This is a genomic window from Nitrososphaerales archaeon (assembly GCA_032906765.1).
In the GTDB taxonomy this organism is placed as follows: domain Archaea; phylum Thermoproteota; class Nitrososphaeria; order Nitrososphaerales; family Gagatemarchaeaceae; genus DASPPF01.
Genome location: JAJTZB010000003.1, coordinates 111,073 through 222,480, shown reverse-complemented (window position 1 = coordinate 222,480; position 111,408 = coordinate 111,073). Strand labels below are relative to the sequence as shown.

Genomic DNA, 111,408 nt, shown 5'->3' with positions numbered 1-111,408 from the left:
CAGGGCGATAGATTCTTGGATCCAGAGACGGCTCGGCGGGCAAGGGAAATCCTCGAGGACCTTGGGGACACGATCCTAAGGCGAATTCCGCGAGTCAGGGACCGCAGCCCCGAGACTCTGATGGAGGAGATCGAGGCGCTGGACATCGTCTTGGACCTGAAGTCGAAGCTTGAAACAGAGTGAGACTTCCCCCCCCTCTTCCTTCCCCGGAGGGTGCTTTCAGTTCGTCATCTCGACATCGGGGCGCTTCGGGGCGGACGCCACCTACACGTGTCCAGCCTTTTCGCGCAGTTGGATGTACCACTCAGGTAGGTTGTAATCCTCCGCCCTGTACTGAGGCTGGTACGGCTTGATGTCCAGCACGGGCGTGCCGTCGAATAGGTCCAACCCGGCGACGTGCAGCGTTCTGCCTTCCATTCCCACCAGGCGGACCAAAGACAGCGACACCGGGTTCGGTCGGGTCGGAGAGTCGAGCGCGAAGACTCCCCGCGTCGGCAGCTCCTCAAGGCTGAGGCCCTGCTTCAGGAGGCCCCTGGGCTTCACCCTCAGCGGCCCGACCTGTTCCCGCCTCAGCTGATGGAAGTAACCAATCACGAATATGTGCGAGAAGCCCTCGAGGCCTTCCAGCGCGTCCTCGAACTTTTCGTACACCTCCACCTCTGCCTCCCCGCTGCCTGTGCGGGATCTTATCTCGTCCTGCGTGGCGCGCGTATGCACCACCCCAATCGGCATTAGGTTGATCTCGTCCACACTCTCAAAGGGCCCGGCCCGTCGCTGGTTCTTTTAAGCAAGAGTAGGTCATGTTCTGTCAAGTCTTCGGGCGGTCGTTCTCCCTGTTAGGCTGCAGGCGATGCTTAATGTGGCGAATTTCGGGGATTGACAGCAGCAATGAGGCAGTAACAAGTGGCAGGGCAACGAAGAGTGAGACTCCAAAGGCCGTGAGATTTCCGATGGATGGTGCGTTATACCCAACTTCAAATGAGTAGAAGGCACCCCAGTGAGATAGCCAATAACCGAGAGACTCTAGTCCGGCATTGTTGCCAAGACATAGAAACGCAAGTTGGTCGGAGCACCGAAAAATGGTTGCCGGAATCAGTGGAACAAAGAAGACGAACAGAACCACCAGTAGGATTGTTGCGGCCCCTAGTCTGATGCTTCTTCCCACAGAGAGCGGGGTCTTCATTTCATCACCCGAGTCATGAGTAATTGATCTCCGAACCCTGCTTGTGGTGAAAGCCAAGTATGAATCCGATGCCATACAAGGCTCCAATCGCTATCAGCCCATCCAACCCGAAGAGGTAGACGATAATGATGGCGACCATGACCAAGATGGACGGCCAGTTGAGACGTTTCATGAAGGCATTTTTCCTCTGGTCGGTCATTTCTTCTCCCACTCCAACACCCGATACTTAACAGCGTAGGCCAGCCCCCGTAGACTCTACAGACCCTAGCCGCCAAAGGATTTTGTGGGCAACAGAGTAGTCAGCAGTGGACTGTCATGGACTTCATGAGAAAGTGTCCGTCCTGTGGGCGGAGGCTCATTGTCCGCCACACGAGCAAGAAGCTGATTGGTTCCGAGAGGGACGCGGAAAGGATCTTGCATGACATAGTCGTTGTCAATCGTGGAGGTATGACCTCATCAGGTTCTGTGTGGGCGTCCGCCAACGCTATGACTGTGGAAGAGGTGCCTATCGAAAGAGAGGAGTTCGAAGTCTCTTACGAGTGCAGGCATTGTCACCACAAGTGGTCCGAGACTTTCACCAAGGTCAGCAGGGGTATGTAGCCCCCAAGTCAACATGGAGAACGAACACTTGAAGACCTAACGGATCCTGATTATCCACTTGTCCCATCCCCGACCTCTTGGGCCACTTAGCTGAAGAAAGGATAATTGGTGGGACCTGAATGTCCGAATCAGGGAGGTTAGCAGGTTGGAGTTGAACTCGCTCGCCGCCTGTATGGTCGTGGGAGGCCTTGTGGCCGCGATACTCGTTGACGCCTCCTTCCTTTTCGTCGGCAACTGGTGGAGCGGCCCCGTAATTGGGCTGTTGGTCTCGGTTGCGATACTCCTCGCAATCTTCGGCGGGGTTGCACTCTTTGTCCTGAATTCCGTGATTGGAATAGCAAGAGAATGGTAGCCAACTCCGACATCCGCACGTCCCTGGCTCAAGCTGTGCGACAGAACGTCGGCGTGAGCTTACCCGCAGTGGCGAACAGGAAAAGGGCAAAGGGTTTACTGCGCCTCCGCCGAGGAAGGCCACCTCGGGCATCCGTATAGACCATGAAAATGGTGCAAAGAACACAGAAGGTGTAGGGTCGAATCAATGCCTCAAATCACGCGCCTACTGCGTGGGTTGCCAGACTCTTCGATGCATGGAGGGGTGACCTCGAATCCCTCTCCCTTGCGGCCCTGGCCAGGATCAGGGCAGCGACCGCGGAGGCCATCACTTGGATTTTTCGATCGCCACGTCGATGTACGCTTCAGCGTCGTAGAGCTTGCCCTGCAACCCCCTGTGACTCCCGCTCTTCCGGACGAGGTGCGGGCCCTCGACCTTCCTCGCGATGTACACGACTCTCCTCCCGGCTATTCCGTCGCCTTCGTCCGTAAGCAGTGTCACTTGGACCTCGCCTTTACCATGCCCTGGGCTTCCAGCATCCTGGCCGCCTTGAAGGCGACGTCCAGCTCCAGACCCAGCTCCTCCGCCAGCTCGCTCACGTAGTGCGCACCGGGGCTCTTCGAGAGATATCGGTCCATCATCCTGGCGGCTCCCTTGACCGAGACGTCTCTGACCTCTATCATCTTGCTCCCCAGCCTGTCATTCACGTGCTGCTCGATCGCTTCGCGTATGAACTCGTTCCTCGAAGCGTATCGGAGCCCGGAGACCGCCCTGTCCAGCTTCGCCGCCAGGTCGGCCGGAATCCTGACTGGCACTATCAGTTGCTTGCGGTTGAGAGTCCGCCTCGCGTTGTCAGCGACGGCTGCGGCGTAGGCCATCCTACTGCGTCTCCTTGCTTACGGCTTGGGGTTGCATCGGGCGTATACAGTGTATACGCGTATATAAAAACCACTGGCAGAGGCCGCCATGAGCATCGAAACCGTAAAGCTCTCCCTGGGTCAGTTTCTCAAGCTCGTGGGCGACGCAGACGGGTTTCCAAGCTCGACGCACGTCTACTGGAACGGCGGTCGGCTCTTCGCAATCACAGTCATTGCTGTTCTTTGCGTGGGTATTGTCTATACAGCTTATGAGTACGGAGAACCGGAAAACTCCGTGACGATGCAGTCAAATCAGCTCACAGCCCTTCTCAAGGGGCATTTGAACAACTCAACGTTGATAACGGTTATGGGATTGACTCTCAGCCAGAGTAGGAATTCCAACGCCGATGCCTCGTTTACACTAGTTATGTCTAACCAATCAAACAACACGCTTTCTCGTTTGGTTGTGCTGTTCTTTCCAAGAGAATCTGCGAATGGAGCCATTAGTGTGTCGATGGACCGAACAATTTTGAATCCTCGCGATGTTTCGTTTGGAGCTACAAACGTCCCAAGATGCTCGCCGGGGGAGACATACCTGTTCGCTGTGAGCGTCAGCTGACTTGTGCGGTGGCGAGATCCCAATTCAGCCAATCGCAGGAACTTGGATTACGCCGGAGACTCCCCGAACGTCCCTTTGCCCAACCGCCCGCACCGACACCCTCTCCATCGCCCTGGCCGGGTGTGCGCTTATTAGTGCGGGCCAGAGTGATGTTTGTCGAGGATAGGATGCCGAGGCCTGTCACTGATGATGACGTGAAGCGCGGAATGGCGAAGTTGGATAGGCTACTTGCCAATCCTTCCGAGTTCGAGAGATGGGCCAACGAAACTCTCGACAAGGCTCGGAAGCTCAAACGATGAGCTGGGAAATCGATTCCAGAATCGAAGAGTTGGTCGAGGCCCTTATTCCCGTAGTCAAGAGACGTGTCATGAGCTCGCTCGAACGGTCCCCCGAGGATTTTGTACAAGAAATTCAGACTCTTGCGAGTCTCCTCACCATCAGAAGGAATATCGGCCACGGGTGAACGGTCCCTCAATTTCCGAAGGCTTCAGAATAACAATGGATGGTAGATGCGCTGGTCGCGATCACGCTCGTCAAGCTCCTACGACGCGATACCTCGTAAGCGTGTCACCGGAATCGTGACCTGTGCCCGACCTGCCCGCGAAGACAAGCTCTGCTTGACGCTCGCGTTACCCCTTATTTTCAATCATAGGAATCGCGTTCCCAGCTCAAGTAGCCCAGGCCGAGTCGAAACGATTGCGTGATGCATCGATGAAGGTATGTGTGATCTTCGACACCAGGTACGGCAACACGGAAAAGATAGCGAAGTCGCTCGACGCTGGGCTCAGGAAGGCAGGGATAGAGACTGCGTGTCTCCATGCCAAAGACGTTGCCGTCGACTCACTGAAGCAATACGACTTGATCTGCATCGGTGCCCCGACAGAGGCGTTCTCCGTGTACAAGCCGATGAAGGAGTTCCTTGGCAAGCTCGAGGGCACTGACCTGTCCGGAAGGTACGGGTTCGCGTTCGACACGAAGCTCGATTCCAGGTTCTCCGGCAGCGCCGCGGGGTTCATCGAGAGAAAACTGGGTGGTCTGGGCCTTCAGGTCATAGCGCCACGCGAGTCGGCAACCGTCTCCACCGTAAAGAATAAAGACGCAATCGATGGCGCGAGGCTCAAGGAAGGAGAGGAGAAGAGGTTCGAGCAGATTGGAACACAGGTTGGAGCAGCCCTTGCTGCCGCGGGAAGGGTAATCATGGCATGAGCCTTGCAAGTGAGAGCCTGCGGCAGAGCCAGCCTCCAGGGAAGTACGAAGGTCCCATCGTACCCGTCGTTCTTTCGATCCTCGGCATAGTAGTGTGGCTCGTCTTCATCCTGTTCTACGCGCTCTACTGGTCGAGCGGCTTCAGCCTGTTTCAGAACGTCATCGTGGCCATCGTCTCGCTTGCTATAGCCGGTCTGCTAATCGGTCTGATGTGGATGCCTTGGTATCGCGTGACTGGCGAGCGGCGCTGACACCTTCCTTCCAGCATTGGTGAATAACGGAGCTTGACTTCAATCGAGCAGTTCTCCGGCCGGAGATACATCAACCTAGAATCATACAAGAAGAATGGGGAGCCGAAACTGACTCCTGTCCAGTCATTGGAGCATGACGGCCTGATCTACATGCGCACCGACCCCACGACGTGGAAGGTCAAGCGGATTCGGAGGAACTCCCACGTCCGAGTTGTACCATCCAGCATGAATGGGAAGCCGATTGGGACATGGGTCGAAGGGGAGGCGCGTATGCTGGAGGGAGAAGAAAGGGATCAGATGCTGAATGTCTTCAGAAAGGAATACGGAGGAATCGGATTCTCAATGATGGGTTTTGTCGGCCGGCTGAGAGGAGAACGAATGACAGCCATCATTTCAATCAAGCTCTGACGCATTGGGTAGGGGCTTGGAAAGGTTATTCTTGGAGTAGCTACGTCTAGCCACCAATGAAGCCGGAGGACGTCGAGACTTGGAGACGGGCGCTGCTCAGGTTCAGGGAGCGGAAGGACGAGTTCTTCAGGAGCGACCACGACTCACCGCTGGGCCACGACGGCCAGGGGATGTTCGCAGGCCTGAAGTACTTCGAACCTGACCCAGATTTCAGGCTCGAGGCGAAGCTGCAAAGGTACCCCAGCCCCGACAGCGTGATCATGGCCACCAGCAAGGGCACCCGCCAGCTCTTCAACAAAGTCGGCTACTTCGAACTGTCCATTGACGGCCAGCAAGTGAAACTCCAAGCCTACCAGTCGGCCGAAAGGGAAGACGCGAACATCTTCATTCCCTTCAGGGACGCCACCTCCGGGAGGGATAGCTACGGAGCTGCGCGGTACCTCGACCTCCAAGTTGAGCACGATGACCAGTACGCGGTCGACTTCAACTACGCCTACAACCCCTACTGCGCCTACAGCGAGGACTACATCTGCCCCCTTCCGCCGCAGGAGAACTGGCTCAAGGTGTCGATCCGAGCGGGCGAGAAGAAGTACCACGACTAGATTTGGCTGGGCGATAATCTCCTGGCATCATCGTGTTCTATCTGGCCTCCCACGTCCTCCAATCGCCGTCCCTCGCTCCATGGACCTTGAGGATGTGCGCCTTCAGCTCGTCCGCACCCTCACACGTGAAACCGCAATAACACTTCTTCATTGCTGCGCTCGAACCATCCGCTGCCGGAGACTCTGATATCCTGATGACCTCTGTCACTCTCCGAGCCTCTCGAGCACCTGCATGGCCCGCAGCGTAATAATCTTGCTCGGCTCTCCGACCGCTTCGAGCGCGATGTACCTGATCGAGGGCTGGTCTTTCTCGAGGAGCCAGTCCAAGGTCTTCTTGGACTTCACACCGTCTTGCGCCTCCGCCTGGTATTAAAGACAGGCAGGGCTAGCTCTTTCTCCTCCAACCGTAGAGAAGACCTATGACGCAACAGCAGCGCTTGCAGCGAGCAACGTTCCTATGAATGGCAGGAGCGCGATTGAGACCGCCAGCGAGACCCAGGGCAAGACCCTCTTGGCTCCCCTTTCCTTCAGCAGCTTGATCCCCGCTGCCGATCCCACCACGTACACCAGCACAGCAGCCCCGCTCGTCGCCAGGAAAGCAGATTGGATGTCGAAGCGCATGAAGTAGAACACGGCCAGGCTGAGGACGATCATCGCAAGGAGGGCTGCGAGGGCCCGACGAGGTACACCCGTCCTCGGGTCCACCGTTGCGAGAGCCCCTGGGAGGCTGCCGTCCCTCGCAGCCGCGTAGACGACCCTTGCCATCCCAACCGTGTACGCGTTCACCGTACTGAAGATGACGACAACCGCGAGGAGCGACACAGCCAGCCCCCCGTAGGAGCCGAAGACGTTCGACATCAATTCAGCGAACGGCGTCACCCCTCCGCCCGCAGTGTAAGCTCCAGTACCCACTATGGCAAACGCGACAGCCAAGTAGAGCGCGCCTATCAACAACACACTGAAGGTCACGCTCCTTCCGAAGTCCCGCTTCGGGTTCTCGAACTCTTCAGCCACATTTGACACGTTTTCGTAGCCCAAGTAGGACCAGACTATCAGGGCGGAAGCAACACCAACGGAGGCCAAGCCGTTCGGCAGTACCGGGACGAAGTTCTTCGCTTCGATTCTCGGGATCGACGCTGCGACCGCGAACGCCAGCATCAAGACGATCGTCGTAACCATCGCCACCTGGACCCTTCCGCTCAGCCTGATACCGAAGAGGTTGACCGCGTAGGCCATCAACAGGATGATGGCCGCTGCCGCGAAGACCCACTCCCTGGGCATCGGAAAAGCGAACGCGAGGTATGAGCCCGCCGCCAGAGTGATTGCCGGCGCCCCCATGACCACCCAGGCCACGAAGAGCCACGCCGTCATCGTGCTCACCCCGGGCCCGAAGCTCTCTCTTGCGAAGGAGTAGACTCCTCCCGAGTCGGGCCTGCGAGCCGACAGAGTGGCGAAGGTGTATGCGAACGGGTAGCTCGCGAGCGAGAGGAGGGCCCAGGCGAGCAGCGAGGCCGGGCCCGCTGTCCGGGCGGCCAGCCCGGGAATGACGAGTATGCCTGCCCCGAGGACGGAGCTTACGTAGATTGCGACGGCGTGTCGCAGCGTGATTACTTTGCGCAGACCTGTGGGGCCGTCCTTTTGGCGGTCGTCAGGCATCTTGTTAGGGGCCGGGAGTTTTCTGGATATAAGATAGCAGGGGCGAATCGACACGAAGGGGAGGGAAAATCGAAAGTGTTCTGTCTGGCCGACCTGATTCGGTTTCGCTTTAAGTATCCAAGTCGCGGGCGATTGCCGTTTGAGGCATCGGGTAAGGACGGCGCGTGCCGCACCCGTCGTCGTCGCTATCTTGATAGCCGCGGCCTTTCTCCTGGCAGCCAGGCCGGCGCCCGCAGCCGCGGCCCAGGTTCCGCTCACGGACAAGTACATCATGGCGTTCCTCGCCTGCAACACAGCCACGTCTGACTGCTCCAACCCTCAGAACCACGAGACCTACCTGGCCGAATCAAACGACAGCGTCTCGTGGTCCTCCGTCTCTGGCTTCAGGCCGTACCCGGGTAGCGTCCCAGACGTCACCCGGAGAGGTAACACAGTGTACCTCTACAATCCCGGCACCCTCGTCCGCTTCCACCTCGATACGGGCATCGAGGACGCTCCGATCTCTGTAGGCCTGCGCTTCAGCAACGGGACTTCGGCCACCTTCGTCGACCCGAGCCTCTTCCTCGACGCGAGCGGTACCCTGCACCTGTTCTACCTGCCGGGGATTAGCGGGCAGGACCCGGCGCAGTGCGCGGTCGGCCAGTCCACCTGCACAAAGCACATCATGAGCGCGACTGAGGTCGCAGGGAGCGACGGGAACTCCTTCCTGACAGACTCTGGAACGAGGGTCGACTTCTCCATAAGCGGCTGCTGCTTCTCCGACCCGGCCGTATTTCAGGGGCCCAACGCCTACTACCTGTATGTATCCGAGGGCCAATCCGTCCTCGCCTTCGAATCAACCAGCCTCACTGGGCGTTACTCGCCGGTTCAGGGCCTGAGCGGAGGGACGCTGGTCCCGCAGGGGGTGGGCGGCGTTCCCGCTGGCTACTACGACAGCTCCTCCGGTATGTACTGGACGTTCGTCAGCCAGGGTTCGACTACGGCCGTGATCGCGCGCGCTTCAACTTCGAGCATCAGTTCCCCCATACGCGCCGCATCCTTCTCGACAGTCCTCTCAGGGTGCAACCTCCCGCAGCTCGGCTGCTCATACCTTGTGGCGAGTCCGGGCTTCCACGCGAACTCAGTCGGTTCGGCGACCACCTCCTCACGCTCGTCGTCAACTTCGACCGGGTCATCGCAGGCGACCTCGACGTCACTATCTGCACCCATATCTCTCTCTGTCAACAGCGCGACAACGAGCTCCCCGTCCCAACAGGCTTCGGCCGGACAGACTCCAGGCCTGCCAGTTGCGGAGCTGGCGCTTGTCGCCGTTGCCGTTGCGGTCGCGATTGTGCTAGGAGCGATCAGGATTCGCGGCAGGCGTCCTTCAGGCTAGGGTAGGAACACAGCAGAGGCGACGACAGAGGTCCAGATGCCCGCCTTGTCGCCCGTCGCTGACTGCGTGATGTCCGTCGTCTTGATCATGAGCCCGCTCGCCTGAAAGAGCTGCTTCCTCTCGTCCCACGCAGTCGACGGGTCGAAGGTGATACCCATGGTGGTCGCCAGCATAGTGGCAGCCATGTCCTCCGCGTAGTCCCCCGCCGCTTCGTCCGTCTGCCCGAACGAGTGGTGCTCTAATATCCGATTGTGGGTCGTAAGCGAGAGACACGAGTACGGATAGAGTCTGCAAAGACTGTGGGACATTGTTGACGGAAGAGAATTGGCATTTGTCAGCTCGTGCGGACCACTACTACCGTTGCAAGGTCTGCGTTAGGAGGCGGGTAAGAGAATGGCGAGTGAAGAATCTTGAGCATGTCAAGCAGTCCCGCCGGGGTTCAGAGTGCTCTGCATGAACTGCGCGTTTATTAAGAGGTGCGGGAAGGTTGGTGAAAGTGTCGAGCCAAGAATACTTCCACAACTACTACTTGAAGAACAAGGAAAGATTCAGGGAGCGGAACAAAACCAGCCATGCAGAATTTTATGCCCAACTACGCTCGGAAGTTCTCAGCCATTACTCCCATGGCATGAGATGCCAGAGGTGCGGCTTCGGCGATGAACGAGCACTATCAATTGACCATATCAAGGGCGACGCCAAACACAGACAGAACCCGAAGAACAGTGGTTACGCCCTCTATCAAATGCTCAGAAAGAAAGGCTTCCCCGACGGGTTCCAAGTGCTATGCGCTAACTGTCAGGCAATCAAAAGAAGGGAGAATCAAGAATCCCGCAAAGCGTAGTCAGTTCGTCAAGATGGCAGATGGGTGAAGCGAAGCGTAGGCAAGGAGGTAAGGCACGCGAGATGACTACGGAATGAAGATCGCTCCCGCGACCACTGTTGTCCATTGACCCTTCTGCGCTACCGCGCTTTGGGTTATGTTGGCTGTCTTGATGATCTTCCCGGAGGATTTGAAGACTTGCTCGCGGTCATCCCACGAGGTATTCAAATCGAAGTCTAATCCCAATGTCGAAGCGAGCATCTGGGCCGCCAAGTCCTCGCTGTATTCTCCGGCCTCTTCCTCGGTTACACCAAACCCGTGCCACTCCGAAAGGTAACCGTAATCAGAGGGGTTCGAAGGGATTGCCACTCCGATGGATGACGCCAGCAGCCTGCGGGGCTCGTTGGTTGAGTTCCTTGCGAGGACGAGGAAGACAATCTCGCCCGGCTTGAGCAACTCTATCCCCTGCTCTCTCGGGACTTGTTTGCACCCCGGAGGGATGATGCTAGAGACAGTTACGAGGTTGAACCCGCTGATGCGCGCGTCGCGCAAGGCAATCTCAAACGAAGAGAGATTCTCCTTGTGCTTTCCCACGCCTTTGGTGAGGAAGAAGGAACGCGGAATCAACTAGCACCAAGCCATTCTATTCACGATTTAAGGTTGCGGGCATTTCTCAAGGATGGAAATCCGTTCGAGGTTCAGCCTGAAATAGGAGCTCCGACTTGATTGTACAGGAAAGCATGAAGACGCTCGGCGGCCTGGTCTACGTGACCTCTGAGGAGATGAGGAGGATCGACGAGGCAGCGATAGAGGAGTATTCGGTCGACGTGCTCTCACTGATGGAGAACGCAGGAGCTGCGACTGCGGAGATGGCAAGGCGGATGCTCGGCGGTGGCCTCGCGGGGAAGCGCGTGGCCTGCATCGTCGGCAAGGGGAACAACGGGGGCGACGGGCTGGTCGCTGCAAGGCACCTCCACAACTGGGGGGCTAAGGTGAGCGTTGTCCTGAGCGGCGTGCGGGCGGATCTGGGCGAGCTACCCGCAAGACAGCTTCAGGCTGTGGAGAAGATGGGTTTGTCCGTCGTCGAAGGCGGCGGGGACCTCGGGAGCTTCGACCTCCTCGTCGACGCTCTTCTCGGCTACAACGCCAAGGGGGACCCCAGGGAACCCATGGCTGGCCTGATCCGACGGGCGAACGGGTCGGGCATTCAGATCCTCGGCCTTGACATCCCTTCGGGGCTCGACCCGACAAGCGGCTTGCCGAACAACCCGTGCATAGAGGCGAAGGCGACGCTCACCCTCGGGTTCCCGAAGACCGGCTTCCTGAACCCTGCATCGCGGCGTTACGTGGGTGAGCTCTATCTCGGCGACGTCTCGATACCCAGGGAGTTATACAGAAAGTACTCGCAGTCTACTCCGCCGTTCGAGAGCGGCGCAATCGTGAGGGTCCAGCTTCCGCCTTGATTGCCTGGAGAAGAGGTGGCACAGGGTCGTGCGATTCGCTTAAGACGAGGCGCGCCGACCCTCCTCAATGGCCGCTCCCTCCGCCTCGGTAATCCGCAGCCTCCCTAAGTGCGACCTGCACAGCCACATCGACGGTTCGATTCCCCTTGGCGAGCTATTCCGCATAGCCAGGCGGCACAGGCGGACGATTACCACACAGAGCGGGACTGAGATTGACAGCGTCTCGGCGTTCGCGAGGCATGTGAAAGGCCCCGGATACGACTCGATGCTCGAGAACATAGTGGAGCGGTTCTATCCGATCACAAACCTGATGCAAACACCGGAGATACTGAGGGACGTCGGGAGGTCCTACGTCGCGGGGCTGAAGCGCGACAACATTGCCTATGCCGAAGGCAGGTTCGCCCCCCAGTACCACACGAAGGAAAGCCTCCCGCTGGAAGAGGTGATCGAGAGCATGGCCGAGGGGCTGGCGGAGGGATGCGAGAGATACGGGGTGAAGGTGAAGCTGATAGTCGCGATTGGAAGGGAGTCCAAGCCTGAGTTCGGCCAGAAGGTCGCAAAGGTGGCTGCGGGGAGCCGCTCAGTAGTGGCCCTAGACCTCGGTGGCCCCGAGGCAGGGAACCCGCCTGAGAAGTTCCGCGGAGCCTTCAAGCTGGCGGCAGACGGTGGGCTGAAGGTCACGGTGCACGCCGGAGAGGGCGCAGGCTCAGTGGAGCAGAACCTGAAGAACATCAGGACGGCCATCTCCGACATCGGGGCCCAGCGCGTGGGCCACGCGATAGACCTGGCCAAGGACGAATCCTTAGTCAGTCTGGCGATGGAAAGGTCGGTTACGATAGAGATGAACCCCGTCTCGAACATGGTCCTCGGGAAGATTCGTGGCCCCTCGGACTTGGCCATCGACAGGCTGCTGAAGGAGGGCGTCTGTGTCACAGTCAACTCGGACGACCCAGCCCTGTGGCCCAGGGGGTGCGTATCTGACGTCTTGATCAGTGTGTGCAGGGCCTACCGCTTCGGCCTCGACGCTTTGGACATCCTCGTAACCAACTCCATCATGGGGGCATTCGCCGGAGAGAACGAGAAGGCGGCCCTTCTGGAGGAGTATCACGCCGTAAGGAAGAAACTTTCCTAGCGGCTCACATGCTCGAGCCCTGAGGCTGCTCGCACGCGAAAGCTGACGGATAGATATTGCCGGGCTGGGCTGTCACCTGGTCCACATGGTAGACTATTGTGAACTCCGTCATGTTCACGTTCGACCGCACCGCAATCGCAAGGTCGACGCTGCTGACCGACGTTCTGGGCGCGCTGATCTTGAACGGCAGGTCAATTATCTGTCCCTTGACTACCGAAGTTATGCCCAGACTGCAGACGGGCGTGTTCGCCGCGTCCGTCGTTGGCGACGTCAGCTGTGCGTAGAAGGGCGTGAAGTTTCCCGTCGAAGTCCACTGGACCTTGAGGTAGAACTCGGTTCCGTTGAAGTTCGTGGCGACGACGGAAGCGTATTCGGCGAATGGTTTCTCCTGCGTCGGGAAGCTGTCGTTGGTGTAGGCGAGGTAGCCGAGGAAGAGCCCGAATGCGGCCGCGCCGATCACCGCCACCACCACTATGAGCTTCGCCCAGCTCACTCCGCTGCCACCTTGACGGTTCATCACTCTATCTCAAGTCGTCTAGCTTTGACACTGGGCGCATGAGGGAGAGCATCCTGTCAAAGTAGGCGCCGAGGGACTCCCTGAACTCCTTCTCCGTCCAGTCGGCCCTCGCGTTCTCCAAGAACCCCTCCAGCCAATCGAACTCCTGTTCTGCGAACTCTCCCAGAGAGGAGAGGAATCCTTTGTTCCTGTAGAACATCTCGCCGTCTGCCTCGAACAACTTCCTGCGCTTCAGCGACGCGATGGCGAATGTATTCCTGCAGAGGAGGGCAGCGTCGAGAACCGGGTCGCCGGAAGGCCTGTCGGAGACCCACTCAGTGAAGAAGCGCCTGGCGTTCTCCAGCTCCCTCTCCTCCATGGAGGCGAACACGATGTCGTCGACCAGTATGTTCTGGAGGTGGTTGAAGGCGTCAATCAGGTACTCGATCTCCTTCGCCCGAAGGCCCTCGCTGGTCTTCATCTTCTCGAGGAGCTCCTCCAGTATCTCTGTGTTGTGGGAGTGCGCACCCTTCTCAGTGAAGTAGATGTGCGCCAGCTCGTGAAGGACTAGCCCACCGAGCATCTCAGAGTCGAGCGCCCATTCCGAGATTACTATCTTGTGCGCTTCCCCCTCCTTCTGAGCGTAGCCCATTATCGCAAGCTTCGAGTCGACCGACAGCGAGACCTTCGACCTGACTTCGAACCCCTTGGACCTCATCCTGTCGATCGCCCAGCTCAACGTGTCCTGGAGCGACCTGTCGGTTCTCGCCGTTGGCATGGAGCGGCGCGAACCTGGCGGCTACGGATAAACCTCTCGGTCGCGTGTCCCTGTTGGCTCTCCGCACGAAAACTATTCTATCTGTCCTCATGGTTTCCCGTGGCGCGGGGATGAGTACTTGATCAGGCGCTGGGCCGCCAGCACACTGGCCATCTGCGGCGGGGCTCTGATGGTGGCGAGCGGTTTCGGGACGCGCGGCTTTCTCCTCACTGCACTGGGGATTGTCGAGGGAGAGATACCGAGATACATCGGAGGCGTCGTCGGGCTCACCGCCACCCTGGTAGTGACAGCCCTCGCGATACTCATCGCACTCGGGGGTGTCACTGTCGCTCTCGGCGGAGTCGCGCTCCTCGTGGGGCACGTGTCCACGGGCAGGTTCCTAGTCTACATAGGCGGCGGGACGGGGTTCCTCGGTCTCCTCGTGTCATTCGCCTTCGCGGCTCTGCAGGCCGGCCCAGCGGTCGGGTTGAGCTACGCGCCGTACTGGGCTGGGCTGGTGCTCGCGATTGTGGCTCGCCGGATTGCGAAGTAGCTATGACTGGCCAACCAAGGAGTGGACTTTACGCGAGGCCGGGTTCTCGGCCGTCTTCGCTCAGTGGTATATTGTCTCGGCGCTCGGCGGGTTGGCCTGGGGAGGCTCCACGATCTGTGACCTGAGCTCGTCGAGTCTTGCCTCGAAGCCAATCATGGAGGACAGGACCTCGAGCATCTTGACTACGGAGCGTGGGTGGGGGGCTGGTTCTCCATGGTCCACGGAGACCTTGTAGCCCCTGATACCGTACTCCTTCGCCATTCCGACGACCATCGAAGCGAAGAACGGGGCAGGCTCACCTGCGATCATCTTCACGCCCCCTTCCTTCAGCGCCTTGACCCCAGCCGAGTCCGTGGCGAACCCGTTGACTACGGGGTCCTGGAATTGAGGGACAGGGTTCTCTGTCCACCTGGCACCAACAGAGTAGAGCTCCCTCACCCCGGCGGCCTTGGCGAACGAAAGGATCAAGCGGGTGACCTCGTACTGGTCTTCCATCGGGCTCGAGTCGCCTGCGAACAGCAGAACGTCTCTCCTGCCCCTGCTCAGGTAGATTCTGCACGCGAGCAGCGTCGAGATTCCGTCGTCCCTCACGAGGACCTCCGGCGGGAAGGAGGACGAGTGCATCACGGCGACCTCTTCGAACTTCATCGTCTTCAGCATGTGCTTCGCCAGCTCCCTCCCTTGCGAGTACAGCTGCCTGTACTGGGGAATCGAGGTCGAGACTGCCACGAGCAGCACCGGTCTCTTGTACCTCCGGTTCCTCTGCGCCTCGAAATTCAGCCACAACTGGGTTCAGCCGTCCTCGGAGTTTCGTCGCTTATTTAACCATCCGAGCAGGTGCTGTCAAAAACTCGGGTCTCCGCAGGCAATCAGGGCGGTGTCAAGGGTCGGGACTCGGGAGCGGGTTCGGTTTGTCCCTACCGACCCATCGCCTTCAGGATTTCCTTCGCGCGATCAAGCCTTCCCCGCTCGTAATCGTTCGACGGTTTGTATTTCAGCCAGCCCTTCAGAGGCGCGATTCCGCTCGTCTGGTAGACCGAATCCGCGTGGTTCTTTCCTCGCTCGTATGCGTCCCTTCCGTCCTGCGGTTTCCCTTGACCGCAGAGCGGGCATATCTTGGAAGGCGACTCCGACACATGGCCGCACGAATAGAGCAAGTCTCGCGCTGGCCTCGGAGGGACGGTTTCCTAAACTTTCGGTTGATGGGTTCGCCCATTCACAGGAGGAGAACGCATGACACTCAAGACCGTAAAGGCGCGGAAGCGGAGAAAGCAACGAGAGGAAGACGAATCGTTGCGCTTCTGGAGGATTCCCTTTGACTGGTAGCCTCAGAAGGGGGCGCTGGTAGATGGAATGGCACTCGGTTTATCGTTCATTCCGAGACTTCGAGTGGAGACTCTACAAGGGAGAACTCGTCTTTATAGCATGTCTAGGCTATGTGATTGCGTTGGCTAGCGTCTTCTTCGAGCCTAGCCTTGGGTTGGCCGCTTTCTCTCTACTGATGTGGATAACGATGCCTTGGGCCTTCGCCGAGCACATGAAGGCCGAGAGGGAGAAGCTCTACCTCGTCTTGAGCCAGAGGCTATTCTTCACGTCGGGCTTAATCTTCGTCGCCACGGTAATAATAGACCTTTTCCAAGAGCCAGCCCCTTCGGCGACAAGCGTCCCCCTCACTCTCTATTTTGGCGCGGGCGCGGTCGCCCTCTTCCTCGGCATGTTCTTCGCTTACCTAGTAGTGGAGTCTTACACGAACTACTGGGGAGTCAAGAAGTTCATGGTATTCGGCGCGGCCATCCAAATCGGATACGCCGTTTCGCTTATGGTGTTCGGTTCGTTTTACGCCTTCGAGTTCTTCTACCTGAGCCCCCACTTCTCGGTTCTGCCGTTGCTCTATCAAGCGTATGTCGTGTCTCTCCCAATTGCAGTTGCATTCTCCGTCTATTGCTTGGCTAGAGCAATCAGGATACAGCCGCGGGGCTTCATTTGGATGACTCTACTATTCACTGCTCCCTTCCTATTCCGCATCCTCCTCTTGATTCTCCGAGTGAGTCAGATATCTTCATGACTTCGATAGATACTCGCTCAAAATTGTGCGAACCGTCTCGGGTATCGTGTCCAAGAGCCTCTTCTTTCGTTCCTGTTCCAGTTTCCTCTCCATCTCTTCCGTTATCGAGAGCATGTATCTCTTCAAGGCCATGCTTATCAGCCATAGGTATCAATAGATACTTTTATAAGGGTTCGCGTGATACCTATTGATAGCGATAAGCACATGGACACGAGAGCCAAACTCTTGGAGGTTCGCGCCGTGAAGGGCAACCAGATTGCCCAGACGGTCGGCCGAGTCCGACGCATCAGCGAGGGGGAATATGCAGTCCACTCGCAGAGGTCGGACGATTGGTATCAGGTCGTCGCGACCGAGGCGGGGTTCAACTGCTCGTGCCCAGACTTCACGAACCGAGCCATCAAGTGTAAGCACATCTTCGCGGTCGAGTTCAGCCACGTTCTAAGACAAACTGTCGAGCAACAGGTCAAGATAGAGCCGTTGGACATCCAGTCGTGCCTCTACTGCTACTCCAAGAGCATCATCAAGAGAGGCGTGAGGCACAACAAGAACGGAGACATACAGAGGTTCCTATGCCACGACTGCGGTAAGCGGTTTACTAAGAACCTCGGCTTCGAGGGCATGAAGGCCAGCCCTCAGATGATAACGAGCGCCCTCCAACTCTACTTTACTGGCGAGTCTCTAAGGAACACCCAGAAGTTCCTCGCGCTCCAAGGAGTCCAAGTCTCGCATCAGACCATCCACAACTGGATTAGGAAATATGTCGGGCTGATGGAGAAATACCTCGACCAGATTCAGCCGAACCTCTCCCCGACTTGGAGGGCAGACGAACTCTGGATTAAGGTCAAGGGAGACATGAAGTATCTGTTTGCGATGATGGACGACCAAACCCGCTTCTGGATTGCTCAGGAGGTCGCGGACTCGAAAGAGAAGCACGACGCGAGGACTCTGTTCCACAGGAGCGCCGAAGTCGCGGGGACGAGGCCGAGGCTGTTGATTACCGACGGCCTTCGCTCATACAACGACGCGTTCAAGAGAGAATACACCACCCATTTCACTTCGACCAACCCCATCCACGTCAGGGAGATTGCCATCACGGGGAGGATGCACAACAACAAGATGGAACGCATGAACGGCGAAGTCAGGGACAGAGAGAAGGTGATGCGGGGTCTAAAGACGACCGACAGTCCGATACTCAAGGGGTATCAGTTGTTCCACAACTACATCCGACCGCATGAGGCGCTGGACGGAGACACGCCAGCCGACCGATGCGGTATCAAGGTTGAGGGGTCAAACAAGTGGCTGACAATCATCCAGAACGCCTCGAAAGTCCCGAGGCTTGACAGCGAGACGAAAACAAGGGAGAACCCGCAGACTTGACAGAACCTCCGAGCATTTTTCTTAAATAAGCGGGAGCAAAGTCTTTTCCAACCCGTTCATGAAGGCATACTGGACAACGCTATCCCATAACGGAGTCTGCTTCCCAGACCTCTACGCGCCGGCCGGGCTCGCTGTCAGAGTGAAGGGGAGGGAGGTCAAGCTCTCCCCGCTCGCAGAGGAGATGGCATACAGCCTGGCGAAGAAGAAGGACACGCCGTACATACAGGACCCGGTCTTCAGGTCCAACTTCATGTCTGACTTCGTCCTCCAGCTCCCTGACTGGTGCAAGGGCGCGAAGTACGAGGACGTCGACTTCACTGAGCTCTTCCGAAAGGTCGACAGCGAGAAGGCAGCGAAGGAGAAGATGAGCAAGGAGGAGAAGAAGGCTCAGGCCGCAGACCGCAAGAAAAGGAGGGAGGCCCTAAAGGAGAGGTACGGGTACGCCACTCTCGATGACCAGCGAGTCGAGATAGCCAACTACATGGTGGAGCCTCCCGGCCTGTTCATGGGGAGAGGCCTGCATCCCATGAGAGGGAAGTGGAAGCCGAGGGTGACCCAGCGGGACGTCATCCTGAACCTGGACGAGAAGACACACGTGCCTAGAGACTGGAAGAAGGTCGTCCATGACCACGAGTCGATGTGGATGGCGAAGTGGGTCGACAAGCTCACTGACAAGGAGAAGTACGTATGGCTCCACGAGAGCTCGCACATTCAGCAGTCTAGGAGCAAGGCGAAGTACGACAACGCCGCGAGGGTCGAATCCAACCTCAAGAAGATCGAGGCCAAGATCAAGGACGGGCTCTCGTCGGAGGATGCCAGGGAAAGGCAGGTCGCCACAGTCTGCTACCTCATCCACGTGTTGGGAATGAGGGTGGGGGACGAGAAGGACGAGGACGAGGCGGACACTGTCGGGGCGAGTACGCTGAGAGTGGAGCACGTGGACATTCAAGGGGACACAGTCGAATTCAACTTTCTAGGGAAGGACAGCGTCCTTTGGAACAAGAAGGACAGTCCGCCGCCCCAGGTCCTGAAGAACCTCCAGGAGTTCATGGCCGGGAAGAAGGCGGAGACCGAGATATTCCACGACGTCAGCTCTGGAATGGTCAACCAGTTCCTCTCCTCGATTGTCCCGGGTCTGACCGCCAAGGTCTTCAGGACGTACCACGCCACAGCAAAGACAAAGGAGGTCCTGCGCGCCAAGGACGTCAGAGAGTGGGACGATGTCGACAAGCTCTACTACGCGAAGGAGGCGAACCTGCAGGCAGCGATCTTCTGCAACCATCAGAGGACTCCTCCCAAGACATGGGAGCAGTCGTTCGAGAACAAGAAGCAGAAACTCGAAGATGCGAAGGGGAGGGAGAAGAGGGACGAGAAACGAATCAAGAAGCTGGAGAAGGAGTTGGACTTCTACGTCCGCACCAAGAACTACAACCTCAACACTTCCCTGAAGAACTACATAGACCCCCGCGTCTACAAGGCGTGGTGCGACCACGTCGGGCTAGACTGGGCCAAGATGTACTCGAAGTCGATGCAGAGGAAGTTCTCGTGGGTTGCCAACTCGGGGAAGAAGTGGGAACCCGAGGCGAAGTCCGTCGAGGTTGTGGCGAAGTCAGCGAGACCGGCCGAGGGCGCGCCATAGCTCGTCGGCAGGGGCCTCCCCGACCGTCTCCCTCTTTCCGTCCGCTCTGACCAAGAATCTCCCCCTTTTCCTGAAGCGCCCGACCCGCGTCACCTCCGCGACCTTCCCTATCGCGCGGGCCGCTGCACCCTGTTCGCTCTCGGGGACAGCGATGAGGAGAGACCCCGAGCCGATGAGTCGGAGTGGGTCCAGCGAGAACCTGCGGCAGACCTCGCGCGTCACCCGTGCGACTGGGACGTCCTCCTCGTACAGCTCGAACCCGAGGCCAGACGCGAGCGACATCTCGTAGGCAGCCCCCACGACTCCTCCCTCTGTGCAGTCGTGCATCGCGTGCACGTGACCGCTGCTGAACCCAGCAGTCGCTTCCTTCACTATGCTGAGCTCCTTCTCAAGCACGACCGCGTCTGAAGCGAGTCGGCTGGGGAGGGGCCGGCGAAGCCTTCTGGCCTCGCGTGCCAGCACGGCCGTGCCTTCTAGGCCTGCCGTCTTTGTCATCAGGATTGCGTCGCCAGCGGTAGCCATCTCAGATGACACGAAGCTCCTCACGAAGCTGAATGCCGTGACGACAACGATCGGCCTCTTGAGCCCCGGCGTGACCTCGGTGTGACCGCCGACGACCGAGATCCCGAGCCTCTTTGCGGCAGCATCCATGTCTGCAGCCAACCTGCCGAGCGTCTTGGAGGTGGAGTCTTCTGGCATCATTATGATCGACTCCATGAACTGCGGCGCGTTCCCGCTTGTTGCGACGTCATTTGCGCTCACGACGACGGCGTACTCTCCGATGCCCGATGAGACACCGGTTATTGGGTCGGAGGATACGATCATGTAACCTCCGTCGACCTTCACTGCTGCGAAGTCAACGCCCGGGTTGGGCCCTGTGAGCAACCTCGCTGAGGTGACGCCTGTCATCCGGAGGACTGTCTTGCCCAGAACCTTAATCGGGATCTTGCCGAATCCGAGTCTTTCCATGTCCCGGTCAAGCCTGGGCTGGCGCGGCTGCGCCTCTTCCTCCAGCTATTCTCTTGATGGTTCTTGAGAGCGGCACTGCAACAAGCAGCCCTACGAGCGCCTGCGTGATATTGAAGGGCACTTCGCCCGAAGCACTCACGAACCCGAGCTGAAGCGCGACGCTCTCGTATAGGAAGTAACCGACCACCATCTCTGCGCCCCCGATCAGTACTGCCAGTGCGGTCCAACCGACCTTCTCGTCCGCGGAGAGTCCCACCGCCAGGATCACGATGAAGATTGCCGCACCAAGCGCGAGCCAGAAGACCGTGGGCACACTGAAGCTCAGAGTCGCCTGCGGACCTATCGGGAAGCCGAGTGCGAGCTGGTATCCACCTGAGAGGTAGGTCGACCCCAGCCACGCCGCCAAAACTCCGACCGCTGCTCCCAATATGACAGTCGTCGCCCTCCATGCGGACCTCGGTAGGTTCGCAAGAGTCCTGCTGCTGAGGTAACCTACGAGGAACCCCTCAATTCCCTTGATTACGAGGGTCCCTGGGGCATAGCTTGGGAAGCCGAGCGAGAGGTCAGATAACATCGAGCCCACCCCGCCTGCGAACGCGCCCACATAGGGTCCCATCAGAAGCGCAGCTGTGTAGACCATGATTTCGCCCACGTTGAAGTACCCGCTCGTCACGGGAATCGAGAGGCTGAAGGCCATCGTCGCAGCTGCAACAAAGGCCGTGAAGACCGCTGTGCTGGCAACCGTCCTAGTGGCGGTCACCTTCTCCAGCTCACCTCGTCTGCCCCCGAACACGTGCGACAGTCCAGCGCCACGACGCGGACGCGCGGCTCCTTGACATATAAGTTGGAACCTATATATCGGTTGAACCAGCGAAGATGACACTTTTGCCCCTGCTCAGATGCGTCGCCTGCTCCGAGCTTCTTGAAAGCGAAGCACTCGAGCCGAGGTGCCCAAGATGTCGTTCAGCCCTCCTGCTGGAGGGCCCTCGGGTTGAGATCTCCAGGGCGGAAATCGAAAGACTGCCTCCAGGCGTCTGGCGGTATGGGGCGTTCCTTCCAGAACTGGCCGCCGGCTGGACGGTGAGTCTGGGGGAGGGAGGAACACCGCTTCTGAAAGCAGAGAGGTTGGGGAGGGAGCTGGGGCTCGACCACGTCCTGCTAAAGGACGAGACAAGGAACCCGACTGGCTCGTTCATTGATCGTGGTTCGACTGTCCTCGTGAGCCTGGCGGGACAGAAAGGTGTCAAGGCGATATCGTGCACGACAACAGGGAACCTGGGTGCATCGCTAGCCGCTTACTGCGCCAAGGCGGGCATCGAAGCTGAGGTTAGAATCCAGCTCCACGCTGACCGCGGAAAGCTATACCAGATGATTGCGTACGGCGCCCGGGTCGAAGCCAAGTCAATGACGGAGGTTGAATACGACCGACGCACGTTACAAGTCACGGCCGGTAACCCATACATCCTCGAAGGAGAGAAGACCACCGGTTTCGAGATCATCCAAGATCTGGGATGGCAGACACCAGACGTGTTGGTGGTGCCTGTCGGAACCGGAGGTCACATTAGCATGATCTGGCGCGCAATCAAACAACTGAAAGAGTGCGGGCTGGTTGCCAACTCCGCTTGCAGACTGGCCGGTGTCCAGGTCCGAGGCTCTGCCCCGACACCTTGGCGACGCGGCGGATCAGAGGAAGCGGCCAAGGTGCCCTTCACAGAACTCGAAGAGTCCGAGCCCATCTTCAGGAGCGCGGCTGACGAGGCGATCAGAGAGTCGGGCGGGTCTGGCATCGAGACGACCGCGAGGGAGATCATTCGCGCTACCGGTCTTCTTGCCAAGACGGAGGGAATCTTCGCGGAACCCGCATCCGCGTCTGTGATAGCAGCACTCGAATCCGCAAGGTCGCACGGACTCATTGACAGGGACGAAACCGTGGTTTGCGTGGTGACTGGCGCGGGCCTGAAAGACACAAGGGCGGTAGCGAGGATCGCCAGGGCTTCGAAGCATGTGGCCGTCAAGGAAGACATCTTCACCCCCGTGCAGGTCGGCCGAACGAAGCTTCACCTCATGGATCTCATCTTGGCCAAGCCGCGCTTCGGTTATGAGTTGTGGCAGAGCCTCAAGCAGGAGAGGGCGATGACGACTGCGAGCGTGTACCAGCATCTGGCCGAGCTCGAAGGCCTCGCCCTCGTGAGAAGGTCAGGCATCAGGACAGTCAACGGAAGGGAGAGGGTGTTCTACGAACTAACAAAGAAGGGGTCGGACTTCTTGAGACTCGCCGGAAGAATTGGCGCGTGACTCCCTCTTGCCCTGTGCCGCCGGGAAGGTGAGCTCTCGCTGGCACCGCAGAGGTGGCCGAGCGCATCAATCCAGAAGGCCCACCAGCTGCGAGAGGCTCTCGCAGACGAAGAGCGGTTCCACGTTAGACGGGAGCTGCTCTCCGTACCTGTTCACCCAGGCCGAGGCGATGCCGAGCTGTCCGGTGGGGGCTATATCGTGGAAGAGGCTCTGGGCGACATGAAGCAACTCCTTCTTGTTCGCGCCGGTCTTCTCGAAGAACCTCATCCAGTGGCCGTATGATGGCTTGTACGACTTCACCTCCTCCGCAGTCACGAAGCCTTCCACTTCCAGCCCGTGTCTCCGAATCGTCTCTCTCAGGAGGTCTTCGTCGACGTTTGAGAGTATGTACCTCTTATATCCCATTTCCCCCAGTGCTCTCAGCGAATCTGTGGTGTCCTTGAACGCCGGCCATTCAGGGACCGAGGCTGCGAACTTCGCTGAAGCCTCTTCGGAGGCCGGCGCCCCAAGGTCCCGCGCGAGCTTGAGCGCTGTCCCCTTCAGCACCTCCCTGTACCTCTTGTAGGCCCCTTCTTGCGCCTTTTCAGCCTCCACATATCTCTCCATCAAATCGCCCTCGTCTGTGTGGGGAAGCCTGAACGATTCCTCGAGCGACCGCACAATCCCTGCCTTCCAGTCGATCAGCGTGCCGTAGCAGTCGAATGTCAGGTAGGTGAAGTCCTTAATCTCCATGCACCCCTTACGGCCATCACTAGCGCGAATATGCCCAACGCCGTCGGAAGCCAAAGTGCGAAGCCCACCAGTGAATCTACAATTACTACTGTCTCCAAAGCAGCAGCCAAGACGAGGGTGAAGGCAACGACTCCAGCCTCGAGCGCGAAAACCCTGAGCTCCCGAACTAGCTGCCTCCTCCGCCAGGCCACGATTAGCATCGTGCCGGAAGCGACTGCGACTGCGTAGGCGAACTGCTCCACCAGAGTATCAGGGACTAGGAAGAGGAACACTCCGAGGAGCGGCCCGGGGAGGTTGCTCGAGATGGCGCCCGCCTGAATCACCTGTCCTGTTAAGAAAGTCGAGATGAAGAAAACCGCAGCCCCCGCAGCTGGAATCATCTCCAATAGGGCCACTTCGAGGTTGTGAGAGAAGAGTGCTGCAAAGATTGAGACCGAGCCCTGGCTTGGAGCTGACCCGAGGATGCTGTTCGGCAGATTGGCCAGTTCCTGCTGCTGTGCGGGGTCGATTGGGATCACCGTAGCTCCGAAGTATATTGCAAGTTCTATGGCGAAGGCTAGGCCAAAGATGACGATTCGGTTTCGCTTCACCAGCTCATCCAGAATGCCTCTTCCCTGTTCTGGCTCAGTTGTCTGCGGGAAGGTCGTCTCTGTCTCGGCCATTAGTAGTTCGGAAACTTGACCGCTAATTAACGACTCGGCTGACCTCGTCACAGCCGGCCGACCAACAGCCCCACTCCGTACAACAGGCAGGCGGCCACTGCGCCCACGACAGCGGATTCGACCCCTCGCCTGAGGCTGAAGTGGCGCAAGGTATAGGCCTTCGACCCGACTGCGAATAGCGCCACGAGGGAGAGACTCACCGACGCCAGCAATGCGGTGGTCCGGCCGACGCTGAACAGATAAGGGACGAGTGACGGCAGAGCGAGCAGGAAGTAGGCAACTCCAATAGGCACGGAGCGAGCCAAGGGGTCGCTGGATAGCTCCTCTGTGTGGAGGTGAAGCTCGTGGCGGAGTTGCGCCTTGAGCCACATGTCCTTGTTCTTCGTAAGCCTGTTCATGATCACGCCTATCTCGTCCTGGGTGTATCCCTCCTTCGCCAACAGGTCCTCGAGTTCCCTCCTCTCCTCATCTGGTTCTGTCTCTATCTCCATCCGCTCCCTCTGTATGTCAAATTTGAGGGAATTCAGCTCCGACTTGCGCGAGAGGTAGTTGCTGAAGAACATCGAGAGCCCTCCCGCCACTGCGAACGCGAACCCAGCCACCAGGATCGTCCTGAAGTCGACCCCGGCCCCGTTCAGAGCTGAGGTGGCAGCGACTCCTTCTATTACGCCGTCACTCCCGCCAAGCACAATCCTGTCTATGATCTCCCTTGCGGGCAGGTGGGGATGTTTCTCGACCTGGCTCTTGGCCACGCGACAGTCGTGGCTTTCGGAGGGAGTTCGTATTTAGGAGTTGGTGGTCTTTGCCCCTCTGACCTGCCAAAAAGCCCTGAAATCTTGCTGGTTACCTATTCGGCGTTGGAATTTGTTTAATTCAGAGCCCCATGCGTTATGCGTATGCCTAATCTTAAATCGGAGACTCGTCCTACCTCAGTGACATGACCTTAGACGAGAAGATACGGATAGGAATGCTGGCCCTAACGGGAGCGAGCCTGGTCTTTGTTGCGCTAGGCCTACATCTGCCTGGACCTCTGGATATAGCGGGTGGCTCTGGCTCAAGGTAGCTAGTGCCCACCCGTCTCCCTGATTTTCGCGAAGAGAGAATCAAATCTGCTGAGAAGTTCAGCCTCGTTGAACGTCCATTTGTGCTCTACGTGGTCGAAGAGCTTGTAGGAGATCGTGAAAGCAAGGGCTTGGGTTTGGTCCATGAACATGATGCTGGTCGTCTCCTTGACATTGGCAGTTGCTTTGGTTAGATACTGCAGGGCCTCGGTAACCATCTCAACCGGGAAGAAGAGCTCGCAGGCATAACAAGTGGCTCCCACGGATTCGGACCATAGAAAGGGTAACCCGTTCATTGCCGACATCAACTTCATCCTATCAACTTCCCTCAAGTTTTTCGCTACGAGAACGAGCTTCTGATACCTGTGCCTCCTGTTGAGTGCCTTCTCAATCCTGGTGTCATACTTGGTTCCCATCCATACCTCTGCGTATCCTCTGACCATCCCCCTGTCTCTCACATGGTTGCGGTAGTGCCACACAAGCATCTTGTAATTCACGTTCAGCTTCTTCGCCATCTCCGTCAACGTCTTCGTGGCGTCTATCTGGAGTTCCTTGAGTATGAGAAGGTCGGTGTAATCGAATTTCACTCTTTCCGATGGTCTGTGCGAAGCGGCTTCGGAAGTTGTCAGAGGCGACCAGTCGAAGTCCCATCTTCCGGTGTCAAAGTTGTAAAGCTCTGCGCGCATGGGGATGTTTCTGAACCAGTCGAAGGTGGTTGTCCCGAGCTTGGTAAAGAGGCCGTTTTCCTTCAGCTTGACCATGAAGGATATGAACGCCTCCACGTACTCTGAGGGCACGCTTGCCATTATCAAATAATCGTCATCAATCATCCTCTTCTCGAAGTAGACCACGTAGCAGAGTTCGTTCATCGCCGTCAAGACCGCCTGCGCATATTCCCTGTACTCCGGAGCGAAGTCCGCGAATAGGACGACGCGTTTCAGCCCGAGTTTCTCATGATCTATCGATCCGAATATTCCGAATCCCTTCCCAAGTATCTTCTCCTTATACCTGTACCTGACGGACTCCTTGAACTGGCCGAGCCGCCTCGAAATCTCTGGTATGTCCGGCCCAAGCTCGGTAATGAGGTGCACTAATTGCGCCGTTAGGACGTTTATGTCCTTCCGAGACTCCGGCTCCTCTAACACTATAACCCCCTCGCCCCTGATACGCGATATCGCACACAGAGTCATGATTTAAACCATGCCCATTCCAAGTATGCAGTAGTCTCTTGGCTACCGCCTCCATCCCCATCGAAGAACTCCCCTCCCCGCGTCCAGCGGATGCGTATTCCTCAGAAAAGCAGGCCTAGCTCGACGGCTGCAATCACCCTTTTATTCGCCACACTGGCACTTCCACGACATGCCCCTGAAGAACAGGAGGCAGCAGTACTCGTGGGCTCCGAGCAATCTGACCGACGTCGAGCTGATGACCGACAAGAAGACCTACTCCAGGAACGAACCCGTCCTGGTCAACCTAGGTTTCAGGGTCGTCGGAGGGCTCCGCGAGTCTTTCCATCCAGACGTGTGGACTGTCGCATGGGAGGACTACGACAAGATAGTGAGGCTGACGATTGGGGCCACTGTGGGCGTCCAGCGCGGCATCAGGTTCAAGCAGCTGGCGCAGATCAAGAAGGAGGTCAGGAAGGCGAGCTTCTACTGGAGCCGCGACCCGGACCTTCCCTACAGGATCTGGGTGATGATAATGCCTGAGGACGGCGGGCCGCCGCAGATCCCGCTGAACGTTGAGGACGCGAAGTCGAGGATGCTGGACGTGGCGAAGTCATTCGAGATCCCGGCCGACGAGCTCGGGAAGGGGAGGCACTGGCTTGCGGGTTCGGCGAGCGTCAGGTGGGGAAGGCGCAGCTTCATAGAGAAGGGCGAGTTGTCGGCGAAGTCGAAACCGGTGGCGGTCGAGGTCGAGTAAGGAAAACTGGCTCGCAGAGGTGTCCTGGGCCGGCGACTACCTGTTCGTAGGGACAGACCTGAAGGGCCACTCGGTGGTCTATGATTCTGACGACCCAACTCCAAAGGGCATCAGCCCGATGCGGGCGGTGCTCACGTCGCTGGGGGCTTGTTCTGGGATGGACGTGGTGGCCATTCTGAAGAAGAGGAAGCAGAAACTGAAGTCTCTCAAAGTGCTGCTAACTGGCAGCCGGCCGGAGCACGGGTACCCGAAGCCATGGCAGACAATCGATGTGAAGTATGTCCTAGCGGGGGACCTCGAAAAGAAGTTCGTGGACGAGGCGGTTGACGACAGCATGTCGAAATTCTGCAGCGTGGCTGCCACCCTGAGACCGGGCGTGAAGATATCGTACTCCTATGAAATAGTCCGTTAGACGGTCAGGACTATCTTCCCGAAGTGCTGGCTCTTCTCCATCCTCACCTGCGCCTCGGCCGCCTTCACGAGCGGGAATGTCGAGTCCACGACGGTCTTCAGCCTCCCGGCCTCGAAGAGCTCGACCACCTTGAGGAGCTCTCCCTTGCCAGCCATGAAGCTGCCGTATATCGTGACCTCCCTGTTGAAGACGTACCTCAGGTCCGTCGTCACCTCGGCCCCCGTGGTCGCCCCGCACGTGACCAGCCTCCCGCCCTTCGCGAGCGCCCTCACGCTCTTGTCCCAGGTGGCCTTCCCCACGTGTTCCACCACGACGTCCACGCCCGCCCCGTCCGTGATCGTCTTGACCTGTTCCAGCACATCCTGTTTGTAGTGGTTGATGACATGGTCAGCGCCCAGCTGCTTGGCCTTCGCCAGCTTGCCATCGTCGCCCACAGTGGCTATGACCTCCGCGCCGAAGAGCTTGGCCACCTGGATTGACGCAGAGCCAACGCCGGACCCGGCTCCCAGGACGAGCACCTTCTCGCCCGCCTGCAGGCGTGCCTTGGTGACGAGCATGTGATATGCCGTGAGGAAGACGAGGGGGAACGAAGCCGCCTCGACGAATCCCATCCCCTTCGGCTTCGGGAGCACGTTGATCCTGGGGACTTTAACGAGCTCGGCGTAGCCGCCGTCGATGCCGTAGCCGATTATCGTGTAGTACCTGCACTGGTCGTCCCTCCCCAGCAGGCACTTGTCGCACCTTCCGCACCCAAGCCCCGGGTTGACTATCGCCTCAGTGCCCTTCACCATCTCTTTCTCCTCTGGCGGCGCCCACTCAACCACCCCCGAGACGTCCGAGCCTGAGATGTGCGGCAGCGGGATCTGGACGTTCGGCAACCCGTTCCTCGCCCACAGGTCCAAGTGGTTGAGCGCGCAGGCCTTCACCTTGACGAGGACCTCGTCGCTGTTCGGCTTCGGGTCCGGCGCCTCCTCGTACTGCAGCACCTCGGGCCCTCCGTGCCTGTGGAACCTTACTGCCTTCACGTTCCTCTGGTCTCCCCCTCTTCATTTCTGCGTTTCTGCGGATTCACTTTCACTGAACCCTCCACCCTCAGTTCTACGCAGTGTATAATCACGGTTATATATCAAAAACAGGGAGAAAAGTAGAAACCTGCTTGGCGACGCAGCGTTCTGTCTTCAGGGACGAGAGTATTCTGTTTCCCGAGTATCTCCCTCACCAGACGCCCCACCGCGACGCACAGCTGAGGGCGCTCGAGCTCTACTTCCAGAGCGTGGTGCAGAACGCCTCCAAGGCGAGCCAGAACGTGATGCTCTCCGGGCCGGTCGGGTGTCATAGGAAAGGACAACTCGTTTTGATGCTTGACGGATCACTCAAACGTGTCGAAGACGTGGCTCAAGGAGATTTGTTGATGGGTCCAGATAGTACCCCAAGAAAAGTGTTTGAGACGGTACATGGTTTCGGACGAATGATCGAAGTCCAGCCGATAAAGGGGAAATCGTTTGTAGTTTCTGAGGACCATGTTCTGACAGTCATACAAACTCGATTGAAGAAGCACCCACGAAAACCATCTGAAGATACTGAAGGGATAATCAAAGACATTAGAGTAAGCGAGCTGTTAAGGCTTCCAAGATGGTATGTTGGTCCCAAGGGACTTTACAAGTTAATGAGAACTGGTGTCGATTTCCCTCAGATGCCAGCTGGGTCGATGGATCCTTACTTTCTTGGTGTGTATTTAGGGGACGGAAGTAGTGCCAATGGCCATATCACTGTCACTTCGGCGGACGCAGAAATATCAACTATCGTAAATAGCCAATCTGGAAAGTACTTGCTAAAGGTACGCCGGTATCCAGCAGGCCAAGCCCAAGAATATGTACTGACTCCGGGGAGGACAGGTGGACAAGCATTACTAAATGGGCTAGCCAAGGATTTAATGGCGTTAGGACTTTACAAGAAAACATCTGAATCGAAGTTCATCCCATCCCAGTATAAGTTTGGGTCGAGAAGAATACGTCTAGAAGTTCTGGCTGGATTACTGGACACAGACGGTAGCCTAGATGCAGGATACTACGATTTCATCACGAGGTCGAAACAGCTCGCTGAAGATGTAGCATTTGTGTCTAGAAGCCTTGGATTCTACGCTTTTGTCAGGGAGAAATCTTCCCATGACCAATTTGGTCATGAGGGACTGTATTACAGAGTTGGAATTTCAGGCGACATTTCCAAAATTCCTACTAGGGTTAGTAGAAAACAGGCACCGACAAGAAAGCAGAAAAAGAGCGTCTTAAGGACGGGCTTCACACTAAAACCTCTGGGGGAAGAGGTGTACTTCGGTTTTAGAGTCGATTCTGACCAACGATATCTCCTAGATGATTTCACGGTAACGCACAATTCTGGCAAGACGATGCTCGCAAAGAAGCTGGGCGAGTCGCTCCAGAAGAAGGCAGCCCTCTACGGCAACCTCGTCAAGATGCTCCACGTCAACTGCAGGATCGACAAGACGCTGCAGGCCGTCCTGGTAAGGGCGCTGAACTCGCTGGGCCAGAACTATCCGTCGAGGGGGTACAGCTTCGAGGAGCTCCTTCACGCCTTGGTCGAAGGACTGAAGAGCAACCACACCCACCTGATAATAGCCTTCGACGAAGTCGACTCGCTGATCTCTGCCGACCCGACCGCCCTCTACACGATAACCAGGCTCAGGGAGACCGCGGAGGGCAACCAGGTCTTCTCCTCTCTTCTGGTCTCGAAGACGCTGGACTACCTGAAGATGGTGGACCTGAGCACCCTGAGCTCGGTCCAGTGGAACCAGGTCTCCCTCGAGCCATACTCGTCGAAGCAGCTCTTCGACATCATCGCTTCGAGGAGCGACGGGGCGTTCAACGAGGGCGCTCTCGAAGACAACTGCATGCAACTCGCGGCCAGCATAGCCAGCGTGTATGGCGACGCCCGCTACGCCCTCGACCTCGTCTACAGGGCGGGCAAGCTTGCTGACATGTCCGAGTCCCCGCGCGTCCTGCCCGAGCACATCAGGTCTGCGAAGGCCTCGCTTCCCCCGCAATTCAGGAAGGAGGAGTTGAGCTATCTGACGAAGCACCAGAGGATCATACTGATGGCCGTCTCGGGCCTGCTCAAGAAGGGCGACTCGACCTACGTGACGATAGGTGAGGTGGAGAAGAGCTACGGTGCCCTCTGCGAGGGAATGGGCACCACTCCCAACCACCACACCCAGGTCTGGAACGACGTCAACGAGCTCTCCAGGAAGGGCATCATAGAGACGCAGCTCTCCGGGAGGGGTATGAGGGGCAGGACAACGCTGATCGGCCTCTCGCTCGTCTCGGCGAAGGAGCTGATCGGCGAGCTTGAGAAGGGGATGGTTGCAGACGTTAGAGGTTGAGAGGCTCTTCTCCTCCTACGGGAGGGCGAAGGTGCTGACTGTGATGATGGAGAGCGGCGAGCTGAACATCTCGGAGATAACGCGCAGGTCCGGTCTCTCCCACTCGTCGACGGCCCGCCACCTCGAGTTCCTTGCGAAGTCAGGGCTCATAACGGAGAAGAGGTTCAACAGGATACGGATATTCAGGGTCGACCACTCGAACCCGTTCGTGGCGGCGCTGTACCGGTTCCTCTCCGAGTGGAAGAGGATCGCAGAGACTCCGCTGCAGCGGTCGTTCAGCTAGCGCCTGCTGCTCCGCTCTGTGCCGACCTTCCTGACCGACTCCTTGGCCAAGAAGCTCTCGAAGGGCTCGTCCAGGTTCAGGCTCCTGACGAGTTCCTCCCTGAAGCCCTTGTCGGCGCACAGGCGCGCGATGTACGGGAAGTCCTCGACAGCCCAGCCCTTACGGCTGATTCCAAGCCTGCGCCCCGCGAGGTCGCCCATCTCCTTGATCTTCTTGGAGTCGTTCCAGATCCTCAGTTGCAGCATCCACGGGACCCCGTCCGTCGTGAAGCGGACGACCTCCCCGCTTAGCGCCACCTTGAGGTCGGAGGCGAGCAGGGCGTCGAGATACCTCAGGAGCCTCCAGTTCCCACCGCGTATGATCCTGCCCATCAGCACGTCGGCCCTCGAAAGGACCTCCAGTGCACGGGCCCTCTTTTCTTCAGGCAACTTTGCCCTTGACACGCTTGCCAGGATGTCCCTGAGCTTGTCCCTCGGCTGGGCAGGATAAGCCCTCAGGGCCTCCAGCGCCTTCCTACGGCCGGCAGCCTCGAAGAATGCGTCCAGCGCCTTGGCGGCAGTCAGCTCCTCATCCTTTCCCCCTGCAAGCCCGCTCTGCAGCGCGTTCAGCGCGTACCTGATGTCTCCCTTGGCCGACTCGGCGATGGCGAAGAGCCTACCGTCCTCCACCGCCAAGCCCTCTTCCTCTGCCACCCTCCTGAGGTAGACCAACACCTCGTTCACGGACGGGGGTTCGAACTCAATGCGAGTTGCGACGCTGGCGAGCTTCTTCACCTCGTCCGCGTCCGGGTTGTTGGCCGCCATTACGATCGGGTTCTCGCTTGCGCGGACCGAGCCCCTGATGAACTCGACTGCCCCGTAGTCGGCTCTGCCGGCCAGACCGTCCACCTCGTCCAAGAAGATGAGCGTCCTCTCACCGAAGAGGTTGGTGCTGGTGAGGATTTCGCCTAGCTTCCGCGAGAGCTTCTGCTTCGTCCTCGAGTCGCTGGCATTCAACTCGACGAGGTTGAGCCCGTGCTTCTCCGAGAGCAGGTGGACGAGCGTCGTCTTCCCTGTGCCTGGGGGACCCACCAGGAGCGCTGCCTTGGAACCTGCTTTCCATTTCGTCAGCCACGCTGCTAGCTTCGTCCTGGCATCCTCGTTCCCGACCATGTCCTCCAACCGCTTCGGCCTGCGCCTCTCTGTCAGCAAGTCAGACCGCGCCACCTATGAAAACGAAGAGCCCCGCCAGCATCCCGAGCAGCGCCGTGTTCTTCACTCTGTGAGCGTTCTTCGGCTGCCAGTCCCTCAGTATGGACGCAGCGAGGTAGACGAACACGAGGTCGGGCACGATCACCCCGAAGGTATAGATCCCGTTCGCGAGGCCGAGAACCAGAGGCAGCCAGCTCGTGAGGACGGCGAGCAAGAAGAAGGCGGCCCCAACGGCGGCCGCGGTCTTGGAGCCCCGCCTCCAGGCAACTGAGCTGATTCCGCGCTTCGCGTCGCCTTCAATGTCCGCCATGGCTTTCACAACTTCGCGCCCGACGCCTGAGAAGAACGACGTGAACGCCATCATCAGCAGGAGGGAGTTGAAGACGCTGCCACCCGAGATGACCCCGCCGTAGATGAATGGTATCGCGAGGGAGGAGGCGACCATCACGTTCCCCGAGAACCCCGCCTTCTTCGCCCTTGAGTTGTACAGCCAGGAGACGAGAGCGTAGAGCAGTGCAATCCCCACGGCCACCGGGTTCAGGCCGAGCACCGAGGAAGCGATTCCGAGGAGGAGGGCGACGATGGAGAGCCGCGAGGCGCCCTGTTCTGTGATCCTCCCGCTTGGGATCGGTCGCTCAGGCCTGTTCACTTTGTCGACCTCCACGTCATAGACGTCGTTCACGACCATGGAGTACGCGCAGAGGAAGAACCCGGTCATGAAGCCCAGCGCAGTTTGCAGGAGGGGTATCCCGGGAGGCCTCGAGACGAACTCTCCCACGATTACAGCGAAGCCTATCATCGCGCAGTTGACGGGACGCAGTATCTCTATGCCGGTTCTCAGGCTCAAGTTTCCACTTGGAATCTTGCCCTGCTAACTTTGTAGTAGATGACCTCGCCCCTCCTCTCTATGACGGCTATGATCGCCTCCTTGCCCATCTTAGCCATCTCCTTCACTGACGTCTGGAGGTCGTCGACCCTCCTCTCTATCCCTTCGTCAAGGGCGAAGACTACGTACTTTGCCGCCTTCTTCGGGTAGTCCCCTCTCTCGTAGACCCTGAGGTCTGTCCCGAACCCGAAGCCCTCTCTCACAATGTACCCCCTGCTCCTCAGGTCCCGGTAGATGATGAACTTGGTCCAGGAGTCGCGAGCCCTCCTCTGCGTCTCCTCCGCGAGCTCCTCGAAGCTGACTGATTTGCCCCCGTGTCGCTTGAGGTCAAGCTTCTTGGTGTGCAACAGGTAGAGAGCCTCGTAGTCCCTGAGCCCGAGGCTCTTTCCCTCTCTCGAGCCGTACCCCGACTCCTCCAACTCCCCAATCCTGCCGGGGTCGGGGACGATGATGCGTCCTTCCTTCACCTCGGCCGAAATCGGTGGGGTTTGTTCCTCCTGCTCTGACTTTTCCATCTTCCTCTTTGCCCGCCAGCCCAGTTACGGTATTAACCTTTAGCGGGTGGCTGGCTAGCACACAGGGGGCCAGGGCGCTGGAAACGCTTTTGAGTAATGAGCAGGTCCAGCCCTTCCGTTGGAAGACTTCTTCACGCTCAGGACCGTGACGTGGGCTGGCACGTCTGTGAAGATGATTGACCAGACCATGCTGCCGCGCAGGCTGGTCTACCGGTCGTACAGAAGGTACCAAGACGTCGCTGACGCGATCCGGAGAATGGTTGTGCGGGGTGCACCGGCCATAGGCGTCGCGGCTGCTATGGGAGTCGCCCTGGCTGCGGTCCACTCCAGCGCCTCAACCAAGGACCAGCTGATGAAGGAGCTCGATGGCGCAGCCGCCATACTCCGCTCCACAAGGCCGACCGCGGTCAACCTGTTTTGGGGGATAGAGAGAGCCGTCGCCTCGACGAGTTTGGCCACCACCGCAAGAGAGGCTAGGGAAGCCGTCGTGGCCGAGGTGATGAAGATGGAAGAGGAGGACGTTCAGGTGAACAGAAGACTCGGCAAGGTGGGCGCGGACCTAATCGAGGACGGCGACACGGTTCTCACCCATTGCAACGCTGGTGCGCTTGCCACCGTTGGGTACGGCACCGCGCTCGGCGTTGTGAGGGCTGCCAAGGAACAGGGAAAGCTGGTCAAGGTCATCGTTCCCGAGACAAGGCCGGCGCTCCAGGGGGCCCGCTTAACGGCATTCGAGCTCGCAAGGGACGGAATCGACTGCACCCTGATCTCTGACACGGCCGTCGGGCACATGATGAACATCGGTCGAGTCGACAAGGTGATCGTTGGAGCCGACAGGATCACGAGGGACGGCTACGTCTTCAACAAAATAGGGACTTACCAAATCGCGGTCCTCTCTGCCAGGCACGGCGTTCCGTTCCACCCTGCCGCCCCGTACTCCACCTTCGACCTGAAACACGACCACGGCGACGTAATCATTGAAGAGAGGAGCCCCGACGAAGTGACAAAGGTACGGGGGAGGAGGGTGGCGCCCAAGGGAGTGCCAGTCTCGAACCCTGCGTTCGACTCCACCCCACCTGAACTCATCACATCGATAGTCTCGGACAAGGGGCTGGTGGAGAAGCCGATTGCCGAGAACATAGCCAGGGGTCATCTCTTAATTAGTGACGGACGGGTGGAATAACTCGGGCCCGTAGCCTAGCACGGATTAAGGCGTCAGCCTTCGAAGCTGAAGATCAGGTCAGAGACCATGGGTTCGAATCCCACCGGGCCCGCTTAGAATCATAAGCGAATCCCTCATTAGAACGCCCCTCTGCCAGCTACCTCATGCCAAATACGGGAAGTACGGCGACCTACTGAACGATAAGGACGTGAGCAGATGGCACGATAACCTGGCCGCTAACTCAGCCATCACGGCTGAGGTTTACCTCAGGACGCTCGGCCTCTATTGTGACTTGGTGCATGCCGACCCGAAGGAGATTCTCAAGGATGGCCCATCAAAGAGATTCAGGGACGACTTTACGGACTTTGTAAGAGAGATGGAGAAGAAGGGAAAGGCAGGCTCCTACATCCAGAGGTTCAAGAAGGTGATCCTCTCCTGGCTGTCTTACAACAACGTTGACGTAAAGCTGAAGGTGAATATCAAGGGAAGGTCGGAGACCCCCACGATTGCGAATGAGAGAGTGCCCAGCAAGGAGGAGCTTGCAAAGATTCTGAGGATGGCATCGCGCAGATGCAGAGTGTCCATCGCTCTGATGGCCCTGGGCGGATTGAGACCTGAGAGTTTGGGTAACTTCACGGGCACGGATGGAATAAGGCTCGGAGACTTCAAAGAATCGAAGATTACAGGCGAAGGAATCTCTTTCGGTAAGGTTCCCTCGATACTCAGCATCAAGAATCCGCTAAACAAGGCCAGACATCAATACTTCACATTCGTGGGAGATGAGGCAATTACGTACATTCAGGAATACGTGGAGGAGAGGGTCAAGCATGGAGAGAAGCTAACGCCTCAGAGCCCTCTTCTAGCATTCGACCCAAGAGGAGTGAAGAAGAACGCGTTCCTGAGGACATCACTGGTGACGAGGGACATCAAGGAGGCGATTGTAAAGGCGGGCTTTTCACGGAGGCCCTATGTCCTAAGAGCCTACTGCGATACTGGAATGATCATCGCCGAGTCAAAAGGACTGATCTCCCATCCCTACCTTCAATTCCTGATGGGGCACAAGGGAGACATAGATGCCAGGTACTCAACCAACAAGGGCAGGCTCCCGCCCACCATGATCGAGGAGATGAGGGAGGCTTACAAGAAGTGCGAGCCCCTTCTATCGACAAAAACCGAGTCAGCAACCGAAGAGCAGATCAAGAGAACCTTCAACGAGCAGTTCCTATTAGTGGCAGGGTTCCAGAAAGAGGACATCGAGAAGATGAACCTAGACGAGATGAGCAGTGAGGAGCTTCAAAGCCTGGTCAGGCAGAAGTTAGCGGGAATGATGGCTGACAACGGCTCAAGGCAGAAGATAATTCCAATAGGAGAGGTCAGGTCGTACATAGGCCAAGGGTTCGAGTACGTCGCCTCCCTTCCAGACGGAGAGGCGATAGTAAAGGTTCCATTCTGAGCGAGGAAGGCTCGCCCATACCAGCCGGCGCCCTTCAGGCTCGGACTTCGCTCATCGCAAATTCACCCCCTCACTTCGCTCGCCGTGTCCGTCGCTTGGTCGCTTCGCTCCTTCGCTCCTCACGGCCTTCCGCCCCTCCCCACGGTCGGGGCTCCCTCCCCCCTCTTTGCTCCTCCGCTCGTTCTTCGCCTTCACCCCTGCGGGGCCCTCACTCGCTCTGCTCACTCGGGGGGCGTCAGCTGGTATGTGCTCGCCAAGAAGGGGGAGTGGAATGAACTCTGATTGGAAGATAGAGGAGATTCTGGTATGGGTACCATTGAAGGGAGGAACAGACCCTCCTATTTTCCAAGTAGCGAAGATGCCTGTTCCACCCCGGCAGGCCTGGGAGGAATGTATTAGTCGGGGCGGAAGAGGGGACGGAGGGCGAACTCCATCGAGCGAATGAGAGTGAGGACGATTATCGAGACGGCTGTCAGAGGGCGTAATTGTTTATGTGCCGCGCACTTGACCGCCAATACTGGCCTCTTAACAAGATTACGCTAGGATTCACATGATATTCACGTCGAAGTCCTATGTGAAAGGCATAAATAACTGCTTTGCCACGATAAGAACGCGTGAAGGTTCGGTTGGAGAATCGCGGGCAAGGGCGGCTCTATGGATACGGGCTTGCAGGCCCACACATCCCTAACGGAATCCGTCGTGCTGGTGCCGGCGTTCAGCGCAGCAATTATGCCGCCTTTGTCTTCGTGTCAGTACTCATTCTTACGTTGATGGTCGTAGGGGCCGTCGCCTTCGTCGGCCACGGAACTGGCATCCAATCTCACCAATTTACGACGACGATAGCCGAACATGGATATGCCGCGCAAGTCCAATTAGTTAATTCGTCAACCATCGTAGTCGCTGGACACTCTACGATGTTATTCTTCAGTGTCAATTCGCAAGCTTCAGGGGCGCTCACGATTGTTGTGACTAGTCCCAATCAGGACGTCCTTGCGCCTCCACTCACTGAAAAGTCTACTTCGCTTCCATCAGGTGTCACCGTAGCTTATCCCCAAGGCACCACGTTCCCAGAGACAACCGAAGGTCCTAATCACGTAACCTTCCCCGTAGTAGTGTTTGTTTCGGCAACCGAAGCAGGAAACGAGTCCCTCTGGCTACAAGTGTTGCAGCCAGACACTGTCGGCCCTGGATATGCGGTTACCACTTTTCCCTTTGTTATCCAGGTGGTGGCTTGAACATGGAGACCCGCTACGGTCTGATCATATGGGCATACGTTGCCTCACTGTTCTTGATAGCGCCGCAAATTGGTACAGTCTTCGCGTCCAGTAATACAATTCAGCCTCCGTACCAGAATTACGCTTCAAACCCATCGAGTCTGACGTGTGTTTCTTGGTCATTTGGCGCCGCAAGTACCTACCGATGCGCATATCCAAACCTGAACTATGGGTGGGCTTTGATCTATTCCTCTTCTGCGGTCAGTTACTGCAATGATGGAAGTTGCCCAGCTGCTCCTAGCGCTACGGCCGAAATTGATTTCAATCCAAATGGACCGTATGCCACTTACTATTTCGGGAACTTGTATGTTACCTTCTCGCAGGCTGATGCCGCTTACGGTCTGCTGACATCCACAGCTGGCTCTGGTGCCCAACTTGAAAGCGTTTGGTATGTATCATATTCACCTTGCTTTGGTTGTACGCAGACGTCATTCACTAGGTACTACCACATTGATGTCTATAGCGAGACAGGCGGGTCGGTGTCTGTGAATGCGGTTTACGAACCCTCGGTGACAATAAGCTTTCCTTCGGGTTCGTGGTACACTGTTGCGTATGGAGGTCCCGATGCCTATTCCTCGGTGCCCTCTCCAGGTGCGGGGGGCTCGTCAGGAGACAACGGAACGGCCAATTTCTATTATGGCTCCTATGCTGTAGTGGTAGACAGTATAACCGCCTAGCCAGGTAGTTTCGCTCCCTTCGTTCACATACGCCATTAGATGCTTTTCGCTGCGAGAAGTCAGCCGACCGAGCGGCGGTCAACTGAACAAACGAAACCAAATCGTGCCATGAGATTCGCTTAAATAACTAATCGCATCCCTCCGGGCCCGCCAGCATTATCATTCTTGGATTTCACCTATCATGCAAAGGATGGTGGCGCGGGGTTCGAGGCGTTGGCATTAGTCACCTCCGGCGAGTTTCGTCTTGTTGCTGGTCTCTCTTTTACAAGACTCCCTACTCTGTTAGGAAAGCCGCTCCATCATCTTAGCCTTAGGAATGGGTGATTCTCACCGTTGGAAATCATGTCTCCAGCTTATAATCGCGCCGTTTTGCCGAACCAGTTAGGATGCTTCGCCAAGTACTGCTGGAGGTTCCAGAAGAGAACAAGTTCCAGGATATAGCCCTAAAGACTGGAGTCAAGCTGGAACTCGAGTTCTGCAGGACCTTCAACGGAAATGGCATGACGCTGCTCTTCGAGATGACAGGAGAGAAGAAGCAACAAGATGAATTCCTGGTCGAGCTGAAGAAGCTCGCCGGGGTCAGGCACGTCTACGAGAGCGAGGTCGCCCCGTCAAAGATGCTCGCGCTTGTCGTTGTTGACAGACCACTCCCCTGCAGTGCCTCGGTCGGCACCTCGATTATCTGCCTGCAGTGCCCCTTCAGCTCGCGCTCCAGCCCGTCCACTTGGAAGATACTCGTGAGGAGGTCGGAGGACCTTAGGGAGGTAATCCGCAGACTCGAGAAGTCGGGCGGAAAGGCCATCGTGAAGGAGATTTCCGAGGTGAGCCAGCAGGAGGAGCTCACAGACAGGCAGAAGGCGATATTATCCATCGCTGTATCCATGGGCTACTTCGACTTCCCCAGGAAGGTGAGTCTCACCGCCCTCTCCAAGGCGGTCGGGGTCAAGCCGTCGACCCTCAGCGAGATTCTCAGGAACGCAGAGAGGAAGGTCCTGGAGAGTCAGGTGCAGAACGGGAACGGCTGGGGCCCTCACCACGCTCCCTTTGCGAGCCCGTTCGGCTAGCTCTGACTTTTTCCGCGCCGCGAGACCTCGTAAACGCTGAGCGTCTCGTAGAAGAGACGCGCGTCCGCGACCCTCCGCATCGTGCAACCCCTCGCATCGCATTCCTGTTCCAGCACGCGAAGGGGGTTGTCGCTGGATACCAGCATCAGTATCTTGCCGTCTTCCTTCACAGCCCCCATCGCCTCGCGTAGGAAGTGGAGCGCGACCTCAACCCCTTCCCTTCCCCCGTCCACTGCTCTGTCTGCAATCCCCTCAGATGGGACGTACGGAGGGTTGAACGCAACGAGGTCGAACGATCCGCTCCTGAAGCATGCCGCTGCGTCGGCCATGATGTAGCTCGATCCTGCCTCTCTCCAATCCGAAGCATCTGGTCGCACAACGTCGGTGCCCACGACCACCCTGAAACTCCTCGATAACTCCAGCAGGCTGCCTCCGTTTCCCGCGCCGACTTCTAGGCAGGCGCCCCCGGAATAGAGCCGAAGGACGCGACGCAAAAGCGCTGAGTCCTCAGAGGCCAGGTATGCCCCCCGGCTCATGTTCCTATGTCGTCGCTCTTCATCGACTTGTACTCGTCTGGGCTCAGGACTTGCGTGATGTTCTGCGTCTGGTAGAAATACGCAGGCGCTCCATCAGGGGTGGAGACGAGGCTGCCATCCGGGTTCTGCAGCCTGTACACCTTGACCACAGCAGGCTTCACTCCAAGCACTGTCCCGTCGTCCAAGGCGTAGTAGCTGAACCTCTCCTGGAGTGGCTTGAAACCCACGAGTTTTCCCTTCGGCTGGGGTGATGGAATCATGACTGGCCGTGTCTGATTGGCACTAGAAAAGCATAGTCAGGGCAGTAGTTTCATGACTCCCGTGCTGTACTGCGCCGCCTTCTTCGGCCTGTCGATGATTTCCTCAGGCACGCCCAGCATGGTGGCCGCCTCTCGGAGCACTGCCTTGCGCACACCTCCCCTGATCTTGAACCCCACAGGGAGCGACATACCGAACTCTGCCACGCGTCTGTCTGCGAACGGAAAGCGAGGCTCGAGACTTCTGGAGCAGGCAGCCTCGTCTCGGGTGAAACCCCTCATGCCGCACTCCGAGACGTCGGAATTCATCATGGCCGCAGCCAGTCCGGCCCCGTCGTCACGCAGCGCCCTCTCGTACTTCGCGTACCCGCCGAAGAGTTCGTCCGCCAGTTGCCCGAGCATTATGAACTCCGCGCCGGCTTCCGCTGCAGACCGCGCTACGAGCGAGTAGATGCACCAGAGGCCTCTGTCCATCGGCGAGGGTTCGAATGGCAGGTCTATCGCGTTCAACTCCCTCGCCACAGTCGGTCTGTCCAACGCCGAATCGACGAGTTCAAGCCCTATCGCATTCGCAGCGTCACTCGCGGCCTTGCTATCTGCAGAACCTGGGGCAAAGGCCGAGCATGCCATTATCCTCGCGTGCTTCAAGGCGCAGACTGCGAGTATCGAACTGTCTAGGCCGCCTGAGAATGCGACAGCCACGAGCTTGTGACCGCTGACCCTCTCCTTCACCGACGTCTCGATTAGTCCAGCGAGCCTACCTGCGGCAGCCTCGAAGGTGCCGTCGAACGCCGCTGTCCCGCGCGTCTCCAAAGATTTCTTCTTCGCTCCGACCTCAACCCTCGCTCCTGGACGCAGCGCCTCTAACGGCTCGTCTCTGATGAACCTGTGGTCGCTCGCGAACCACCCTCCCGACCTGGCAGCGTAGAGAGGCCTGGTCCCGAACGCGTCGCGGCGCGCCACAACGGCCCCGCCCTCTTCTTCGACGATGCTGTACTCACCCCCAGACTCCTCTCCAAGCCAGCCATGCACAGCCGGCAAGTCGTCCCCGTCTTTCAGGCGAAGGGTGACCAACCGGAGGCCAGCGCACTCGGTCATCCGCACGTCCATTGCTGACCTGTCTATCCTCCCCGCTGCGTGAAACGCCTTCTCAGCCATCCGGACGTCCTGCGCCAGGAAGAACGCGCTGCACCTGATCAAAGCCTGGACACTTGCTCCTTGATCCTGCGCGCGACTGCCGTGCCCACCTTCTCAACCAGGGCCAGCCTGTCAGCCGGCGCCTCCTTGAGGTCCTCCAACGTCCTGAACCCTGCAGAGTACAAAGACCTCGCCCTGACCCTGCCAACGCCCTGCAGGGCGGTCAGCTCGATAAGCTCCGCTGCCACTCCGCTCTCCACCCTCCTCCGCAGCCGCTCCACCTCCCTGCCAGACTCGTCTCTCTTGAACAGCTTCGCCAGCTCTGCCATGCTGTGGAGGAGCCAGTCCGCGTTGTCCACGGCCCTATGCATGTCGCCAGGCTCCACTCCCAACCTCGTCAGCAGCTGCTCCTCTCTCCACTCCTCGATCCACCCATAGAGCGCCATTACGGTCCTGCTTCCCTGAAGAACCTCGTCGAACTCGGCGAACGAGGTGCGGCTCGGCCTCGCAGCCAGCTCGGCCGCGTGCTCCTCCATGAACGCCAGGGCAGCGTCGTAGTCCTTGCTCCTCAGGGGGAACTTCGGCTCGAAGTCTGGGCAGTTTGCGAGCGTGTAGAGGAACCCAGCTGTGTGGTCGCTGCCAGGCTGTGTCTTCCTCAGCGTCTCGCGGAACTGAACACCTGTGACAGGGTCGATGTATAGTATGGAGACCTTCCTGCCGAAGTCCGTGGCTAGGAAGATGTTCCCTCTCGATTCGACCAGCCTCTCGCTCAGGAGATAACCGAGAGCAGACTCGATCAGCCTGCCGACCCGCTCTTCACCTATTTGGAATGCCAGAAGGGTCCTCCCGAAAAGTCCCTGAATCTCCTTCTTGGAGAGACCGGCTGAAGTCGCGACAGTCGCCAAGGTGTGTATCCTCATCGCCGACTCGTCCGACAGCCTCGACTCGATTGGCTCGGGCAGCGCCGACGCGTAGTGCTCCAGCACCTGCCTCGCAGGCTGAGACGGGGGCGGCACTAGGACCGTCTCGCCGTGGTCGTCATACTGAGGTCTCCCCGCCCTGCCAGCCATCTGCCTGTATTCCAGCACTGATATGTCCGAGTTGCCGCCGCGCTCGACATCGTACCTACTGACGTCGGCTATGACGACACGCCTCGCTGGCAGATTCACACCGAGCGCGAGTGTCGGAGTCGCGGCTATCACCTTGAGCGATCTCGCCCTGTAATAGTCCTCGACTATGCGCCTGTGCTCCGCCTCGAGTCCAGCGTGATGGAAGGCGGCCCCCTTGGCTACGATCTCAGCAAGAAGCCTGCTGAGGCTCGTCTCCTCGCCCGATGTCAGTATCCTTCTGGACGCCTCCGACAGTGCACGCTTCTCGTCATCGTCCAAGAACCTCTGTGTGACCTCCGCCGCCTTCGTTGCCAGGCTGACGGCCCTCCTCCTCGTCCCCGCGAAGACTAGGGACTGCCCACCTCCCTTCACCGTGTCCATGGCCACGTCGATGGCCGTCCCGTAGGTGGACCGTGTCACCGGCCTCTCCTCCCCGTCGGTGAACACGACCTTGCCGTAGTCGAAGACGCCCTGTCTGAGCGGCACTGGTCTCCAGTCGAGCTCGATGGGCCTCGAGTTCAGCCACTCCCCGATCAACTTCGCGTTGCTTATGGTCGCGGAGAGCGAAAGAAGCTGAGCGTCGAGCCCGAGGTGCATGACCTTCGTGAGAATCATCTCGAGCGTCGGGCCGCGCGAGTCATTCCCGGCTAGGTGGACCTCATCCGCGATGAAGAGCCCCACGGAGTGCAGCCAGCTCACCCTGTGCCTCATTATCGAGTCGAAGCGCTCGTTGGTCAGCACTATGATGTCGGCCCGACCCAGTGACTCACCGCTCAAGTCGTAGTCACCCGTAGAGATCGCAGTCCTTATCCCGAACTCGGAAAGCTCGGAGAACTCCGCGTACTTCTCTGACGCCAGCGCCCTCAGTGGCGCGAGGTAGACGACCTTCCTGCCCTCGACCTTCACCTTCACGAAGGCGGCCAAGATTGCTGTGAGGGTCTTGCCTGAATTACCACACCATAATGCCTTTCCATTCCTTCTCACATACAGGAGATGATATTTCGGGAGGGTCAGGCAGTAGACCGTCTCGTTCTTGGTGTTCTCAAAGGATGGTTTGCTCGGTTTCCTGTAGTCGATTCCGTGCTCCGAATATCGCCTACCTGCGATCTCAAAGTCTGGATGCTTTGACTTGATGGTGTGCCCGTCTGGCATTCTGTGAGATGGCGATAGGCCTCCGAACCTCACCGAACTGCTTATCCCCACCTTCAGCAACAATTCTTGGACATCGTCAGCCAAGCGCCTAGAGGTGGTGTTGAATACCGGACTCGACCCGTCCCTCCCTACATGCCCGTCTCCGCGATGGTATGAATCAAGAAACACTCTTATCTCATCTGAAGTGAGTTCCTTCACAAAGTCGGGAACAAACTTCTCGAAAGTCCTGCCAAATTGAGAAAGGTATCGCGCTAGTTGAGGACTGCTGATGCTGAAATGCCGATGACGCTCCGACCCAGTTGTGTAAACCCTAGCGATGCCAAGTTTCGCAAGTGCTTCCCTTGCGCGGCGGGGGTCCTTTCTCTGGCACAGTGTCACTTCGTAATCACCATGACCATGCTTTGTGCTGCCTTCCGCCAAGTACCAACCGAGGAAATTCAGAAATTGCTTCATTGGAATCCTGAGTGTTGGGAGGGGCCTTTGTGACCGAGGATATCTCCCACGAACCTCCATTGGAGGAAGTTCGAAGTATCTACTCGCTCTCCCCTCCCAAATGCCATCGGTCTTGAATTTCCAGTTTCTGTGGATTTCCCAAGCTGGGCGGAACTCGAACCTTGCCGGTTGTCGCCCATTGGGTCGAGACGATAACGGGTTTCTGGCTTTCCTCTCATCTTCGCGGCATACGAACATGTTGTGATTCGCAGTAACTCTGAAGTCGATCTCTTTCCCCTCAACATGCACCATTACTCCTGTGTACGGGTATCCGACTTTGCCAATCGCCTTGACATACTCCATTCCGAATGTCTTCGGATTCATGGACAGGACTTCTTCATTCGAGTCCACGTCCTTGAATGACTTCCATCCCGTTCTAGTGAGCACTTCTGTCTTCCCGTCATAGCAGGCTGTCGGACTCGATACGACCAGGTTCTTCCCCGCGAGCAGGCCGGCTTTCACGGCCTCCTCCTGCGGAGGGTAGAGTTCGGCGAAGCCCTTACGCGCTATGAAAGAGAGGAGCTCAGGTGGTAGTTGGAGTTCGTCAAACCTCAACAGGCCGCCTCCCCGGGATCACGCATTGACCCTTCTGAAGTGTCCAGGTTTCGATTCGTATATCAATCCCTCCCTGAACATCGTCCTGATCATCTTCTCTGCGTCTTCGTCGCTGAACTTCGCCTTCAGGAGCTCGTCCTTGAAGACCTTCCTCTCGACTTGCTTCTTGTCCGGCCCTTCCAGCGACTTGAAAATCTCTATCGCAGACCTTAGGTTCCTCGTTTCCCCTACTGGCTTGCCGAGCTGTATCCCGAAGTCTGTCTTCTTGGTAGTTGCGTCCGTCAGCACGTCCTGCACCATCCTGTTCATCAGGGCCACAGCCGCGAGCGCATCCTCTTCCTCCACCTCGCCCTTGAGGAGCAGCTTGGACCGGGCAGTGGCCAGCCTGATCAGGGACTCGAGTGTCCTCGGTGTGGGCGGGATCTGTCCCTCCTCTCCCCCACTCCTCCTCAGCTCCAGGTAGAACTCCCTGAGCCTGTCGACTGCCTCCTTGGTGAGCGAGGGGGTCCCCTTCTTGGCGAAAGCGATGTACTTTCTGAGGAGGCCGAACTCGACTGGGGGCGGCTTGGGGTACGCCTTCCTTTGGTGGACGGAGAGTATGTGTGTGGCGAGCTTCTCGTCCTCCCCGATGGACGGCTGGTCCTTTATCACGAAGATCAGGTCGAACCTTGTCAGCAGCGGGATTGGCACGTCTCCTATGTTGTCCGTGAGGTTCTGGAAGGGGTTGTATCTGCCCAGCACAGGGTTCATGGCTGCGAGTATCGCAGTCCTGGCATTCAGGCTAGCGTAGATACCGCCCTTGGCGACTGTGATAGTCTGCTGCTCCATCTGCTCGTGCAGGGCGCTTCTGTCTTCGGGCCTCATCTTGTCAAACTCGTCTATGCATGCGATTCCCTGGTCGGCCAGGACAACAACCCCCGCCTCCAACATGAAGACGTTCTTCTCCCTGATTACCGCTGCCGACAGTCCAGCAGCGCTCGTCCCCCTTCCCGACGCAAAGAGACCTCGCGGCGCAACTTGAGCCGTGAACTTCAATAGTTCCGACTTCGCCGTTCCAGGGTCACCGACGAGCAGGATGTTGACGTCGCCCCTCAGCTTGGTGCCGTCCGGCAGAACCGTCGATGTTCCACCGACGAGAAGCAGCAGGATTGCCTCCTTCTCTGCGTCGTGGCCCAGAATCGTGGGCGCCATCGAGGCAACCAGCTTCTCGTATGCGTCGGCGGAGTCGGCGATGCTCCGGATCACCGCCTCGTCATCCTTCGTTACCTGGACCTGGTCTTGCTCCTTTCCCCTCACCTCAACGTAGTTGCAGTCTATCTGCGACCTGAAGAGCCTGGTCCTCAGCTGGCCGAGCGCGTAGTCGGGGACTGCCCTCACGATGCCTGTCATCACGACCCTGTCGCCAGGCCTCGCGGTACTCACGATGTCGCCCTCGACGTTGACGTCGAAGAACTGGGGCAGCTGGCCCGGGGGCAGCTCCTCCGGGAGCTCCTGTATCCTGACGATCTGGAAGTCTATGAACCGGCTTTGCTTCTTCTCCAGCTCGAAGTTCCTTGCCTCGCCGCACAGCTCGCACTTGGGCGGCCGCTTGAGAGCAAGGTCGTCCTGGTCCTGGTATGTGACGTGGCCGCTGGGGCAGAGCCAGGCAGCCTGGACCATGAGCGGCCTCAGCTCTGACGTGCGTACGACCATTCCTGTAACGGCGAGCATCTTGTCCAGGTGGGACGTGTCCACCTTTCTTAGGGGCACTTGGTCTGGTATGCCCTTGATCCTGACCACCAAATCCCTCTTTATCCTGTCAGCATAGAGCGCGTTCTCGCTGCGCATAGTCTCGAAGGCAGCTGTCTTGAATGAGGCCAACGACGAGTCGGGCTCGAGAAGAACCCTGTTCGCCAGGTCGTTGTTGAACTTCAACAGGTCGCCGAAGTCGACAGCCAGCGACTTCCCCTCTGTGGAGATGAGCTGGGATATCTTCGTCCTGTAGACGTAGTTTCCGCCCCTGTCCGTCACGCTCTTCAGGAAATCCTCGAAGAGCTCCGAGAGCTTGCCGCTGGCGAGTGTTGCCACCCTATGCCCCCTCCCCGAGCAGCGCCCCTTTCCACTCCCTCGACAAGGACTGTGACACCGTGAAGAACTCTTTCTCTTCTGGCGTCAGCTTGTCTCCCAGGGAGGTAAGCGGTGTAGACGAGCTCGATAGCGAGAGGAGCTTGCTCAGCCTCATCCCGATCAAGTCGTAGCTGACCCCCCTCAGCCTCTCGTAGTCCTCCCTCCTCACCCTCCCGTCCTTCATCCCGTTCCCAAGGTAGCCTAGGCGCCTCCTCATCCTCAGGTAGAAGTCCTGTGGGAGGCTGGAGAGCTGCAGAGGCCCCATCATCTTCTCTCTGCTGAGCGACTTGAATATCTCTGTCTCGAACGGCTCTTCCCGCGTCTCGGCCACGTTCAGCTGCACGAGCTCCTCCGCGACCCAGCGCGGAAGGTCCACTGTCTCTCCCTCCTTCAGGCTCTCAATCTTGAAGTCGCCCGCGTCTATGTTCTCAACTGACGATCGCATCGTGACTCGCGTCCTGGTGAGGAGGAACTCCCTCTCCCTCCGCTCGAACAAATCCCTGACGACCTGAGAGCCGTCTGCCAAATCGAAAGGTCGGAAACCTTCGCTGCATAATTAAGTGTTGGGAGTCTGCCTGTTGCCCTTTCATTAGACTTACTGCACCGTAGGTCGCCGAGTCAGGGAAGCTTCTTGAGGCGCGAGACGATTCTCCTCAGCTGTTGGACAGCCCCGCGCCGATGCTCGGCTGAGGGTCGTTGCGTGACGGCCGGTCCCCCGACTGAGCCAGCAACAGACGCTACCGCGCCCTTCGGCAGAGTCGGTGTAGGTTTCTCGGGGACGATTCCCTCCGGCCTGACTGGGAGTATCACGACGAGCGCTTGACGACCTTTGTCCTGCCCAGGAGGCTCTCTCTGCGTTCAAGAAACCGAGTCAACTATCTCCGTACATTAGGAAAGGCGGGACGCGAACTCGTGCCTCGACAATAAACGTTCGAGTCGACCTCAGTCAACTGCTGTCTCCTAGCTAGGGTGGGCCCTCGGCCTCTGACTTCTGCCTGCGCCTGGCGAGTTTCCACAGCCTTCTCCCCCGCCGCCCTAGCCTTGAGGAGCTCTCAGGCTCCGCTTCTTCTCCGCTGTCCTGGCCTCTCAGGGCGCCGACCAACGCGGACACCTTCGACCTCGAAAGCGTTGGCGTGGACCTTTCTCTAAGGATGCCTTCGGGACGAAGTAGCAAGATTACTATGAGAAGGGTCGCGAACAAGATGTCCTGAAGCCAGTTGACGTCAAAGAAGATGTACGGCTGGAGATAGGGCTGGACTTGCTGCAGACCCTTGAATGCCAGCGTGAAAAAAAGGGTCCCCACGGCGACGCCGATATTGTTGCCTGCCCCTCCTATGATGACAATCAGGAAAGGCCAGAATGTCCACGCGAACCTTGTCCAGGTATCGTACTCAACTGAGGCAACGTAGAACGTGAAGATCGCTCCTGCCATGCCTGCTATTGCGGATGAGATAATCAGGATGTTGCGCCTCACCACAGCATCATCCTTTCCGAGCGCCCTCGACGCATCCTCATTGTCCCTCACTGCCCTCAACATCCTTCCAAGAGGGGCCCTCGCCACGCGCTCGGCGTAAAGGAAGATAATTATCACGAACGCGCTGGCGACCAACCCAGCGACCAGGTCCCTGTACCCTGAACCAAGGGATGACCAATACACGTACGGATCGGGTACCGCTATGTTCTGGGCACCCCCGGTGAGTGGCTCGTAAGTCCTAAGGATGACCTGGAAGAACTGGGCCGCGCCCAACAGCAGCATCCCGAGATAATCCTCCCTCAGGCGTATTGCCGGATACGAGGACAGGTACCCGAGGAGCGCGCCGACACCGGCGGCGACCAGCAGCGATAATACCGTGAGCCCGACCGCGAAAGCCGGGTCGGTCGTCAGCTTGGCGTTCACATCGCTGATAATCTGGGTATTGAAGATGATGAAGTCACGGTGGACACCGACGCCGTAGACGTACGCTGCCAGCCTTCCGGAGATCGAACCTGCAAACGCTGCTCCGCCCGCTATGAACATCACCTTGCCGAAGTTGGGTATGCCGGTATACCCGAACTCTAGGTTGAGGGATAGGCTTATCGCGAAATAGAGCGCATAGAAGTTCAGGAAGCTCAGACCAAAGCTCACGAGGTCTGTGCCGAAGAACAGAACCTGTGGAAGCCCCAAACTATTTCTTCGATCTCCTAAGTTTGATCGAGACGAGGCCCTGTGGGAGGACCATCAAAGCGATTACCATTATCAGCAGCGGAATCCCCTTCTGAAAGGGCGTCACATTAGGACCGAAGCCGTTGACCAAGCCTTGAACGAATACGTCAGTCGAAAACCCGGTGGCCATTTCGACGATGATGTAGGCTGCCAGCAGCCCCAGTATCGCCGCCACGACCCTCGGGCCAGTCCTCTTCTTCCTGAGGAGGTAGACTCCGATAAGAATGGCCAGAGCAGCAATGAGCCCCGCCCCAGCATAGCCGAATCCAAGGCCCAAACCGGTCGTAACCAAGTCCTCGCTTGCCCCGATTACAAGGCCCCCCATGACGGCCCCGAAGATGCTGGTCAGACCTCCCAGGACGCTTGATGCGAAGATTTCCACAATCAGGTTAGAACCAGTACTCGTTCCGCCCGGGAGCCACAACGTGTAGAGAGCCCCCGCGAGCCCCGCGAATCCACCTGCGAGCAGCCAAGACACCACGTAGACCCGCTCGACATTAATGCCCAAGACCCTAGCCAACGGCGGGTTCTCTACCGAAGCCCTCATCGCCACCCCAAATTTCGTCTTTGTGAACAACAGGAAGAGCATGAGCGTAATCAGGGCAAGGACGACCGGTGCCACCACGACAACCCCTTGCACACCGAGGAGGTTGAAGTCGCCGGGAAGCGAATAGAACTGTTTAGCATCAACGAGCTTGTAGCGCGACTGAAGATAGTCAGTGTAGATACCAAAGACGCCGATAAACCCTATGTCGACTCCGAATGTGGCTATCATGAGAGCGACGAGCGGGGTGCCCCTGTTGGCCAGTGGGCGCAGAATGCCCACGTACATGAGGACGGCCGCTCCCCCTGCAACAACGAATGCAACCAGACTGGCCGCATATGGTGTTAGGTGGTTGAGGGTGTCGAGCTGGTACGCGGTGTAGAGCCCGATGGTGACAAAGGAGCCGTAGGCGAAATTGGGCACTTTCGTCGTCAGGTAAGTCAGTGTCAGACCCATGGCCATGAGAGCGAAGAAGGTTCCGTATACGACGGATGCGACCACGTACGATGGAACCAAAGGCTGGAAACTCCGCCTGAGACCCTACAAAGGCTTAAAATACTTTCTCAACGACCACCTACACTCCGTTGAAAAAGAGAGGGGCATCTACTGCAACAGTCTTCGGATCTCTTATCGTGGGACTTCTCATTGGTGCAGGTCTAATCTACGCTGCTGCTCCATCGATCGGTCTCGGTGGCGTAAGCACGACAACAGTCAGCGGCGGTGTAACCACCGTCACTGGCGGCGTAACCACAGTCACTGGCACAGGAGGCCTATGCAATGGCCAAACAATTACAATAGGGGCACTGAACGACCTTAGCGCCGACCTTTCGGCCCAAGGCAAGGGTGACCTCGCCGCAGAGCAACTCGCGATTCAGGAGGTCAATACCTACCTGAAGAGCGCCAACTGCAAACTTACATTCGCTCTGAACAACCAAGACTACAAGCTGGACGGACCGACTGCGCTGTCTGAACTGCAAGCTATGTATGCTTCAGGAATCCGCGTCGTGGTTGGTCCGCTTAACAGCGGGGCGGCACGAGCGATTCTCGCATACGCGAACTCCAACCACATTGTGCTCATCAGCCCATCCTCGACGTCTCCTGCTTTGCACGTAACTGACGTCACGAACAACTACCTGTTCAGGACCGCGCCCAACGACGCGGCCCAGGGGCAGGGAATTGCTCGTGAAGTATTGACGCAGGGTGCAAAGGCAGCCATCGTCGTCAACAGGGACGACACGTACGGCGGCGGGCTGGCGAACGCAACCGTGAGCTTCCTTAAGCAAGACGGCATGGCTGCGGCCAACATTGCGGGTCCGTTCAAGTACGACCCGGCCACAACAGACTTCTCAGCTCTCATCACTCAAATGACCACTGCCTACAACACACTCAATACAGGAGCGAACGCAGGACACGTGTCCATAGTCGCTGTGTCATTCCAAGAGATTGGAACGATGCTAAAGCAGGCGTCGACCCAAAGCCCAACAATCTACAACGCTGTGCCGTGGTTTGGCAGCGATGGCACAGCTCAGAACTCGCTTTTGAGCAACTCCACCGTGGGTCAATACACTTCACACGTGAAACTACCTTCGACGCTATTCAACGTAGTCAACAACAGCAAGACAATCGCCTTCTTCAAACAGTACGCGGGCACATCTCAGGTTGCAGCCATCGTAGGCGGCGGAGTCTTCTACACACTGGAAGGCTACGACGACGTCTGGCTAGCAGCTCTGTCAATACTTTCAGCAGGGGCAAACGATGGGACCGCTATCCATGCTGTGTTCCCCACAGTGGCTAACAGCTTCTACGGCCTAACTGGCTGGGAAGGGCTCTCTGGAAACGACAGGATCCCTGGTTCATACCAGATCTGGAAGGTCGTTCCCAGCGGCAGCACGTTCACCTGGGTTCTAGCGGGAACCTGGGACTACAACACAGATACCGTCACCTGGACTAGCCCACCGTAAACTAAGAGATCCCCCATCTTCTTTTTGTGATAGTTAATGGCGTCGTTCCTGGAAGTAAGGGAACTCTCCAAGTCCTTCGGGAAACTTCACGCGCTCGACGGAGTTACACTCGACGTAGATGCAAAGAGGGTAAACATCCTTATCGGCCCTAACGGGTCCGGCAAGACCACCCTGATAAACGCCGTAAGCGGGTTCTACAAGCCGGACTCCGGAAGAGTGACCTTTGATGGCACAGACATCACTGGGTTTCCTCCTTACAAGGTCTACGGGCTGGGGCTTGCCCGCACCTTTCAGATTCCGAACCTATTCGGAAAACTCACGGTGCTTGAGAACGTCCTTGTGGCGGAGAAGGGCAACCCGGGGGAATCTTTTCTGAAGTCGCTTTTCAAGCGAAGATGGGTCAAGATTGAAACTGATGCGACCGAGAGGGCTTTGAAGCTCTTGGAGCTCTTGGGCCTGAGCAAAGTCTGGGACATCCCCGCCCTGAACCTGAGCGGCGGACAGATGAAGCTCCTCGAGATGGGGAGGGTGCTGATGAGTGGCGCGAAGCTCATTCTACTCGACGAGCCGATATCGGGGGTAAACCCCACCCTGGCCCACGAAATCTTCGGGAGGATACTCAAGCTGCGAGACGACCTCGGGGTCACTTTCCTCATCGTCGAGCACAGGCTGGACATTGCGCTGAGCTACGTCGACACTGTCACCGCGATGGCCTTTGGCAAGGTAGTCGCGGCTGGTAAGCCAGAGCTCGTGATGGCCGACCCGAAGGTCGTCGAGGCGTATCTGGGGGCCTAGATGTCACTCAGGGTCGAAGGCGTCTCCGCAGGCTACGGAAAACTTCAGATCATATCAGACATCTCGCTTGATGCAAGCCCGGGCCAGCTAACAGTTGTGGTCGGCCCCAACGGGTCAGGCAAAAGCACCCTGCTAAAGACGATATCTGGCCTGACCACAATGTACAACGGCACTGTAACTCTCGACGGCAAGACCCTATCGGGCCTACCATCACATGTCATAGCCAGGTCGGGCGTAGCCTATTTGCCCCAGACGGACAGCACATTCTCACAGCTGACCGTGTCCGAGAACTTCAAGATGGCGGCTTACACTGTATCAAAGAGCGACTTTGACTCCAGGATCAAGGACGCGTTCAGCATATTCCCTCAGTTGGAGAACTACATGAAGTCCAAAGTTATCAATTTGAGCGGCGGGGAACGACAGATGGTCGCAATGACTATGGCTCTCGTCCGCAAGCCCCAGGTCATCCTCTTCGACGAGCCCACCGCGAACCTTTCGCCCAAGCTGGCCACCCAGGTCCTGAAGACCATCGCGACGCTTGCCAAGGAGAGAGGTCTCACGATTGTGCTTGTCGAGCAGAACGCACGAAGGGCGCTCGAAGTAGGCGACGCAGCTTACCTGCTGGTGGGGGGGAAGAACGCGTTCGTGGGGACGGCCAAGGAGCTGCTGACTCACGGGGAGCTTGCCAAGCTCTACCTCGGGATAAAGGTGGCCCAGGCCTGAAGCGAAACAAGCCACCCCGCCTTTGGCCTCCCATCTTGCAATGAATAAATAAGAAGTCTCGTCGACTCGGATTGGAGAACAGGGGAGAAGATATCCTCGTCCAAGGTGTTGACTTGATTGCCCATTGAACAGCTGATGTGGATTGAGAAGTACAGGCCCGCGAGCCTGGACGCGCTCGTCGACCAGGAAGGGGTCAAACAGAGGCTCAAGCTCCTGATCGGGAAGAAGGCGGAGCTTCCGCATCTGCTCTTCGCGGGTCCTCCTGGCTCAGGAAAGACAACGACAGCGCTGATAATCGCGAAGCAGATACTCGGCGACTTGTGGAGGGACTACACCCTCTCGCTCAACGCGAGCGACGAGAGGGGCATCGACATGGTGAGGGAGAGGGTGAAGACATTCGCCCGATTCTCTGACAGGAGGGAGGGCGTCCCATTCAGGCTGGTCGTGCTGGACGAAGCGGACGAGATGACAGGCGATGCACAGACCGCCCTCAGGAGGATAATGGAAGAGACCTCGACATTCACCCGTTTCATCCTAATCTGCAACTACTCCTCCGGGATAATAGAGCCCCTGCAGAGCAGGTGCGCGATATTCAGGTTCCAGAGGCTGGACGAGGGGGCTGTTGTCACCCACCTCAAGGAGATAGCGAAGAAGGAGAAGGTGAAGGCATCGAGCGACAGTGTCTTCGGTGAGGTCTTCGAGGCGACGCAGGGCGACCTTAGACAGGCAATCAACCTCTTGCAGGCCGCGTCCGTTTCCGGCGAATTGACAATGGAGAGCGTGAAGTCTGTGACTGGGGCGGCGGTCAAGACCAGGGTCGCGGACATAATCAAGCTCGCCCTGAACGGAGACTTCGATGGCGCCAGGGCTGGAATGGTCGAAATGACGAGGGTTTACGGAGTCCCAGAGCGCGACTTCCTCAAGTACGCGAACGAGGCGCTGAACTCCGCGAAGTTGGATGACATCGGAAAGGCGATTTCAATCATGGCAGAGTACGACTTCCGCCTCGTCCAGGGCGCTCAGCCCGAGCTCCAGCTGACGGCGATGCTCGCCGAACTCTCTGCCCTGAAGCGGAAGTGAGGTTGGCACGGACCTCTCTCTCCCAAGGGGCATCCGGGACATCGAACCAGATGAATACGAGTTGCACTCGAAGGTTCAGCGGACATTCCAGGAGACCGCCACCCTCTTCAACTTCAAGCTGATGGATCCGGCCTCGATTGAACACCTGTCCGTACTGAGGGCCAAGAGCGGCGCAGAGGTGGACAAGGAGATCTACTCATTCAAGGACAAGGGGGGAAGGGACGTCGGGCTCAGGTTCGACCTCACAGTCGGGATGACGAGGTACGTCTGCTCGAGGAGGGACCTGAAACCGCCGGTCAAGCTCGCCTGCGCAGGCGGGGTCTGGAGGTACGACGAGCCGCAACACGCGAGGTACAGGTTCCACACGCAGTGGGACGCAGAGATCTACGGAACGCCGTCGATAGACTCGGACGCGGAAGTGATAGACCTCGGCAGGAGCATCTTCGACAGACTCGGGCTGGGTGGCGACGTCGTCGAGATAGGAGACAGAAGGGTCGTCCAAGAGTTCATCGAGAGGGAGCTGAAGATGGAAGCGGGTGAGCGGATGTTCGACTTGATGAGGGCCCTCGACAAGGTCCAGAAGAAGACCCGAGGTGAGCTCCTCAAGGAGTACACGCAGAAGGGGTACTCCAGCGCTGACATCGAGAGATTGCTCGAGTTCGGCGGGCTCAGGGGCCAGCCCGAGAAGATTCTCTCAAAGCTCGGCGAGCTCAAGCTGCCCACGGCAGACGGTCTGGGCGAGTTGAAGGACAGGCTGACGGAGCGGGGCGTCAAGAACTTCGAGTTCAACCTCAGCATCGTGAGGGGAATCGACTACTACACAGGCGTCGTCTTCGAAATCGTGGACGGGGCGCACCCGGACCTGGGGTCGCTGTGCGGGGGAGGGAGGTACGACCTTCTGCCCAGGGTCTTCGGAAGGCCAGAGCTCTCGGCCACCGGCTGCGCGGGCGGCATAGAGAGGGCAGTCCTATCGCTCTCCAAAGAGGGGAGACAGGCCGACTCGCTTACCTACGTTGCGTTCGCGAGCAGGGACGTCTACGGGAGCGCGCTGAGGTTCTTGTCAGGGCTCAGGTCGGAAGGAATCAGGGCCGAGGCAGCGCTGCAAGAGAAGCCCCTTGGGAAGCAGTTGGAGGAGGCCAGCGGCATGGGCGCGAGGTGGGCGCTGATTGTCGGCAAGAAGGAGGTCGCCTCAGGCGTGGTAACACTCCGCGACATGCGCGACAGAAGCGAGCGGCAGATTCCTTTCGATGAGGCTCTGGCCCACATCAAGGCGCTGCATTGAGCGCTACGACTCGGCCCTCTTCTTCTCCTCGTTGATCAGCTCTGTCAGGGCCTCGAAGGCCCGACCGACCTCGCGCATCTTGACCACCATGATCGTGTCCGTGTGGCAGCTGACTGTGTCCTCAATGTTGACGTGCCTCCTCGAGAGCTGGTTGTAGAATGCAATAAGACAGCCGGGCGTGGATATTATCTCGTCGGGGCTCTGGACGATTATCGCTGCGTAGTCGTCCCCCTCCTCGAGCACCTCTCCACCCGACAGCTCCCTCTTCACCTTCCTGTGGAGCCGCTGGTCGAATATCAGGGTGATCGAGGAAAGGCTCTCCGAGACTTGGATGAAGTCCTCTTGGTGGCTCGACAACATCGACCCGACCACCCGCAGCGTCCTCTTCGTCTTCTCGACGGACATCTTGGAGACGTGCGTCCTCACATTGACGACGCTGCCGGCGACAACGTTCCCTATCTCGTGGGACGCAGGCGAGTAGGAGCCCCTCAGGCGTTTGAGGGCAGTGATCACGCTCTCCTCGTTGACACGCGTCCCTGTCCTCGCCGCCACCTTGGGGACGAGCATCCTCGCTAGTGCGCTCAGATTGACGTAGTCCCTCACCAATGCGTCCTGCACTGAAAGGTCGAAGTTGACCTCGTCCCTGACAGCCCCTGATATCGAGCTGGCTTTGACCAGTTTCGGGTCACGTCGAGCCAATCTTAGGTCAGACGTGGCCAAAATCTATAAAAGCCTTTGCTCCACGCTCGGGTCAAGATTGGGCAGGGCCGTAGTTCTTGCGTATTCTGGAGGTCTAGACACCTCAGTCTGCATAAAGTGGTTGCAGGAGAAGTATGACGTCGATGTCGTCACGCTGACGCTGGACCTGGGGCAGCAGGACAACCTCGATGAGATTGCAAAGCGCGCCTACGCGATCGGGGCGAAGAAGCACTACACCGTCGACGCGAGGCAGGAGTTCGTATCTGACTACGTCTTCCCGGCAATCGAGGCGAACGCCATGTACGAGGGGAAGTACCCCCTCAGCACAGCCCTCGGTAGGCCCCTGATAGCAAAGAAGCTCGTGGAGGTGGCGGAGAAGGAAGACGCGTTCGCAGTGGCGCACGGCTGCACCGGCAAGGGAAACGACCAAGTCCGCATCGACGTGACCGTCCGGGCGATGAATCCCTCGATCAAGGTCATAGCGCCCGTGAGGGAGTGGAACATGACAAGAGACGAGGAAATCGTCTACGCGCAGAAGCGCGGAATCCCGATCAACCCTTCGAAGTCAATCTACAGCGTTGACCAGAACATCTGGGGCCGCTCGGTGGAGAGCGGTCCGCTCGAGCGGCCGGACCTGGAGCCGCCCGCAGACGCTTTCGAATGGACTACCCCTCCCGAAGACGCACCGGATACCCCCGGCTACCTGGAGCTGGAGTTCCACGAGGGCCTTCCAGTGAAGGTCAACGGAAGGTCTATGGAACCTCTCAACCTCATAGACTACGTCAACAGGTTCGCAGGCCAGCACGGTGTCGGAATCATCGACCACGTGGAGGACAGGCTGGTGGGAATAAAGTCCAGAGAGGTCTACGAGTGCCCAGCTGCGGTCACGCTAATCGAGGCCCACAGGGACCTCGAGAAGCTCGTCCTGACCAGACACGAGCTTGCCTTCAAGGCCCAGGTGGAGCGGGAGTGGGCCTGGCTGGTCTATTCCGGGCTCTGGCTCGAGCCTCTTCGGGTTGCCCTGGACAGGTTCATCCGGGCCACCCAGCACAGGGTCACCGGAAAGGTCAGGCTGAAACTGTACAAGGGAGGCATGAGGGTCGTGGGCAGGTCCTCAGAGTACTCCATCTACAAGCTGGACCTCTCGACGTACAACAAGAACTCGACCTTCGACCAGAGGAACGCAGTCGGGTTCATCGAGCTTTGGGGGCTGCAGTCCAGAGTAGCTGCGAGCCTGGCCTCATTCAAGGAGGAAAAGGGGAAGAGTGGACGTCCGAGGGCGAAGGCTAAGGAAACAAAGTGACGAGACGACCGCCTTCGTCTCCTCGATGGCGTTCGACGGGCAAATCGCCGGTCGCGTGATCAGGACGAACATGGCGCACATGGTCTCGCTCGTCCGCGCAGGGCAGGTGCCGAGGGCCGTAGGTGCAAGGTGCCTCAGGTTCCTGTCAAGCGCCCCTGCAGTGGTCAAACCCGGCGCAGTCGCCGAGGACTTCCACCAGCAGCTCGAACAGGAGGCGGTGGACTCGCTCGGAGTGGACGTGGCCGGATACATCAACCTGGGGAAGAGCAGGAACGACCAGGTGGCCACGGCGATAAGGATGGAAGCCCGCGGCCAGCTGGTCTCTCTCCTCGAGGCGGTCTCAGGCCTGCAGGACGTCATCCTGAGCGTCGCGCGCAAGTACGGTGGGACGATAATCCCGGGCTACACTCACCTCCAGAGGGCCCAGCCTGTCACCGTCGCGCACCACTTCTTCGCATACTTCGACTCGTTCCAGCGCGACGTCCAGAGGCTCCTCCAGCTCTACGACAGGATCAACGTGTCGCCCATGGGGTCCGCAGCCCTGGGGGGAACAAGCGTGAAGGTAGACAGGAAGCTGGTCGCAGACCTGCTCGGATTCCAAAGCGTGACGTCAAACGCGATGGACGCGGTCTCTTCACGCGACCTTGTTCTGGAGTGCATCTGGTGCGCGACCATGGTGATGGTCGACCTCAGCAGGCTCGCAGAGGAGCAGATTCTCTGGAGCTCGAAGGAGTTTGGGTTCGTTGAACTCACTGACGAGTACACGGCCTCGAGCAGCATCATGCCACAGAAGAAGAACCCCGTCGTGGCGGAGATTGCGAGGGCGAAGTCCGGTTCCGTCATGGGGAGCTTGATGGCTGCCACAGCGATTGTGAAGGCCCTCCCCTACTCCTACAACCTCGACCTGCAGGAGACGACCCCTCATCTCTGGCGTGCTCTGGCCGACTCGACCTCGTCCGTGACCATGCTCGGCCGGTCTCTGTCGACCATGAAGTTCAACCTCGACGCAATACGCAGGTCCATCAGCAACGACTACTCCACTGCCACGGCGCTGGCTAACCATCTCGTGGAGAAAGACGGCATCTCGTTCAGACAGGCGCACGCAATCGTAGGCGAGCTCGTCAAGGCCTCACTGGAAGAAGGAGTTCCATTCGCCGAGGCCGTATCGAAGCGAATGCCATCAGTCTCATCGAAGATTGCAAGGAAGATCTCGATGGACAAGCGCGAGGTCGAGGAAGTCCTCGACCCATCCGCCTACCTAGAGAGCGTCACGACAGAAGGGGGGAGCAACCCGAGGTTCATCCCTGAAGAGCTGAAGAGGCGCTCGGCCTCGCTCGACGCAACGAGGGCTTCCCTCTCGCGTCTCAAGGCTTCCCTGGCCGCATCTGAGAAGAAGCTCTTGAGGGAGGTCGACCTGATAACCAAGGAGGTGAAAAAGTAGAGATGGACATGAAGTGCGCAGAATGCGACGCTGGAATCTCCGTACCCAACGACGCCATCACCGGCGAGATTGTCTCGTGCAAGGACTGCGGCTCAGAGTACGAAGTCGCAGAAATCAAGGGTGGAACGGCGATGCTGAAGCCAGCGGAACAGGTAGAGGAGGACTGGGGAGAGTAATTGCGGGCTAGCATAGCCTTCGACCGTCTCAGGTGGGAGGAGAAGGCGCTCAAGGAGGCAGCGGACGCTGTGGGAATCGAGGCTTCCTTGGTCGACGCCAAGGGACTACTCTTCGACATCTCCAGGAGCGGCGCGCAAGACCTCGGCGACGTCGTCGTCCAGAGGTGCATCAGCCACTACAGGGCCCTGTTCCTCTCCAGAATGCTCGAATGGGCCGGAGTCAGCGTGATCAACAAGTACGCAGTAGCAGAGCTGTGCGGCAACAAGCTGGCGACGACAATGGCCCTCGCGAAGGCTGGAGTTCCGACTCCGAGGACGATCGTTGCGCTCTCTTCAGAGATGGTGCAGAAGGCGGCGGAGGAGCTCGGTTTCCCGCTGGTATTGAAGCCGTTCACCGGCAGCTGGGGGAGGATGGTCAGCGTCGTGAGGGACAACTCCACCCTCCAGTCGATAGTCGAGCTGAGGGAGGAGCTGCCGAACCCAATCGAGCACATGTACTACGTCCAAGAGTACATCCGAAGGCCGCCCAGGGACATCAGGGCAGTCGTGGCCGGCGCGGAGATTGTGGCCTGCGTGTACAGGTACGCCGCCGAGGGCGACTGGAGGACAAACGTCGCGAGGGGAGGCACCTCCAGGGCCTTCTCGCCAGATCATGAGCTCGAGGAGCTAATCCACAAGGCAGCTTCTGTCGTCGGAGGCGGAGTCCTGGGCGTGGACGCTATGGAATCCCAGTCTGGCTACGTCGTCCACGAGGTCAACAACACGGTGGAGTTCAAGGGGGCGCAGTCTGCCGTGGAGTGGAGCATACCGAAGAAGATAGTCGAGTACGTGGCGAGTACGGTGAAGAGCTAGATGGTCAGGGCGGCCGTAGTCGCGGCGTCGGGCTACATAGGTGGCGAACTCGTGAGGCTGCTCCTCCAGCATCCTGACGTGGAGCTGACCGTCGCGACGTCGAGGAGCCACGACGACGAGTACCTCTTCAAGGTCCATCCGAACCTGAGGGGGATCACCGACCTCAAGTTCACGAAGTACGACCAGGCCAAAATAACAGAAAAGGCGGAAGTGGCATTCACTGCGCTGCCGCACGGCGAGTCGATAAAGTTCGTACCGCAGCTCGCTGCCACAGGGATGAAGGTAGTCGACCTGAGCGCCGACTTCCGCCTGAAGGACCCGGCGCAGTACAGGCGCTGGTACGGCTACGAACACCCCTCGCCAGAGCTCCTCGAGGAGTTCGTCTACGGCATACCTGAGCTGAACAGGGAGCAAGTCAAGGGAGCAAGGCTCGTCGCCTCGCCTGGCTGCATGGCCATCACGTCGATACTAGCCATGGCTCCGCTCCTGAAGGAGAAGTCTCTCGCAATCGACAAGAGTAGGATAGTGGTCGACGCCAAGGTCGGCTCGTCCGGTGCGGGAGGCAAGCCCTCGGTCTCCACACACTTCTCCGAGCGGTACAACGTCGTCAGGCCCTACGCCCCTGCGGGCCATCGGCACTCGGCCGAGATAGAGCAGGTCCTCTCCTCAGTGGCTGGCGAGGAGGTGAAGGTCTCGATGTCTGCGCACGCAGTGAACATGGTAAGGGGGATACTCAGCAGCTGCCACATGTTCACCGGCGTCAAGGTGCAGCCTCTTGAAGTGTGGAAGGCGTTCAGGGCGGCGTACTCTGACTGCCGCTTCGTCAGACTGGTCAGGGAGAAGAAGGGGCCCTTCAGACTCCCGGACCCAAAGCTGGTGATAGGCTCGAACTTCTGCGACGTCGGCTTCGAGATAGAGGAGAGGACAGACAGAATCGTGGCCCTAGGGGCCACAGACAACCTCGTGAAGGGAGCGGCAGGGAACGCCATCCAGTGCATGAACCTCATGCTTGGGTTCGACGAAGAGAGAGGGTTGACACAGGCGCCCCTCCACCCGGTGTAGGGAGCATGAAGCTCGTCGTCAAGATAGGCGGGAGCCTCATGAGGGGAGGCGTCCCGGACAACCTGTTGGATGATGTGGCCAGGCTCGCAAAGACCTGCCAGATCGCCCTGGTCCATGGAGGTGCGGATACAGTAACGGAGATTGCCACTAGGCTGGGCAAAGAGCAGAGGTTTGTCGTTTCTCCAGAGGGGGTCAGGAGCAGGTACACTGACAGGGAGACTGCAGAGATCTACACCATGGTGATGAGTGGTATGCTGTCAAAGCGAATAGTTCTCTCCCTCAAGTCGCGAGGACTGGAGGCGGTCTCCCTCTCCGGCCTGGACGGCTCGCTGTTCCAGGGCAGAAGAAAAAAGAAGCTTGTCGTTGTCGACGAGAGGGGCAGAAAGGTGCTAATCGAGGGTGGATACACCGGGAAGGTCGAGTCTGTCAACTCCTCACTGATCAACATGCTGATCTCAGGCGGGTACATACCAGTCGTGTCTCCGGTCGCGATGGGGGAGGAATCGGAACCCCTCAACATCGACGGAGACAGGGCGGCCTCCTCCCTCGCGTCTGGAATTTCGGCTGATGCCGTAGTCTTCCTCACGAACGTTGACGGAGTCCTTCTCGACGGAAGGCTGGTGGAAAGGATGACAGTCGCTGAGGCGGTGGAGAGACTGCCGCAGATAGGCTACGGCATACAGAAGAAGGTGATGGCGGCCATCGACTCAGTGCAATCCGGCGTCAAAGAAGCGTTGATTTGCTCTGGAACCAGGGAAGAACCGCTCTCGAACGCGCTGGCCCACAGAACTTGCACGGTGATAGCATAGAAATGGACAGATACCAGGAACTTGAGGAGACCTTCGGCTCGTCCGCATTCCAGAAGTTCCCTCTCACGATTGTTCGGGGGAAGGGAGCGTCGGTCTGGGACGCAGAAGGAAAGGAGTACGTGGATTTCATGGCTGGTTACGGGGTCGCGATAGTCGGGCACTCCAACCCAGCGGTTGTGGAGGCGGTGAAGAAGCAGGCCGAGAGGCTGATAACCTGCCACGGCTCGGTCTACAACGACGCCAGGTCGGAGTTTCTCGAGAGGCTCGCGGGAGCCGCGCCACGCGGCTTGGACAGGGCGCTGCTCACAAACAGCGGGACTGAGACCGTGGAAGCAGCGATCAAACTGGCGAGGCGGCACACGAGTAGGAAACGCTTCGTCTCAATGAAAGGGGGCTTCCACGGAAAGACATTCGGCGCCCTCTCTGCCACTTGGAACAAGAAGTACAGGGAACCATTCGCGCCCCTCCTCGACAACTTCGATTTCGCTGAATACGGCGACGCCTCTTCACTCGCTTCGCTCGTGAACAAGGAGACCGCGGCGGTGATAGCGGAACCGATTCAGGGCGAGACAGGCATCATCGTGCCTCCGGCTGACTACCTCAGACAAGTGAGGGAGATCTGCGATAGGGAGGGCGCGCTCCTAATCCTAGATGAGATACAAACCGGGCTGGGGAGGACAGGGAAGATGTGGGCATCACAGCACTGGAATGTTGTACCCGACATAATGGCGGTGTCGAAAGGTCTTGGCGGAGGTGTCCCCATCGGGGCGGCGCTCTCGACCAGCGAGATCATGGGCAGCCTGAAGAGAGGCGAGCACACGAGCACATTCGCAGGCAACCCCCTCGCCTGCGCGGCCGCCTCTGCCACCCTCGAGTTCATTCGAAGCGACGACCTGCCAGCCAAGGCCGAGTCCAAGGGGAGGAAGATGAAGGAGGGGCTCACCAGGGTCGCCTCGGGGTCCAAGCTCTCAAGAGAAGTCAGGGGGATGGGTCTGATGCTCGCGCTCGAGACGAGGGTGGACCTTCACCAGCCGCTGCTGGACGCCATCAAGCGCGGCGCAATCTTCGCGTATTCGGGCAGGGAGACGTTCAGGTTCCTCCCACCGCTCGTCATCGAGGATAGCCAAGTAGAGATGGGGCTGGAGGTGCTGGCAGGAGTTTTGGGTGCAGAGGAGGTAAGGCGACTCGGGCCCCGTTGACGACCTGTCGCCGGAGGCCGCAGAAGCTCCATGCGCGAAATTCGTTGACGTGGGCCTGTTGGACGTGGAGAGAGGGCCGGTGGTTCGCGACGTGAACAACACGATGGAGATCAAGAACACAGCTGCGGCGACGGTGGAAGGATTCCCAAAAGGAGTGGTTGACTCCTCGGTCCTTATCCAGAGAAGATGAGCGTTTGGCCATCGACCCAGTCGCGCTTCTCATGGGGGCGCTCAGAATCTACTCTCCCACCGGGGAGGAGGGGAGGCTCGCTTCTTACATCAGAGCCCGCATGAAGGAGTTTGGCTACTCCAAGGTCAGGGTCGACAGGGCGGGTAACGTAATTGGAGAAGTTGGCAGGGGACCAATCAGTCTTCTTCTCTGCGGGCACATGGACACAATCCCCGGAAGGCTTGATGTGAAATCTGAAGTTGGCTTCGTCCACGGGAGGGGAGCTGTCGACGCGAAGTCTCCCCTTTGCGCCTTGCTAATCGCAGGCGCCAGGGCAAGGGACGCCGGCGTCAAGATGACCTTCGCGGCTGCTACAGACGAGGAGGGGGATGGCTTCGGGATTCAGACGCTGACAAGGAGCGGGACGAAGTACAAGTTCGCCATCTTCGGTGAACCTTCTGGAGCGGATCGAGTCACCATAGGATACAGGGGGAGGGTAAGCATGAGGGTCGTGCTCAAGACGGGAGGCGGGCACGCGGGCTCTTCATGGGCACACGTTAGCGCCCTAGATGAATTCTACTCCATCGTTAACGCCCTCAAGGAACTCGAAAGAGGCAGCGCTGTCGGGGCGAGCCACTTCAGGTCGCTCTCTGTCTCGCCCACACTTATGAAGGCAGGAACGTATCACAACGTCGTCCCACCCACCTGCGAAGCGACTTTCGACATCAGAATACCCCCTGGCATGAAGAGTTCTCGAGGCATGGAGATGGTCGAGGGGGTCGTCCGAAAATCAGTCCACGGCTCCACCTCGGTCGAAGTGCAGTTCGACGAGGCGACAGAGCCCTATGAGGCGGACCCCAACTCAATCCTCACGAGGGCCTTCCAGCGCTCGATCATTCTCAAGCTGAAGGCGAAGCCAGTGATGGTCAGGAAGACGGGGACTGGCGACATGAACACCCTTGCCTCCGCCACGGATGCGCAGTGCGTAACATACGGCCCCGGGGACTCGGAGTATTCCCACACAGACAAGGAGAAGGTCTCTGTCCGGGACTACTTGGACAGCATAGGCGTCTTGGAAGAGGCGATAAGGCAGGTTGCCACCCTGAGCGCAAAGACGTGATGCGCCCGCTTCTCACACCCGGCCCGGTGTCGGGCGAGACAGCGCAGGATACTCTTTAATCTCGGGATGTCCGAGCTTCCTCGAGAGAAATGGAACGGGCAGTCGTACTTGTCAACCTCTCTCCAGGCGCCGAGGAGCGGAGCATCGCCGCGCTGAAGGGAGCGCCGGGAGTCCAAGCCGTCTACCAAGTCTATGGGCTATACGACCTCCTAGTGATCGTCGAAGGGAAGGACGACCAGGCGGTGAAGGCAACGATCTCTGACAGACTCAGAGCAAATGAGGGCGTCGTATCCACAATCACAATGAAGGTCCTCAAGTAGAGGCAGCCAACGCTTAAACAGCGTAGCGTCGGGACCCGCCGAGATGAAACCCAAGATTCTCTTGACCGGTGCCACGGGTCAGATTGGTTCCGAACTGACGCCACTACTGAGGGAGCGGTACGGTTCTTCTCAGGTTGTAGCCGGCGTCCACCATCTGGAGCACGCGAAGGGACTTGGTGAGGGCCCGCAGGAGGTTTTCGACGTGAAAGAACGCGCGACGATAGAACGCTTGATCAAGAAGCACGGAGTGGACACCGTCTACCACCTGGGCGCAGTCCTGTCTGCGGTCGGCGAAAAGGATCCGCAGCTGGCGTGGGAGGTCAACATGCAGGGCTTGAAGAACGTCCTTGACGCCTCCCTCTCAACAGGAGTCAGCAAGGTCTTCTGGCCGAGTTCAATCGCGGTCTTCGGACCGGACGCGCCGCGCTCGATGGCTCCTCAGGGGGCAGCGCTCAACCCAACCACGATGTACGGCGTGACAAAAGTGGCTGGCGAGCTCCTCTGCAACTACTACTACCTCAAGTTCGGCCTGGATACGAGGATTCTGCGTTACCCTGGCTTGATCAGCAGCATGACGCCACCGGGCGGGGGGACGACAGACTACGCAGTCGCGATCTTTTACGCCGCTCTCCGTGGGGAGAACTACCAGTGCTTCGTCAGGGAGGACACCGTGCTTCCGATGATGTACATGCCTGACGCGCTGGACGCGACCGTGAGGATAATGGAGGCGGACCCGACAAAGACGCCGAGGCACATGGGCTACAACCTAGCCGCGATCAGCTTCTCCGCGGGAGAGCTCGCTTCCGAGATCCGGAAGCGAATACCGGCCTTCCACTGCACCTACTCTCCAGACTCCAGGCAGAAGATCGCAGACTCTTGGCCGATGTCCATAGACGACAAGGAGGCGCGGAGGGACTGGGGGTGGTCGCACAGGTACGACCTGGAGAGGATGGCGAAGGACATGGTTGAGAAGTTGGGCGAACGGGTCGGGCCTGCGAAGAAAAGCGGATAAGGCAGCCTCCTGACGGCCGAGCCGACGTGATATGAGAGATCCGACATCATTCCTTAAGCAAGAGTACGACGACCTGGTCAGACAGGAGATAGAATGGAGGCTCCGGGTCCTCGCTGGCCCCAGTGCCCCGTGGTGCGTCGTTGACGGGAAGAAGGTCCTGATGTTCTGCTCGAACAACTACCTGGGCCTGAGCAACCATCCTAAACTGAAGGAGGCGGCCATCAACGCCGTAAGGACTCACGGAGCTGGTTCCGGTTCTGTCAGGCCAATTGCAGGAAACATGGACATACACGTCGAGCTTGAGAGGAGGCTGGCGAGGTTCAAGGGAGCAGAGGCCTCACTCGTCTACCAGACGGGCTTCGCGACCAACGCTGGGCTCATTCCCCAGCTGGCGGGCGAGGGCGACATCATAATCAGCGACGAACTGAACCACGGCAGCATCATTGACGGCGTCAGGCTTTCGCGAGCTGAGCGCGGCGTCTACAAGCACGCGGACACCGAAGACTTGGCGAGGGTCCTCGATGAGGCAGAGAAGCGGCCAACACCCTACAGGCGCATCCTGATAATCACAGATGGCGTCTTCTCGATGGACGGGGACATCGCGCCTCTGGACAGGATTGCGAAGGTGGGCAAGGAGCACGGCGCCATGGTCTACGTGGACGACGCGCACGGCGAAGGAGTGCTGGGCGACGGCGGGAGAGGAATAGTGTCTCACTTCAAGCTGACGAGAGACATGGTGCACGTCGAGATGGGGACATTCTCAAAGGCATTCGGCGTGGTCGGCGGCCACATCTCAGGTTCCAGGGACCTGATCAACTTCGCTTACAACAAGTCGAGGACTTGGCTGCTGAGCGGCTCGGCCCCCCCGGCTGTAGCTGCCGCGTGTCTCGCAGCAGTGGACGTCCTCGAGCACGAGCCACAGCACGTCCAGAGGCTGTGGGAGAATACACGTCACTTCAAGAAGGCAATGCGGGACCTCGGCTTCGACATAGGGAAGAGTGAGACGCCGATCACGCCAGTCATGGTCGGGGAGAGCGGCAAGGCGAAGAAGCTGAGCTCCAGGCTGTTCGAGGAGGGAGTGTTCGCGCTCCCGATAGTGTACCCCATGGTGGCCCAGGGGAAGGCGAGAATCAGGACGATAATGAACGCGGCCCTGAGCAGGAGCGACCTAGACTTCGCAATCGCTGCCTTCGAGAAGGTCGGAAGGGAACTACAGATAATCTAGAGAGAAGGGGTCTCCTAGGTTCCAGCGCTCCGTGCCGTACTTCTCCGCGAGGAGCCTCGCCACAGAATCCTCTTCCTCCCTGCTCAGCGTATCGTCTTCATGGTCGAAGTCTGCTGCATCAAGCAGGGCTTTGACGAAGCCGTCCCTCCCGACCCCAGAGTTCGCAACTCTGGCGAAGTTGCTCCTCGGATACTTCCTCTCGACCTTGGCCTCTCGCGGCCTAGTCAGCCTCTCCACCTCGTCGACATCAGCGTTCATGAGGAGCGTTCCGTGACAGACCGCCCCAGAGCTTGTAATGTAGGCAGCCATGCCCGAGACCTTCCCCTTCTCTGTGACAATCCTGTTGGGGGGTTGGAAAGATGCTGAGACCCAGCATGCAGAGAGTGCGTCCGCCACTATGCCCGCAAACGTCCTGAAAACACCTTTTGCATCCGCAGAGTACGCAACCCTCGAACCCCGCGCCCCCTTGGGGGCGAAGAACGACCAGTTGACGTTGCCCGGTCCGTTGTAGACCGCCCCACCGGCTGTGAAGCGCCGCACCACTGGAAAACCTCGCTCTGCGCAGTACGCCATGTCCGTCTCCATGCTTGCCAGCTGCGCCCTCCCTATCACAACCGACTTCTGGTTGGTCCAGACCCTCACCGTGGGCACCCTCATCAGCCTGAAGATCGCCTCCTCCGCCGCCAGGTTCGAGTAAGGGTCCCCGAGAGTGACGTCCAGGAGCCTGCCCTTCAACGGGCAGGGCGAGCCTGTGCGGGCGTTAAGGGTTTTCAACCTGCCATTGCGAGCCGCAGCCCATGCCATTCCGGTTCCTGCCAGACGTCGCGCTCGCAGACGTAGCCTTCGAGGTGACCTCCACCTCGGTCTCAGGCCTGTTCAAGGATGCAGCGGCAGCGCTCACGGAGGTGATGGTGGACAGGCAGACTCTGGCCCGGCGCAAGACAAGCACGTTGCGACTCGAGGCCGAGGACCTCGACAGGCTCCTCTACGACTTCCTGACCGACCTGATCATCCGCAAGGACGTTGACCTCTTCTTGGTCAAGGACGCCGAGGTCCGAGTAGAGCGGAGCGGCCGCAGGCTCGAAGCGAAGTTGGCAGGAGAGAAGATCAACCGCCTGAAGCACGGGTTGAGGAACGACGTGAAGGCTGTCACGATGCACATGTTCGGCGTCAGACGAGAGGGCAGGGGCTGGAAGGCAACGGTCGTCCTAGACATCTGATTCCCCGACCGAACCGTGCCCGGCTCTGTCAAGTTGATGGGCCACAGCAAAGGTTGTAAGGCGTCGGGCCATGAAGGCCGAGTAGTGGAACTCTCAGAAAAGGCTGGAATCGGCGCAATCATTATTCTTCTTGTCCTGACTGGATGGCTCTTCTCCTCTCAACTCTATGCGGCCCAGCATTCTATAGTGATGGTCTGCGGAACCGCGCCTCAGGGTCAAACGATTTACCTCTACGAGGATTCCAACGAACCCCCCGTCGCCAATACCAACCCAGATTCGACGGGAAGTTGGGTGTTTTACGTTTCATATGACCTCCCTCAAGTCTGGGTTTCACTTCAATCCTTCAAGACAGGGCCTCCATCTTCCGCCGTATCCGTCCTGACCAACCCTACGGCGCCAACAGCTTGCGGAATAATCGGCCCAACCCCTGAAGTCAACGTCGGCAACCTGAACAGATGACTTCGATTAGGCGCATGGCCCGAATGTTGACAACTCCAATCGTGGCCCGTCAACTTGACAGAGCCCCGTGCCCAAACACTTAAAGAATCAAAGCAGGGCTAGCGGCACCGAATCGGTGATTTTCGTTGCCAGTGGCAGGCACATTCAAGCAGGTAACTGAAGTTTCATGGGAGATTCCGACGAGCTACAAGGAGGGCATGAGGGTCCCGGCGAGAATCTACGCCACAAAGCAGCTGCTCGACCACATGGACAATGGCGTCATCGAGCAGGTGACCAACGTGGCATCCCTGCCGGGCATCGTCAAGTACGCCTACGCGATGGCTGACGCACACTGGGGTTACGGCTTCCCCATCGGAGGGGTTGCGGCCTTCGACCTCGAGAAAGGGGTGATATCTCCTGGCGGAATCGGATTCGACATAAACTGCGGCATGAGGTTGATTCGCACAAACCTGAGGTTTGAGGAGGTGAAGCTGAAGGTCAAGGAGCTGGTGGACCTGATGTTCCGCCTCGTCCCGGCTGGGGTCGGCGTCAAGGGGACCCTCAGGGTGAGTGAATCTCAGTTCGACGAGATAATGAAGTTCGGAGTCAAGTGGTGCGCGGAGAACGAACTCGCCTGGGAGGACGACCCTTCCCACGTCGAGGAGGGCGGCTTCATCAAGGGCGCTGAACCCTCCAAGGTGAGCAGGCAGGCCACGAACAGGGGTATAGACCAGCTAGGGACGCTGGGCTCGGGCAACCACTACCTCGAGATTCAGGTCGTGGATCCTGCGAGATTCTTGGACCCCGACCTCGCGAAGCAGTTCGGAATCGTCCACGACGACCAGGTTGTCGTAATGGTCCATTGCGGGAGCAGGGGCTTCGGCCACCAGATAGGAAGCGACTACCTCAGGGTCTTCGACACCGCGATGAGGAGGTACGGCATCTCGGTGCGGGACAGGGAGCTCGCGTGCGCCCCCTTCTCGTCCAAGGAGGGGAAGGACTACTACGGAGCGATGGTCTGCGCCGCGAACATGGCCTTCACCAATAGGCAGGTGATTGTCCAGAAGGTGAGGGAGGCGTTCAGCAAGGTGTTCCACAGGGACGCTGAGGCGATGGACATGCACCTCATCTACGACGTCTGTCATAACGTGGCGAAGGTCGAGAGGCACGCTATCGACGGGTCGAGCGCAGACGTGCTCGTGCACAGGAAGGGGGCGACGAGAAGCTTCGGGCCCGGCCACCCGGACATCCCTGCGCCCTACAGGCAGGTCGGGCAGCCCGTCATCATTGGCGGTTCAATGGAGACCGGTTCGTACTTGCTCATCGGCACTGCGAAGGCGATGGAGGAGACCTTCGGCTCGACGGCGCACGGCTCGGGGAGGACGATGTCTAGGACCGCGGCAAAGAACATGGTTAGGGGGAACGAACTCCAGAGGAGGATGCTCGACAGGGGTATCTACGTGAGGGCGACGACGATGGACGGCCTTGCCGAGGAGGCGGGCTTTGCTTACAAGGACATATCCGAAGTCGTGGAGACGATGAGTAGGGCGGGGATCTCGAAGAAGGTCGTCGCGCTTAGACCGATTGGCAACATCAAGGGCTAGCTGATGTAGCCGGGCCTGGGCTCCCTTCTCGGCGGCGCTGCGCTCTCGCGGGTCTGCTCCGCCATCCCTTGTAGCTGGCTGATCACCTTCTGCGTCTCCTCCGCCTTCTCCTTGAGCTTCGTCGTATCGACGGGGACTCCGATGATCTTCGAGAGCGTCTCCAGTACCGACTTTGACGCAGCAGCGTCGACGAGGTATCCCGATGTCTCGCCGAGCAGGCACGCGCCTTCCATGCCCCGAAGGGCAGCCACGCCTATGAGGAGTCCGTTCATGCCGCTGATGCCTCCGTCCTTCATCAGCGTGACTCCCTTGTCAGCTATTCTGTCGAGCATCGCCTTCGACGTACCAGCGCCGTAGACCTTGGGCGTGTTTGAGAAGGCTCCGGTGATGTAGGCGGCGAGCGTGTAGACCGTTTTCACACCGCACCTCTTCGCGAAAGATACGACAGCGTCCGAGAGCTCGTATTCGCCCTCTGACGTCATCGGCTGCGCGTCAGCGGTGAAGATGAAGAGGTCGCGCCCCTTCCTGAGACGGGCGTAGAAGAGCACTGCCTTCAGCGGCTCTGCAGTCCCATCCTCTTTCACGTTGACCTGAGGCGGGAAGCTGTCGCAGCTGTATTCAGCCACCTTCTTCCCCTTGAACACGTCAATCAGGTGGTCTGCACCTAGCTTCCCCACGTATCCGCTGCCCGGGAGGCCGCAGACGAGCACGGGGTTCTTCGCCCTCGGGACGGACAGGACCCTCTGCTGGACTCCCTTGGTCGAGGCAGACGCGGCAGGCACGTCACTCGTCCTCCCTGCGCTTCAACTTCTCGCTGAGCTCCACAAACTTGCCTCTCTCCTGGACTTTTATCGAGGTCTTGAGGTTGAACCTGAGGCCCAGCTGCCTGAACACAGAGAGTAGTTCGCCTCCAGACACCTTCTCCTTGAGCCTGCCGTCCCTGATCATCCTCGCCAGCTCCTCCACAATCCTCTCTGTCTGTTCCGGGAAGAACGAATAGGCTGCATCGAGGACCTCGTCTCCCCTGTCGAAGAGCATCTCCTCTACTGTCTGTCTCGACGGCTTCTCTGCCTTCTCAGGCTTTTGGGGTGCGGACGCGGTGAGCCTCTTCTTCATCTGCTCCATCTTCCTCTGCTCGATAATCTTCAGCTCAGCGTCCTCTTCCAAGGTCGAAGGCTCCTCTTTCCTCTCTCAATAAAACGCTTCCGAATCATCGCCTGATGGTGGTTGTCATTCCGACTGCCATCAGTAGGAAGGCGCCCCCGAGCACGGTCAGGACGCCGATCGTCTCCCCCAGGATGAGTATCCCGCCGATGACGCTGACCAGGGGGATGAGGTAGAGCTGGACACCGAGCCTGGAGACTGGCTGCCTCCCTATCAGGGTGTAGATGATCAGGTTCCCGACTACGGTGCTCAAGACCACGAGGTAAAGTACTGAAACCCAACCGCCGAATGAAAGGGCGGACGCCTCCTGAATCAGACTCCCAGAAGCGAGAGGGAGGATTGATGCGGTTCCCACCAGGGAGGCCCATATCGCCACCGGGGACGCTCCGTACTTGGTGACGAGAGGTTTCGATACTACAGCGTAGACGCCGTTGGCAAAGGCCGCGATGACGACCGCGAGAGGGCCGATCATCGTTGCGAATCCCAGGTCCATGTCTGGGAGGGATATCAGGACGGCGCCAACCAGGGCAAGGACGACGGCGAAACCGAGCCTTCTTCCGACCTTCTCCTTCAGCAGGATTGTCGACAGGATGACCGTGAAAACAGGACCAAGGGAGATCAGGAGGCCAGAGAGTGACGCAGAGACTGTCTTCTCTGCGAAGTTCAGCGACAGGTGATAGACAGCGACATTGGCCAGGGAGACGACAAGCAGCCTCGGGATGTCCCTCCTCTCCAGGGGCACCTTCGACTTGCCTATGAATGGGTAGAGCGCCAAGAAGCACGCGCTGACCAACATCCACCTCAGGAGAGTGAGGTTCTCCCAGCTGAGCTCGAAGTCTGCCCTCCTGATCGCCACGAAGGCGAGACCCCAGATCACGCTGAGGACTATCAGCGGGACGTAGCCGCGGGCGCTAGCCAACCCCGCCGCCACGCGTTCATTCTCTTTAAGGGGCTCGTATGTAGTTGCGTCGTATCCGATTATAGGACGACGCCAACTAACCTCGGACAATGTTCGTCTCCACTTGCTTTCGCAGCAACCGCCGCTCAGCGCCGAGCAGGAGGATCTGCTCTCGCTCCGCAGGACCAGCAACCTGAGCATCAGGAACCTCGACGGGGAAAAGAGGGATGAGCTCCGCCTCTTCCTGGACCAGCTGCACAACTCGATGGGCCTCTCGCTCAACGACATCGCGAAACTGGTCGGCAACAAGACGAGCGGTTACACCTCGTGGGTCTGCAGGCAGCTCGGGGTCAGCGCCAGGCCCTTCGAGGAGTCCAGGCTGAAGGCCATCAGGGAGAAGCGGAGGAAGTACGAGCGGAAGCCCTTCGACGGGACCGACGAGGACAAGGCGTACCTTCTCGGATTAAGACGCGGAGACCTTTCGGCGTCAAAGCCTTGGCGAGGAGTAGTGAGGGTTTCGACGAGCACTACGCATCCCGCTATGGTGAAGCTGTTCCGAAGCTGCCTTGGACCTTATGGGCATGTCTATCAGCATTCACGGTACAAGGAAGACACTCAGACGTTTGAGTGGAACCTGAGCGTCATCCTGGATGACACGTTTGGCTTTCTCCTCGCGAATCCGGATGAAGTTCTTTCATGGGTGCAGGCCGAGGAAAGCACGTTGTTTGCTTTCTTGGCAGGCCTTCTGGATTCAGACGGATCCATCGTGATAACCCGAGATAACAGGGGATATGTCGCACTATTCCTAGACTACTACGGTTCCGACAAGTCGCTGCTGGAATGGGTCAAACTGAATCTGGCAGGACTTGGTTATGTTTCGAGTCTGAGAATCAACAAGTCGGAGGGTTACAGAACTAAGAAGTACGGAATAATCCACCGACATGATTACTGGCAACTTTCGGTGTTCGGACTCGAGAGGGTCCAAGCGTTACTTCAGAGGGTTAGACCCTCACACCCTGAGAAGGTTCAGAAAGCAGAACTCGCATCATCGGTGACCAAGGGCCTGCCCTATTCAAGAATCCAGAGTCAAGTGCAGGCAATCCGGTCCCAGATTCGACAGGATGTAGATCAGTTCGTTGCACTTGCTCGGACCGAGTTCTTGAAGACCCACCCTTCTAGGGTTGGGTAATCTTAATCGACTGCGTAGGGCAGCTAGTCTCACAAGCCATGCAGAAGATGCAGTCGGCCTCCCTGATGGGTTCAGATTTGTCCGACCTGTACGCATTCCATTCGTCGCTATTTGGCTCTAGAACCTTATCCTTCCCAGTCCCTGCCTGGCCCGGGTTCAGTATCCATTCGAACACGAACACTGGACAGACGTCCATGCACACGCCGTCCGCCACGCAAGACTCCCAGTCGACAGCAACCGCAGTGCCGTGGATTCCGTGGGCCGTCGGGTATGGCTTCCCCTCGCCGTCCATTCTCTGGGCCCCCGCTGCCCTGACCTTGTGCCCGTTATGGTCTCCAGTGACCGGGAATTGGTCTGGCTTTGAAAGGAAGTTCGGATCTATTGGCGCTGACTTGTAACCTACGTCTCTTGTCATCTTGCTGGCGAAAATCGGCGCCAAAGGCCCTGATATAAGCACTACTTCGGGCCGAGTCTTTTCAGCTCGTCGTAACTGCCGTCGTCGCTCAGTCTGAAGACTGTTATCGGTTTGAACGTGAAGATGCCAACCTCTGCAACACCGGGGACAGTTTTCACCATGACCTCCAACTCGCGCGGGTTCTTGATCGGCGGGAACGCAGTGTCGAGGATCAGGTTTCCGTTTTCGGTGAAGTACGGATACCCCTTCGGGAGGAGCCTCTCCTCCGGCCTTCCTCCGAGCTCCGTCAGTCGCGCCTTGGCGCTCTGCCTCGCGAGCGGGAATACCTCCACTGGCACGACGACGCCGTTCTCGCACAGTCTGCCCGCGAACTTGTGCTCCCCGGCCACTATGGCTATGCTCTTCGCGCCGCTCATCAAGACCTTCTCCTTCAGCAACGCCCCTCCCCCTCCCTTGATCAGGTTCAGCTCGGAGTCTACCTGGTCCGCACCGTCCAGAACCAGGTCCACCGAGCCCCTGAAAGGCACAATCTCGATGCCGTTCTTGGCCGCCACCGTTTCAATCTGGGTCGACGTGGTGACGCCGGTCATCCCTCCCGCTTTCTTGAGCAACGGCGAGAGCTCGTCGAGGAGGGCGGCCACAGTCGAACCGCTCCCAAGGCCGAGCGTTGCGCCCGCCTGGATGCGCCCTGCGAGCTCCTCCGCAACCGCCCTGATAGCCTGCTTCAGCTTGTCCATCAGGTTTCCTGCTGCTGTTTCTTCTCTATATCTATCTGCTCGAGCCTAGTGAGGGCCTCCATTACCTCGTTTCTTATCTCCTTCACCCTCCTCTCGGACTCGGATATCTCGGGCTTCGCCTTCTTCTCAACCACCTTCTCGAGTTCCGGTTTGCGCTCGATCCGAGCAACTGGCTCCTTCTTGACTGCCAGCGGAGCGACAGCCCCGAGCCTTTCCTTTGCCTGGTCGAGCCTCGCCTCTATGTTCTGTATCTTCTCTTGGAACAGGCTGACCAGTTCCTCCCTTAGTTTCTCGAGCTCGCCGACCTCCACGACCAGCTCGACATCTTTCATCTTGCCCTGGACCTCTTTCAGCTGGTCGGCGTACCTCTTCGCTATCATCTCCCTCTCCTCCTTGGTTATCCTCCCCTCGGTCTCTGCCTCGTAGACCTTCATCAGTGCCGAAGAGAGCAGGTCCCTCTCGACCATCATCGTCCTCATCTCGCGCCTGGAGCGTTCGAGTTGAGTTTGCGTTACCGAGGAGCTTCTCAGGCTGCCGTCCGGCTCTCTCACCAGGACCTCAGCTTGCGCTTTCCTAGGGCGGCCGAAGAAGACAAAGTATGCGACCGCCACCCCGGCAAGGGCGCCCCCTGCGCCCGCAGCCAATGCTGTGACCAGGTCGACCATTCAGATATTCCTCCTTGCGGCTTTGGCTTGCTCCGTATTAAAACAAGAGTCAGCTTGGCGGCGGGGAAATCATGATTATGTTGTCTCCCCTGACTATCAACGTGCCTAGGCTGTTGGACTTGCCGTCCTCTGCGACCTCCTCCGCCTTCTCCAGAGAGAGGTTCATGTGCTGGTCGAACCCCTGAAGCGTGCCCCTGATGACCTTCCCACCCTTCAGCTTGATGAGCACGACCTTCCCCACGCTCTCATCGAGCACCTTCACAGCCATGTCTACTGACAAAACCTTCGCCTTTCCCGCCGTCTCGGATGGATTTATTTAAGCAGTGGGATGGTCGGCATCGAATGAAGAAGTGGGTCATTTCAAGGCACGATTCAGCGGAGATGATCGGCAAGATAGAATCGTCGTTGGCAGTGAACCTCAATCTGCCCCGCTCTGCCCAGGCCAGCTGCGAGGAGCCGGAGGATGGCGTCATCTTCGTCCACTTCGACGACCTCACGTTCGTCCACCCGGGCGACGTCTTCTTCCCGTTCCTCGGTTCCCCGCGCGCCTTGGCCCTGTTCCCCTCCGCCACGGTCGACGAAGGGGCGATCAGGTTCATGCTGAACGGCGCTGATGTCATGCGGCCAGGCGTACGAACATTCGAGCCCTGGGGTGCCACCGGCAGGACAGTCGTAGTGAAGGAGGAGAAAAAGATGAGGGCGATAGCAGTCGGGCAGTCGACTGTCAGCAGCGACGAGGCGCAGACCATGTCCAAGGGTGTCTGCCTGAAGAACCTGCACCACGTTGGTGACAGGTACTGGAACCTCTACAAGAAGATCTGAGAGTCACTACGGTCCAAGTGGCAGAATGCTGTCTGACTACAGATGCGCCATATCACTAGACGACCCTAAACCATGCGAGAGCTTGGCCTCCGACACTTTCAGCCTACCCTCCCGCCCCTTAGCAAGTAATCTCTACCAAAGGGTCTAACAAATTCACATAGCGACTAATTCTGTCGCGCCCAACGCAGTTCATCTTTAATAATGAGTGGCGGGTTCGAATGGGAAGAAGACAAGAGATGTCTTCGAATTTGATACAGGAGAAGAAGATGGAGGCGAAGGGCAAGGAGATACTCTTGAAGGCCCTCGCTCTCAGGAGTGTCGAGGACATTCCCAAGATCCAGGAAGACGTGACGAACAAGACGATAGTGATCCTGAAGGTAACGCCGCTGGCACAGAAGAGCCTCGAGGAGCTGAAGTCGTCGGTCGAGCAGCTTTACGAGTTCGCCACTTCTGTGGGAGGCGACATCGCGAGGCTGGGAGACGAGAGAATCGTGATAGCCCCGCCCGGCGTGAAGATCTGGCGCGGCCTTCAGTAGACCCTTATCGCTTCCTGGACTGCCGGATGCAGCGTAGGAATCCTGTATATTCTGTTGATGGCGTAAGCGAGGTTCTCCGTCTTCCTCTTCTCGCCGTGGTTCACCAGCACCTGCTGCAGCTTCGGCCTCAACTTGCCGATGAACCTGATGATCTGGTTGTAGTCGCTGTGGCCGCTGAAGCCCTCGACCTTCTGGACTCCGCACCTGACGTCCACGATCTTGATCTTGCCGCTCTGGTCCATGAGGCTGGCCTGGCTGCTTCCGTCCAGTACCCTCCTGCCCATGGTGCCCTGGACCTGGTACGAGACGAAGATTATCTTGTTCTTCTCCGAAGGGGCGATGTTCTCGAAGTAGTCAAGCACCGGGCCTCCCTCTAGCATACCCGACGTGGCCATGATGATCGCTGGCCCCTCTCTGTACGCCTCCTCCCGGTCAGACGGGTGCTCCACTTCCGTGAAGTACTCTGAGGTGAACGGGTTGACGCCCTCCTCCAGTATCTTCGTCCTCAGTTCCCTCGAGAGGTAGTCTGCGTAGGAGACGTGGATCGCTGTCGCCTCGGATATCATCCCTTCGGTGAAGACAGGCGCCTCAACCAGAACCTTGTTCCTCATGTACTGGTCCAGGACGAGAAGAATCTCCTGCGCCCTTCCCACGGCAGGTATCGGGATAAGCACCTTCCCGCCTCCCTTGAGGATGCTGTTGATGGCGTTGATGAAGTTCATCTCCACCTCCTCTCGGATTGGCATTATGTCCTCCTTCGCCCCGTAGGTGCTCTCCGTGATCAGCGTCTCGACCCTCGGATAGTTCCACGTGGCCGAGTCAAAGAGCTGCGTCCTCCCGTACTTGTAGTCGCCCGTGTAGACTATGTTGTGGGCCCCCTCGCCAATGTGAAGGTGCACCGTGGCCGAGCCGAGGATGTGCCCGGCGTTGTTGAAGACGAGCTTGACGTCGGGGGCTATGTCTGTCACGAGGCCATACGGCAGGGTGATGGTGTGAGCCACTTCGTCCCTGATGTCCTTCTGGTCGTAGATCAGCCTGCCACCCTCGATTTGGGCAATCTTCACAAAGTCGTTCTGCAATAGCGTCATCAGCGGAAGCGTAGGCTCTGTGCAGTATACGGGGCCGTCGTAGCCGTACTTGAACATGGCCGGCAGGAAGCCCATGTGGTCGAGGTGCGAGTGGCTTATCACAATCGCGTCCAGCTCGCCGGGCGACACGTCCGCCCAGTCCAGCCTGGGATACGCGTCCCACGCGTACCTGCTCCCTGGGTGTATCCCGCAGTCGAGCAGGACCTTGCTCTCCGCGGTCTCGACGAGGAGGCACGACCTTCCGACCTCTTGGAAAGCACCGAGCGTCTTAATCGTGACGTGCTCTGTCGAGGTCATCCTGGGCCTGAAGATTGCCTCGCCCAGCTCCCTGTAGAACTTCTCCCTAGTGTCGCTCTCAGCCTTCATCGTGTAGTAGACGTTCTGGATCGCCGTCGACGGGATGTGGGGAGCCTTCCTCACCTTCACCTTCCATCCCGTCTGGTCCATTGCGTTCCCCAAGTCGAAGCCTGCCTCCTGAGACAGCACCTTGGGGTTGTTCGCCTCAATTGTAATCTCGCCCAGCGCGTCGTCGAAGAAGTATGTGCTCGCACCCGCCTCCGGCGGCACCAGCCTCTCCATGATGCTCCTGGCGTCGCTTTCTGGTTTCCTGATTGCTTTCTCAGTCCTCGTGACCACCCTCTTCTTCAGCGTGTTGACAATCTCTGATATGACGTAACTGTTCTTGTGGAGGAAGGCCGGATTCCTCGTGTACAGCGCAATCCTCGGCCCCTCATATTCTATTCGCGTGATCTGAGCGTCCGCTGGGATACCATTCAGTATGGTACTCATCGTGTTGACGCCGTTTGTCTTCTGTTCCAAACCCTAACTGTGATTCGTGAACTGAGCAAGGAGCTTGTCCTTCTCCTGCTCGGTTATCTCCCTGAATCCGCTCTTGTCGATCAGCGCGATGTCGAAGTGGTCTCCAGTGGCCACGTTCCTCCTCATCGCTGCTATTATCGCCTTTGCGGCAAGAGGATAAGCCTTAGCGACTGGGACCCCCTCCTTGAACTCCGCCTCTAGTACGCCGTAGGCGACGGGCGAACCGCTACCCGTTGCCACGACCTTTTCCTGGTTCATCGACCCAAAGATGTCTGCGTGGTATATCGAGCCTCCGCCGTTGTCCACTCCTCCGACGAGCACGTCGGCGATGTACGGGTACAGCCTTGCAGAGAAGAGCATGTTCGAGACGATCTGGGTTGCGGACCTTACGGGCATTGGCCTGCCCCGTTCCATCGTGTAGATGTTCGTGTAGTACTTGAGCGTGTCAACCACGTTCTGCGCGTCTGCCACGCCCCCGGAGATGGTCATCGCAAGGTTGTAGTCGATTCTGAGAAGCTTCTTCCCCCTCTTGTGGGCTATGAAACCTCCCGCTGTCACCCTCGTGTCTGTGGCCAACACGACGCCGTCGGAGCAGACAAGCCCGACAGTCGTCGTGCCATGGTATATGGCAGACCCGAGCGCCTTTCCACTCATCCCTTTGGTTTCTCTTGACATTTGACGGACAAACCTTCCAGAACGGACGAATCGCCCGTGACCGCCGTTCCTTATTTAATCTTTCGAGGGGCTTCGGTGAACAACTCTCACCTTTCACACGCTTCGAGAGTCGAAGAGTGGAATTCGGAAGCGTCCGACGCGCTGTCTCTACAAGCGTGTCCGGGCCTTCACGGTCACGCGGCTGGAGCGCCGACCCTCAATCACCTTAAATTGACTCGGCTGGCTTGACGCCGCGTGGCTTCCCACTTCCACCTGATGGAGCTCCCGACGAAGGTCCTGATCGGCGAGGGAGTGCTCTCTCAGCTCGCAGAGTTCATCAGCGATTCGGCAGGGAGAAGGAAGGTCGTAATAGCCGCCGGGGCTAACGTCCAGTCGAAGGTCAAGAGGGAGGTCGACCGGACACTCAGGGGCAGAACAAGCTGGGTCGAAGTCTCTGCCGCCGACTTGCCCAACGTCAGGAAGGTGATGGCGTCTGCCTCGGACACAGGCTGCATCATTGGCATAGGCGGAGGAAAGAGCGTCGACGTAGGGAAACTCGCAGCCTTCAGAAAGGGGCTTCCTTTCTACTCAGTGCCGACGAGCGCCTCGCACGACGGAATCTCAAGCCCGTTCGCCTCGCTTAAAGGCCTGGACAGGCCCTACTCGGTGAAGGCGAAGCCTCCCGTCGGCATTCTCGCCGACGTAGACATCATCGCGTCAGCGCCAAGACGCCTACTCGCAGCTGGGTGCGGGGACCTCGTCTCTAAGCTCACCGCTGTGAATGACTGGCAGCTGGCCCACAAGGTGACAGGCGAGTACTACGGGAGCTACGCGGCCAACCTCGCCCTGATGAGCGCCAAGGTTGTCATCGAGGGTTCCAGGAAGATGGGGAGGTATGACAAGAACAGCGTCAGGGACCTCGTAGAGGGACTGATAAGCGCCGGAGTGGCGGCTGGGATTGCGGGCAGCTCGAGGCCGTGCAGCGGGTCAGAGCACCTGTTCAGCCACTACCTAGACCTTGTCGCCCCGGGGGTCGGACTACACGGTGAGAAGTGCGGCATTGGGACCATCATGATGGCGAAGCTACAGAGGGGCGACTGGGCATTGGTCAGGTCCGCTCTGAAAATCGTGCACGCCCCCACCCGTGCCTCCGAGATCGGGGTGAAGGACGATCAGGTGGTCGAGGCGCTCATGAAAGCAAGCTCCATAAGGCCTGAGAGGTACACGATTCTCTCCAGAACGAGGCTCGGCAGAAAGGAGGCGCTCGAACTGGCCGAGTCCACCGGAGTTGTCTAAGCTTTCTTAGAGGCCGCAGCCCTCTTCTTCTGTCGAGGCTTTGGAACCTCGGTTTTGGGCGCCTCAGGTGCCTCTGCCTTCGCGGCCTTCGGCTCTACTTTCTTCTCTTCGGCCTTCTTGCTCGCGAACCTCTCGACGAAGGTCACTTTGGCCACGTGAGGGAGGAACTTGAAGATATCCGTAGAGATTCCTCTCTTTATTATCTGCAGGCCGTCTAGGAGGAACAGCTCCTCGGGGATCTCGACGTCGAGCTCGCTCTCCTTCATCGAGAACGTGACCTTGGCTCCTTCGCCGCCGAACCTCCTGTCGATGAGAGCTCTGACCTTATCGCTGTCAGTCTCCACCTTCCTTACAACCTCGAAGTCGTAGACCACGTTCTTTCCAGCAAGCCTGTGGTTGAAGTCGACTTGGGCACGGCCGGAACCTATGAACCTCACCACCCCGACCCTGTTATCCACGTCGACAGAGTCGCCCACGGTGAGTTCGTGCGCCCGCTCTCCGAACTTCCTCAGTGGTATCATCCTTAGCTGCGTCGGGTCTCTCTGTCCGAAAGCCTTGTCAGGAGTGAGCTCAACTTGCTTCTTCTGTCCAACGTCCATCTTCATGACCTCGTCGTCCAGGCCGCCGATCACCCATCCCTCCCCAACGGCGATCAGCCTTGGCTCGTATTTTCTTGTGGCATCGTGGATGTTGAGCTTCTTTGCCTCTTCCTCCAAAGTCGACTCTATTGCTTCTCCAGTGTCCTTGACTTTCGCTGTGTAGTTGGCGAAGATGAGAGTGCCCTTTTGAAGCGTCATGAACTTTCACCTGCCCTCCAGTATTGGTTTATAGACTTTCACGACGCTTTGAATTTCTTCAGCGTCTCCTTCACTGCCTTCAGCGTCCTGTCGACGTGCCCTTGGTTGATTTGTCCCATGCACCCAATCCTGAAGACTTTGCCAGCGAAAGGACCGAAGCCTCCAGCAATCACGACGTCCATGTCGTGCGCCATCGACTTCCTGAACTCTGCGTCTACGACCCCCTGAGGATAATACGTAGCGACCACAGTCTTTGACCTGACCTCGTCGGCCGCGACCTGCTTCAACCCAAGCTCGGCCATGCCGCGGTAGAACGCGACCGACATCTTGTCGTGCCTCTCCACTCGCTTTGCCAGACCCTCTTCGAGGAGTTCCTTCAGCGCCTCGTCCAGCGCGTAGAACAGGGGCAGGGCTGGCGTGAAGGGCGTCTCTCCCCTAACCCCACACTCTAGGTAACGCGGGATGTCGAAGTATCGCGTCAGCGGTGGGGATTTTTTGAGGTACTCGGACACCTTCTTGCTCACGGAAAGAAGTGCGAGGCCCGGCGGCGCGGCAATGCACTTCTGGCTCCCAGTGATGCACACGTCAATGCCCCACTTGTCTACAGGGATTGAGTAGCCCCCAAGGCTCGATATTGCGTCAATGACCGCGAATGCGCCGTGCTCCCTAGCGAGCCTAGATGCCTCTTCGACATAGGGCACGGCCGCGCCCGTGCTGGTTTCGTTGTGGACCAAGAACAGGGCCTTGAATCTCCCCTGCTTGTCCATCGCTTCCTTGAGCTCCTTGAGGGGAGGCACAGAACCGAACTCCGACTTCACCTCGACAGCCTTGCCGCCCGCAAGCCCTATGGTCTTCGCCAGCCTGGAGCTGAACTCGCCGAAGACAGGTACGACCGCCACGTCCCCTGGCCTGATTATGTTCCAAACTGCGGCCTCCACCCCTCCCGTCCCTGAGGAAGAGAAGACGAGCACGTCCTGCTCTGTCTGAAAGAGATGCTTGGTCTTGTCCAGCAGTCCCTTGTAGAGTTCGCGGAAAGTGTCCCCTCTGTGGTTGATGATTGGACCGAGCATTGACCGCATCACCCTCTCCGAGACGTTGGTCGGGCCCGGCAGCATGATCAGCTTCTGCTTGTCACTCATGTTTCTCGCCCGAGAGTTCCTTCCTCTTCAGCTCTCTCACGCGCTCCACCCCTCCGAACTCCTTGACAAGCTTGGCGACTTGGGCTGGAACGAGGCTCTCCCAGTCCTTCCGCTCGAGTATCCTGTCCCTGACGTTCGTGGCGGAGTACCGCTCCCTGTCCAAGTATGGGACCGCCTTCACCTCCCTGCCCTCCTCCTTGAAGAGGAGGAATGTCAGCGAGTCATTGGTGAACACAACGTCGAACTTTGGCACCATGGATTCTAAGGAGGAGACCCAGACCGAGTGCGAATCCGAGTCGACGATTGGAATCGCCATCCACTTCGAGGGGTCGACCCCGTTCCCGTCCAGCGCGCTCTTGATCATCTCGATCCTTTCGCCGGCTGTGAATGGGTTGTCTCTTTCATGGCTCCTTTGCGCGCTGCCGACGACGACGTAGAGATAGTCCACGCGTTTCATCGCGAACTTCACTGCCGCGAGGTGACCATGATGAAACGGCTGGAAGCGGCCGACAAGTAGTCCGACCCGCAAGCCCATCCGATTTCGGCCGACCTGCGGGCGCTATATAAGAGAATGGGCCGCATTTCTTATCCTCCGAGGGATTCAGACCCGGCCCGTGGAAACAGTCGAGGTGGACGGCTCGTACGGCGAAGGAGGTGGGCAGATCCTCAGAACAGCCGCTGCCTTCTCGATAATCCAGAACAGACCGATTCACGTTACCAAAATCAGGTCGGGAAGAGAGGTTCCGGGCCTCAGGAGGCAGCACGCGGCCTCCCTCGAAATCCTCAGGTCCGTATCTGGCGGCAGGTTGGAGGGTGCGCACGTCGGCTCGACAGAGGTGAATTTCTTCCCAGGGACCGCCGAGGGAGCAACTCTCAGCTTCGACCTTGGGACAGCGGCGAGCATCACTCTCGTCCTTCAGGCCGTAATCCCAGCCGCCTCGCTTTCGGGTGCTGGAATCAGACTCGACCTTGTCGGCGGGACGGACGTTCCGTGGAGCCCCACCTATGACTACCTTGCCACGGTGGTCAGGGAGGCGTTCTCCAGAATCGGCATCCGGTTCACAGCGGAAGCCTACAAGAGGGGATACTACCCCAAGGGGGGTGGAAGGGTAAGCGTCGACATCGAGCCGTGCGCATCGCCGAGGCCGCTGGTAATGACAGAGGCGGCCGGCGGGAGGTCTGTCGCTCTGGTGAGCAGGTGCAGCAGCCTGCCCAGGCACGTCGCTCAGAGGCAACTCGATTCCGCAACCTCGGCGCTCAGGGCGAGTGGTGTGAGCGTGGGAAAATCCTCGGTGGTAGAAGGGGAATCGGACTCGCCTGGGTCGTCAATACTTGTGCACGAGGTTTCCCCTGACAGGCTGCTCGGGGCTGACGCGATTGGCTCGAGGGGGAAGAGGGCAGAGGTCGTGGGCTCAGAGGCAGCGAGCCGTTTCCTCAGTGCATATCAGTCAGGCGCTTGCGTTGATTCGAACCTCGCCGACATGGTCGCCCCCATCCTGGCAATCTCGAAGGCGGAGTCGAGGCTGAGGATACCGGAGGCGAGCCTCCATCTCAGGACGAGCCTCTACGTGGCGAAGCTCTTCACAGGGTGCGAATGGCGGGTCGACAAGGAAGGGTCTTCTTTCATCTTGTCGGTGTCGTCCTAAAACAAGATTTCCGAGCACAACCTCTAAAAAGGTGGGTCTTTCCGCTGGGCATGAGAGGAACTCATAGTGTCGTATGAAGCTTACATGCCAGGAGCGACAGCTGTCGGCATCGCCTACAAGGATGGGGTGATTCTCGGCGCGGAGAGGAGAATCACGCTCGGCAACTACGTTGTAAGCAAGTCTGGCAGGAAGGTCTTCAGATTGACGGAAACTGTCGGAGCTGTCTGCGCTGGAATGGTCGCAGATATGCAGAACCTTGCGAGACAGGTGGCAGTGTACGCCAAGCTCAAGGAGCTAGAGTCAAGGAGGCCGATGAAGCCGAACTCCGTGGCGAAGCTGATGTCGACCCTCATGTTCGAGAACAGGTTCGCCCCACTACTGACCCAGGTCATTCTGGGCGGATACGGCGACAAGCCAGTCGTCTACGTCCTAGACCCACTTGGGAGCGTCATCCCCGACCAGTACGCCACGGTGGGGACTGGTGAAGAAATGGCCATAGGAGTGATTGAGGCTGGTTACAACCCGGCCATGTCCCAGAAGGAGGCGAGGGACCTCGCCGTCTCGGCGATAAAGGCGGCTGTGGCCAGGGACGCGATGAGCGGAAATGGAGTCGACATACTCATCCTCGACCGCTCAGGAATCAGAGAGGAATCGCTGAACCTGTAGAGAGGGCCAGAACTTGTGGTCTTACGGCGGCGTCAAGGTCCACTGGCTCGGGCACGACTCTTTCGTCCTGCAGGGCTCCAAGACCATAGTGATTGACCCCTTCAAGGCGCAGGGAAACTTCAAGGCGGACATACTCCTCATCTCGCACGAGCATTCCGACCATCTCAGTGAGGACGACATCAAGCGGTTCTCGTCACCTTCCACAACCATCGTCGCTCCCAAGATCTGCGAGGAGCCGCTGAAGAAACTCGGCGGCAGTAAGAAGTTCATCGCCCCCGGCGACACGTTGGAAATAGAAGGAGCGACCGTGGGTTCCATCCCCGCCTACAACCTGAACAAGTTCAGGGAGCCGGGCAAGGTCTTCCACCCCAAGGCAGATGGAAGAGTCGGCTACATCGTCACATTGGACGGAGTGAGGTTCTACCACGCCGGAGACAGCGACGCGACACCCGAGATGAAGGCGCTCGACGTGGACGTTGCGCTGCTGCCGGTGTCGGGCACATACGTGATGACAGCGGACGAGGCAGCCGAGGCAGCGAAGGCGATGAAGGTCAAGGTCGCTGTGCCGATGCACTACGGCAAAATCGTTGGCACGAGGGCCGACGCGGAGAGGTTCAAGAAGCTACTCGAAGGGAAGCGCGCCGTAGAGATACTGGAGAAGGAGTAAGCTCCTACTCCGGCACGCTCACGGACTTCATCTTGCCGCCCTCGAGCGTCACGAACAGGAACCTGTTGTCGGCGAACACGAGTGTGAGCTCGTTCTCCTTCTCCGTGACAGTCAGCAATGCCTTGCCGATTATGCCGTCGAACTTGACCATGGATATCTCGATGCTCCCTCGAAGTGCGTATTTCTGTCTTACCTGATCATCCATTCATGTAGGAGGTGAGTTCGGCTGCTCTCCCTTTGGCCTGGGTCTTCTCGACCGCAGTGCCGGTCGATTGCCTGATCATCTCCCTGATGACCTCGTCCATGCTCTTGCTCCGCCTGCTCTCCTTCATACGCTTGAGCACTCTGTGCGTGTCGTCGTGAACCTTCACGCTCTTGGCCATCAGGCCTCCAAGACCTCGAGACTCTATTAAGCGTAGCAAGTTTTGACTCGGTATCGTCGCGAGTTCATCATCTGCCCATGGAGCTAACCCGGGCTATGACTGGGACGGCGTTCACCTCATCGTCGATTGGACGACTCCGCTCCCTCATTTAGGTTTTATTTGCCGACTTGGAGGAGCCGCCGTGGGGTTCCTCGACGGCATCAAGGTGGTCGATGTCACAAGGCTTCTCCCTGGAGGGTACTGCACCCTGCTCCTCTCCGACATGGGCGCCGAGGTGATCAAGGTCGAGCAGCCCGGCCTCGGAGACTACATGCGCGCGACCCCTCCGACCAAGGCAGGTCGGAGCCCCGTCCACTCCACGGCCAACAGGAACAAGCTGAGCATCGGGATTGACCTGAAGAAGCCGGCCGGAAAGGAAGTCCTTCGCAGACTCGTCAGGCGCGCGGACGTCTTCGTGGAGGGGTTCAGGCCTGGCGCGATGGCGAGACTCGGTTTCTCCTTCGATCAAGTGAGGAGGCTGAACCCTCACATAGTCTACTGCTCCATCTCGGCTTTCGGTCAGAAGAGCAGGTACAGCTCCATGCCGGGCCACGACATCAACTTCCAGGCGATGGCAGGTTCGCTCGGCTACTCGAGGAGACCAGAGGTGCCGCTCGTGCAGATGGGCGACATGGCGTCCGGGATGTTCGCCGCTGTCGCGATCCTCGGAGCCCTGGTCAGGAAGAAGGGGGCAGTCTACATCGACGTGCCGATAGTTCCCTCATTGCTATCTTGGATGGTCGTGCCGGTCTCCTCGTACCTCGCCACGGGCAGACCGCCTTCGGAAGGGGGCAGCCTCGTCTTCGGCTCCGACCCGTACTACAACCTCTTCCGGACCTCTGACGGCAAGTATGTTGCTGTCGCTGCGATAGAGCAGAGGTTCTGGCACAACCTCGTCACTGCTCTCGGCGCTCCCGATCTTGAGGAGAAGAGGTTCGGCAGCAAGGGGGAGAGGAGGCAGTTGACTCTGGCGCTGAAGAGAATCTTCGCGTCGAAGACCCGCGACGAATGGGCGAATTCACTCATGGGGAAGGAGACGTGCGCCACACCCGTCCTCACAATTGAGGAGGCTCTGAAGAGCGATTGGGCACGTGCCGCATCGATGCTCGTAGGTGTGCAGGGAGGAGCCACAGTCCTCAACCACCCGCTGAAGACATCTGTGCCGCTCAGGTCGAAGCCATTCACCCCTGCGCCATCGCTCGGCGAGCACACCGAGATGATCATGAAGTCGCTGGGTTATACAAAGCCAGAGATCTCGAGGCTTAGGAACTCCGGCGCCGTCGAGTAGGGCGCCAACCCTTTTATCACCAGAGGGCCCGCGTCTTCAGAGTGACATGAAGCTAGAAGACATCCGAAGGGTCACAGTCCTGGGGGCTGGCGTCATGGGCCACGGCATCGCAGAGGTTGCAGCCCTTGCAGGCTACGAGGTCACACTATACGATATCAAGGACGAGTTCATCAGCTCGGCGCTTGAGAAGATAAGGTGGAGCGTCTCCAAGTTCGTCGAGAGGAAGTCGATTCCCGAGGCCAAGGCAAAGGAGGCCCTCGCCAGAATCAAGGGCACGATCGACCTGAACGAGGCAGTGAGCCACGCTGACGTCGTCATCGAGGCTGCACCAGAGGACATTTCTATCAAGCGCGACCTGTTCTCCAGGGCAGACAGGATGGCCCCGATTGGGGCTCTCTTCGCCTCTAACACGAGCACGCTGCCGATCAGCGAGGTTGCCTCGTCAACGAAGAGGGAGTCCGAATTCGTGGGTATTCACTTCTTCAACCCTCCCCCCCTCATGCCTCTGGTTGAGGTGGTCAGGGGGAACAAGACGAGCAACGAGTCGCTTTCCCTTGCAGTAGCCCTGGCCAAGAGGTTCGGCAAGGAGGTCGTCGTCTGCGCCAAGGACGTCCCCGGCTTCATAGTCAACAGGATCCTGGGGCCACTGCTGAACGAGGCAGCCTGGGTTGTCTCAAGGAAGCAGGCTACAATCGAGCAGGTCGACTCGATGGCGCTCTACAAGGTGGGGCTGCCGATGGGGCTCTTCGAGCTCGCCGACTACAGCGGTATAGACACAATCTACATGGCGGGTGAAGCAGTAAGGTCTAGGGACCCGTCTAACGTCCTTGTCGCGCCGCTCTTCAAGCAGAAGTACGAGGAGAAGAAGTTCGGCAGGAAGAGCGGTGAGGGATTCTACGTCTACGGGAAGGGGCAGTGGGAGAGGCCGAGCATCGCGAAGGACGCAGGGGCAGGGCTCGACCCGCTCACGGTGTTCGCGCCAGCTGTCAACGCTGCAGCGTGGCTTGTGAGGAACGGCGTCTGCTCGGTCGAGGATCTCGACAGGTCTGTGAAGCTGGGACTGGGCTTCCCCGACGGCATCCTGCGGATGGCCGACGGCTGGGGCGTCGACAGAGTGGTCGCGTCATTGACGGCGAAGGAGAAGGCTGACGAGGAGTTCTACAGGCCCGACACGCTACTGACGAGCATGGTCGCTGAGGGGAAGCTCGGGAGCAAGGCTGGGAAGGGGTTCTATGATTACGCTTCCAGCGAGACAAAGATGGAGGAGATCGTCGTTAGGAAAGTACCACCACTCGCTTGGGTCATGCTCAACCGACCGCACAGACTGAACACGATAACGCAGAAGCTGGTCCAGGAGCTCGTCACCGCTCTGAAGAACCTCGAGGCCGACGGCGCTGTCAGGGTGATCATTCTCCGTGGAGAGGGGGACAGGGCATTCAGCGCTGGAGCCGACCTCACTAGCTTCGACGTCTCGTCTCCAGCTAAGATATTCGACTTCGCGAGGGGCTGGTTCGAGGCCTTCTCCGTTGTCGAGAGGCTGAACAAGCCTGTCTTAGCAGCGATCAACGGGATGGCTTTCGGCGGAGGATGCGAGCTGGCACTCGCGTGCGACTTCAGGCTTGCCTCTGAAGACGCCCAGATCGGCTTGACAGAGACAAGGCTCGGACTGATCCCCGGCGCCGGGGGCACTCAAAGGCTTGCGAGGGTGGTGGGCCTGACCCGCGCGAGGGAGATGATCTACTTCGCCCAGAGGCTGCCGGCGGAGGAGGCGCTGAAGATCGGCCTAGTGAACAAGGTGTTCAAGAAGTCCGAGTTCGAAGCCGGAGTCACGGATTTCGCCACAAAGCTCGCGAAGCAACCTCCTTTGTCGCTCAAGTTCGCGAAGCACGCGCTCAACCTCTCCACCCAGGTCCCCACGGACCTCGGTCAGCTCTTCGAGGCCGGGAGTTTCGGGATCCTCCTCTCCACGCAGGACGCCTCCGAGGGTATATCGGCGATGCTGGAGAAGCGTGAACCTGACTTCAAGGGAACGTAGCGGAAGGGTTATCTTAAGCGCATAATAGTGGTAACAAGAAGGTTACCATGTCCGACTTCCCCGAGGTCCACGTCAAGCCCGAATACGCCGAGGTCAAGAAATGGGCTCGGGACTTCGCGGCTAGGGAGATTCTGCCTATCGCAGAGAAGATTGACAGGTCTGACGAGTACCCGATGCAGCTCGCCAAAAAGATGGGAGAGTACGGTCTCCTCGGTCTGAATACACCCCAGGAGTACGGCGGCCTGGGCCTCGACCTGATGGGCTCAGTGGTGGTGGGCAAGGAAATCGCGAAGGCGAGCCTCTCTGCCAGCTTCATAATGGGAGTCCAGAACGGCCTCGCCGGCAACGTCCTAACAAAGTTCGGAAGCAAGGAGCAGAAGGCGAAGTACCTGCCCAGGCTTGCCAAGGGAGAGATCATCTGCTCGTACGGCCTCACGGAGCCTGGTGCCGGCTCGGACGCCGCGGGTCTTACCACGAAGGCGACAAAGGCCGGAGATTCCTACGTCATCAACGGCTCCAAGATGTTCATCACGCAGGGCGCGGTGGCAGATGTGCTCGTCTTCTTCGCGAGGACGGGCAAACCTGAGGACGGCGCCGCAGGCATCACAGCCTTCGTGGTCGAAAAGGGGACCCCGGGTTTCAGGGTGGGGCAAAGGCTCGAGGTGATGGGGGCGAGGGGTACAGGCACGGCCGAGCTCGTCTTCGAGAACTGCAAGATTCCAGCAACGAACTTGATCGGGCACGAGGGCGACGGTTTCCTCATCGCCATGGCGATACTCGCCGAGTCGAGAATCGGAGCCGCAGCGGCTGCCGTGGGGATTGCCGAGGCCGCGATGGAGCAGGTCCTCCCGTACGTCAAGAAGAGGAACATCTTCGACAGGCCGCTCTCGAAGTACGAGGCCATCAGGTTCATGATAGCGGACATGGCGACAAGGACCAGGGCAGCGTGGCTGCTCACCTTACACGCCGCGACGCTCCGTGACAGCGGTGGGGAGTTCATGAAGGAGGCGGCGATGGCGAAATACTTCGCGAGCGAAGCGGCCGTCTGGGTTTGCGAGAGGGCGATTCAAATCCACGGAGGCTACGGGGTCAGCAAGCTGCTGCCGGTGGAGAGGTACCTCAGGGACGCCAAGATACTTGATATAGTCGAAGGGACCTCCGAGGTCCAGAGATGGATTCTCTCGAGGGAGCTCCTCGACACTCAGTGAGGCGCCCGTGAAATGAGTCGGGTCGCAATCGTCGGGATTGGGCACTCGAAGTTCGGCAAGAGGACAGATGTCAACGTGGCTGAGCTAGCGTTCGAATCGATCAAGCAGGCCGTCAGCGACGCAGGCGTCGACAAGAAGGACATCAAGAACGTGGTCGTCGGAAGCGCCGGAGGATGGTACGAGGAATCGCTTCCCGCTGTCATAGTCAACGAGTACGCGGGGCTGAACTCGGTCGGCACAATGAGGGTCGAGGCGGCGTGCGCGAGTGGGAGCGCCGCTGTCAAGGCCGCCTACAACAGCATAGTCAGCGGCGAGGGGGACGTAGCGATGGCGGTCGGCGTAGAGAAGATGACGGAGGTGGACACGCTCACGTCTGTCGAGCTGATAGGGAGAGCAGGGTCCTACATGTGGGAGTTCGAGAACTACGGAATGACATTTCCCGCTTACTACGCCCTCTACGCTGTGGCTCACATGAACAAGTTCGGGACCACCGAGGAGGACATGTCCCGTGTCGCGGTCAAGGCGCACCATTACGGCGCCATGAATCCCATGGCCCAGTTCCAGAAGGAGATCACTCTCGAGAAGGCACTGAACTCTCAGGTCGTCTCATGGCCCTTGAAGCTCTACGATGCTTGCCCGCTCACCGACGGCTCTGCCGCAGTCGTGCTGGCGAGCGAGGATGTGGCCAGGAAACTCACCGACTCCCCAGTCTGGATAAAGGGCGTGGGCTACTCGTCCGACTCCGCCAACCTGAGCAAGAGGAGCGACTACGTCGGGCTTGAAGCGACTGTCGAAGCTGCGAAGCGCGCCTACCTATCCGCGAAGATAAGGCCTGACCAGGTCGACGTGGCCACGTGCCACGATTGTTTCACGATCGCTGAGCTGATGGCATACGAGGACCTCGGGTTCTGCAAGAAAGGAGACGGAGCGAAGCTGATCAGGGAAGGCCAGACAGAGGTCGGCGGAAGAATACCAGTCAACTTGGACGGGGGCCTGAAGGCGAAGGGACACCCAATCGGAGCCACAGGAGTCTCCATGATGGTCGAAGTGACGAAGCAGCTCAGGCAGGAGGCTGGCAGCCACCAGGCCAGCATCAAGAACGGCATCGGGCTGGTCCACAACGTCGGCGGGACTGGCCACTACGCATACGTGACTGTCCTCTCGAGGAACTGAGATCATGGCGGAAGAACCGGTCCTGCACTCTCGACGGACTCTGACTCTGCGGTTCAACATACCGATAGGAAAGACACATGAGTTCTGGGACGCGCTCAAGCAGGGGAGATTCGTCACCACGAAGTGCTCGACCTGCGGGAATGTCTGCTTCCCGCCTCAGGCTGACTGCCCGAAGTGTATGGGCGACAAGCTCGAGTGGGTGGAACTCGGAAGGGACGCAACCCTGGTCACATACACCTATGTCCAAATCACTCCTGCTAGCTTCGCAGACAGCGACCCGTACATCATAGCGATAGGCGAGCTGTCTAACGGCATCAAGGTGCTGGCCTGGCTGGAGGGTGTTCAGCCTGACAAGGCTAGGCCTGGAATGAAGCTGAGGGTGGATACAAGGACTAGCAAGGAAGGAAGTCCTTACTACGTATTTGTCCCTGTCTAGTACTCTTTCTGAACGTTCTTCATCAGGTCAGCTATCAGCATGAACCTGTCCCTGTACATCAGGATTTTCGTAATCGATCCCTTGAACTTGAGCTGACCCTTCAAGACGGCCGACTGTATGTCCACCTCCCCCTTCGCTACCTTCGTCCACGCGTCGTAAGTTCCCTCGAACGAGAACTCCGCAGTCGCACCTTGCGGCGCAGTTTGGACTGAGGTCACGCCCTGGTCAACGGTGAGAAGGTGGCTCGAACCCGTGTCTGTCACGTTAAACAGCATAGATGTCTTGATCCCCTTGGTGCTCTCGGTCCACTTGGGATCGGCAGAGAGCGCCGCCACGAGTTCGTTGAAGAACTCGTCACTTTGGAACTTTGGCATCTTCTGTCGTCTCGCCTCCCACTACTCGCCTTTTGAGCTTACCTATGCTCCCGGAGACGAGTGTCGTCCTGAGCTTCTTTCCGCCTATCTCCATTCCGGAGCACGATTCCCTGACTGCATCTGCACCGTCTATCCCTGTCTTCACTATCAATGAAGCTCTGTTCCCCTTCGGCGTGATGAACGTCGTCTTCACCTGCCTCTGCTCGAAGTATCGGCCCAGGGTCTCCAGGTCTGTCTTGTCGAGTTCGCCGTCCGCCTCGATAAGGACATACCTCTTCCTGCTCCTGCGCCTCAGCCCAGAAGCCTCCCGTAGAACTGCGACACAGAACCCTTGACCAAATAGAGTCTTGGCTTGACCTTTACCCTCACCGGGTCGGAGTCTGCCATGCCGACTTCGCCCGACATCAGCTTCTGTTTATCCAGCCTGAGGTATAGGGCAGAATGCTCGTCAACGTACTTGCTCAGCTCTGACTTCAGGGACCTCTTCATCTCTGCAGGCATCCTCGAAGCGATGTTCCCGAACACGCGCGAGGCGTCTTCTCCCACGATGTGGCGCTTCACCAGTACGATTTGGTTGCCGAAGTGACCCTCCAATACCTCCGCGGCAGGCTCCGCGTCTGTCCCGAGAAGACCGGCAACTGCGGAGTCGACCCTTGCCTTGTCCTCGGTCGCGTGTATGAAGTAGGAGACTTCCACAGATTGTATCTGGCCCTTCAACTAATGACGTAGCGTCCGCAAGCGATAACTATATGCGCTTCGCGCACACCTCCCATGGCCAAGAAGCTGACCGTCGAGGACGTCCTCTCTGACGAGCTGAAGAGGGAGATGAACCTCGACACTAAGACGTACGTCGTCTTGGACGACTGGGACGCTGTGATGAACAACGTCTACCAGATGCCGATAGAGTACGCTGGCTACACATCCAAGGTGAGCGACATGAAGCTTCTGAGAGAGATGATCGACGGGCTTGCCTTGTCCGAGTTTGACAGCGTGAAGAGGAGCGAGAGCAGGAAGAAGCAACTCGAACAGTTCACGAAGACCCTCAGCATGTACTACAACCTCGTATTCACAAAAGGGCAGAAGAAGGTGGGATACGGCGCCCTCATCCACTTCCCGAAGTTGAAGAAGCAACCCGAACGGAGTGGCGGCATAGTCCTGGCAGCGAAGATTGTAGTCGAAGGCGGCAAGCATACCTCCACGTTCGAAAGAGGGAAGTTCGACGACTTCTTGGTCGAGGTAAAGCCCTACGTCAACCTGCTGGGAGACCTCTACAGGCAGTCCAGAAAGATGTAGGGGCGGCCATGAAGAATTGCGTGATTGGCGTAGAGAGCACAGCGCACACGTTCGGAGTCTCGGTCGTCTCGTCAGACGGGGAGATCCTCTCGGACGCGAAGAACGTCTACAAGGCGCGGGCAGGTAGCGGGATACACCCACTCGAGGCGTCGAAGAGCCACCTCAACGCCGCCCCCTCCGTAGTGAAGAAGGCGTTCGAGGAGTCCGGCGTCGGACCCGAGGAACCAAAGGCCGTCTGCTATTCTATGGGTCCTGGACTGGGCCCGTGCCTCAGGGTCGGCGCAGTCGTCGCCCGCACGCTCGCGTCCTCTCTCTCGAAACCACTCGTCCCAGTAAACCATGCCGTTGGCCATATCGAGTTGGGATGTATGCTGACCGGCTCTGCAGACCCTCTCGTCCTCCTTGTGTCGGGAGGGCACGCGATGGTAATAGCATTCTCCGGCGGACGGTGGCGTGTCTTGGGGGAGTCTCTCGACCTTACACTCGGACAGCTGCTCGACCAGTTCGGGAGGCATGCGGGTCTCCCCTCTCCCTGTGGCAAGGCAATAGAGGCGGAGGCATCGAAGTCGAAAGGCTATCTGCCGCTGCCGTACAGCGTGAAGGGGAACGACGTTTCCCTCTCCGGGATGCTTACTGCTGCGAAGAATCTCTACGACGAAGGCACCCCGTTCGAAGACATCTGCTTCTCTCTACAGGAGACAGCTTTCGCCATGGTCGTCGAGGTCACCGAGAGGGCGCTCGCCTTCACCGACAAGAAGGAGGTGATGATCGTCGGGGGCGTCGCGGCGAACCGAAGACTCTCCGGGATGATGACGGAGATGACAGCCAGGCACTCAGCGAGGTTCACCGCCGTCCCAATCGAGTACAGCGGCGACTGCGGTGCGCAAATTGCATGGACTGGCTACCTCGCGTTCAGGTCCGGCGCCAGGATACCCGTCGGCGAGTCCACTGTCAGGCAAGCGTGGAGGCTTGATTCTGTCGACATTCCCTGGAGAAGCTGAGGCAACACCGGGCCGCCTCATCCACAAGGGGGCGGAGGCTGACATACTGCTAGGTCGCTGGTCGGGAAGGCCTGCGGTGTACAAGGTGAGGAGGCCGCTCCCCTACAGGCTAAAGGCCCTCGACCAGCAAATCAGGCGTCACAGGACCGTTCACGAGGCCGAAATGATACACAGCGCCAAGGCTGCGGGCGTTGCCGCCCCATTCCTCTACTTCGTGAGCCAGCCGGACGCGACGCTTGTCATGGAGTTCATCGAGGGAGAGAGGCTGAAGGACGCCGCAGCCACGCGCGGAAAGGCGGACGTTGTGCGCCTCTTCGAGCAGCTCGGAGGCGAAGTGGCGAAGCTCCATGCTGCGGGTGTGATGCACGGCGACGTCACCACTGCCAACGTGATCATGAGATGCGACGAGCTCGTTTTCATCGACTTTGGGCTTTCCATCCATTCCACGCGTCTCGAGGACCGCGCGGTTGACCTGCGCCTGATCAAGGAGACAGTCACCGGGGCTCACTCTTCTGTGGCCGTTCCGGCGATGGATGCCCTACTGAAGGGGTACGGCGAAGTCGCGGGGGAACAGGGCCTGGAGGCGGTCGTCAGGCAACTGAGACAGATCGAAAGGAGGGGGCGCTACGCCAGGGTCGAGTGAGCTCTGGTTCGCGACCTCGAACGACCACAAGTTCGAGGAGGCGAGGGTTGTGTTGAAGGAGTTCGGGCTCGCCCCAGGACGACTCAGGGGTAAGGGGATGGAGGTCCAGTCTGCAGACGTCTCGACGATTGCCCGCCTGTCCGCGGCTGAGACTTTCCGGAGGTACCGCCGCCCCCTCTTCGCCGAGGACACAGGGCTCTTCATGACTTCTCTTCGCGGCTTCCCTGGCCCGTACGCCTCGTTCGTCTACGCCACCATCGGGTTGGAGGGCCTCCTCGAGCTCGCGTCCAAGACACGAGACCGGTCGGCAGAGTTCGTGAGCGCTGTGGCCTACGTGAGCAGTGGAATCGGGCCGAAGGTCTTCGTAGGACGACTCCGCGGCAGGCTCGCATCCAGACCGAGTGGCTCCCACGGGTTCGGCTTCGACCCTGTTTTCATCCCAGTGGGATACAGCAAGACGCTCGCCGAACTCTCCTTGCGGGAGAAGTGCGAGATTTCGCACAGGGCGTCGGCGTTGAGGGCGCTCGGAGAATGGTTGACGTCCGAAAGAGGCAGGCAATCTTTATCAGCCCAACGCTGAGGAGTCGGGCAGGCTGATTACTGCTTGGCCAGGATTCACTCTCACAGGCACGGGAAGTCGCACCAGACGAGACCCATGAGCAAGACATCGCCCACGTGGGTGACCTACGGCAAGGAGGAGGTGGAGACGACCATTGCGAAGCTTGCGAAGGACGGTCTGACGGCCAGCCAGATAGGACTCGCGCTTCGAGACGACTACGCGGTCCCACTTGTCAAGCCTCTGCTCGGGAAGTCCATCGGCCAGGTCCTAAGGGAGGGCAAGAACGCGCCCCAAATCCCGCAAGACCTGAGGGACCTCATCGAGAGAGCGGCTCGCGTGCAGAAGCACCTGCAGGCTAACAAGGCCGACAGGAAGAACGTCCACTCGCTCGAACTCATCGAGGCGAAGATCTACAGGCTTGTGAAGTACTACAGGGCGAAGGGGCTCCTCCCTGCCGACTTCAAGTGGACTGCCGTCGTTGCCCAGTTAGCGTAGTGGGGGGCGACTCCGGCGAGTGGCCGACCTCGAAGGTCTCCTTGCAAGGTGCGAGGTTCTCTCTCGGGAGACGGTCAAGCTTGCCGAGCAAGGGAAGAAGATACTCGTTGTCACACACGTGGACGCCGATGGGCTGGCAAGCGGATCCATCGTCTTCGCCTCTCTGATGAGGAGGGGCGCCAACGTCGCCCTGCGGTCGGTCCCGGACCTCGACCCGCGAAGGATCAAGGAGCTTGAGGCGGAGAAGTACGACTTCTACATCTTCACCGACCTCGCTTCAGCTCTCGTGAGCGAGCTCGAGCTCGCGTTCGACGGGAGGTTCCTAGTCATCGACCACCATCAGCTGGCCGAGGAGGATCTGGCCAAGCCGTCGGTCATGAACGCGTGGCAGTACGGCTACGACGGAGGTAAGGAGGCATGCTCATCGACGATGGCTTACATGTTCGCCTCCGTTATCGACCAGGAATGCAGGGACCTTTCCTACCTCGCTGTGGTCGGCGCGTTGGCTGACAGGCAGGACGGAGGGCAGGGAAGGTCATTGACAGGACTCAACAGGAAGGCAGTCGAGGAGGCGCAGGCCGCTGGCCTACTCACAGTTTCAAACGACCTGACGTTCACTGGGAGGCAGACGAGGCCGGTCCACGAAGCTGTGGCGCTCACCTCCGCACCTTACCTCCCTGGAATCTCGGGAAACAAGGACGCTGTGCTCGCCACCCTGCTCCAGGCAGGTATGAACCTCAAGGATGGCGCCCGCTGGAGGACTCTCTCCGAGTTGACGGGCGAAGAGAAGATGAAATTGACGGAGGTGATAGCTGGAGTGATAGGGGCCAGCGGCGGTGCGACAGACGCACTCGCCGGCCTGGTGGGCGAAGTCTACTCGCTGGAGTATGAGGATTCCTTCACCCCCCTCAGGGACGCGAGGGAGTTCGGGACACTACTCAACGCCTGCGGCAGAATGGGCGCAGCGGGAGTCGGGATGTCGATTTGCCTGGGCGACAGGGGGGAGGCCCTCAAGGCCGCGATGAAGACACTTTCGGAGTACAGGCTCAGCATCAGCAACGCAGTCCGGGGGCTGATGGGCGAGAGCTCCAGGGTCGAGCAGCACGGGACGCTGGTGCTGGCCAAAGCGAGCGGGCTCGTCGACGAGAAGCTGCTCGGGCCGGTTACATCGATCATAACCTCCAGCCCGGCGTTCAAGGACAAGGTCGTCGTCGCTATGACGGACTCCGGCGAAACTGAGGTCAAGGTATCCTCGCGGGTCGGAGACTCATACGTCGGCTCCGTCAACTTGGGCATCGTGATGCGTGAGGCGGCAGAAGCTGTCAACGGCGTCGGAGGTGGACACAGCATGGCCGCGGGGGCGAAGATTCCGTCCTCCGCTATCGCCGCGTTCTCGAAGCTTGTCCTGGAAAAGGTGGGCACGTGAAAGCGACCTTCCTCCTGAGAATATCTTGCACAGGCGGAGCCACCGCAGAGAAGCTTGAGTCTGTGCTAGGACCGGACAACGTGAACGTGCCCGTCGGCCAGAAGTTCAGGATGCGCAGGCGGTCGAAGAGCGTCTCGTTCGTGATAAGCTCGGAGAGCCTTCGGTCCCCCTTATCCTCCCTGGAGTCGGTCTTGGCCGACGTCGCTCTGTTCCGAGAGATATGGCTAATATCGCGGACTCTGGATGAGTGAGGCTGAGGAGGATCAGTTTGCTCGACGTCAAGTTGCTGAGGGAGACACCAGACACGATCAGGAAGGACCTGCGGCGGAGGGGGCTGCTTGACAGGCTGCCCTCAGTGGACGAGGCGATACAGTGCGACGTGGAATGGAGGAAGTTGAAGACACAGGTCGAGGAGTTGAGGCACAAACAGAACGAGCTGACCGTGGAAGTGGCTACGCTAAAGCGGAGCGGCAAGTCGGCAGATGCAAAACTGAGAGAGGCAAAGGAGATCCCCGTCAGGACGAAGCAGCTGGACGCAGAGGCAGAGACGAGGCTCGCTAGGCTGAACGAAATTCTCATGTCTTTGCCGAACATCCTCCACGAGAGCGTGCCGACAGGCAAGGACGACAGCGAGAACGTCACAGTCCGAACCTGGGGGGTCCCGGTGAAGTTCGACTTCAAGCCGAAGGACCACATCGACATACTCACAGACCTCGGGTTCGTCGACGTGGAGCGCGCCAGCAAGATATCCGGGGCCAGGTTCTTCTTCCTGAAAGGGGACGCTGTGAAACTCGAGCACTCGATAATGCGTTACGCGCTCGACTTCCTGTCCAAGAAGGGCTACGTCCCACTCGAGCCGCCCTTCATGATGAGGAGGGAGCCATACTCGGGGGTCACAGACCTGGGAGACTTCGGTCCTGTAATCTACAAGGTGGAGGGCGAAGACCTGTACATGATCGCGACCTCGGAACACCCGCTTGTTGCAATGCACATGGACGAGATCCTCGACGCAAGCAGCCTGCCCATAAAGTACTGCGGGTTCTCTCCCTGCTTCAGGGTGGAGGCAGGTGCCCACGGCAGGGACACGAAGGGAATCTTCAGGACCCACCAATTCTACAAAGTGGAGCAGATTGCCTTCAGCGAGCCGGACCGGAGCTGGGGCCTTCACGAGGAGCTGATACGAAACTCCGAGGAGATCTTCCAGAGCCTCGGGCTTCACTACAGGATAGTCAACGTGTGCACAGGCGACATGGGCTCTGTGGCTGCGAAGAAGTACGACCTGGAGGCATGGATGCCAGTCCAACAGAAGTTCAGGGAGATGGTTTCCTGCAGCAACTGCACCGACTATCAGGCCAGGCGACTCAAGATCAGGTGCAGGGCCAAGACGAGCGAGCAGACGAGGCTCGTCCACACACTCAACTCAACTGCCGTGACGACCAGGGCCCTCGTTGCGATCGTCGAGAACTTCCAGAGAAAGGATGGGTCTGTGTCGATCCCGAGGCCTCTGGTGGCCTACATGAACGGAATAGAACGGCTCGGACATCAATGAGGTTATAAGCCCGTTCGAGTTGGGGCGCGTTCGATTGCCAAAGAAAGTAGCGAAGGTGAGGGACAAGTGGAAGCTGAAGTCCTGGGTGACTGTGCTAGCCTCGCCTTCTTTCGGCAGCGCGCCGATTGCCAGGGTTCCGCTCACGGACCTCGAGAAGCCCGGCGGCAGAGTCATTGAGACTACACTCTACGACATCCTCAAGCAGGACCCGCAGCATTACGCATTCAGACTCTTCTTCCAGATTGACAAGGTCGACGGCGAGATTGCCCACACAATCTTCAAGGGCCACGAATACTCCAGGGAGTTCCTGCGGAGCCTGATTAGGCGCGGCTCGTCCATGTCCGACCTGATAAAGGACTACAACACGAAGGACGGATTCACGGCGAGGGTCTACTGCACGGCGCTCTCCCAGGGGAAAATGAACAGCTCGAAGAAGCACGACCTGAGGCTGATTATGGACAAGGTGATCAAGGAAAGGGCGGCCAGCCTCACATACGAGCAGTTCGCGCAGGAGCTCGTCCTCCAGAAGGTGGCCTCAGACGTCTACAACGAGGCGAAGAAGGTGACTCACCTCAGGCATGTGGGAGTCAGGAAGAGCAAACTCATCTCAAGGGGAGAGCAGAGGAAAGTGGAACCGCTAGCCCCTCTTGCTGCTTGAGACTATCTTGACGATGTCCCTGTTGGCAAGCCTGTGGTCCGCGGCCAGCCTCTTCCTAGTCCTGGCGTCTACCGCATAGAGGAACCCCTCTGCAAGCTCTGTGTGGACGGTCCTCGCGAGGTCAAGGGATGTCGAGCCTCCCCTCATCACGAATGCGTCTGGCAGCACGTTGCCGTCCTTGTCACTGAGCCTCGTTTCATCCTCGACAGGGAAGACGACAACGGCGTTGAGGAGAGAGAAGTACGCCTGGTTGATCGCTTCCTGGACTCCGGTCCCGCTGTAGGCCTTGAACACCATGTCCTCCACCATCTTGATCGCTCCCGCCTGGGCGGCTGTGAGCTTCTCTGGCGAGGTGACGCTGAACGAAGGGTTCCCCGGGGTGTACCTGACGAGTCCGTGATCCGTTGCCTTCCGAAGTAGCAGTTCGGCCTCCGAGGCGCAGGGCACAACCAACCTTCCGGTCGCCTTGAGCCTACCAATGTTCTCCTTCGCTGCGGGCAGGTCAGCCTTGTTGGCCGCTATCAGGCTAGGCTTTGTCAGTCTCCTGAGCTCGGTGACGAGCTGCATCAGCTGTTCGTCCGTCCAACTAGTCGGCTTCTCCGCCCTCAGATGGGCGTGAAGCATTACTTGCTCCACGTCCCCGATTGTGATTGAGAGGCCGCTAAGCCTGTTGGCAAGATGGTCGACTATCTTTCCGGCGGACTGCTCAGTTAGCTTGGCTGCCTTCTCCCAGTCCTTCTTCAGGAGGCCGAAGACCCACAGGTCGAACTCCTTCTCCACCATGGATATGTCTCCGGTCGGGTCGTGGGAGCCCGCAGGCACCTTCCTCCCTTCGGCGTCTGTAGACCCGGAGGCGTCCACGACGTGAATCAGGGCGTCTGCCTGACGGATGTCGTCGAGGAACTGATTGCCCAAGCCCCTCCCATGCGAAGCGCCCTCGACGAGCCCTGCCACATCGACCAGCCTGACAGGGATCAGTCTCGTGCCGTCTACGCAGACCGAGTTCCTCGGCTTGTCAACTACGCCCATCTCCCTACAGACGCATTTTGTCCTGAGATACGCAACGCCGACGTTCGGCTTTATCGTCGTGAATGGGTAGTCAGCAATTGGGACATCCTTCAGTGTGGCAGCCGAGAAGAATGTCGATTTCCCGACGTTCGGCTTTCCGATTACCCCGACAAGCACGCCCGTCTGCGCTATGCGGGATGTTATAACCCTCTAACGGCTTGTCTTTGATGGTTTGCCAAGGGTCGGGGTCATAGGCGCCGGGATTGCTGGAGTTGCAGCTGCGCTTGAAGCTGCGCGGATGGGGGCGCGCGTAACTCTGTTCGAAGCGTCGCGACAGATTCCAAGCAGGAGGAGCAGCTGGCCGTCGATTCTGTCGAGTGGCGGCCCGCCAGGCAGGGAACAGGTCGAAGTCCTTACTGGGAATGGTGTCGAGGTCAGCCTGGGTCAGTCCGTCGCAGGAGTGGACTCAGGCCCCCGGCTAAAGGTCCGAGGTTCTGCGTCACAGTTCGATGCAGTTGTTCTTGCCACCGGCAGCAGGGCGGCGCCTGAACCGCTACCGGGAGGCACGAAGACCGGAGTCCACGTTTTGGACTCGGAGGAAGGGTTCATCCGCCTGAAGGAATCCGCCAGAGGATACCAGGTTGTCGCCGTCTATGGGTCCGGCGTGGCTGCAGCTGAAGTTGCGGAAAGGCTCCACGCCCTCGGCATCCTTGTCTTTCTCCTCTCCCCTTCCGGGTTGTTCTCGTCTCAGCTCAGCGAGGGCCCGAGGAGTCTCCTCCTCGCTGCGGCGGACTCTCTCGGCATTAGGGTGTTCGACTCGAAGCCGCAGAAGGTTGTGGGCGTCGACAGGGTCGAGGCAGTCGTGGCTTCGGGGGATGTGCACCCCTGCGACGGCTTTATCGTCTTGCCGCGAGTCGAGCCCGCACCGCCCGCTACCCTGGCCAAGGTGGGGCGTTACGGAGGGGTCGTAGTGGCCGACTCGATGAACTCGAGTCAGCCCGGCGTCTTCGCAGCAGGGGACTGTGCGGAGGTCGTAACTGGGTCCACAACCATGACCATGATGTCAGACTCGTCTGCCTTGGCCATGGGCCGAGTCGCCGGAGCCAACGTTGCAGGAGCCCACAAGACCGCCAAGGTCACCGGTTCCTACACAAAGAAGGTCTTCGGGCTCTGGGTCGCATCATCGGGCCTTACCATTGCGGAAGCTTCGGTGGCCGGGCTGGCTGCCTTTGAGGCCTCATGGATGCGGGAGGGCAGGGTAGCATGCTCCCTGGTGGTGGAGAGAGGAACAACTGCAGTGCTGGGCGCGCAGTTGGTGGGCAGAGACGCAGACCTCTTTGCCGACTCACTGTCCTTGGCAGTCTCCGCCGGGTTGAACCTTGAGCAACTCGCCTACGCGGAGACGTCGAGCCCAAGCGATATATCGCCCATCGTCGAGACCGCGAGAGAGGCGCTCAGGAAGGAGATGGGGAATCAGTGATCAGGGTCCTCGTTTGCGACCACGTAGAGATCGAACAACTCTCGCTTGGTCCCAGCTTCAGGGTAGACTACAGGCCCGACATCGCCAAGGACGAGCTCCTCAAAATCGTCGGGGGGTACGAGGCTCTCGTTGTCAGAAGCAGGACGAAGGTGGACAGGGATATCCTCGACAGGGCCGCGGCTCTCAAGCTCGTGGCAAGGCCGGGCACTGGCTTGGACAACGTCGACGTTGACTACGCAAAGAGCAAAGGGGTCGAGGTGGTCAACAGCCCGGAATCTCTTGTCGAGGCTGTCGCAGAGCACGTTGTTCTCCTCATGTTGGCTCTAAGCAGGAAGCTGGTCCAGGCGGACCAGACAACGAAGGCAGGGAGGTGGGAGAAGAACTCCCTGATTGGTGTCGAGCTGAAGGGAAAGACGCTGGGCATCGTGGGCCTGGGCAGGATAGGGAAGAGGATAGGGGCGATCGCGAGAGTGCTCGGAATGTCGATCCTGATCTACGACGTGATTCCGATTTCGCCCGAAGTTATCAACGAGCTGCGCTGCCGGGTCGTGGACCTCGCCGAGCTCTTCGCGTCATCAGACTACGTCACGCTTCACGTCCCCCTCACGGAGCAGACGAAACGCATGGTCGACTCGGCCCGGCTATCTTCCATGAAGAGAAGCGCTTTCCTAATCAATACGTCGAGGGGAGGAGTCGTGGACGAACACTCCCTCTCAGTGGCGCTCAGGAACAGCGTTATAGCCGGTGCGGCGCTTGACGTCTTCGAGAAGGAACCGCCGAGCGGGGAATTGCTGTCGACCCCCAACCTCATAATCACCCCCCACATCGGCGGCCAGACAGCCGAGGCCCAGGTCAGCGCAATAGCAGTCGTCGGCGAAAAGATCAGGGCCTTCTTCTCAGCTTCCTAATCTCAGAACGTTTATTTGCCGACCGAGAACGGGCCGACCGATGGCCATGTACAGGCAAATCTCTCGTTCCTGGCAGGGTATCTTCCACGAGAAGGCGGGGAACATCCGGGCGAGAGCAGTAGAGTTGCGCAAGGAGCCTGCCATGAAGAGGATTGAGCGTCCCTCCAGGCTCGACCGGGCGAGGTCTTTGGGCTACAAAGCAAAGGAGGGAGTCATCGTGGTGAGGGCGAGGGTCTCAAGGGGAGGGATGAGGCATCAGAGGCCTACGTCAGGGAGGAGGCCGAAGCACATGGGCGTCCTCAAAATAAAGTCCGCAGTCTCTTCGCAGACCGTTGCCGAGAGGAGGGTCTCGGAGCGTTATCCCAACATGAAGGTCCTCGGGTCCTACCTGATCTGGAAGGACGGAAGGTTTGCATGGTACGAATGCGTGCTCGTCGACCCACTGCATCCTTCAGTCAAGAGCGACTTCAACTACCGAAGGGTACTGGGCCTGACTGTCTAGGGCTACTTCTTCATCTCGCTGCTGTGGCCAGGGAATATCTTGGAGTTCGGGTCCACGAAGGACTTCGCAACGTTCACTGCGATTGCCGCCTGGGCGTAACCCGTGGCGATGAGGTTGAGCTTCACTGCCTCCGCCGGACCTGCGATATCGCCCGCGACGTATATTCCGGGCACCTTCGTCTCCATCCTGCCGTTGCAGACCAACTCCCTGCCGTTTATCTCGAGCCCCCAGTCCTTGATCGGTCCGAGGTCCGCCCTGAACCCTATGTTCACCAAGATGGCGTCGACGTCCAGCGTCGTCTCGGCGTTGCTCCTGTTGTCGAAGATCACAGCCTGCTTTACGGTCTTCCCGTCCCCGACCACCTTCCTGACTTCGTAAAACAGCTTCACATCCACGTTCGAGTGCATCAGCTCAGTGACGCTCTGTTCGTGCGCCCTGAAGACGTCTCTCCTGTGCACCAGTGTGATCTTCTCAGCGACGTCCCTCATGCTCAGCGCCCAGTCCACGGCCGAGTCACCTCCGCCTACAATCATCAGCTTCTTCCCCTTGAAGGCCACCTTCTCCTTCACGAAGTAGTAGATTCCCCTCCCCTCATACTCTGGCACTCCGGCCGCCTCCAGCTTGTTCGGTGCGAACGCCCCGACACCTGCGGCTATGAGAATCGTCTTGGTATAGTGTTTCGTCCCTTTGTCAGTCGTAATCTCGAAGATGCCGTCTTCCTTCCGGAAGGAAATAATCCTCTCACCCAGAACGACAGTCGGGTTGGCCTGGTACGCCTGTTCGACAAGATTCTTCACCAGGTCTTTCGCAAGTATCTTCGCATAGCCGGGCGCGTCGAAGATGTACTTCTCCGGATACAGAACGGCCACCTGCCCGCCGGGCTGCTCCAGTGCGTCCATCAACTTGGTCTTCATCACCCTCAGGCCAGCGTAGAAAGCTGCGAAAAGCCCAGTCGGCCCAGCGCCGATTATTGTGATGTCGTAGACGTCCTGAGACATCTTCTTTCGGTTCGGCCAATCTTGTTGGTGGTATAAGCATTCTCGCAGACTACGCGAATCCTGCTCTCACGGGGTCGGACGGCTTGATCACTTCCCTCAGGAGGACTGTCGCGTAGCCCCCTCTCGGCAGAGTGAACGTCATCACAGCGTTGCCGTCAGAGAGCTCGTGCGATGCGCCGCTGACGGCGAGATGGGGCCTTCTGAACCCGCCCTCAACGCTCACCTCCTGCATGTCCTCAATGTAGAAGTCCTTCGGGGCAACCTGCTCCTCCTTCATGACCTCCTCGAGGCAGCGGTCGAACCTTGAGCCGTAGTTCCTGTACGCGTAACCCGCGAACTGGACGACGGGCACTGCGCCAGCCTCCATGGGCTCCTTCACACCGTGCACCTTCCCCAGGTTGAGCCCATCCCGCGTCGTCTCGCCCCAGTTGTCGCCCCGCTCCGCCTTCGAGAGGTCGAGCCCATCCCTTAGCGCGAGGCTGAGTGTCCTGTTGAACAGATAGGACTGGTAGGCCTGGGTGTAGAACCTCCTGAGCGCAATCGGGACCGCCCGTATGGCGCCCACGGCGTCATCAGGCTTCCTCGTTAGGTGGTGGGCCGCCATCCTCTCAACGTTCTGCTTCGGCGGGAGCATTTTGTATCCCTCCGAGTATCGCCCATCGGACATCAGTTTCCTCGCCTCGGATGTCGTCTCGTTGTCCATGCTCCTCGGCTCGAACAGTAGCGTCCCGACGGCGTCGGCGAACCGCCTCTTCACGAGAGCTCTGCCCACCCTGTGCGTGATGGCGTCCCTTGCCCCGAACCTCTGCAGACCGTAGAAGTTGGGCAGGTGCAGAGAAGCAGCGAGCCCGTACACCTCGTCGATGCAGGCTTGGATGGCCGGGCCGCAGTTCCTGAGGACAATCCTGAACCTGTTGCCCGACGCCATCTGCCGCGACAGAGGCCTCGGCACGTACCCGACCAGCACAGCGCTGAAGTTCTCCCGTTCGATCCTCTCCGGCCTCATCGACCTCGTGCTAGTGGGGGTCACAAACTGGACTGCGGCAGCTCTCTTGTCTTTGATGCCTGCGTAGCTGACCCTGCTCTTCAGTACCTCTGCCATGGCTCTCGCGAGGTGGAAGGTGTCTATCGAGCTCTTCTCAACCCTGTAGAGTGGGAGGTGGCCAGGCAGGGGCGCCTCCTCCACCGTGAGTTCCCCGAGCGCTTCCTCGACCCTGAAGTCCTCGTCTGTGGACCTGAGCGTGGCCTTGCACGGCTTGGTACCGCTGGCGTACACTTCCATGCCGACCGCCCTGTCCAGCTCGGGCGGCAGGGTCATAGCAGCTTGAGCTTCCCGGTTATCGAGTCGATTGCGTCATCTGGCCCGGGGCCGATCCCCACGCACGTCACTGTCCCCGGCTCGACCTGGGTGAGCCCCCTATCTTCAATCAGGGCCGCGGGCAGTTTCGCGGCCTTCGCTTTCCTGAATACCTCGCCGAGTTCCCCCTCGGATTGCACCTTGAGCACGACCTTCCTCTGTCCTCCCGACTTCCATTCATCGTACCAAGTCTCGCGCTTCTTCATCGCCTCCTCGGCCGCGGAGAGGGAGGCGTGGGCGACCTGGGCGGCGATCTTCCCCTTCCCCATCTTCAGGTCGTTCCTCACGACCACGGCCTGCTTCAAGTTCTCTTCCCAACGGTTTATACCAGCGGGGTTAAGGCTTGCGCAAAGGTCCCCGTTTCTTGAGCAGGGAATACGACGCCATCGTGGCAGGAGGAAGCATCGCCGGCCTCGCCTTTGCGGCAGAAGCAGCGAAGAGGGGGCTCACGGTCCTTGTGGCGGAGGAGCACGAGGAGATAGGCGAACCGGAGAAGTGCGACGGGCTCGTCAGTCTCCGCGGGTTGCGAAGGTTCGGGTTCGCCCCGGAGAAGCACGTCATCCAGAACGAGATAGCCTCGGGCGTCATTCACTCACCAGCCGGTAACGAGCTTGCTGTCAACGCTACTGCCCTGAACGTTGTGGTGCTCGACAGGAGCGCCTACGACAAGCACGTCAAGGAGAAGGCAGAGTCGTGGGGCGCTGTGGTGAGGACTGGCGCCAGGGTCTCAGGACACCGCGAGACGGACGATGGCGTAGCCGTCAAGGTGGGAAGAGAGACCCTCCGGGCGAAGTATTTCGTTGACGCGACGGGGCCAGCCTCTGCCCCCAGGCGGGGAATCATTCCAGCAGCGAAGTACGAGATCGAGGCCGACTGGCTGAGAGAGAGGACTGTTGAGGTATTCGTCGACGCGGCGAAGTACCCGGGGTTCTTTGCATGGGTGATACCCTACGGATCAGGCAGGGCCAAGGTCGGGGCTGCAGGCTGGGGAGTCAACGCATTCAAAGCCTTAGACGGCTTCCTACTGTCCAGGCCTCACAAGCTGCTCAGGAGGGTGGCCGCTCCCATCTACGTCGGCGGACCTGTAGGCCCCTTTGTTCAGGGTAGGAGGGTCTTGGTGGGCGAGTCTGCCGGCCAGGTGAAGCCGACCACCGCAGGAGGAATAATGACGTCGATTGGGGGGGCGGTGACCGGTGCGAGGTGGGTCAACGATGCGCTCCAGCTCAACGACCCCTCCTTACTGGACAACTACCAACCAGATTGGGAATCGCGCTTCCTCAAGGAGATGAGGAGTATGCTCAGGCTGAGGAGGGTCTTCGAGAATCTTTCCAACAAGGACCTCGACGCGCTCGTGACGGCCTTGGCCACTCCGAAGCTCCTCTCCAGGCTCTCACAGTCCGACTTCGACTTTCACGCAACTGCTCTTCTCGGAGCCGTTGGGGTGGGGGGCCTTCTCAGGGTAGCTAGGGTTGTCGCCTCTGCGGGAGCCAGGTCGCTCCTGACGGGCTCGTAACCGGCTCGTGACGGAGCAAAGCATATCAGCCAGCCTCCACGGGGGTTTTCATCCGAACATGTCCCAGAGCACCATATCGCTCCCACTCTGCAGCTCGTGCAACAGGCCAATCAAGCCGGGAGAGAGGGCGTCCAAGTTCTACTGCCCCAACTGTCACGAGGTGCTGATATGGAGATGCGAGAAGTGCAGGAAGTTCTCGCGCAGATACAAGTGCGTCAGCTGCGGGTTCGAAGGTCCTTAGGTGGGCACGATGGGCTCATACGTCATCAGGCTCAAGGTCCTCCCGCAGGACACTACTACGGAGCACAAGAAGATAGTTGATTTAGTGACCAGCGTACTTCCGGCCGAGACACAGGTCAGGGCCCAGAAGATCGAGCCCATAGCGTTCGGCCTGTCGGCCCTAATCCTCGACATAGTTGCACCAGAGGGAGAGGGAATAATCGACAAGGTCGAGGCGGCCGTCTCCACCGCTCCCCTCGTCGGGCAGTGCGAGTTCATGGGCGTCAGCAGGATGTCCAGCAAGCTACCTCCTCAGTGAACGAGCGCCGACAGAGCTTTTATACCAGACGAGGAACAGAGGTACCTGCCGCCTCTGCCGAAGTGATTCTATGAAGTACCCTCTCAGATACGCAGCGTTCGAGTGGCTGAAGGAGAAGAAGAACTCCACTGACGGTGACCTACTGGAGGCGCTGAACAAGAACGGAACGAAGTGCTCGCCGGACGAGCTTAACAAGGTGCTGATGCAGCTCGAGATTCTTGGTCTGATCAGCGTCCGTTGGGTCGGGAAGGACAAGCGCAGGCTCGAGGTCCTAGAGAAGCCGGAAGAGGAGCAGCGCATCCCCCGCATCAACGAGTGACATCCTCTCACGACTGAAGTCGTGAGCTTCCCGCTTCACTGCTCGAGCTTGCCCATTCCCTGAGGGAGGGCAGAGACCCTTGCTCTGCGAGTGACGAGCCCCTGTCCGGGGCCGGGCTTCTGGGGGTGCCGAGCCTTTTGATGAGAAGAGCGGAGTTGAGGTCTCTTGGTGTGGTTTCGCCACAGTTGGGGCACTTGTGCTCCCTCTCGGCCAGATCCTTCGGAACCCATTGGAGGCAGTTGTGACAGAACTGGGTCGTGCCCCAGGGGTCGACGAAGATTGTGTGCTTGCCCATCGATTCGGCCTTGAAGATAGCCCTGCGGGCGAACCTTCCCCACGACGCGTCCGTGATGGATTTGGCTAGCGAGTAGTTGCGGAGCATGCCGGAAACATTCAGCTTCTCCAGTATGAGGGCATCATTCTCTGCGAAAATCTTGTGGACGAGCTTGTTCTGGAAGTCCTCGCGCTGTCTTCGCACGTGCAGGTGGAGCCTAGCGAGCCTCCGCCCGAGCTCGAGGCGACGCTTCGAGCCCTTGTGCTTCCTAGAGAAGTGGTGCTGCAGGCGCTTGATCTTGTCCTCTGACCGTCGCAAGAATTCTGGATACTCGGTCGAGGTTGCGTCGTCCATCACCACGAACTTATCGAGACCCAGGTCTGCACCTCTGACCCTGCTGGCGGGTATCCCGGCGATGGGTCTCTTAGCTGGTGCCTCGCGCTCTGCGATGAAAGTGGCGTACCAGCCGTCTGCTTCTCGCTTGATTGTGAGGCGCTTCACCCTGCCCAGCAGCGGACGGTGGACGAAGATTCTGACGTAACCGATCCCTGATAGGCAAAGGCCAAGTTGGGAATCGAGCTTGAACCCCGATTGCGGGTATGTCAGTGAGCTGTACCTGTGGGGCTGCTTCCACATCGGGAACCTTGCCCTCCCCTCGAAGAAGTTCCTGAACGACCGATGGATTCTATCGCCTACGTTCTGGACGACCTGGCTGTGGACCGCTCGAAGCTCCTCACTCTGCTTACGAGCGTCGAGCGCAAGCCTCCTGAATGCCGCCAGTGATGTCGATTTGTTCTCTTCCCTGTATCTTCTCATCTCTTGGGCCTTCAAGTCGTTATAGAGGTTGCAGAGCAAGAGCAGGGAGCGATTGAGCCGCATCTCCTGCTCGGGCTTGGGGTAGAGCCTGTACTTGAAGGCAGAGAGCATATTCTAGATGCAAGAGCATTCTTTGCATACTTAACCACCAATCGTGCTTTCATCTCACCCCTAGACGTGCTGGGCTGCCCATTGGCCAAATAATAAATGCCGCCGCGGCCAGCGCGGGTCTGGCATGGGCGTTGACCTGGGCGACTCGATACCGAGAGAGAAGATCGAGCTGGCGGACATTGCCCGCTGGAAGCTCGCGGTCGACGCGTACAACACGCTCTACCAATTCCTCGCCATAATCAGGGGAGCGAACGGGGAGCACCTCAAGGACTCGAAGGGTCGAGTTACCTCCCACATCAGCGGCCTCTTCTACAGGAACATCAACCTGCTCGAGCTGGGGATCAAGCTCGTGTACGTCTTCGACGGCAAGCCCCCAGAAATGAAGGCCGAGGAGATCGAAAGGCGTTCTGCGCAGAGGCGCGAGGCCAAGGACATGTACCTGAAAGCGCTACAGGCGGGCGACATGGCCCAGGCCAGGAAGTTCGCGGAGGCGTCAACTGTCCTGAGGAAGGACATGGTGGCGGACGCGAAGCAACTCCTCGATGCGATGGGGATACCTTGGGTCGACGCCCCTTCCGAGGGAGAGGCCCAGGCGTCGGTCATGGCCGGGGAGGGGACCGTCGATGCCGTTGCGTCACAGGACCACGACTCACTCATCTTCGGGTCTCCAGTCCTCGTCAGGAATGTGACAATCTCGGGAAAGCGCAGGCTCCCCGGCAAAGGAATAGTGATCAACGTCCAACCCGAGAGGATAACGCTTTCGTCAGTCCTCTCGGAGACCGGGCTCACGAGAGAGCAGCTCGTGGACTTCGCGATTCTCCTCGGGACTGACTTCAACCCAGGAGGATTCCCTGGTGTCGGCCCGGTGAGGGCCCTGAAGTACCTGAAGAGGTACGGAAGGCTGGAGTCGATCGTGGAGCTGAAGGACGAGCTGGCCGGGATAAACTACAATGCGATAAGGGAGCTCTACCTCAACCCTCCGGCTACCAAGGGCGTAATGCCCGAGTGGAAGCCTCCTGACGGCGAGAGGATAGTCTCCTTCCTCGTCGGGGAGCACTCCTTCTCTCCTGAACGCGTTCAGGCTGCACTCGCGAGGATTCAGGCCGCCAGGTCAACGCAGTCCGAAACACTGGAGAAATGGTTCGGCTGATGGCCACAACGGCCCTCCCTGGACTGCGCGAGATCGAGCAAGCGGAGGCCAGGATAAGAGAGCACATCCCGCCGACACCGCTGGAGCGCTCGCCGGGCCTCTCCTCCTTTCTCGGGCGGGAGGTGCTCCTCAAGCTGGAGGTCTTCCAGCCAATCCGAGTCTTCAAGATTCGCGGCGCTCTGAACAAGCTCCTGCTGCTCAGTGACTCGGCGCTCAAGAGGGGTGTGATCACTGCCTCTTCAGGGAACCACGGCCTGGCGATCGCGTACGCCAGCCGCAAGTTCGGAATCCGGGCAGTGATCTGCGTCCCCGAGAACGCGAACCCTCAGAAGGTAACAGCGATTGAGGAGCAGGAAGCGGAGATTGTGAGATACGGAGGGGGCTACGACGAGGCGTACGAAAACGCAGTCAGGACTGCGCGGCGCCGCAACCTCACCTTCGTCCACGCATTCAACGACAGGGATGTCATAGCCGGCCAAGGGACATGCGGCCTTGAGATGGCCAGGCAGGCGCCGGACATGGACTCTGCAGTCGTCGCGATCGGCGGCGGTGGTCTGATATCTGGTGTGGCAATAGCGCTGAAGCAGTCCCTGCGAACGGTCCGCGTCTACGGAGCAGAGACAAGAGCAATCCCGTCGATGTACGAATCAGTGGAGGAGGGGAGGATGGTGCGTGTGAAGCCGAAGAAGACGATAGCAGACGGCATGCAGGCTGCAATCCCTGGAGAGCTGACGTTCGAGGCTGTGACGAGGT

The 111,408-nt window shown here is 58.8% G+C and carries 130 protein-coding genes and 1 tRNA gene (1 of these 131 only partly in view); 74 read left to right on the top strand and 57 right to left on the bottom strand.

Going from position 1 to position 111,408, the window contains the following annotated elements; all coding sequences use genetic code 11:
- The first annotated feature begins 15 nt into the window (after positions 1-15).
- On the top strand, positions 16-183 hold the full coding sequence (locus tag LYZ69_04980) for a hypothetical protein (protein ID MDV3277806.1): 168 nt from the start codon (positions 16-18) through the stop codon (positions 181-183).
- 81 nt (positions 184-264) lie between these two features.
- On the opposite strand, the gene tsaA is transcribed toward LYZ69_04980, so the two are convergent.
- Together tsaA and LYZ69_04970 are read right to left on the bottom strand one after the other, a co-directional pair.
- A complete protein-coding gene (gene tsaA, locus LYZ69_04975; protein ID MDV3277805.1) occupies positions 265-750 on the bottom strand; it encodes a tRNA (N6-threonylcarbamoyladenosine(37)-N6)-methyltransferase TrmO in 486 nt (161 codons plus the stop codon).
- 446 nt (positions 751-1,196) lie between these two features.
- Entirely contained in the window at positions 1,197-1,382 is a 186-nt protein-coding gene (locus LYZ69_04970) for a hypothetical protein (protein ID MDV3277804.1), read from the bottom strand.
- A 116-nt stretch (positions 1,383-1,498) separates the two neighbouring features.
- On the opposite strand from LYZ69_04970, the gene LYZ69_04965 reads away from it, so the two are divergent.
- On the top strand, positions 1,499-1,783 hold the full coding sequence (locus LYZ69_04965) for a hypothetical protein (protein MDV3277803.1): 285 nt from the start codon (positions 1,499-1,501) through the stop codon (positions 1,781-1,783).
- A gap of 145 nt (positions 1,784-1,928) precedes the next feature.
- Positions 1,929-2,135, top strand: coding sequence for a hypothetical protein (locus LYZ69_04960; GenBank protein ID MDV3277802.1), 207 nt, complete (start codon positions 1,929-1,931; stop codon positions 2,133-2,135).
- A gap of 306 nt (positions 2,136-2,441) precedes the next feature.
- On the opposite strand, the gene LYZ69_04955 is transcribed toward LYZ69_04960, so the two are convergent.
- Both LYZ69_04955 and LYZ69_04950 read right to left on the bottom strand, forming a co-directional pair.
- Positions 2,442-2,615 (bottom strand): hypothetical protein, encoded by a 174-nt coding sequence (locus LYZ69_04955; protein ID MDV3277801.1) that lies wholly within the window; start codon positions 2,613-2,615, stop codon positions 2,442-2,444.
- Positions 2,612-2,992 carry a ribbon-helix-helix domain-containing protein gene (locus tag LYZ69_04950; GenBank protein MDV3277800.1) on the bottom strand — a complete coding sequence of 127 codons (381 nt, stop codon included), beginning with the start codon at positions 2,990-2,992 and terminating at the stop codon, positions 2,612-2,614. Before LYZ69_04950 ends, LYZ69_04955 begins: the two co-directional genes overlap by 4 nt.
- Before the next feature lie 88 nt (positions 2,993-3,080).
- Here LYZ69_04950 and LYZ69_04945 point away from each other — a divergent pair, with 88 nt between their 5' ends.
- The 6 genes from LYZ69_04945 (at position 3,081) to LYZ69_04920 (ending at position 6,057) form a co-directional block, all read left to right on the top strand.
- The gene (locus LYZ69_04945) at positions 3,081-3,590 is read left to right on the top strand and encodes a hypothetical protein (protein MDV3277799.1); all 510 of its coding nucleotides are present in this window, start codon (positions 3,081-3,083) and stop codon (positions 3,588-3,590) included.
- Positions 3,591-3,739: 149 nt separating this feature from the next.
- A complete protein-coding gene (locus LYZ69_04940; GenBank protein ID MDV3277798.1) occupies positions 3,740-3,889 on the top strand; it encodes a hypothetical protein in 150 nt (49 codons plus the stop codon).
- Between the two features lie 397 nt (positions 3,890-4,286).
- A complete protein-coding gene (locus tag LYZ69_04935) occupies positions 4,287-4,796 on the top strand; it encodes a flavodoxin family protein (protein ID MDV3277797.1) in 510 nt (169 codons plus the stop codon).
- Complete coding sequence (locus LYZ69_04930; protein MDV3277796.1) at positions 4,793-5,047, top strand: hypothetical protein; 255 nt, start codon at positions 4,793-4,795, stop codon at positions 5,045-5,047. The genes LYZ69_04935 and LYZ69_04930 overlap by 4 nt, the downstream gene beginning before the upstream one ends.
- Positions 5,048-5,080: 33 nt before the next feature.
- Positions 5,081-5,455 (top strand): PPOX class F420-dependent oxidoreductase, encoded by a 375-nt coding sequence (locus tag LYZ69_04925; GenBank protein ID MDV3277795.1) that lies wholly within the window; start codon positions 5,081-5,083, stop codon positions 5,453-5,455.
- A 56-nt stretch (positions 5,456-5,511) separates the two neighbouring features.
- Positions 5,512-6,057, top strand: coding sequence for a DUF1684 domain-containing protein (locus LYZ69_04920; protein MDV3277794.1), 546 nt, complete (start codon positions 5,512-5,514; stop codon positions 6,055-6,057).
- Positions 6,058-6,094: 37 nt separating this feature from the next.
- Here the strand turns inward: LYZ69_04920 and LYZ69_04915 are convergent, their stop codons facing one another.
- The 3 genes from LYZ69_04915 to LYZ69_04905 all read right to left on the bottom strand — a co-directional run bounded on the left by LYZ69_04915 (position 6,095) and on the right by LYZ69_04905 (position 7,713).
- Positions 6,095-6,265, bottom strand: coding sequence for a hypothetical protein (locus LYZ69_04915; GenBank protein ID MDV3277793.1), 171 nt, complete (start codon positions 6,263-6,265; stop codon positions 6,095-6,097).
- Positions 6,262-6,402, bottom strand: a complete 141-nt coding sequence (locus LYZ69_04910; GenBank protein MDV3277792.1) for a hypothetical protein — start codon at positions 6,400-6,402, stop codon at positions 6,262-6,264. The genes LYZ69_04915 and LYZ69_04910 overlap by 4 nt, the downstream gene beginning before the upstream one ends.
- A 72-nt stretch (positions 6,403-6,474) precedes the next feature.
- Complete coding sequence (locus LYZ69_04905; protein MDV3277791.1) at positions 6,475-7,713, bottom strand: amino acid permease; 1,239 nt, start codon at positions 7,711-7,713, stop codon at positions 6,475-6,477.
- A 139-nt stretch (positions 7,714-7,852) separates the two neighbouring features.
- Between LYZ69_04905 and LYZ69_04900 the strand changes: the two genes are divergently transcribed.
- Positions 7,853-9,088, top strand: a complete 1,236-nt coding sequence (locus LYZ69_04900; GenBank protein ID MDV3277790.1) for a hypothetical protein — start codon at positions 7,853-7,855, stop codon at positions 9,086-9,088.
- Here the strand turns inward: LYZ69_04900 and LYZ69_04895 are convergent.
- The gene (locus LYZ69_04895; protein MDV3277789.1) at positions 9,085-9,396 is read right to left on the bottom strand and encodes a pyruvoyl-dependent arginine decarboxylase; all 312 of its coding nucleotides are present in this window, start codon (positions 9,394-9,396) and stop codon (positions 9,085-9,087) included. The genes LYZ69_04900 and LYZ69_04895 overlap by 4 nt on opposite strands.
- 182 nt (positions 9,397-9,578) lie before the next feature.
- Between LYZ69_04895 and LYZ69_04890 the strand changes: the two genes are divergently transcribed.
- Positions 9,579-9,929 (top strand): hypothetical protein, encoded by a 351-nt coding sequence (locus LYZ69_04890; protein ID MDV3277788.1) that lies wholly within the window; start codon positions 9,579-9,581, stop codon positions 9,927-9,929.
- Positions 9,930-9,995: 66 nt separating this feature from the next.
- Here the strand turns inward: LYZ69_04890 and LYZ69_04885 are convergent, their stop codons facing one another.
- Complete coding sequence (locus tag LYZ69_04885; protein ID MDV3277787.1) at positions 9,996-10,535, bottom strand: arginine decarboxylase, pyruvoyl-dependent; 540 nt, start codon at positions 10,533-10,535, stop codon at positions 9,996-9,998.
- Between the two features lie 95 nt (positions 10,536-10,630).
- Here LYZ69_04885 and LYZ69_04880 point away from each other — a divergent pair, with 95 nt between their 5' ends.
- On the top strand, positions 10,631-11,371 hold the full coding sequence (locus LYZ69_04880) for an NAD(P)H-hydrate epimerase (protein MDV3277786.1): 741 nt from the start codon (positions 10,631-10,633) through the stop codon (positions 11,369-11,371).
- Positions 11,372-11,438: 67 nt separating this feature from the next.
- Positions 11,439-12,503 carry an adenosine deaminase gene (gene add / locus LYZ69_04875; GenBank protein ID MDV3277785.1) on the top strand — a complete coding sequence of 355 codons (1,065 nt, stop codon included), beginning with the start codon at positions 11,439-11,441 and terminating at the stop codon, positions 12,501-12,503.
- 4 nt (positions 12,504-12,507) lie between these two features.
- Here the strand turns inward: add and LYZ69_04870 are convergent, their stop codons facing one another.
- Entirely contained in the window at positions 12,508-12,996 is a 489-nt protein-coding gene (locus LYZ69_04870; protein MDV3277784.1) for a hypothetical protein, read from the bottom strand.
- Positions 12,997-13,024: 28 nt separating this feature from the next.
- The gene (locus LYZ69_04865; protein ID MDV3277783.1) at positions 13,025-13,777 is read right to left on the bottom strand and encodes a DUF5781 family protein; all 753 of its coding nucleotides are present in this window, start codon (positions 13,775-13,777) and stop codon (positions 13,025-13,027) included.
- Between the two features lie 118 nt (positions 13,778-13,895).
- On the opposite strand from LYZ69_04865, the gene LYZ69_04860 reads away from it, so the two are divergent.
- On the top strand, positions 13,896-14,309 hold the full coding sequence (locus tag LYZ69_04860) for a hypothetical protein (protein MDV3277782.1): 414 nt from the start codon (positions 13,896-13,898) through the stop codon (positions 14,307-14,309).
- Between the two features lie 60 nt (positions 14,310-14,369).
- Here LYZ69_04860 and LYZ69_04855 read toward each other — a convergent pair whose 3' ends face one another.
- Together LYZ69_04855 and LYZ69_04850 are read right to left on the bottom strand one after the other, a co-directional pair.
- Positions 14,370-15,095: a PAC2 family protein gene (locus tag LYZ69_04855; protein MDV3277781.1), complete on the bottom strand. Its 726-nt coding sequence runs from the start codon at positions 15,093-15,095 to the stop codon at positions 14,370-14,372.
- 131 nt (positions 15,096-15,226) lie between these two features.
- Positions 15,227-15,466: a hypothetical protein gene (locus LYZ69_04850; GenBank protein MDV3277780.1), complete on the bottom strand. Its 240-nt coding sequence runs from the start codon at positions 15,464-15,466 to the stop codon at positions 15,227-15,229.
- A 290-nt stretch (positions 15,467-15,756) separates the two neighbouring features.
- Here LYZ69_04850 and LYZ69_04845 point away from each other — a divergent pair, with 290 nt between their 5' ends.
- Entirely contained in the window at positions 15,757-16,374 is a 618-nt protein-coding gene (locus LYZ69_04845) for a hypothetical protein (GenBank protein MDV3277779.1), read from the top strand.
- Here the strand turns inward: LYZ69_04845 and LYZ69_04840 are convergent.
- The gene (locus tag LYZ69_04840; protein MDV3277778.1) at positions 16,369-16,506 is read right to left on the bottom strand and encodes a hypothetical protein; all 138 of its coding nucleotides are present in this window, start codon (positions 16,504-16,506) and stop codon (positions 16,369-16,371) included. The genes LYZ69_04845 and LYZ69_04840 overlap by 6 nt on opposite strands.
- A 72-nt stretch (positions 16,507-16,578) precedes the next feature.
- On the opposite strand from LYZ69_04840, the gene LYZ69_04835 reads away from it, so the two are divergent.
- Both LYZ69_04835 and LYZ69_04830 read left to right on the top strand, forming a co-directional pair.
- The gene (locus LYZ69_04835) at positions 16,579-17,751 is read left to right on the top strand and encodes a DDE-type integrase/transposase/recombinase (protein MDV3277777.1); all 1,173 of its coding nucleotides are present in this window, start codon (positions 16,579-16,581) and stop codon (positions 17,749-17,751) included.
- A 58-nt stretch (positions 17,752-17,809) separates the two neighbouring features.
- Positions 17,810-19,390, top strand: coding sequence for a DNA topoisomerase I (locus tag LYZ69_04830; protein ID MDV3277776.1), 1,581 nt, complete (start codon positions 17,810-17,812; stop codon positions 19,388-19,390).
- Here LYZ69_04830 and LYZ69_04825 read toward each other — a convergent pair.
- Together LYZ69_04825 and LYZ69_04820 are read right to left on the bottom strand one after the other, a co-directional pair.
- Positions 19,361-20,359: an AIR synthase related protein gene (locus LYZ69_04825; protein ID MDV3277775.1), complete on the bottom strand. Its 999-nt coding sequence runs from the start codon at positions 20,357-20,359 to the stop codon at positions 19,361-19,363. The two genes, LYZ69_04830 and LYZ69_04825, sit on opposite strands and share 30 nt — an antisense overlap.
- A 7-nt stretch (positions 20,360-20,366) precedes the next feature.
- Positions 20,367-21,119, bottom strand: a complete 753-nt coding sequence (locus LYZ69_04820; GenBank protein ID MDV3277774.1) for an ECF transporter S component — start codon at positions 21,117-21,119, stop codon at positions 20,367-20,369.
- A 125-nt stretch (positions 21,120-21,244) separates the two neighbouring features.
- Here LYZ69_04820 and LYZ69_04815 point away from each other — a divergent pair, with 125 nt between their 5' ends.
- A complete protein-coding gene (locus tag LYZ69_04815) occupies positions 21,245-22,654 on the top strand; it encodes a pyridoxal-phosphate dependent enzyme (GenBank protein MDV3277773.1) in 1,410 nt (469 codons plus the stop codon).
- 66 nt (positions 22,655-22,720) lie between these two features.
- Here the strand turns inward: LYZ69_04815 and LYZ69_04810 are convergent, their stop codons facing one another.
- The 4 genes from LYZ69_04810 to LYZ69_04795 all read right to left on the bottom strand — a co-directional run bounded on the left by LYZ69_04810 (position 22,721) and on the right by LYZ69_04795 (position 26,254).
- Positions 22,721-23,386, bottom strand: a complete 666-nt coding sequence (locus LYZ69_04810) for an HAD hydrolase-like protein (GenBank protein MDV3277772.1) — start codon at positions 23,384-23,386, stop codon at positions 22,721-22,723.
- Positions 23,359-24,048, bottom strand: a complete 690-nt coding sequence (locus LYZ69_04805; GenBank protein MDV3277771.1) for a stage II sporulation protein M — start codon at positions 24,046-24,048, stop codon at positions 23,359-23,361. The genes LYZ69_04810 and LYZ69_04805 overlap by 28 nt, the downstream gene beginning before the upstream one ends.
- Positions 24,049-24,095: 47 nt before the next feature.
- Positions 24,096-24,800, bottom strand: coding sequence for a VIT1/CCC1 transporter family protein (locus LYZ69_04800; GenBank protein MDV3277770.1), 705 nt, complete (start codon positions 24,798-24,800; stop codon positions 24,096-24,098).
- Between the two features lie 311 nt (positions 24,801-25,111).
- A complete protein-coding gene (locus LYZ69_04795) occupies positions 25,112-26,254 on the bottom strand; it encodes a hypothetical protein (protein MDV3277769.1) in 1,143 nt (380 codons plus the stop codon).
- Between the two features lie 214 nt (positions 26,255-26,468).
- Here LYZ69_04795 and LYZ69_04790 point away from each other — a divergent pair, with 214 nt between their 5' ends.
- Both LYZ69_04790 and LYZ69_04785 read left to right on the top strand, forming a co-directional pair.
- A complete protein-coding gene (locus tag LYZ69_04790) occupies positions 26,469-27,032 on the top strand; it encodes a hypothetical protein (protein MDV3277768.1) in 564 nt (187 codons plus the stop codon).
- Positions 27,033-27,051: 19 nt separating this feature from the next.
- Positions 27,052-27,444, top strand: a complete 393-nt coding sequence (locus LYZ69_04785) for an OsmC family protein (protein ID MDV3277767.1) — start codon at positions 27,052-27,054, stop codon at positions 27,442-27,444.
- Here the strand turns inward: LYZ69_04785 and LYZ69_04780 are convergent.
- Positions 27,441-28,469 carry a zinc-binding dehydrogenase gene (locus LYZ69_04780; protein ID MDV3277766.1) on the bottom strand — a complete coding sequence of 343 codons (1,029 nt, stop codon included), beginning with the start codon at positions 28,467-28,469 and terminating at the stop codon, positions 27,441-27,443. The genes LYZ69_04785 and LYZ69_04780 overlap by 4 nt on opposite strands.
- A 1,298-nt stretch (positions 28,470-29,767) precedes the next feature.
- On the opposite strand from LYZ69_04780, the gene LYZ69_04775 reads away from it, so the two are divergent.
- Both LYZ69_04775 and LYZ69_04770 read left to right on the top strand, forming a co-directional pair.
- On the top strand, positions 29,768-30,838 hold the full coding sequence (locus LYZ69_04775) for an AAA family ATPase (protein MDV3277765.1): 1,071 nt from the start codon (positions 29,768-29,770) through the stop codon (positions 30,836-30,838).
- Positions 30,819-31,121, top strand: coding sequence for a winged helix-turn-helix domain-containing protein (locus tag LYZ69_04770; protein MDV3277764.1), 303 nt, complete (start codon positions 30,819-30,821; stop codon positions 31,119-31,121). The genes LYZ69_04775 and LYZ69_04770 overlap by 20 nt, the downstream gene beginning before the upstream one ends.
- Here LYZ69_04770 and LYZ69_04765 read toward each other — a convergent pair.
- Genes LYZ69_04765 through endA form a run of 3 tightly spaced genes read right to left on the bottom strand, consistent with a single transcriptional unit; the run spans position 31,118 to position 33,712 of the window.
- Positions 31,118-32,311 (bottom strand): AAA family ATPase, encoded by a 1,194-nt coding sequence (locus tag LYZ69_04765; protein MDV3277763.1) that lies wholly within the window; start codon positions 32,309-32,311, stop codon positions 31,118-31,120. The two genes, LYZ69_04770 and LYZ69_04765, sit on opposite strands and share 4 nt — an antisense overlap.
- Position 32,312: 1 nt before the next feature.
- Positions 32,313-33,158, bottom strand: a complete 846-nt coding sequence (locus LYZ69_04760) for a geranylgeranylglycerol-phosphate geranylgeranyltransferase (GenBank protein ID MDV3277762.1) — start codon at positions 33,156-33,158, stop codon at positions 32,313-32,315.
- On the bottom strand, positions 33,155-33,712 hold the full coding sequence (gene endA / locus LYZ69_04755) for a tRNA-intron lyase (GenBank protein ID MDV3277761.1): 558 nt from the start codon (positions 33,710-33,712) through the stop codon (positions 33,155-33,157). The genes LYZ69_04760 and endA overlap by 4 nt, the downstream gene beginning before the upstream one ends.
- A 118-nt stretch (positions 33,713-33,830) precedes the next feature.
- Between endA and mtnA the strand changes: the two genes are divergently transcribed.
- The 4 genes from mtnA (at position 33,831) to LYZ69_04735 (ending at position 39,342) form a co-directional block, all read left to right on the top strand.
- Positions 33,831-34,895, top strand: coding sequence for an S-methyl-5-thioribose-1-phosphate isomerase (gene mtnA / locus LYZ69_04750; protein ID MDV3277760.1), 1,065 nt, complete (start codon positions 33,831-33,833; stop codon positions 34,893-34,895).
- 3 nt (positions 34,896-34,898) lie between these two features.
- Positions 34,899-34,986, top strand: a tRNA-Arg gene (locus LYZ69_04745).
- A gap of 96 nt (positions 34,987-35,082) precedes the next feature.
- Entirely contained in the window at positions 35,083-36,327 is a 1,245-nt protein-coding gene (locus tag LYZ69_04740; GenBank protein MDV3277759.1) for a hypothetical protein, read from the top strand.
- Between the two features lie 2,337 nt (positions 36,328-38,664).
- Complete coding sequence (locus LYZ69_04735) at positions 38,665-39,342, top strand: helix-turn-helix domain-containing protein (protein MDV3277758.1); 678 nt, start codon at positions 38,665-38,667, stop codon at positions 39,340-39,342.
- On the opposite strand, the gene LYZ69_04730 is transcribed toward LYZ69_04735, so the two are convergent.
- The 9 genes from LYZ69_04730 to LYZ69_04690 all read right to left on the bottom strand — a co-directional run bounded on the left by LYZ69_04730 (position 39,339) and on the right by LYZ69_04690 (position 49,949).
- Positions 39,339-39,836: a hypothetical protein gene (locus LYZ69_04730; GenBank protein MDV3277757.1), complete on the bottom strand. Its 498-nt coding sequence runs from the start codon at positions 39,834-39,836 to the stop codon at positions 39,339-39,341. The two genes, LYZ69_04735 and LYZ69_04730, sit on opposite strands and share 4 nt — an antisense overlap.
- A gap of 38 nt (positions 39,837-39,874) precedes the next feature.
- On the bottom strand, positions 39,875-40,138 hold the full coding sequence (locus LYZ69_04725; GenBank protein MDV3277756.1) for a hypothetical protein: 264 nt from the start codon (positions 40,136-40,138) through the stop codon (positions 39,875-39,877).
- Positions 40,139-40,174: 36 nt separating this feature from the next.
- On the bottom strand, positions 40,175-41,335 hold the full coding sequence (locus LYZ69_04720) for an asparagine synthase-related protein (GenBank protein ID MDV3277755.1): 1,161 nt from the start codon (positions 41,333-41,335) through the stop codon (positions 40,175-40,177).
- Entirely contained in the window at positions 41,332-44,580 is a 3,249-nt protein-coding gene (locus LYZ69_04715; protein ID MDV3277754.1) for a DEAD/DEAH box helicase, read from the bottom strand. The genes LYZ69_04720 and LYZ69_04715 overlap by 4 nt, the downstream gene beginning before the upstream one ends.
- Before the next feature lie 18 nt (positions 44,581-44,598).
- The gene (locus LYZ69_04710; GenBank protein MDV3277753.1) at positions 44,599-46,647 is read right to left on the bottom strand and encodes a minichromosome maintenance protein MCM; all 2,049 of its coding nucleotides are present in this window, start codon (positions 46,645-46,647) and stop codon (positions 44,599-44,601) included.
- 1 nt (position 46,648) lies between these two features.
- Positions 46,649-47,212 (bottom strand): hypothetical protein, encoded by a 564-nt coding sequence (locus LYZ69_04705; GenBank protein ID MDV3277752.1) that lies wholly within the window; start codon positions 47,210-47,212, stop codon positions 46,649-46,651.
- 92 nt (positions 47,213-47,304) lie between these two features.
- A complete protein-coding gene (locus LYZ69_04700) occupies positions 47,305-47,496 on the bottom strand; it encodes a hypothetical protein (protein ID MDV3277751.1) in 192 nt (63 codons plus the stop codon).
- A gap of 154 nt (positions 47,497-47,650) precedes the next feature.
- On the bottom strand, positions 47,651-48,850 hold the full coding sequence (locus LYZ69_04695) for a branched-chain amino acid ABC transporter permease (protein ID MDV3277750.1): 1,200 nt from the start codon (positions 48,848-48,850) through the stop codon (positions 47,651-47,653).
- Position 48,851: 1 nt separating this feature from the next.
- Positions 48,852-49,949: a branched-chain amino acid ABC transporter permease gene (locus LYZ69_04690; protein MDV3277749.1), complete on the bottom strand. Its 1,098-nt coding sequence runs from the start codon at positions 49,947-49,949 to the stop codon at positions 48,852-48,854.
- Between the two features lie 68 nt (positions 49,950-50,017).
- Between LYZ69_04690 and LYZ69_04685 the strand changes: the two genes are divergently transcribed.
- The 5 genes from LYZ69_04685 to hisS all read left to right on the top strand — a co-directional run bounded on the left by LYZ69_04685 (position 50,018) and on the right by hisS (position 55,274).
- Positions 50,018-51,394, top strand: a complete 1,377-nt coding sequence (locus tag LYZ69_04685; protein MDV3277748.1) for an ABC transporter substrate-binding protein — start codon at positions 50,018-50,020, stop codon at positions 51,392-51,394.
- Positions 51,395-51,430: 36 nt separating this feature from the next.
- On the top strand, positions 51,431-52,189 hold the full coding sequence (locus LYZ69_04680; protein MDV3277747.1) for an ABC transporter ATP-binding protein: 759 nt from the start codon (positions 51,431-51,433) through the stop codon (positions 52,187-52,189).
- Positions 52,190-52,912: an ABC transporter ATP-binding protein gene (locus LYZ69_04675; GenBank protein ID MDV3277746.1), complete on the top strand. Its 723-nt coding sequence runs from the start codon at positions 52,190-52,192 to the stop codon at positions 52,910-52,912.
- 117 nt (positions 52,913-53,029) lie between these two features.
- Entirely contained in the window at positions 53,030-53,992 is a 963-nt protein-coding gene (locus LYZ69_04670; GenBank protein MDV3277745.1) for a replication factor C small subunit, read from the top strand.
- A 61-nt stretch (positions 53,993-54,053) separates the two neighbouring features.
- On the top strand, positions 54,054-55,274 hold the full coding sequence (gene hisS / locus LYZ69_04665; GenBank protein MDV3277744.1) for a histidine--tRNA ligase: 1,221 nt from the start codon (positions 54,054-54,056) through the stop codon (positions 55,272-55,274).
- 3 nt (positions 55,275-55,277) lie between these two features.
- Here hisS and LYZ69_04660 read toward each other — a convergent pair whose 3' ends face one another.
- On the bottom strand, positions 55,278-55,973 hold the full coding sequence (locus tag LYZ69_04660) for a hypothetical protein (GenBank protein MDV3277743.1): 696 nt from the start codon (positions 55,971-55,973) through the stop codon (positions 55,278-55,280).
- A gap of 58 nt (positions 55,974-56,031) precedes the next feature.
- On the opposite strand from LYZ69_04660, the gene LYZ69_04655 reads away from it, so the two are divergent.
- The 11 genes from LYZ69_04655 to LYZ69_04605 all read left to right on the top strand — a co-directional run bounded on the left by LYZ69_04655 (position 56,032) and on the right by LYZ69_04605 (position 66,661).
- A complete protein-coding gene (locus LYZ69_04655; protein ID MDV3277742.1) occupies positions 56,032-57,276 on the top strand; it encodes an argininosuccinate synthase in 1,245 nt (414 codons plus the stop codon).
- Complete coding sequence (argH, locus tag LYZ69_04650) at positions 57,239-58,717, top strand: argininosuccinate lyase (GenBank protein ID MDV3277741.1); 1,479 nt, start codon at positions 57,239-57,241, stop codon at positions 58,715-58,717. The genes LYZ69_04655 and argH overlap by 38 nt, the downstream gene beginning before the upstream one ends.
- An 8-nt stretch (positions 58,718-58,725) precedes the next feature.
- Positions 58,726-58,893 carry a lysine biosynthesis protein LysW gene (locus LYZ69_04645; GenBank protein ID MDV3277740.1) on the top strand — a complete coding sequence of 56 codons (168 nt, stop codon included), beginning with the start codon at positions 58,726-58,728 and terminating at the stop codon, positions 58,891-58,893.
- Positions 58,894-59,745 (top strand): lysine biosynthesis protein LysX, encoded by an 852-nt coding sequence (lysX, locus tag LYZ69_04640; protein ID MDV3277739.1) that lies wholly within the window; start codon positions 58,894-58,896, stop codon positions 59,743-59,745.
- A complete protein-coding gene (argC, locus tag LYZ69_04635) occupies positions 59,746-60,807 on the top strand; it encodes an N-acetyl-gamma-glutamyl-phosphate reductase (GenBank protein ID MDV3277738.1) in 1,062 nt (353 codons plus the stop codon).
- Between the two features lie 5 nt (positions 60,808-60,812).
- Entirely contained in the window at positions 60,813-61,616 is an 804-nt protein-coding gene (locus LYZ69_04630; protein ID MDV3277737.1) for a [LysW]-aminoadipate/[LysW]-glutamate kinase, read from the top strand.
- A gap of 2 nt (positions 61,617-61,618) precedes the next feature.
- The gene (locus LYZ69_04625) at positions 61,619-62,815 is read left to right on the top strand and encodes an aspartate aminotransferase family protein (GenBank protein MDV3277736.1); all 1,197 of its coding nucleotides are present in this window, start codon (positions 61,619-61,621) and stop codon (positions 62,813-62,815) included.
- A 194-nt stretch (positions 62,816-63,009) separates the two neighbouring features.
- A complete protein-coding gene (locus LYZ69_04620; protein ID MDV3277735.1) occupies positions 63,010-64,104 on the top strand; it encodes a M20/M25/M40 family metallo-hydrolase in 1,095 nt (364 codons plus the stop codon).
- 89 nt (positions 64,105-64,193) lie between these two features.
- Entirely contained in the window at positions 64,194-64,424 is a 231-nt protein-coding gene (locus tag LYZ69_04615) for an Lrp/AsnC ligand binding domain-containing protein (protein MDV3277734.1), read from the top strand.
- A gap of 43 nt (positions 64,425-64,467) precedes the next feature.
- A complete protein-coding gene (locus tag LYZ69_04610) occupies positions 64,468-65,436 on the top strand; it encodes an NAD-dependent epimerase/dehydratase family protein (protein ID MDV3277733.1) in 969 nt (322 codons plus the stop codon).
- A 31-nt stretch (positions 65,437-65,467) separates the two neighbouring features.
- Positions 65,468-66,661, top strand: coding sequence for an aminotransferase class I/II-fold pyridoxal phosphate-dependent enzyme (locus LYZ69_04605; protein MDV3277732.1), 1,194 nt, complete (start codon positions 65,468-65,470; stop codon positions 66,659-66,661).
- Here the strand turns inward: LYZ69_04605 and LYZ69_04600 are convergent.
- Positions 66,647-67,396 (bottom strand): lipoate--protein ligase family protein, encoded by a 750-nt coding sequence (locus LYZ69_04600; protein MDV3277731.1) that lies wholly within the window; start codon positions 67,394-67,396, stop codon positions 66,647-66,649. The genes LYZ69_04605 and LYZ69_04600 overlap by 15 nt on opposite strands.
- A 62-nt stretch (positions 67,397-67,458) precedes the next feature.
- Between LYZ69_04600 and LYZ69_04595 the strand changes: the two genes are divergently transcribed.
- Entirely contained in the window at positions 67,459-67,881 is a 423-nt protein-coding gene (locus tag LYZ69_04595) for an archease (protein MDV3277730.1), read from the top strand.
- 590 nt (positions 67,882-68,471) lie between these two features.
- A complete protein-coding gene (locus LYZ69_04590; GenBank protein ID MDV3277729.1) occupies positions 68,472-69,923 on the top strand; it encodes an RtcB family protein in 1,452 nt (483 codons plus the stop codon).
- Here the strand turns inward: LYZ69_04590 and LYZ69_04585 are convergent.
- Genes LYZ69_04585 through LYZ69_04575 form a run of 3 tightly spaced genes read right to left on the bottom strand, consistent with a single transcriptional unit; the run spans position 69,920 to position 72,006 of the window.
- Positions 69,920-70,705 carry a proteasome assembly chaperone family protein gene (locus LYZ69_04585; GenBank protein ID MDV3277728.1) on the bottom strand — a complete coding sequence of 262 codons (786 nt, stop codon included), beginning with the start codon at positions 70,703-70,705 and terminating at the stop codon, positions 69,920-69,922. The two genes, LYZ69_04590 and LYZ69_04585, sit on opposite strands and share 4 nt — an antisense overlap.
- Before the next feature lies 1 nt (position 70,706).
- A complete protein-coding gene (locus LYZ69_04580) occupies positions 70,707-71,090 on the bottom strand; it encodes a hypothetical protein (protein MDV3277727.1) in 384 nt (127 codons plus the stop codon).
- 43 nt (positions 71,091-71,133) lie between these two features.
- Positions 71,134-72,006: a DMT family transporter gene (locus tag LYZ69_04575; GenBank protein ID MDV3277726.1), complete on the bottom strand. Its 873-nt coding sequence runs from the start codon at positions 72,004-72,006 to the stop codon at positions 71,134-71,136.
- A 103-nt stretch (positions 72,007-72,109) separates the two neighbouring features.
- On the opposite strand from LYZ69_04575, the gene LYZ69_04570 reads away from it, so the two are divergent.
- Positions 72,110-73,174, top strand: coding sequence for an LAGLIDADG family homing endonuclease (locus LYZ69_04570; protein MDV3277725.1), 1,065 nt, complete (start codon positions 72,110-72,112; stop codon positions 73,172-73,174).
- Here LYZ69_04570 and LYZ69_04565 read toward each other — a convergent pair.
- From LYZ69_04565 to LYZ69_04550, 4 genes are read right to left on the bottom strand one after another with little or no spacing between them, the layout of a single operon-like run.
- Entirely contained in the window at positions 73,161-73,589 is a 429-nt protein-coding gene (locus LYZ69_04565; protein MDV3277724.1) for a ferredoxin family protein, read from the bottom strand. The two genes, LYZ69_04570 and LYZ69_04565, sit on opposite strands and share 14 nt — an antisense overlap.
- A 41-nt stretch (positions 73,590-73,630) precedes the next feature.
- Positions 73,631-74,326, bottom strand: coding sequence for a ribose 5-phosphate isomerase A (gene rpiA, locus LYZ69_04560; GenBank protein ID MDV3277723.1), 696 nt, complete (start codon positions 74,324-74,326; stop codon positions 73,631-73,633).
- Positions 74,326-74,991 (bottom strand): hypothetical protein, encoded by a 666-nt coding sequence (locus LYZ69_04555; GenBank protein MDV3277722.1) that lies wholly within the window; start codon positions 74,989-74,991, stop codon positions 74,326-74,328. The genes rpiA and LYZ69_04555 overlap by 1 nt, the downstream gene beginning before the upstream one ends.
- Positions 74,992-75,040: 49 nt before the next feature.
- On the bottom strand, positions 75,041-75,271 hold the full coding sequence (locus tag LYZ69_04550; protein ID MDV3277721.1) for an RNA-binding protein: 231 nt from the start codon (positions 75,269-75,271) through the stop codon (positions 75,041-75,043).
- A 62-nt stretch (positions 75,272-75,333) separates the two neighbouring features.
- Here LYZ69_04550 and LYZ69_04545 point away from each other — a divergent pair, with 62 nt between their 5' ends.
- Entirely contained in the window at positions 75,334-75,813 is a 480-nt protein-coding gene (locus LYZ69_04545) for a hypothetical protein (protein ID MDV3277720.1), read from the top strand.
- 236 nt (positions 75,814-76,049) lie between these two features.
- The gene (locus LYZ69_04540) at positions 76,050-76,349 is read left to right on the top strand and encodes a cell division protein SepF (protein MDV3277719.1); all 300 of its coding nucleotides are present in this window, start codon (positions 76,050-76,052) and stop codon (positions 76,347-76,349) included.
- Here LYZ69_04540 and LYZ69_04535 read toward each other — a convergent pair.
- Positions 76,343-78,256, bottom strand: coding sequence for a beta-CASP ribonuclease aCPSF1 (locus LYZ69_04535; GenBank protein MDV3277718.1), 1,914 nt, complete (start codon positions 78,254-78,256; stop codon positions 76,343-76,345). The two genes, LYZ69_04540 and LYZ69_04535, sit on opposite strands and share 7 nt — an antisense overlap.
- 3 nt (positions 78,257-78,259) lie before the next feature.
- On the bottom strand, positions 78,260-78,931 hold the full coding sequence (locus LYZ69_04530) for a proteasome subunit beta (protein MDV3277717.1): 672 nt from the start codon (positions 78,929-78,931) through the stop codon (positions 78,260-78,262).
- Between the two features lie 234 nt (positions 78,932-79,165).
- Here LYZ69_04530 and LYZ69_04525 point away from each other — a divergent pair, with 234 nt between their 5' ends.
- Entirely contained in the window at positions 79,166-80,206 is a 1,041-nt protein-coding gene (locus LYZ69_04525) for an NAD(P)-dependent glycerol-1-phosphate dehydrogenase (protein ID MDV3277716.1), read from the top strand.
- Here LYZ69_04525 and LYZ69_04520 read toward each other — a convergent pair.
- Genes LYZ69_04520 through LYZ69_04510 form a run of 3 tightly spaced genes read right to left on the bottom strand, consistent with a single transcriptional unit; the run spans position 80,203 to position 82,671 of the window.
- Complete coding sequence (locus LYZ69_04520) at positions 80,203-81,003, bottom strand: peptidylprolyl isomerase (protein MDV3277715.1); 801 nt, start codon at positions 81,001-81,003, stop codon at positions 80,203-80,205. The two genes, LYZ69_04525 and LYZ69_04520, sit on opposite strands and share 4 nt — an antisense overlap.
- Positions 81,004-81,041: 38 nt before the next feature.
- Complete coding sequence (locus LYZ69_04515; GenBank protein ID MDV3277714.1) at positions 81,042-82,142, bottom strand: alanine--glyoxylate aminotransferase family protein; 1,101 nt, start codon at positions 82,140-82,142, stop codon at positions 81,042-81,044.
- Complete coding sequence (locus tag LYZ69_04510; GenBank protein ID MDV3277713.1) at positions 82,135-82,671, bottom strand: nicotinamide-nucleotide adenylyltransferase; 537 nt, start codon at positions 82,669-82,671, stop codon at positions 82,135-82,137. Before LYZ69_04510 ends, LYZ69_04515 begins: the two co-directional genes overlap by 8 nt.
- Positions 82,672-82,756: 85 nt before the next feature.
- Between LYZ69_04510 and LYZ69_04505 the strand changes: the two genes are divergently transcribed.
- From LYZ69_04505 to LYZ69_04495, 3 genes are all read left to right on the top strand, one after another.
- Positions 82,757-83,788 carry an RNA 3'-terminal phosphate cyclase gene (locus LYZ69_04505; protein ID MDV3277712.1) on the top strand — a complete coding sequence of 344 codons (1,032 nt, stop codon included), beginning with the start codon at positions 82,757-82,759 and terminating at the stop codon, positions 83,786-83,788.
- Positions 83,789-83,872: 84 nt separating this feature from the next.
- On the top strand, positions 83,873-84,454 hold the full coding sequence (locus tag LYZ69_04500; GenBank protein MDV3277711.1) for a proteasome subunit beta: 582 nt from the start codon (positions 83,873-83,875) through the stop codon (positions 84,452-84,454).
- 13 nt (positions 84,455-84,467) lie between these two features.
- Positions 84,468-85,121 carry an MBL fold metallo-hydrolase gene (locus LYZ69_04495; protein MDV3277710.1) on the top strand — a complete coding sequence of 218 codons (654 nt, stop codon included), beginning with the start codon at positions 84,468-84,470 and terminating at the stop codon, positions 85,119-85,121.
- Between the two features lie 4 nt (positions 85,122-85,125).
- Here the strand turns inward: LYZ69_04495 and LYZ69_04490 are convergent, their stop codons facing one another.
- Complete coding sequence (locus LYZ69_04490) at positions 85,126-85,272, bottom strand: hypothetical protein (protein MDV3277709.1); 147 nt, start codon at positions 85,270-85,272, stop codon at positions 85,126-85,128.
- 46 nt (positions 85,273-85,318) lie between these two features.
- Positions 85,319-85,504, bottom strand: a complete 186-nt coding sequence (locus tag LYZ69_04485) for a hypothetical protein (protein ID MDV3277708.1) — start codon at positions 85,502-85,504, stop codon at positions 85,319-85,321.
- Positions 85,505-85,685: 181 nt separating this feature from the next.
- On the opposite strand from LYZ69_04485, the gene LYZ69_04480 reads away from it, so the two are divergent.
- From LYZ69_04480 to LYZ69_04460, 5 genes are read left to right on the top strand one after another with little or no spacing between them, the layout of a single operon-like run.
- Positions 85,686-86,831, top strand: coding sequence for a CoA transferase (locus LYZ69_04480; protein MDV3277707.1), 1,146 nt, complete (start codon positions 85,686-85,688; stop codon positions 86,829-86,831).
- Positions 86,832-86,877: 46 nt separating this feature from the next.
- Positions 86,878-88,866 (top strand): enoyl-CoA hydratase-related protein, encoded by a 1,989-nt coding sequence (locus tag LYZ69_04475; protein MDV3277706.1) that lies wholly within the window; start codon positions 86,878-86,880, stop codon positions 88,864-88,866.
- Between the two features lie 47 nt (positions 88,867-88,913).
- A complete protein-coding gene (locus tag LYZ69_04470; GenBank protein ID MDV3277705.1) occupies positions 88,914-90,074 on the top strand; it encodes an acyl-CoA dehydrogenase family protein in 1,161 nt (386 codons plus the stop codon).
- 12 nt (positions 90,075-90,086) lie between these two features.
- Positions 90,087-91,247 (top strand): thiolase domain-containing protein, encoded by a 1,161-nt coding sequence (locus LYZ69_04465; protein ID MDV3277704.1) that lies wholly within the window; start codon positions 90,087-90,089, stop codon positions 91,245-91,247.
- Between the two features lie 4 nt (positions 91,248-91,251).
- Positions 91,252-91,683, top strand: coding sequence for a Zn-ribbon domain-containing OB-fold protein (locus tag LYZ69_04460; GenBank protein ID MDV3277703.1), 432 nt, complete (start codon positions 91,252-91,254; stop codon positions 91,681-91,683).
- On the opposite strand, the gene LYZ69_04455 is transcribed toward LYZ69_04460, so the two are convergent.
- From LYZ69_04455 to LYZ69_04445, 3 genes are all read right to left on the bottom strand, one after another.
- Entirely contained in the window at positions 91,680-92,057 is a 378-nt protein-coding gene (locus LYZ69_04455) for an SCP2 sterol-binding domain-containing protein (GenBank protein ID MDV3277702.1), read from the bottom strand. The genes LYZ69_04460 and LYZ69_04455 overlap by 4 nt on opposite strands.
- Positions 92,038-92,250, bottom strand: coding sequence for a hypothetical protein (locus LYZ69_04450; protein MDV3277701.1), 213 nt, complete (start codon positions 92,248-92,250; stop codon positions 92,038-92,040). The genes LYZ69_04455 and LYZ69_04450 overlap by 20 nt, the downstream gene beginning before the upstream one ends.
- Positions 92,251-92,348: 98 nt before the next feature.
- A complete protein-coding gene (locus LYZ69_04445; GenBank protein MDV3277700.1) occupies positions 92,349-92,774 on the bottom strand; it encodes a hypothetical protein in 426 nt (141 codons plus the stop codon).
- Positions 92,775-92,828: 54 nt separating this feature from the next.
- On the opposite strand from LYZ69_04445, the gene LYZ69_04440 reads away from it, so the two are divergent.
- From LYZ69_04440 to LYZ69_04400, 9 genes are read left to right on the top strand one after another with little or no spacing between them, the layout of a single operon-like run.
- Positions 92,829-93,350: a hypothetical protein gene (locus LYZ69_04440; protein ID MDV3277699.1), complete on the top strand. Its 522-nt coding sequence runs from the start codon at positions 92,829-92,831 to the stop codon at positions 93,348-93,350.
- Positions 93,351-93,358: 8 nt separating this feature from the next.
- A complete protein-coding gene (gene kae1 / locus LYZ69_04435; protein MDV3277698.1) occupies positions 93,359-94,351 on the top strand; it encodes a N(6)-L-threonylcarbamoyladenine synthase Kae1 in 993 nt (330 codons plus the stop codon).
- Positions 94,320-94,994 carry a Kae1-associated serine/threonine protein kinase gene (locus LYZ69_04430; protein ID MDV3277697.1) on the top strand — a complete coding sequence of 225 codons (675 nt, stop codon included), beginning with the start codon at positions 94,320-94,322 and terminating at the stop codon, positions 94,992-94,994. Before kae1 ends, LYZ69_04430 begins: the two co-directional genes overlap by 32 nt.
- 52 nt (positions 94,995-95,046) lie before the next feature.
- A complete protein-coding gene (locus LYZ69_04425) occupies positions 95,047-95,574 on the top strand; it encodes a hypothetical protein (GenBank protein MDV3277696.1) in 528 nt (175 codons plus the stop codon).
- Positions 95,575-95,598: 24 nt separating this feature from the next.
- Complete coding sequence (locus tag LYZ69_04420; GenBank protein MDV3277695.1) at positions 95,599-96,048, top strand: 30S ribosomal protein S15; 450 nt, start codon at positions 95,599-95,601, stop codon at positions 96,046-96,048.
- A 19-nt stretch (positions 96,049-96,067) separates the two neighbouring features.
- Positions 96,068-97,474, top strand: coding sequence for a DHH family phosphoesterase (locus tag LYZ69_04415; GenBank protein ID MDV3277694.1), 1,407 nt, complete (start codon positions 96,068-96,070; stop codon positions 97,472-97,474).
- Positions 97,471-97,725 (top strand): hypothetical protein, encoded by a 255-nt coding sequence (locus LYZ69_04410; protein ID MDV3277693.1) that lies wholly within the window; start codon positions 97,471-97,473, stop codon positions 97,723-97,725. The genes LYZ69_04415 and LYZ69_04410 overlap by 4 nt, the downstream gene beginning before the upstream one ends.
- A gap of 17 nt (positions 97,726-97,742) precedes the next feature.
- Positions 97,743-99,023, top strand: coding sequence for a serine--tRNA ligase (gene serS, locus LYZ69_04405; protein MDV3277692.1), 1,281 nt, complete (start codon positions 97,743-97,745; stop codon positions 99,021-99,023).
- Between the two features lie 34 nt (positions 99,024-99,057).
- A complete protein-coding gene (locus LYZ69_04400) occupies positions 99,058-99,681 on the top strand; it encodes a 30S ribosomal protein S3ae (GenBank protein ID MDV3277691.1) in 624 nt (207 codons plus the stop codon).
- On the opposite strand, the gene LYZ69_04395 is transcribed toward LYZ69_04400, so the two are convergent.
- Positions 99,661-100,866, bottom strand: coding sequence for a redox-regulated ATPase YchF (locus LYZ69_04395; GenBank protein MDV3277690.1), 1,206 nt, complete (start codon positions 100,864-100,866; stop codon positions 99,661-99,663). The two genes, LYZ69_04400 and LYZ69_04395, sit on opposite strands and share 21 nt — an antisense overlap.
- A 55-nt stretch (positions 100,867-100,921) precedes the next feature.
- Between LYZ69_04395 and LYZ69_04390 the strand changes: the two genes are divergently transcribed.
- From LYZ69_04390 to LYZ69_04380, 3 genes are read left to right on the top strand one after another with little or no spacing between them, the layout of a single operon-like run.
- Complete coding sequence (locus LYZ69_04390; GenBank protein ID MDV3277689.1) at positions 100,922-102,169, top strand: FAD-dependent oxidoreductase; 1,248 nt, start codon at positions 100,922-100,924, stop codon at positions 102,167-102,169.
- The gene (locus LYZ69_04385; protein MDV3277688.1) at positions 102,166-103,077 is read left to right on the top strand and encodes a hydroxyacid dehydrogenase; all 912 of its coding nucleotides are present in this window, start codon (positions 102,166-102,168) and stop codon (positions 103,075-103,077) included. Before LYZ69_04390 ends, LYZ69_04385 begins: the two co-directional genes overlap by 4 nt.
- Positions 103,078-103,117: 40 nt before the next feature.
- Positions 103,118-103,579: a 50S ribosomal protein L15e gene (locus LYZ69_04380; GenBank protein MDV3277687.1), complete on the top strand. Its 462-nt coding sequence runs from the start codon at positions 103,118-103,120 to the stop codon at positions 103,577-103,579.
- Between the two features lie 2 nt (positions 103,580-103,581).
- Here LYZ69_04380 and LYZ69_04375 read toward each other — a convergent pair whose 3' ends face one another.
- From LYZ69_04375 to pth2, 3 genes are read right to left on the bottom strand one after another with little or no spacing between them, the layout of a single operon-like run.
- Positions 103,582-104,577: an NAD(P)/FAD-dependent oxidoreductase gene (locus tag LYZ69_04375; GenBank protein ID MDV3277686.1), complete on the bottom strand. Its 996-nt coding sequence runs from the start codon at positions 104,575-104,577 to the stop codon at positions 103,582-103,584.
- Between the two features lie 49 nt (positions 104,578-104,626).
- Positions 104,627-105,895: a tRNA pseudouridine(13) synthase TruD gene (locus tag LYZ69_04370; GenBank protein ID MDV3277685.1), complete on the bottom strand. Its 1,269-nt coding sequence runs from the start codon at positions 105,893-105,895 to the stop codon at positions 104,627-104,629.
- Positions 105,892-106,239 (bottom strand): peptidyl-tRNA hydrolase Pth2, encoded by a 348-nt coding sequence (pth2, locus tag LYZ69_04365; protein MDV3277684.1) that lies wholly within the window; start codon positions 106,237-106,239, stop codon positions 105,892-105,894. The genes LYZ69_04370 and pth2 overlap by 4 nt, the downstream gene beginning before the upstream one ends.
- Before the next feature lie 59 nt (positions 106,240-106,298).
- Between pth2 and LYZ69_04360 the strand changes: the two genes are divergently transcribed.
- From LYZ69_04360 to LYZ69_04345, 4 genes are all read left to right on the top strand, one after another.
- Positions 106,299-107,447, top strand: coding sequence for an NAD(P)/FAD-dependent oxidoreductase (locus LYZ69_04360; protein MDV3277683.1), 1,149 nt, complete (start codon positions 106,299-106,301; stop codon positions 107,445-107,447).
- A 58-nt stretch (positions 107,448-107,505) separates the two neighbouring features.
- Positions 107,506-107,688 carry a zinc finger domain-containing protein gene (locus LYZ69_04355; protein MDV3277682.1) on the top strand — a complete coding sequence of 61 codons (183 nt, stop codon included), beginning with the start codon at positions 107,506-107,508 and terminating at the stop codon, positions 107,686-107,688.
- A gap of 9 nt (positions 107,689-107,697) precedes the next feature.
- Positions 107,698-107,985: a hypothetical protein gene (locus LYZ69_04350; GenBank protein MDV3277681.1), complete on the top strand. Its 288-nt coding sequence runs from the start codon at positions 107,698-107,700 to the stop codon at positions 107,983-107,985.
- A 70-nt stretch (positions 107,986-108,055) separates the two neighbouring features.
- Positions 108,056-108,304, top strand: a complete 249-nt coding sequence (locus tag LYZ69_04345; GenBank protein MDV3277680.1) for a hypothetical protein — start codon at positions 108,056-108,058, stop codon at positions 108,302-108,304.
- A 7-nt stretch (positions 108,305-108,311) separates the two neighbouring features.
- Here LYZ69_04345 and LYZ69_04340 read toward each other — a convergent pair whose 3' ends face one another.
- Positions 108,312-109,505 carry a transposase gene (locus LYZ69_04340; GenBank protein ID MDV3277679.1) on the bottom strand — a complete coding sequence of 398 codons (1,194 nt, stop codon included), beginning with the start codon at positions 109,503-109,505 and terminating at the stop codon, positions 108,312-108,314.
- A 124-nt stretch (positions 109,506-109,629) separates the two neighbouring features.
- Between LYZ69_04340 and fen the strand changes: the two genes are divergently transcribed.
- Positions 109,630-110,655, top strand: coding sequence for a flap endonuclease-1 (gene fen, locus LYZ69_04335; protein ID MDV3277678.1), 1,026 nt, complete (start codon positions 109,630-109,632; stop codon positions 110,653-110,655).
- Positions 110,655-111,408, top strand: partial view of a threonine/serine dehydratase gene (locus LYZ69_04330; GenBank protein MDV3277677.1) — the 5' portion only. The gene runs 233 nt beyond the window's last position; 754 of the gene's 987 nt are visible here — the first part of the coding sequence; the start codon lies at positions 110,655-110,657; its stop codon lies beyond the right edge, outside the window. Before fen ends, LYZ69_04330 begins: the two co-directional genes overlap by 1 nt.

Excerpts from the sequence above, each read along its gene's own strand:
- LYZ69_04970 (MDV3277804.1), bottom strand. The coding sequence starts at position 1,382 with ATGACCGACCAGAGGAAAAATGCCTTCATGAAACGTCTCAACTGGCCG.
- LYZ69_04965 (MDV3277803.1), top strand. The coding sequence starts at position 1,499 with ATGGACTTCATGAGAAAGTGTCCGTCCTGTGGGCGGAGGCTCATTGTC.
- LYZ69_04950 (MDV3277800.1), bottom strand. The coding sequence starts at position 2,992 with ATGGCCTACGCCGCAGCCGTCGCTGACAACGCGAGGCGGACTCTCAAC.
- LYZ69_04945 (MDV3277799.1), top strand. The coding sequence starts at position 3,081 with ATGAGCATCGAAACCGTAAAGCTCTCCCTGGGTCAGTTTCTCAAGCTC.
- LYZ69_04940 (MDV3277798.1), top strand. The coding sequence starts at position 3,740 with ATGTTTGTCGAGGATAGGATGCCGAGGCCTGTCACTGATGATGACGTG.
- LYZ69_04930 (MDV3277796.1), top strand. The coding sequence starts at position 4,793 with ATGAGCCTTGCAAGTGAGAGCCTGCGGCAGAGCCAGCCTCCAGGGAAG.
- LYZ69_04920 (MDV3277794.1), top strand. The coding sequence starts at position 5,512 with ATGAAGCCGGAGGACGTCGAGACTTGGAGACGGGCGCTGCTCAGGTTC.
- LYZ69_04905 (MDV3277791.1), bottom strand. The coding sequence starts at position 7,713 with ATGCCTGACGACCGCCAAAAGGACGGCCCCACAGGTCTGCGCAAAGTA.
- LYZ69_04895 (MDV3277789.1), bottom strand. The coding sequence starts at position 9,396 with ATGTCCCACAGTCTTTGCAGACTCTATCCGTACTCGTGTCTCTCGCTT.
- add (MDV3277785.1), top strand. The coding sequence starts at position 11,439 with ATGGCCGCTCCCTCCGCCTCGGTAATCCGCAGCCTCCCTAAGTGCGAC.
- LYZ69_04865 (MDV3277783.1), bottom strand. The coding sequence starts at position 13,777 with ATGCCAACGGCGAGAACCGACAGGTCGCTCCAGGACACGTTGAGCTGG.
- LYZ69_04840 (MDV3277778.1), bottom strand. The coding sequence starts at position 16,506 with ATGGCCTTGAAGAGATACATGCTCTCGATAACGGAAGAGATGGAGAGG.
- LYZ69_04835 (MDV3277777.1), top strand. The coding sequence starts at position 16,579 with ATGGACACGAGAGCCAAACTCTTGGAGGTTCGCGCCGTGAAGGGCAAC.
- LYZ69_04830 (MDV3277776.1), top strand. The coding sequence starts at position 17,810 with ATGAAGGCATACTGGACAACGCTATCCCATAACGGAGTCTGCTTCCCA.
- LYZ69_04825 (MDV3277775.1), bottom strand. The coding sequence starts at position 20,359 with ATGGAAAGACTCGGATTCGGCAAGATCCCGATTAAGGTTCTGGGCAAG.
- LYZ69_04810 (MDV3277772.1), bottom strand. The coding sequence starts at position 23,386 with ATGGAGATTAAGGACTTCACCTACCTGACATTCGACTGCTACGGCACG.
- LYZ69_04805 (MDV3277771.1), bottom strand. The coding sequence starts at position 24,048 with ATGGCCGAGACAGAGACGACCTTCCCGCAGACAACTGAGCCAGAACAG.
- LYZ69_04790 (MDV3277768.1), top strand. The coding sequence starts at position 26,469 with ATGCCCCTGAAGAACAGGAGGCAGCAGTACTCGTGGGCTCCGAGCAAT.
- endA (MDV3277761.1), bottom strand. The coding sequence starts at position 33,712 with ATGGAAAAGTCAGAGCAGGAGGAACAAACCCCACCGATTTCGGCCGAG.
- LYZ69_04735 (MDV3277758.1), top strand. The coding sequence starts at position 38,665 with ATGCTTCGCCAAGTACTGCTGGAGGTTCCAGAAGAGAACAAGTTCCAG.
- LYZ69_04725 (MDV3277756.1), bottom strand. The coding sequence starts at position 40,138 with ATGATTCCATCACCCCAGCCGAAGGGAAAACTCGTGGGTTTCAAGCCA.
- LYZ69_04680 (MDV3277747.1), top strand. The coding sequence starts at position 51,431 with ATGGCGTCGTTCCTGGAAGTAAGGGAACTCTCCAAGTCCTTCGGGAAA.
- LYZ69_04675 (MDV3277746.1), top strand. The coding sequence starts at position 52,190 with ATGTCACTCAGGGTCGAAGGCGTCTCCGCAGGCTACGGAAAACTTCAG.
- LYZ69_04645 (MDV3277740.1), top strand. The coding sequence starts at position 58,726 with ATGAAGTGCGCAGAATGCGACGCTGGAATCTCCGTACCCAACGACGCC.
- argC (MDV3277738.1), top strand. The coding sequence starts at position 59,746 with ATGGTCAGGGCGGCCGTAGTCGCGGCGTCGGGCTACATAGGTGGCGAA.
- LYZ69_04630 (MDV3277737.1), top strand. The coding sequence starts at position 60,813 with ATGAAGCTCGTCGTCAAGATAGGCGGGAGCCTCATGAGGGGAGGCGTC.
- LYZ69_04625 (MDV3277736.1), top strand. The coding sequence starts at position 61,619 with ATGGACAGATACCAGGAACTTGAGGAGACCTTCGGCTCGTCCGCATTC.
- LYZ69_04615 (MDV3277734.1), top strand. The coding sequence starts at position 64,194 with ATGGAACGGGCAGTCGTACTTGTCAACCTCTCTCCAGGCGCCGAGGAG.
- LYZ69_04610 (MDV3277733.1), top strand. The coding sequence starts at position 64,468 with ATGAAACCCAAGATTCTCTTGACCGGTGCCACGGGTCAGATTGGTTCC.
- LYZ69_04605 (MDV3277732.1), top strand. The coding sequence starts at position 65,468 with ATGAGAGATCCGACATCATTCCTTAAGCAAGAGTACGACGACCTGGTC.
- LYZ69_04595 (MDV3277730.1), top strand. The coding sequence starts at position 67,459 with ATGCCATTCCGGTTCCTGCCAGACGTCGCGCTCGCAGACGTAGCCTTC.
- LYZ69_04565 (MDV3277724.1), bottom strand. The coding sequence starts at position 73,589 with ATGACAAGAGACGTAGGTTACAAGTCAGCGCCAATAGATCCGAACTTC.
- rpiA (MDV3277723.1), bottom strand. The coding sequence starts at position 74,326 with ATGGACAAGCTGAAGCAGGCTATCAGGGCGGTTGCGGAGGAGCTCGCA.
- LYZ69_04555 (MDV3277722.1), bottom strand. The coding sequence starts at position 74,991 with ATGGTCGACCTGGTCACAGCATTGGCTGCGGGCGCAGGGGGCGCCCTT.
- LYZ69_04545 (MDV3277720.1), top strand. The coding sequence starts at position 75,334 with ATGAAGAAGTGGGTCATTTCAAGGCACGATTCAGCGGAGATGATCGGC.
- LYZ69_04540 (MDV3277719.1), top strand. The coding sequence starts at position 76,050 with ATGTCTTCGAATTTGATACAGGAGAAGAAGATGGAGGCGAAGGGCAAG.
- LYZ69_04530 (MDV3277717.1), bottom strand. The coding sequence starts at position 78,931 with ATGTCAAGAGAAACCAAAGGGATGAGTGGAAAGGCGCTCGGGTCTGCC.
- LYZ69_04520 (MDV3277715.1), bottom strand. The coding sequence starts at position 81,003 with ATGACGCTTCAAAAGGGCACTCTCATCTTCGCCAACTACACAGCGAAA.
- LYZ69_04515 (MDV3277714.1), bottom strand. The coding sequence starts at position 82,142 with ATGAGTGACAAGCAGAAGCTGATCATGCTGCCGGGCCCGACCAACGTC.
- LYZ69_04500 (MDV3277711.1), top strand. The coding sequence starts at position 83,873 with ATGCCAGGAGCGACAGCTGTCGGCATCGCCTACAAGGATGGGGTGATT.
- LYZ69_04490 (MDV3277709.1), bottom strand. The coding sequence starts at position 85,272 with ATGGTCAAGTTCGACGGCATAATCGGCAAGGCATTGCTGACTGTCACG.
- LYZ69_04485 (MDV3277708.1), bottom strand. The coding sequence starts at position 85,504 with ATGGCCAAGAGCGTGAAGGTTCACGACGACACGCACAGAGTGCTCAAG.
- LYZ69_04475 (MDV3277706.1), top strand. The coding sequence starts at position 86,878 with ATGAAGCTAGAAGACATCCGAAGGGTCACAGTCCTGGGGGCTGGCGTC.
- LYZ69_04470 (MDV3277705.1), top strand. The coding sequence starts at position 88,914 with ATGTCCGACTTCCCCGAGGTCCACGTCAAGCCCGAATACGCCGAGGTC.
- LYZ69_04465 (MDV3277704.1), top strand. The coding sequence starts at position 90,087 with ATGAGTCGGGTCGCAATCGTCGGGATTGGGCACTCGAAGTTCGGCAAG.
- LYZ69_04460 (MDV3277703.1), top strand. The coding sequence starts at position 91,252 with ATGGCGGAAGAACCGGTCCTGCACTCTCGACGGACTCTGACTCTGCGG.
- LYZ69_04455 (MDV3277702.1), bottom strand. The coding sequence starts at position 92,057 with ATGCCAAAGTTCCAAAGTGACGAGTTCTTCAACGAACTCGTGGCGGCG.
- LYZ69_04440 (MDV3277699.1), top strand. The coding sequence starts at position 92,829 with ATGGCCAAGAAGCTGACCGTCGAGGACGTCCTCTCTGACGAGCTGAAG.
- kae1 (MDV3277698.1), top strand. The coding sequence starts at position 93,359 with ATGAAGAATTGCGTGATTGGCGTAGAGAGCACAGCGCACACGTTCGGA.
- LYZ69_04380 (MDV3277687.1), top strand. The coding sequence starts at position 103,118 with ATGGCCATGTACAGGCAAATCTCTCGTTCCTGGCAGGGTATCTTCCAC.
- LYZ69_04375 (MDV3277686.1), bottom strand. The coding sequence starts at position 104,577 with ATGTCTCAGGACGTCTACGACATCACAATAATCGGCGCTGGGCCGACT.
- LYZ69_04370 (MDV3277685.1), bottom strand. The coding sequence starts at position 105,895 with ATGACCCTGCCGCCCGAGCTGGACAGGGCGGTCGGCATGGAAGTGTAC.
- LYZ69_04355 (MDV3277682.1), top strand. The coding sequence starts at position 107,506 with ATGTCCCAGAGCACCATATCGCTCCCACTCTGCAGCTCGTGCAACAGG.
- LYZ69_04350 (MDV3277681.1), top strand. The coding sequence starts at position 107,698 with ATGGGCTCATACGTCATCAGGCTCAAGGTCCTCCCGCAGGACACTACT.
- LYZ69_04345 (MDV3277680.1), top strand. The coding sequence starts at position 108,056 with ATGAAGTACCCTCTCAGATACGCAGCGTTCGAGTGGCTGAAGGAGAAG.
- LYZ69_04340 (MDV3277679.1), bottom strand. The coding sequence starts at position 109,505 with ATGCTCTCTGCCTTCAAGTACAGGCTCTACCCCAAGCCCGAGCAGGAG.
- fen (MDV3277678.1), top strand. The coding sequence starts at position 109,630 with ATGGGCGTTGACCTGGGCGACTCGATACCGAGAGAGAAGATCGAGCTG.